General features: G+C 70.3%; 115 protein-coding genes (2 of these 115 only partly in view). 52 read left to right on the top strand and 63 right to left on the bottom strand.

Features of this window, described 5'->3' with window-relative positions; genetic code table 11:
* Both ftsH and rlmE read right to left on the bottom strand, forming a co-directional pair.
* Positions 1–411: the start of an ATP-dependent zinc metalloprotease FtsH gene (ftsH, locus tag ACT53Q_RS17950; RefSeq protein WP_476188025.1), read on the bottom strand. The gene continues 1485 nt to the left of window position 1, outside the view; the window shows 411 of its 1896 coding nt (coding positions 1–411); it begins with the start codon at positions 409–411; its stop codon lies beyond the left edge, outside the window.
* A 49-nt stretch (positions 412–460) separates the two neighbouring features.
* Positions 461–1093: a 23S rRNA (uridine(2552)-2'-O)-methyltransferase RlmE gene (gene rlmE, locus ACT53Q_RS17945; protein WP_476188024.1), complete on the bottom strand. Its 633-nt coding sequence runs from the start codon at positions 1091–1093 to the stop codon at positions 461–463.
* A 99-nt stretch (positions 1094–1192) separates the two neighbouring features.
* Between rlmE and yhbY the strand changes: the two genes are divergently transcribed.
* Genes yhbY through ACT53Q_RS17925 form a run of 4 tightly spaced genes read left to right on the top strand, consistent with a single transcriptional unit; the run spans position 1193 to position 2896 of the window.
* Complete coding sequence (yhbY, locus tag ACT53Q_RS17940; RefSeq protein ID WP_476188023.1) at positions 1193–1498, top strand: ribosome assembly RNA-binding protein YhbY; 306 nt, start codon at positions 1193–1195, stop codon at positions 1496–1498.
* A gap of 50 nt (positions 1499–1548) precedes the next feature.
* Positions 1549–1845, top strand: a complete 297-nt coding sequence (locus ACT53Q_RS17935) for a hypothetical protein (protein ID WP_476188022.1) — start codon at positions 1549–1551, stop codon at positions 1843–1845.
* Positions 1846–1861: 16 nt separating this feature from the next.
* Positions 1862–2236 (top strand): Mth938-like domain-containing protein, encoded by a 375-nt coding sequence (locus ACT53Q_RS17930; RefSeq protein ID WP_476188021.1) that lies wholly within the window; start codon positions 1862–1864, stop codon positions 2234–2236.
* A gap of 3 nt (positions 2237–2239) precedes the next feature.
* Complete coding sequence (locus tag ACT53Q_RS17925) at positions 2240–2896, top strand: D-Ala-D-Ala carboxypeptidase family metallohydrolase (protein ID WP_476188020.1); 657 nt, start codon at positions 2240–2242, stop codon at positions 2894–2896.
* A gap of 210 nt (positions 2897–3106) precedes the next feature.
* Here the strand turns inward: ACT53Q_RS17925 and ACT53Q_RS17920 are convergent, their stop codons facing one another.
* From ACT53Q_RS17920 to surE, 7 genes are all read right to left on the bottom strand, one after another.
* Entirely contained in the window at positions 3107–5431 is a 2325-nt protein-coding gene (locus ACT53Q_RS17920) for a TonB-dependent receptor (protein WP_476188019.1), read from the bottom strand.
* Positions 5432–5566: 135 nt separating this feature from the next.
* Positions 5567–6004, bottom strand: coding sequence for a DUF2946 family protein (locus tag ACT53Q_RS17915; protein ID WP_476188018.1), 438 nt, complete (start codon positions 6002–6004; stop codon positions 5567–5569).
* Positions 6005–6071: 67 nt separating this feature from the next.
* Positions 6072–6926, bottom strand: a complete 855-nt coding sequence (locus ACT53Q_RS17910; protein ID WP_476188017.1) for an alpha/beta hydrolase — start codon at positions 6924–6926, stop codon at positions 6072–6074.
* A gap of 163 nt (positions 6927–7089) precedes the next feature.
* Positions 7090–7938, bottom strand: coding sequence for a peptidoglycan DD-metalloendopeptidase family protein (locus ACT53Q_RS17905; RefSeq protein ID WP_476188016.1), 849 nt, complete (start codon positions 7936–7938; stop codon positions 7090–7092).
* Positions 7935–8546: a YqaA family protein gene (locus ACT53Q_RS17900; protein WP_476188015.1), complete on the bottom strand. Its 612-nt coding sequence runs from the start codon at positions 8544–8546 to the stop codon at positions 7935–7937. The genes ACT53Q_RS17905 and ACT53Q_RS17900 overlap by 4 nt, the downstream gene beginning before the upstream one ends.
* Positions 8543–9280 (bottom strand): protein-L-isoaspartate(D-aspartate) O-methyltransferase, encoded by a 738-nt coding sequence (locus ACT53Q_RS17895; RefSeq protein WP_476188014.1) that lies wholly within the window; start codon positions 9278–9280, stop codon positions 8543–8545. Before ACT53Q_RS17895 ends, ACT53Q_RS17900 begins: the two co-directional genes overlap by 4 nt.
* Complete coding sequence (gene surE, locus ACT53Q_RS17890) at positions 9277–10074, bottom strand: 5'/3'-nucleotidase SurE (RefSeq protein WP_476188013.1); 798 nt, start codon at positions 10072–10074, stop codon at positions 9277–9279. Before surE ends, ACT53Q_RS17895 begins: the two co-directional genes overlap by 4 nt.
* 106 nt (positions 10075–10180) lie before the next feature.
* Between surE and ACT53Q_RS17885 the strand changes: the two genes are divergently transcribed.
* The 3 genes from ACT53Q_RS17885 (at position 10181) to ACT53Q_RS17875 (ending at position 14972) form a co-directional block, all read left to right on the top strand.
* Positions 10181–10744 (top strand): Smr/MutS family protein, encoded by a 564-nt coding sequence (locus ACT53Q_RS17885; protein WP_476188012.1) that lies wholly within the window; start codon positions 10181–10183, stop codon positions 10742–10744.
* 62 nt (positions 10745–10806) lie between these two features.
* Complete coding sequence (locus ACT53Q_RS17880) at positions 10807–12678, top strand: ATP-binding protein (protein ID WP_476188011.1); 1872 nt, start codon at positions 10807–10809, stop codon at positions 12676–12678.
* Entirely contained in the window at positions 12675–14972 is a 2298-nt protein-coding gene (locus tag ACT53Q_RS17875; protein ID WP_476188010.1) for a tetratricopeptide repeat protein, read from the top strand. Before ACT53Q_RS17880 ends, ACT53Q_RS17875 begins: the two co-directional genes overlap by 4 nt.
* Before the next feature lie 51 nt (positions 14973–15023).
* Here ACT53Q_RS17875 and ACT53Q_RS17870 read toward each other — a convergent pair whose 3' ends face one another.
* From ACT53Q_RS17870 to ACT53Q_RS17815, 12 genes are all read right to left on the bottom strand, one after another.
* Positions 15024–15269, bottom strand: a complete 246-nt coding sequence (locus ACT53Q_RS17870; protein WP_476188009.1) for a hypothetical protein — start codon at positions 15267–15269, stop codon at positions 15024–15026.
* Between the two features lie 134 nt (positions 15270–15403).
* Entirely contained in the window at positions 15404–16465 is a 1062-nt protein-coding gene (gene truD / locus ACT53Q_RS17865; protein WP_476188008.1) for a tRNA pseudouridine(13) synthase TruD, read from the bottom strand.
* Complete coding sequence (gene ispF, locus ACT53Q_RS17860; RefSeq protein ID WP_476188007.1) at positions 16462–16938, bottom strand: 2-C-methyl-D-erythritol 2,4-cyclodiphosphate synthase; 477 nt, start codon at positions 16936–16938, stop codon at positions 16462–16464. Before ispF ends, truD begins: the two co-directional genes overlap by 4 nt.
* Before the next feature lie 4 nt (positions 16939–16942).
* The gene (locus ACT53Q_RS17855) at positions 16943–17446 is read right to left on the bottom strand and encodes a hypothetical protein (RefSeq protein WP_476188006.1); all 504 of its coding nucleotides are present in this window, start codon (positions 17444–17446) and stop codon (positions 16943–16945) included.
* Positions 17446–18174, bottom strand: a complete 729-nt coding sequence (gene ispD, locus ACT53Q_RS17850; RefSeq protein ID WP_476188005.1) for a 2-C-methyl-D-erythritol 4-phosphate cytidylyltransferase — start codon at positions 18172–18174, stop codon at positions 17446–17448. Before ispD ends, ACT53Q_RS17855 begins: the two co-directional genes overlap by 1 nt.
* Positions 18171–18512 carry a cell division protein FtsB gene (ftsB, locus tag ACT53Q_RS17845; RefSeq protein WP_476188004.1) on the bottom strand — a complete coding sequence of 114 codons (342 nt, stop codon included), beginning with the start codon at positions 18510–18512 and terminating at the stop codon, positions 18171–18173. The genes ispD and ftsB overlap by 4 nt, the downstream gene beginning before the upstream one ends.
* Before the next feature lie 10 nt (positions 18513–18522).
* A complete protein-coding gene (gene eno, locus ACT53Q_RS17840) occupies positions 18523–19812 on the bottom strand; it encodes a phosphopyruvate hydratase (RefSeq protein WP_476188003.1) in 1290 nt (429 codons plus the stop codon).
* A complete protein-coding gene (locus ACT53Q_RS17835; RefSeq protein ID WP_476188002.1) occupies positions 19809–20504 on the bottom strand; it encodes a hypothetical protein in 696 nt (231 codons plus the stop codon). The genes eno and ACT53Q_RS17835 overlap by 4 nt, the downstream gene beginning before the upstream one ends.
* Positions 20497–21330 (bottom strand): 3-deoxy-8-phosphooctulonate synthase, encoded by an 834-nt coding sequence (gene kdsA, locus ACT53Q_RS17830; RefSeq protein WP_476188001.1) that lies wholly within the window; start codon positions 21328–21330, stop codon positions 20497–20499. Before kdsA ends, ACT53Q_RS17835 begins: the two co-directional genes overlap by 8 nt.
* A complete protein-coding gene (locus ACT53Q_RS17825) occupies positions 21327–21659 on the bottom strand; it encodes a hypothetical protein (protein ID WP_476188000.1) in 333 nt (110 codons plus the stop codon). Before ACT53Q_RS17825 ends, kdsA begins: the two co-directional genes overlap by 4 nt.
* Positions 21660–21687: 28 nt before the next feature.
* A complete protein-coding gene (locus tag ACT53Q_RS17820) occupies positions 21688–23391 on the bottom strand; it encodes a CTP synthase (protein WP_476187999.1) in 1704 nt (567 codons plus the stop codon).
* Positions 23392–23547: 156 nt separating this feature from the next.
* Positions 23548–23823 (bottom strand): hypothetical protein, encoded by a 276-nt coding sequence (locus ACT53Q_RS17815; RefSeq protein ID WP_476187998.1) that lies wholly within the window; start codon positions 23821–23823, stop codon positions 23548–23550.
* 185 nt (positions 23824–24008) lie between these two features.
* On the opposite strand from ACT53Q_RS17815, the gene parE reads away from it, so the two are divergent.
* Both parE and ACT53Q_RS17805 read left to right on the top strand, forming a co-directional pair.
* Complete coding sequence (gene parE, locus ACT53Q_RS17810; RefSeq protein WP_476187997.1) at positions 24009–25916, top strand: DNA topoisomerase IV subunit B; 1908 nt, start codon at positions 24009–24011, stop codon at positions 25914–25916.
* A 98-nt stretch (positions 25917–26014) separates the two neighbouring features.
* Entirely contained in the window at positions 26015–26548 is a 534-nt protein-coding gene (locus ACT53Q_RS17805) for a DUF1697 domain-containing protein (RefSeq protein WP_476187996.1), read from the top strand.
* Between the two features lie 15 nt (positions 26549–26563).
* Here ACT53Q_RS17805 and ACT53Q_RS17800 read toward each other — a convergent pair whose 3' ends face one another.
* The 6 genes from ACT53Q_RS17800 to ACT53Q_RS17775 all read right to left on the bottom strand — a co-directional run bounded on the left by ACT53Q_RS17800 (position 26564) and on the right by ACT53Q_RS17775 (position 31656).
* Positions 26564–27601 carry a hypothetical protein gene (locus ACT53Q_RS17800; protein WP_476187995.1) on the bottom strand — a complete coding sequence of 346 codons (1038 nt, stop codon included), beginning with the start codon at positions 27599–27601 and terminating at the stop codon, positions 26564–26566.
* A 107-nt stretch (positions 27602–27708) separates the two neighbouring features.
* Entirely contained in the window at positions 27709–28629 is a 921-nt protein-coding gene (locus ACT53Q_RS17795) for a DMT family transporter (protein ID WP_476187994.1), read from the bottom strand.
* Positions 28626–29402, bottom strand: a complete 777-nt coding sequence (gene hutG / locus ACT53Q_RS17790) for an N-formylglutamate deformylase (protein WP_476187993.1) — start codon at positions 29400–29402, stop codon at positions 28626–28628. Before hutG ends, ACT53Q_RS17795 begins: the two co-directional genes overlap by 4 nt.
* Before the next feature lie 40 nt (positions 29403–29442).
* The gene (locus tag ACT53Q_RS17785) at positions 29443–29640 is read right to left on the bottom strand and encodes a YgaP family membrane protein (protein ID WP_476187992.1); all 198 of its coding nucleotides are present in this window, start codon (positions 29638–29640) and stop codon (positions 29443–29445) included.
* Positions 29641–29695: 55 nt separating this feature from the next.
* Positions 29696–30409, bottom strand: a complete 714-nt coding sequence (locus ACT53Q_RS17780; protein WP_476187991.1) for a Crp/Fnr family transcriptional regulator — start codon at positions 30407–30409, stop codon at positions 29696–29698.
* Positions 30406–31656, bottom strand: a complete 1251-nt coding sequence (locus ACT53Q_RS17775) for an NAD(P)/FAD-dependent oxidoreductase (protein ID WP_476187990.1) — start codon at positions 31654–31656, stop codon at positions 30406–30408. Before ACT53Q_RS17775 ends, ACT53Q_RS17780 begins: the two co-directional genes overlap by 4 nt.
* A gap of 414 nt (positions 31657–32070) precedes the next feature.
* On the opposite strand from ACT53Q_RS17775, the gene ACT53Q_RS17770 reads away from it, so the two are divergent.
* Positions 32071–33672 (top strand): M4 family metallopeptidase, encoded by a 1602-nt coding sequence (locus tag ACT53Q_RS17770; RefSeq protein WP_476188047.1) that lies wholly within the window; start codon positions 32071–32073, stop codon positions 33670–33672.
* A 111-nt stretch (positions 33673–33783) separates the two neighbouring features.
* On the opposite strand, the gene ACT53Q_RS17765 is transcribed toward ACT53Q_RS17770, so the two are convergent.
* On the bottom strand, positions 33784–34263 hold the full coding sequence (locus ACT53Q_RS17765; protein WP_476187989.1) for an FKBP-type peptidyl-prolyl cis-trans isomerase: 480 nt from the start codon (positions 34261–34263) through the stop codon (positions 33784–33786).
* A gap of 81 nt (positions 34264–34344) precedes the next feature.
* Between ACT53Q_RS17765 and ACT53Q_RS17760 the strand changes: the two genes are divergently transcribed.
* The 5 genes from ACT53Q_RS17760 (at position 34345) to ACT53Q_RS17740 (ending at position 38399) form a co-directional block, all read left to right on the top strand.
* Positions 34345–34920 (top strand): C40 family peptidase, encoded by a 576-nt coding sequence (locus ACT53Q_RS17760; RefSeq protein WP_476187988.1) that lies wholly within the window; start codon positions 34345–34347, stop codon positions 34918–34920.
* A gap of 253 nt (positions 34921–35173) precedes the next feature.
* On the top strand, positions 35174–35848 hold the full coding sequence (locus tag ACT53Q_RS17755) for a C40 family peptidase (RefSeq protein ID WP_476187987.1): 675 nt from the start codon (positions 35174–35176) through the stop codon (positions 35846–35848).
* Positions 35849–36185: 337 nt separating this feature from the next.
* Positions 36186–36602, top strand: a complete 417-nt coding sequence (locus ACT53Q_RS17750) for a hypothetical protein (protein WP_476187986.1) — start codon at positions 36186–36188, stop codon at positions 36600–36602.
* Positions 36603–36632: 30 nt separating this feature from the next.
* Positions 36633–37937 (top strand): pentapeptide repeat-containing protein, encoded by a 1305-nt coding sequence (locus ACT53Q_RS17745; RefSeq protein ID WP_476187985.1) that lies wholly within the window; start codon positions 36633–36635, stop codon positions 37935–37937.
* A gap of 60 nt (positions 37938–37997) precedes the next feature.
* Positions 37998–38399, top strand: coding sequence for a hypothetical protein (locus ACT53Q_RS17740; protein ID WP_476187984.1), 402 nt, complete (start codon positions 37998–38000; stop codon positions 38397–38399).
* 80 nt (positions 38400–38479) lie between these two features.
* Here ACT53Q_RS17740 and ACT53Q_RS17735 read toward each other — a convergent pair whose 3' ends face one another.
* Together ACT53Q_RS17735 and ACT53Q_RS17730 are read right to left on the bottom strand one after the other, a co-directional pair.
* On the bottom strand, positions 38480–38998 hold the full coding sequence (locus tag ACT53Q_RS17735) for a hypothetical protein (protein WP_476187983.1): 519 nt from the start codon (positions 38996–38998) through the stop codon (positions 38480–38482).
* Between the two features lie 160 nt (positions 38999–39158).
* Entirely contained in the window at positions 39159–40475 is a 1317-nt protein-coding gene (locus ACT53Q_RS17730; protein WP_476187982.1) for a dicarboxylate/amino acid:cation symporter, read from the bottom strand.
* Positions 40476–40616: 141 nt separating this feature from the next.
* Here ACT53Q_RS17730 and ACT53Q_RS17725 point away from each other — a divergent pair, with 141 nt between their 5' ends.
* A complete protein-coding gene (locus tag ACT53Q_RS17725) occupies positions 40617–42332 on the top strand; it encodes an alkaline phosphatase (protein ID WP_476187981.1) in 1716 nt (571 codons plus the stop codon).
* 114 nt (positions 42333–42446) lie between these two features.
* Here the strand turns inward: ACT53Q_RS17725 and ACT53Q_RS17720 are convergent, their stop codons facing one another.
* Positions 42447–42869 (bottom strand): CopD family protein, encoded by a 423-nt coding sequence (locus tag ACT53Q_RS17720; RefSeq protein WP_476187980.1) that lies wholly within the window; start codon positions 42867–42869, stop codon positions 42447–42449.
* A gap of 380 nt (positions 42870–43249) precedes the next feature.
* Between ACT53Q_RS17720 and ACT53Q_RS17715 the strand changes: the two genes are divergently transcribed.
* The 8 genes from ACT53Q_RS17715 to ACT53Q_RS17680 all read left to right on the top strand — a co-directional run bounded on the left by ACT53Q_RS17715 (position 43250) and on the right by ACT53Q_RS17680 (position 49040).
* Positions 43250–43642, top strand: coding sequence for a roadblock/LC7 domain-containing protein (locus tag ACT53Q_RS17715; protein ID WP_476187979.1), 393 nt, complete (start codon positions 43250–43252; stop codon positions 43640–43642).
* 135 nt (positions 43643–43777) lie between these two features.
* On the top strand, positions 43778–44134 hold the full coding sequence (locus ACT53Q_RS17710) for a roadblock/LC7 domain-containing protein (protein ID WP_476187978.1): 357 nt from the start codon (positions 43778–43780) through the stop codon (positions 44132–44134).
* Between the two features lie 82 nt (positions 44135–44216).
* Entirely contained in the window at positions 44217–45155 is a 939-nt protein-coding gene (locus ACT53Q_RS17705; protein ID WP_476187977.1) for a hypothetical protein, read from the top strand.
* 81 nt (positions 45156–45236) lie between these two features.
* Positions 45237–45764 carry a GTP-binding protein gene (locus ACT53Q_RS17700; protein ID WP_476187976.1) on the top strand — a complete coding sequence of 176 codons (528 nt, stop codon included), beginning with the start codon at positions 45237–45239 and terminating at the stop codon, positions 45762–45764.
* On the top strand, positions 45761–46723 hold the full coding sequence (locus tag ACT53Q_RS17695; protein WP_476187975.1) for a hypothetical protein: 963 nt from the start codon (positions 45761–45763) through the stop codon (positions 46721–46723). The genes ACT53Q_RS17700 and ACT53Q_RS17695 overlap by 4 nt, the downstream gene beginning before the upstream one ends.
* Positions 46724–46725: 2 nt before the next feature.
* The gene (locus tag ACT53Q_RS17690; RefSeq protein WP_476187974.1) at positions 46726–47586 is read left to right on the top strand and encodes an arginase family protein; all 861 of its coding nucleotides are present in this window, start codon (positions 46726–46728) and stop codon (positions 47584–47586) included.
* A 48-nt stretch (positions 47587–47634) separates the two neighbouring features.
* A complete protein-coding gene (gene ygiD, locus ACT53Q_RS17685) occupies positions 47635–48429 on the top strand; it encodes a 4,5-DOPA-extradiol-dioxygenase (RefSeq protein ID WP_476187973.1) in 795 nt (264 codons plus the stop codon).
* Positions 48426–49040 carry a class I SAM-dependent methyltransferase gene (locus ACT53Q_RS17680; protein WP_476187972.1) on the top strand — a complete coding sequence of 205 codons (615 nt, stop codon included), beginning with the start codon at positions 48426–48428 and terminating at the stop codon, positions 49038–49040. The genes ygiD and ACT53Q_RS17680 overlap by 4 nt, the downstream gene beginning before the upstream one ends.
* 87 nt (positions 49041–49127) lie before the next feature.
* Here ACT53Q_RS17680 and ACT53Q_RS17675 read toward each other — a convergent pair whose 3' ends face one another.
* Entirely contained in the window at positions 49128–49529 is a 402-nt protein-coding gene (locus ACT53Q_RS17675) for a TfoX/Sxy family protein (RefSeq protein WP_476187971.1), read from the bottom strand.
* Positions 49530–49646: 117 nt separating this feature from the next.
* Between ACT53Q_RS17675 and ACT53Q_RS17670 the strand changes: the two genes are divergently transcribed.
* On the top strand, positions 49647–50987 hold the full coding sequence (locus ACT53Q_RS17670; protein WP_476187970.1) for a polyhydroxyalkanoate depolymerase: 1341 nt from the start codon (positions 49647–49649) through the stop codon (positions 50985–50987).
* A gap of 78 nt (positions 50988–51065) precedes the next feature.
* Here the strand turns inward: ACT53Q_RS17670 and ACT53Q_RS17665 are convergent, their stop codons facing one another.
* Positions 51066–51992 (bottom strand): sensor domain-containing protein, encoded by a 927-nt coding sequence (locus tag ACT53Q_RS17665; protein WP_476187969.1) that lies wholly within the window; start codon positions 51990–51992, stop codon positions 51066–51068.
* The gene (locus ACT53Q_RS17660; protein WP_476187968.1) at positions 51989–52375 is read right to left on the bottom strand and encodes a PadR family transcriptional regulator; all 387 of its coding nucleotides are present in this window, start codon (positions 52373–52375) and stop codon (positions 51989–51991) included. Before ACT53Q_RS17660 ends, ACT53Q_RS17665 begins: the two co-directional genes overlap by 4 nt.
* A gap of 229 nt (positions 52376–52604) precedes the next feature.
* Here ACT53Q_RS17660 and ACT53Q_RS17655 point away from each other — a divergent pair, with 229 nt between their 5' ends.
* Positions 52605–53543 carry a peptidylprolyl isomerase gene (locus ACT53Q_RS17655; RefSeq protein ID WP_476188046.1) on the top strand — a complete coding sequence of 313 codons (939 nt, stop codon included), beginning with the start codon at positions 52605–52607 and terminating at the stop codon, positions 53541–53543.
* Positions 53544–53588: 45 nt separating this feature from the next.
* Here ACT53Q_RS17655 and ACT53Q_RS17650 read toward each other — a convergent pair whose 3' ends face one another.
* Positions 53589–54545, bottom strand: a complete 957-nt coding sequence (locus tag ACT53Q_RS17650) for a hypothetical protein (protein WP_476187967.1) — start codon at positions 54543–54545, stop codon at positions 53589–53591.
* Positions 54546–54659: 114 nt separating this feature from the next.
* Here ACT53Q_RS17650 and ACT53Q_RS17645 point away from each other — a divergent pair, with 114 nt between their 5' ends.
* Positions 54660–55415, top strand: a complete 756-nt coding sequence (locus ACT53Q_RS17645) for a metallophosphoesterase family protein (RefSeq protein ID WP_476187966.1) — start codon at positions 54660–54662, stop codon at positions 55413–55415.
* 1 nt (position 55416) lies between these two features.
* Positions 55417–56829, top strand: a complete 1413-nt coding sequence (locus ACT53Q_RS17640) for a serine/threonine protein kinase (protein WP_476187965.1) — start codon at positions 55417–55419, stop codon at positions 56827–56829.
* A 61-nt stretch (positions 56830–56890) separates the two neighbouring features.
* Here the strand turns inward: ACT53Q_RS17640 and ACT53Q_RS17635 are convergent, their stop codons facing one another.
* The 4 genes from ACT53Q_RS17635 to ACT53Q_RS17620 form a co-directional block, all read right to left on the bottom strand.
* A complete protein-coding gene (locus ACT53Q_RS17635; protein WP_476187964.1) occupies positions 56891–58327 on the bottom strand; it encodes a hypothetical protein in 1437 nt (478 codons plus the stop codon).
* 234 nt (positions 58328–58561) lie between these two features.
* Entirely contained in the window at positions 58562–59890 is a 1329-nt protein-coding gene (locus ACT53Q_RS17630; protein ID WP_476187963.1) for a B12-binding domain-containing radical SAM protein, read from the bottom strand.
* 314 nt (positions 59891–60204) lie between these two features.
* The gene (locus ACT53Q_RS17625; protein WP_476187962.1) at positions 60205–62652 is read right to left on the bottom strand and encodes a TonB-dependent receptor; all 2448 of its coding nucleotides are present in this window, start codon (positions 62650–62652) and stop codon (positions 60205–60207) included.
* Positions 62653–62764: 112 nt separating this feature from the next.
* Positions 62765–64822 carry a tetratricopeptide repeat-containing sulfotransferase family protein gene (locus ACT53Q_RS17620; RefSeq protein ID WP_476187961.1) on the bottom strand — a complete coding sequence of 686 codons (2058 nt, stop codon included), beginning with the start codon at positions 64820–64822 and terminating at the stop codon, positions 62765–62767.
* A 195-nt stretch (positions 64823–65017) separates the two neighbouring features.
* Between ACT53Q_RS17620 and ACT53Q_RS17615 the strand changes: the two genes are divergently transcribed.
* The 3 genes from ACT53Q_RS17615 to fdhD are packed head-to-tail and all read left to right on the top strand — an operon-like array spanning position 65018 to position 68384.
* Complete coding sequence (locus tag ACT53Q_RS17615) at positions 65018–67315, top strand: FdhF/YdeP family oxidoreductase (protein WP_476187960.1); 2298 nt, start codon at positions 65018–65020, stop codon at positions 67313–67315.
* Positions 67315–67593, top strand: coding sequence for a hypothetical protein (locus ACT53Q_RS17610; RefSeq protein WP_476187959.1), 279 nt, complete (start codon positions 67315–67317; stop codon positions 67591–67593). The genes ACT53Q_RS17615 and ACT53Q_RS17610 overlap by 1 nt, the downstream gene beginning before the upstream one ends.
* The gene (fdhD, locus tag ACT53Q_RS17605; RefSeq protein ID WP_476187958.1) at positions 67590–68384 is read left to right on the top strand and encodes a formate dehydrogenase accessory sulfurtransferase FdhD; all 795 of its coding nucleotides are present in this window, start codon (positions 67590–67592) and stop codon (positions 68382–68384) included. Before ACT53Q_RS17610 ends, fdhD begins: the two co-directional genes overlap by 4 nt.
* 24 nt (positions 68385–68408) lie before the next feature.
* Here fdhD and ACT53Q_RS17600 read toward each other — a convergent pair whose 3' ends face one another.
* Positions 68409–68759 (bottom strand): GFA family protein, encoded by a 351-nt coding sequence (locus ACT53Q_RS17600; RefSeq protein WP_476187957.1) that lies wholly within the window; start codon positions 68757–68759, stop codon positions 68409–68411.
* Positions 68760–68871: 112 nt separating this feature from the next.
* Between ACT53Q_RS17600 and ACT53Q_RS17595 the strand changes: the two genes are divergently transcribed.
* Both ACT53Q_RS17595 and ACT53Q_RS17590 read left to right on the top strand, forming a co-directional pair.
* Complete coding sequence (locus ACT53Q_RS17595) at positions 68872–70689, top strand: DUF885 domain-containing protein (RefSeq protein WP_476187956.1); 1818 nt, start codon at positions 68872–68874, stop codon at positions 70687–70689.
* 172 nt (positions 70690–70861) lie between these two features.
* Entirely contained in the window at positions 70862–71545 is a 684-nt protein-coding gene (locus tag ACT53Q_RS17590) for a response regulator (protein WP_476187955.1), read from the top strand.
* On the opposite strand, the gene ACT53Q_RS17585 is transcribed toward ACT53Q_RS17590, so the two are convergent.
* The 3 genes from ACT53Q_RS17585 to ACT53Q_RS17575 all read right to left on the bottom strand — a co-directional run bounded on the left by ACT53Q_RS17585 (position 71539) and on the right by ACT53Q_RS17575 (position 73259).
* Positions 71539–71829 carry a cyclase gene (locus ACT53Q_RS17585; RefSeq protein WP_476187954.1) on the bottom strand — a complete coding sequence of 97 codons (291 nt, stop codon included), beginning with the start codon at positions 71827–71829 and terminating at the stop codon, positions 71539–71541. The genes ACT53Q_RS17590 and ACT53Q_RS17585 overlap by 7 nt on opposite strands.
* Positions 71826–72719: a DMT family transporter gene (locus ACT53Q_RS17580; protein WP_476187953.1), complete on the bottom strand. Its 894-nt coding sequence runs from the start codon at positions 72717–72719 to the stop codon at positions 71826–71828. Before ACT53Q_RS17580 ends, ACT53Q_RS17585 begins: the two co-directional genes overlap by 4 nt.
* Before the next feature lie 69 nt (positions 72720–72788).
* Positions 72789–73259 carry a cupin domain-containing protein gene (locus tag ACT53Q_RS17575; protein ID WP_476187952.1) on the bottom strand — a complete coding sequence of 157 codons (471 nt, stop codon included), beginning with the start codon at positions 73257–73259 and terminating at the stop codon, positions 72789–72791.
* A gap of 145 nt (positions 73260–73404) precedes the next feature.
* On the opposite strand from ACT53Q_RS17575, the gene ACT53Q_RS17570 reads away from it, so the two are divergent.
* The 5 genes from ACT53Q_RS17570 (at position 73405) to ACT53Q_RS17550 (ending at position 78407) form a co-directional block, all read left to right on the top strand.
* Entirely contained in the window at positions 73405–74322 is a 918-nt protein-coding gene (locus ACT53Q_RS17570) for a LysR substrate-binding domain-containing protein (RefSeq protein WP_476187951.1), read from the top strand.
* Between the two features lie 72 nt (positions 74323–74394).
* Positions 74395–75345 carry a DMT family transporter gene (locus tag ACT53Q_RS17565; RefSeq protein ID WP_476187950.1) on the top strand — a complete coding sequence of 317 codons (951 nt, stop codon included), beginning with the start codon at positions 74395–74397 and terminating at the stop codon, positions 75343–75345.
* Positions 75346–75356: 11 nt separating this feature from the next.
* Complete coding sequence (locus ACT53Q_RS17560; protein WP_476187949.1) at positions 75357–76022, top strand: DUF6988 family protein; 666 nt, start codon at positions 75357–75359, stop codon at positions 76020–76022.
* Between the two features lie 17 nt (positions 76023–76039).
* Positions 76040–77668: an ExeA family protein gene (locus ACT53Q_RS17555; protein ID WP_476187948.1), complete on the top strand. Its 1629-nt coding sequence runs from the start codon at positions 76040–76042 to the stop codon at positions 77666–77668.
* Between the two features lies 1 nt (position 77669).
* A complete protein-coding gene (locus tag ACT53Q_RS17550) occupies positions 77670–78407 on the top strand; it encodes a general secretion pathway protein GspB (RefSeq protein ID WP_476187947.1) in 738 nt (245 codons plus the stop codon).
* A 33-nt stretch (positions 78408–78440) separates the two neighbouring features.
* Here ACT53Q_RS17550 and ACT53Q_RS17545 read toward each other — a convergent pair whose 3' ends face one another.
* From ACT53Q_RS17545 to ACT53Q_RS17535, 3 genes are all read right to left on the bottom strand, one after another.
* A complete protein-coding gene (locus ACT53Q_RS17545) occupies positions 78441–79130 on the bottom strand; it encodes a helix-turn-helix transcriptional regulator (protein ID WP_476187946.1) in 690 nt (229 codons plus the stop codon).
* Positions 79131–79169: 39 nt separating this feature from the next.
* Entirely contained in the window at positions 79170–79559 is a 390-nt protein-coding gene (locus tag ACT53Q_RS17540; RefSeq protein ID WP_476187945.1) for a VOC family protein, read from the bottom strand.
* 96 nt (positions 79560–79655) lie between these two features.
* Positions 79656–80030, bottom strand: a complete 375-nt coding sequence (locus ACT53Q_RS17535) for a VOC family protein (protein WP_476187944.1) — start codon at positions 80028–80030, stop codon at positions 79656–79658.
* A gap of 117 nt (positions 80031–80147) precedes the next feature.
* Here ACT53Q_RS17535 and ACT53Q_RS17530 point away from each other — a divergent pair, with 117 nt between their 5' ends.
* Complete coding sequence (locus ACT53Q_RS17530) at positions 80148–80366, top strand: RNA-binding S4 domain-containing protein (RefSeq protein WP_476187943.1); 219 nt, start codon at positions 80148–80150, stop codon at positions 80364–80366.
* Positions 80367–80373: 7 nt separating this feature from the next.
* Here the strand turns inward: ACT53Q_RS17530 and ACT53Q_RS17525 are convergent, their stop codons facing one another.
* The 9 genes from ACT53Q_RS17525 to ACT53Q_RS17485 form a co-directional block, all read right to left on the bottom strand.
* Positions 80374–81060, bottom strand: coding sequence for an aquaporin (locus ACT53Q_RS17525; protein WP_476187942.1), 687 nt, complete (start codon positions 81058–81060; stop codon positions 80374–80376).
* Positions 81057–81557 carry an arsenate reductase ArsC gene (locus tag ACT53Q_RS17520; RefSeq protein ID WP_476187941.1) on the bottom strand — a complete coding sequence of 167 codons (501 nt, stop codon included), beginning with the start codon at positions 81555–81557 and terminating at the stop codon, positions 81057–81059. Before ACT53Q_RS17520 ends, ACT53Q_RS17525 begins: the two co-directional genes overlap by 4 nt.
* Positions 81558–81567: 10 nt before the next feature.
* Positions 81568–82155 (bottom strand): ArsI/CadI family heavy metal resistance metalloenzyme, encoded by a 588-nt coding sequence (locus ACT53Q_RS17515; RefSeq protein ID WP_476187940.1) that lies wholly within the window; start codon positions 82153–82155, stop codon positions 81568–81570.
* 25 nt (positions 82156–82180) lie between these two features.
* Positions 82181–82504 (bottom strand): ArsR/SmtB family transcription factor, encoded by a 324-nt coding sequence (locus ACT53Q_RS17510; RefSeq protein WP_476187939.1) that lies wholly within the window; start codon positions 82502–82504, stop codon positions 82181–82183.
* A gap of 82 nt (positions 82505–82586) precedes the next feature.
* Positions 82587–83576, bottom strand: a complete 990-nt coding sequence (locus ACT53Q_RS17505) for a hypothetical protein (protein ID WP_476187938.1) — start codon at positions 83574–83576, stop codon at positions 82587–82589.
* A 25-nt stretch (positions 83577–83601) separates the two neighbouring features.
* Entirely contained in the window at positions 83602–85512 is a 1911-nt protein-coding gene (locus ACT53Q_RS17500) for an alpha/beta hydrolase family protein (protein WP_476187937.1), read from the bottom strand.
* 93 nt (positions 85513–85605) lie between these two features.
* On the bottom strand, positions 85606–87597 hold the full coding sequence (locus tag ACT53Q_RS17495) for a DEAD/DEAH box helicase (protein WP_476187936.1): 1992 nt from the start codon (positions 87595–87597) through the stop codon (positions 85606–85608).
* A gap of 157 nt (positions 87598–87754) precedes the next feature.
* Entirely contained in the window at positions 87755–88402 is a 648-nt protein-coding gene (locus ACT53Q_RS17490; RefSeq protein ID WP_476187935.1) for an NAD(P)H-binding protein, read from the bottom strand.
* Complete coding sequence (locus ACT53Q_RS17485) at positions 88399–90231, bottom strand: response regulator (RefSeq protein ID WP_476187934.1); 1833 nt, start codon at positions 90229–90231, stop codon at positions 88399–88401. Before ACT53Q_RS17485 ends, ACT53Q_RS17490 begins: the two co-directional genes overlap by 4 nt.
* A gap of 466 nt (positions 90232–90697) precedes the next feature.
* Here ACT53Q_RS17485 and ACT53Q_RS17480 point away from each other — a divergent pair, with 466 nt between their 5' ends.
* From ACT53Q_RS17480 to ACT53Q_RS17465, 4 genes are all read left to right on the top strand, one after another.
* Positions 90698–91318, top strand: a complete 621-nt coding sequence (locus ACT53Q_RS17480) for a DUF2589 domain-containing protein (RefSeq protein WP_476187933.1) — start codon at positions 90698–90700, stop codon at positions 91316–91318.
* A 107-nt stretch (positions 91319–91425) separates the two neighbouring features.
* Entirely contained in the window at positions 91426–92133 is a 708-nt protein-coding gene (locus tag ACT53Q_RS17475) for a hypothetical protein (RefSeq protein WP_476187932.1), read from the top strand.
* Between the two features lie 3 nt (positions 92134–92136).
* Positions 92137–92709, top strand: coding sequence for a hypothetical protein (locus ACT53Q_RS17470; protein WP_476187931.1), 573 nt, complete (start codon positions 92137–92139; stop codon positions 92707–92709).
* A 68-nt stretch (positions 92710–92777) separates the two neighbouring features.
* A complete protein-coding gene (locus tag ACT53Q_RS17465; RefSeq protein WP_476187930.1) occupies positions 92778–93509 on the top strand; it encodes a hypothetical protein in 732 nt (243 codons plus the stop codon).
* On the opposite strand, the gene ACT53Q_RS17460 is transcribed toward ACT53Q_RS17465, so the two are convergent.
* Positions 93499–94485, bottom strand: coding sequence for a LysR family transcriptional regulator (locus ACT53Q_RS17460; protein ID WP_476187929.1), 987 nt, complete (start codon positions 94483–94485; stop codon positions 93499–93501). The genes ACT53Q_RS17465 and ACT53Q_RS17460 overlap by 11 nt on opposite strands.
* A gap of 210 nt (positions 94486–94695) precedes the next feature.
* On the opposite strand from ACT53Q_RS17460, the gene cysG reads away from it, so the two are divergent.
* Together cysG and cysK are read left to right on the top strand one after the other, a co-directional pair.
* On the top strand, positions 94696–96237 hold the full coding sequence (gene cysG / locus ACT53Q_RS17455; RefSeq protein WP_476187928.1) for a siroheme synthase CysG: 1542 nt from the start codon (positions 94696–94698) through the stop codon (positions 96235–96237).
* 116 nt (positions 96238–96353) lie between these two features.
* Complete coding sequence (gene cysK, locus ACT53Q_RS17450; protein WP_476187927.1) at positions 96354–97313, top strand: cysteine synthase A; 960 nt, start codon at positions 96354–96356, stop codon at positions 97311–97313.
* Positions 97314–97344: 31 nt separating this feature from the next.
* Here the strand turns inward: cysK and ACT53Q_RS17445 are convergent, their stop codons facing one another.
* The 4 genes from ACT53Q_RS17445 to ACT53Q_RS17430 all read right to left on the bottom strand — a co-directional run bounded on the left by ACT53Q_RS17445 (position 97345) and on the right by ACT53Q_RS17430 (position 100831).
* Positions 97345–97788: a hypothetical protein gene (locus ACT53Q_RS17445; RefSeq protein ID WP_476187926.1), complete on the bottom strand. Its 444-nt coding sequence runs from the start codon at positions 97786–97788 to the stop codon at positions 97345–97347.
* Between the two features lie 8 nt (positions 97789–97796).
* Positions 97797–98462 (bottom strand): energy transducer TonB, encoded by a 666-nt coding sequence (locus tag ACT53Q_RS17440; RefSeq protein WP_476187925.1) that lies wholly within the window; start codon positions 98460–98462, stop codon positions 97797–97799.
* Positions 98463–98550: 88 nt separating this feature from the next.
* The gene (locus ACT53Q_RS17435) at positions 98551–99276 is read right to left on the bottom strand and encodes a hypothetical protein (protein WP_476187924.1); all 726 of its coding nucleotides are present in this window, start codon (positions 99274–99276) and stop codon (positions 98551–98553) included.
* A 109-nt stretch (positions 99277–99385) separates the two neighbouring features.
* The gene (locus tag ACT53Q_RS17430) at positions 99386–100831 is read right to left on the bottom strand and encodes a mannose-1-phosphate guanylyltransferase/mannose-6-phosphate isomerase (protein ID WP_476187923.1); all 1446 of its coding nucleotides are present in this window, start codon (positions 100829–100831) and stop codon (positions 99386–99388) included.
* A gap of 76 nt (positions 100832–100907) precedes the next feature.
* On the opposite strand from ACT53Q_RS17430, the gene ACT53Q_RS17425 reads away from it, so the two are divergent.
* Complete coding sequence (locus ACT53Q_RS17425; RefSeq protein ID WP_476187922.1) at positions 100908–101933, top strand: aminoglycoside phosphotransferase family protein; 1026 nt, start codon at positions 100908–100910, stop codon at positions 101931–101933.
* A gap of 115 nt (positions 101934–102048) precedes the next feature.
* Entirely contained in the window at positions 102049–102798 is a 750-nt protein-coding gene (gene murU / locus ACT53Q_RS17420; RefSeq protein WP_476187921.1) for an N-acetylmuramate alpha-1-phosphate uridylyltransferase MurU, read from the top strand.
* 33 nt (positions 102799–102831) lie between these two features.
* On the opposite strand, the gene hda is transcribed toward murU, so the two are convergent.
* From hda to ACT53Q_RS17405, 3 genes are read right to left on the bottom strand one after another with little or no spacing between them, the layout of a single operon-like run.
* Complete coding sequence (gene hda, locus ACT53Q_RS17415; RefSeq protein WP_476187920.1) at positions 102832–103554, bottom strand: DnaA regulatory inactivator Hda; 723 nt, start codon at positions 103552–103554, stop codon at positions 102832–102834.
* Positions 103551–104780 carry an AI-2E family transporter gene (locus tag ACT53Q_RS17410; protein ID WP_476187919.1) on the bottom strand — a complete coding sequence of 410 codons (1230 nt, stop codon included), beginning with the start codon at positions 104778–104780 and terminating at the stop codon, positions 103551–103553. Before ACT53Q_RS17410 ends, hda begins: the two co-directional genes overlap by 4 nt.
* Positions 104781–104787: 7 nt before the next feature.
* Positions 104788–105885, bottom strand: coding sequence for a DUF2066 domain-containing protein (locus tag ACT53Q_RS17405; protein ID WP_476188045.1), 1098 nt, complete (start codon positions 105883–105885; stop codon positions 104788–104790).
* Positions 105886–106070: 185 nt separating this feature from the next.
* On the opposite strand from ACT53Q_RS17405, the gene purM reads away from it, so the two are divergent.
* The 5 genes in view from purM to ACT53Q_RS17380 are tightly spaced (at most 58 nt apart) and all read left to right on the top strand, a layout consistent with a single transcriptional unit that may run on beyond the window.
* Positions 106071–107126, top strand: coding sequence for a phosphoribosylformylglycinamidine cyclo-ligase (gene purM, locus ACT53Q_RS17400; protein ID WP_476187918.1), 1056 nt, complete (start codon positions 106071–106073; stop codon positions 107124–107126).
* A 23-nt stretch (positions 107127–107149) separates the two neighbouring features.
* A complete protein-coding gene (locus ACT53Q_RS17395; RefSeq protein ID WP_476187917.1) occupies positions 107150–107788 on the top strand; it encodes a DUF2238 domain-containing protein in 639 nt (212 codons plus the stop codon).
* A complete protein-coding gene (gene purN, locus ACT53Q_RS17390) occupies positions 107781–108443 on the top strand; it encodes a phosphoribosylglycinamide formyltransferase (protein ID WP_476187916.1) in 663 nt (220 codons plus the stop codon). The genes ACT53Q_RS17395 and purN overlap by 8 nt, the downstream gene beginning before the upstream one ends.
* Before the next feature lie 11 nt (positions 108444–108454).
* Positions 108455–109216, top strand: a complete 762-nt coding sequence (locus ACT53Q_RS17385; protein WP_476187915.1) for a DUF3108 domain-containing protein — start codon at positions 108455–108457, stop codon at positions 109214–109216.
* Between the two features lie 58 nt (positions 109217–109274).
* Positions 109275–109497: the 5' portion of a DUF3108 domain-containing protein gene (locus ACT53Q_RS17380; RefSeq protein WP_476187914.1), read on the top strand. 479 nt of this gene lie beyond the right edge of the window; only the first 223 of its 702 coding nucleotides appear in the window; its start codon is at positions 109275–109277; the stop codon falls past the right edge of the window.

Genomic DNA, 109497 nt, shown 5'->3' with positions numbered 1-109497 from the left:
CTTGGTGCCGCCCTGCTGCATCTGGCGCAGGAAGTAGAAGAACAGGCCCACCAGCAACGCGATCGGCAGCAGGTTCAGCAGCAGGCCGAGGAAGATGTTGCGACCCGACGACGGCGGGTTCTGCACGATCTGGACCTTGTGCTTGATCAGATCGTTGACCATGTCCCGGTCACCCGGGCTGTAGGTGTAGAACTTGGAGCCGTCCTTGCGTTCGCCGCGGATAGTCATCCCGTCTTCCTGGATTTCCACCTTGGTGACGCGGTCGCTGCGGACCTGATCGACGAACTGGTCGTAGGTCAGGGGCTTGTCGGCCACGCCGAGCCCGGCGCCGTTGCCGAACAGGTTGAACACCGCCATCAGCACGATGGCGACGATCACCCACAACATCAGATTCCTGCCCAAGTTGTTCATCCCGTCGCTCGTCCCGCAGGACTTTTCAGAAGAATCGTTTCGAAGGGCCTCAGCGGGGCGCCCCGGGGCGTCGGCCCTGTGCCAGGGCGTACACCTCGGTCGAGCGCCGGCGCGAAGCCGCCGGTTTGCGGATCACGACACGGTCGTAGCGGGCACGCAAGTCCCGGACGTACGCATCGAACCCCACCCCCTGGAACAGCTTGATCAGGAAGGTGCCGCCGGGCCGGAGGTGGCGGTCGGCGAAGTCCATCGCCAGTTCCGCCAGATGCATGGCCCGCGGCAGGTCCACCGCATCCACCCCGCTCATATTGGGCGCCATGTCGGAGAGCACAAGGTCCACGGGCTGCCCGTTCAGCAAGTCTTCCAGGCTGGCCAGGACCGCGTCCTCGCGGAAGTCGCCATGGATGAATTCGACCCCCGCCAGCGAGGGCATCTCCAGGATGTCCAGCGCCACCACCCGGCCGCTGTCGCCCAGGGCCTGGCGGACCCACTGCGACCAGCCGCCCGGGGCCGCGCCGAGGTCGACCACCACCATGCCCGGCTTGAGCAGGCGGTCGCGTTCGACCAGCTCCTCCAGCTTGTAGGCCGCCCGCGAGCGCATGCCCTCCGCCTGCGCCTTCTTGACGTAGGGATCGGAGAAATGCTCCCTGAGCCAGCGGTGGCTGCTCTTGCTGCGGGTCATGCGGGGCGCTCGGAAGGGGGACGGACGGGGCGCCGGTCCGGCGGGGCCGGCCTGCGGGCCATGATACCCTGCCCGCCGTTCCCATCTTCCCCTTCGCGCATGCCCAGTCCGTTGACCAACGCCCAGATCCGCTTCCTCCGTGGCCAGGCCCACGGCCTGAAGGCCATCCTCCAGCTGGGGGCCAAGGGACTGACGGACGCGGTGGTGGCCGAGGTCGAGCTGGCGCTGGAGCACCACGAGCTGATCAAGGTGAAGGTCGCCGCCGAGGACCGCGACGCCCGGGACGCGATGATCGCCGAGCTGGCCGGACGCGCCGCCGCGACTCTGGTCCAGCGCATCGGCAACGTCGCCGTGCTGTACCGCCAGAGCAAGGACCACCGGCAGATCGTGCTGCCCCGGGCGTGAGTGCCCGGCGGCCCGCATTCGCGACGGGCTGCCTCTGTCTCGCACTCTGCGTGCTGGCCACGGCGTGCGACGCACCGCAGACGCCCGCGCAACGGGCGCTGGAATCGCTGAAGGTCGGCGATGACTACCCCGAATCGCGGTCCCGCCTCCTCGCCGCCGGCTGGCAACCGGTGCCGGCCCGATGCTCGGAGCAGTTCATCTGCTTCGCGGAATGGCCGGAAATGGTGACCCGGCTGGCGGACAGGGAGACTTGCGGCGTCTGGATCGCCGGTGGCGACAAGGTCATGCTGTGCCTGCGCCCGGTCCCCGATGGCGCCATGCTCGAGTCCATCGAACCCTTCGAATGACCCGCCGGATCGCCCCATGCTCCTCCACCTCGAACAACCCGACCACGCCTACGTCCTGCGCGGTGCCGACGGCACCTCGGCGCTGGTCAACGACCGCCGCCTGACCGCGAGCTTCGTGCTCTCGCCCGACACGCTGGTCGAAGGCTGGCCGGTGCGCGATGCCGCGGCGCTGACGCCCGCCGACCTCGAACCGCTGCTCGCACTGGCGCCGGAAGTCGTGCTGCTGGGCAGCGGCGGCCGCCAGGCGTTCCCGCCGCCGGCGACGCTGGCCGCCTGCCTGTCGCGCGGCATCGGCCTGGAAACGATGACGAATGCCGCCGCCGCGCGCACCTTCAACGTGCTGGCGGGCGAAGGCCGGCGCGTGGTCGCCGGATTCGTGCTGGCGGGCTGAGCGATGCGCCGCCCGCGCGCCGCGGTGGCCCCGAAGCAGATCGCGACGGCGTCGACCGCTGCCGCCTCGATCGCCACCACGCTGGTGCTCGCAGCCCTGCTGGTCGCCCTCGCCGGCTGCGCGCTGCTGCCGCTGTCGCCGACCAAGCGCTACGCGCGCTGGCTCGACGCCGGCCATCGCACCGAAGCGGCGCAGTACGCCGCGCGGCTGCAGGCCGAAGGCGTCGATGGCGTGGTGCCCGCGCTGGCGCTCGCGCGCACGGCGCGCAAGTGGCGGGCCTGCAACCGCGATGAATTCGGCGTGCCGCCCGACACCTTGCAGGCGAACATGCCGCCGACGCTGCGGCTGGTCGCGCAACTGCGCGATCTCGGCATCCTCGACACCTCGCTCGCGCGTTCGGCATACCGCGATCCCGAGCTCAACGCCTGTGCCGGCGGCAGCGCCGGCAGCAAGCATTTGCAGAACCAGGCGATCGACTTCGACCTGCCGAAGCGGCCGGACAACGTCGAGAAACTCTGTGCGTTCTGGCGCGAACACGGCGAGGCCGCGAACATGGGACTCGGCTTCTACACACCCACCGCGATCCACATCGACACCGCCGGTTACCGCACCTGGGGCCAGGACTTCCATCGCGGCACGTCGCTGTGCCTCGCACGCTGACCGCACGAGCAGGGGACGCAGCCGGAGGGCCCACGTCCCCCGCTCGCACGGGGCGTACCGGAACGGAATTCCACGTCGACCGCCTCGGGGATCGAACACCCCGCGACGGACGCTTTTCATGCTTCTCACGCTGACCGCACGAGCGGAGGACGCAGCCGGAGGGTCCGCGTCCCCCGCCCGCACGGGGCGTACCGGAGCCGGAGTCCTGAATCAGAACTTCACGTTGATCGCCGCGTGGAACGAACGTCCCGCGCCGGGCACGGCCGTGCCCCACTGCGGATAGTTCGGCACCGGCGGATTCATCGACATCGTCGTGCCCTGGCCAAGATACGCACCGCCCGTCGGCAGCGCGTAGAAGCGGTCGAATACGTTGTCCACGCCCACGTCCAGCCGCACGCGCTCCCACGCATGGCCCACGCGCAGGTTGACCAGACCGTAGCCGGCGGTTTCGATCTCGTTGCGCACGCGCGAGACATCGTCCTTGCGGTCGACGCCCACCACTTCCAGCGCGTTGTCCCAGCCACCGATGCGCTGGGTGAGCGCGAGCTTCGCGTTCAGCGGCATGCGGTGGTAGAGGCCGTCGCCGGTGCGGGTGTTCTCACCGTCGGACCACGCCAGTGTGCCTTCCAGGCCGAACGTGCCGAAGCCGGTCTCGGCCAGCCGCACCTTGCCGGAGACGTCCACGCCGTACAGCCGCGCATTCTGGTTCGCGTACTTCAGCACGGTGAAGGCGTTGCGCACCGGCACCGCACGCGGCGCGTTGGTGGCGGCATCCCACTGCACGGCGTCGATGTAATCGGCGATCTGCGTGCGATACGGCGTGATTTGCAGTTCCCAGCGGCGATCCGGCGCATGCAGGTCGAAGGTCGTCGACACCGTCACCGCGCGTTCCGGGCGCAGCGCGAGGTTGCCGATGTAGCCGTTGCCGTCGCCGACGAAGTTGTTCATCACCGCCGCCATCGACCACGTCGACCACGGATAGACCTCGTACAGGCCCGGCGCACGGACCTTACGCGCGATGCCGAAGGCGATGTCGGCGCGCTCGCTCGCGGCGAAGCGGAAGATCGCGCTGGCATCCCAGTGGCCGTCGCGGCGCGAGCGGTCGGCGGCGTTGAACAGGCCGGCGTCGCGCATCTGGTACGAGCCCATCATGTTGCTGGTCGGGGCGTAGCCTTCGGCCAGGCCGGCGTCCATCCGCACCTGCTCGTAGCGGGCGCCGAGTTCGGCGGTCCAGCGCGCGTCGAAGTGATGCTCCCACTCGACGTAGGCCGCGGTGCGATCGCGCTCGCCGTCGCGGATGTTCCAGAACGTGCCCGGCGCCATCATGCCGCCGGACGGCGGCCACCAATCGTCGAGCCGGTACGCGCGATGCTCGAGGCCCGCGCGCAGGCGATCGTCGCCATGCAGCGCGATGTCGGCATCGAGCGACAGCGCGGTGGTGTCGCTCTCGGTGTCCATCGGCATGCCGATGGCGCAGGTCGCGCCGATCGGCGCGCAAGGCACGCCGGCACCGTCGGGCGGGTTGCTGCCGCCGGACGCGGACCCGTACCAGTAGCGCTTGTCCGCGCCGAAATCCATCTCGTGGTCGAGCGTCTCGCGGTAGACGCGTGCTTCCAGCCGGCCCCAGTCGAACTGGCCGAGGTAGCGCAGGTTGGCGCTGCGCTGCTGGTTGTCGGTGAGGTCCATGCGCTGGTTGGGGAAGCCCTGCATCGGGATCTGCTGCCAGCCGAACTTCGCCTCGATCAGGTGATCGCCCCAGGCGTAGGCGAGGTCGAGCGCCTGGTTGTGCGACACGAACGCGCTGGAACCGACCACGTCGCGGCCCAGCGTGTGCCCGGCGCGACCGGTGAAGGTGTAGGTCTTGAAGTCGTCGCCGGCGCGGTAATCGTCGGCACGCGCGGTCGACCCGGTGTAGCGCGCGCTGAAGTGCTCGGTCGCGAGCGCCGCGGCCACGTGGGCACCGTGCGCGTCGCCGTTGCTGCGGTAGTAGGCGCCGAATTCGCCGGAGAACACCGTGCCCTCGCCCGCCGCGGCGAACGTCGGCGGCCTGCGCTCGACGACGATGCTGCCGCCGATCGAATCGCCGCCCTGCGACACCGGGGTGATGCCCGGATAGACGACGATGCTGGCGACATCGCCCGGCGGCACGTACGACAGCGCCGGATTCATGTGGTTGGGGCAGGACGCGGTGATGTCGGCGCCGTCGACGCGGATGCGCAGGCGGTCGTCGGCGAGGCCGCGGATCGACGGCAGGCCGGACACGCCGCCGGCGGCGTTGACGGTGACGCCCGGCTGGCCGTCGAGCAGCGCGGCGGCATCGCTGGCGGCGGCTGCGCGTGCGCGCAGCGCCTGCGCGTCGACGCGGCGGGCCGGCGCGATGTCGGCGCGATCGCTCTCGACGATCACCTTCGGCAGGGTGACGACGCCGTCGCCGGCATCGGGGAGCACCGGCTCGGCGGAGAAGGCGCAGAACGGCAGCGCGGCGAGGATCGCGGCCGCGAGCGGCGCGACCGGAATGGACACGAAGGAACGCATGGAGAACTCCGGAAAGGGGGACGGCGGCCGTGCGCGCGGAGCGTCACGGCGCATGCGCGCCCGCCGCACGGACGCGCGGAGGCGGCAGGACACGAAAGGAAGGCGAAACGCGGGATCGCCGCGACGCGGGATCGATCAGGCGGCGAAGCGCGCCGGCGGGCCGCGCGGGCCCTGGCCGATCGGGTGGCGATCACCCGTGCGCCGCGAATCCCGCGGCGGAAAGACCACTGCCATCGGCGGCAACGGCGCCAGCACCGGCGACACGAGGGCCGGAAGCCCGGTCGTCGCCAGCAGCGGACAGTAGGCGCAGTCGTCGCCGGCCGCGGGTGCCGGCGAACGCTCGCCCGGAGGATGGGCCGGATCGATGACGAACTGATCGACGGCCACCTGATCGAAGATCGGCGGACGCAGCACCAGCCCCTGCGTGGTGCAGAAGGCCTGCATCGCGGGCGCAGAGGCTTCGGCATCGAGCGCACGATGCAGCCGTCCGGCCGCCGGCAGCAGCGCAAGCAGCAGGCTCGCCGTGAAGGCGAGCGACCACAGCAGCGGGCGCGGGCGACGGAGCGGACTCATCACGGGCGATGATCCGGAATTCCCGGTGACCGCAACCCGATCCGGATCAATTTTCCGCCTTGCCCGCTCATGGCGACGTCGGCGGCGGAAGCGGTTCGGACAGCGCGCGGAACAGGCGCAGCACGGCGGGATGGAACACCGTGCCGTGGGTTTCGTCCGGCAGCGGCAGGTAGCGCCATGCCAGGCCCTTCGGCGCGTCGTCCTGCAGGATCGACGGCAGCCAGACGGTCAGCGAGGCGATCGTCGGCTCGCCGCTGGCGGCGACCAGCAGCCGCCCGCGCAGGTCGGGATGCGCCTTCAGGAACGTGCGCAGGCCCTTCATCGGCGCCTTGTCGTTCCACCACACCGCCGGGTCGATCGCGATCCAGTCGTCGAACAGCGCCGGCTCGGCGACCAGCGTGTCGAGCACGAACAGCCCGGCCAGCGATTCACCGACGAGCGCGCTCTCGCCGGCGACGCGGTAGCGACGCGCGATCTCCGGCTTCAGTTCGTCGCGCAGGAAGGCGCGGAACGGCACCGCACCGCCGACGGCGGGCGCGATCGCGCGGTCCTCGGCGACGTCGGTCGCCGGCGTCATGTCGCGCCGGCGCTGCGTGTTCTCGATGCCGACGAGCAGGAAGGGCCGCATCGTGCCGTTGGCGATCGACACCTGCATCAATCCGGCGACGTGGAGGAAATCCTCGCCGATGCCGCCGTCGAGCAGGTACAGCACCGGCAGCGGCGCGTCGGGCTTCGCGGCGTTGGCCGGCGGGCGCCAGACGTTGATGCGCCGGGTCTCGCCCAGCGCCTTCGATGCGAGCGTGAAGGTGTCGCCGATCGCCAGCGGCTGCGCGACGGACGCGCGTTCCGCCGCGCGCGCGGGCGACCACGCGAGCGCGAGCAGCGCGAAGCCGGCGATGGCGAGCAGGCGGGTGATCGTCATGCGCGTCCCTTCAACGTTTCGGCAGTGCCTGCAGCGGATCCTGCGGCTTGCCGTTGTAGCGGGCGAGCCGGCCCCGCTTGCGAGGCATCGCCTCGCGGGACGGCGAGCGCCTCCGCGCGCCGCGCGGAGGCCGGGGATCCGCCCTTCCGGAATGTTCGAGACTTCATCGCTTCGGCAGCGCCTGCAGCGGGTCCTGCGGCTTGCCGTTGTAGCGGATCTCGAAATGGAGCATGTCGCGCGAGGCGCCGCTGTGGCCCATCTCGGCGATCTGTTCGCCGGCCTTCACGCGCTGGCCTTCGTTGACCAGCCGTGCACGGTTGTGGCCGTAGGCCGACAGCCACTGGTCGTCGTGCTTGATGATGATCAGCTCGCCGTAGCCGACGAGGCCGGCGCCGGAATACACCACCACGCCGTCGGCCGCAGCGCGCACCGGCGCGCCCACACGACCGCCGATGTCGATGCCCTGCCGGGTGGGATCGCCGGCGGCGAAGGTGCCGACCAGCGCACCGTCGGCCGGCCAGCGCCAGGCGAACGTCGACATCGCCACCGGCGGCGGCGCGGGCGGCTTCGGGGTCGACGGCGTCGGGGCGGGCGGTTTGGGCGACGTCGAAGTCGACGGCGGCGGCGATGGCGGACGACCGTTGGCCGGCGACGTCGGCGTGGCGGGCGGCGGTCGCGTCGATGCCACCGGCGGCGGCGCGCGATCGGGCGGCGGCGTCAGCCGCAGGCGCTGCCCGGGATGGATGGTGTACGGCGGCGGGATGCGGTTCCACATCGCCAGGTCCAGCGGGCTGATGCCATGGCGGGTGGCGATGCGGTAGACGGTTTCGCCGGCGCGGACGACGGTCGTCGAACCCGGCCTGGGTGCCGCGGGCCGCACGACGCGCGGCTCGTGCCGCGACGGCGTGCGCACCACCGTGCTGTGGCCGCAGGCCGCCAGCACCGCGAAGGCGAGCAGCGCGGCGAGGCAACGGGACGACGATCGCAACGGCAGGGACGGGCGCGGGTTCATGCGGCCCATCCACGGTAAGCGAAATACCCGACCACGCCCAACAGCAGGACCGAGATCGCCCAGCCCACCGGTTCGATCCAGCGATGCAGCGCGCGTTCGGCGCGTTCGCCGCCGATGCGGATCGCCAGCGCCACCGGATACACGCGATGGCCGCGGCCCACCACCATGCTGGTGAGGAACGGCAGCCACGGGATGCCGACGATGCCCGACGCCCAGGTCACGATCTTCAGCGGCAGCGCGAAGCCGACCAGCGCCAGCAGCCAGAACGCCTTCCACGGCGATTCGGCGGCTATCCCGCGCAGCTTCAGCACGCCCTGGTCGATGGTCTCGGCCCAGCCGATGGCATCGAACAGCGGCCGCACGATCTCGTAAGCGTAATGGCCCAGCAGGTAGCCGAGCACCGCGCCCACCAGCGAGCCGATCAGGCTCAGCGTGGCGAACCGCATCGCGTGCTGCGGCTGCGCCAGCGACATCGGCGCCAGCATCACTTCCGGCGGCACCGGGAAGATGATCGCCTCGACGAAGCTCAGGCCGACGAGGAACGACGGCGCGCGCGGATGGCGGGACCAGCCGATGGCGCGTCGGTAGAGCGGACCGAAGAGCTTCACGCGTCCACCGTCCCCGAGAGCAGCGGCACGAAGACCACCGACGCCAGGTCGGTGCGCGAGACGCTGCCGTCGGCGTTGCGGCGCAGCTTCACCAGCGACTGCGCGCCCGCGCCGCCGACCGGCGCGACCAGCACGCCGCCGGGCGCGAGTTGTTCGATGAGCGCGTCGACCAGCGCCGGCGCGGCGGCGGTGACGAGGATCGCGTCGTAGGGCGCGTGCTCCGGCCAGCCGATGCGGCCGTCGTCGTGCTTGCTGCGCAGTTCCAGCCCAAGGCTGCGGAAGCGCTTGCGCGCGGTGCGCAGCAGGTCGCCGATGCGTTCGACCGTGAACACCTCCAGCCCCAATGCGCCCAGCACCGCGGCCTGGTAGCCGGAGCCGGTGCCGACTTCCAGCACCCGCTTCGGCGGGAACGCGGCGCGCGGCGCGGCGGCGTCTGCAACGGCATCGGCGTCGGCCGACGGATCGGCCTCGAACAGCGCCTCGGTCATGCGCGCGACCACCCACGGCTGCGAGATCGTCTGGCCGTGGCCGATCGGCAGCGCGTTGTCCTCGTAGGCGCGCCCGGCCAGGGCTTCGTCCACGAACAGGTGGCGCGGCACGGTGCGGATCGCGTTGAGCACGCGTTCGTCGCGGATGTTCTGCTCACGCAGGCGCTCGATCAGGCGATCGCGCACCCGCTGCGAGGTCATGCCCACACCCACCGCCTCCGGCTGCAACCGGATCCGCGCCATCATGCGGCGCCCTCCCCGGTGCCCGCGTCGCGCAGGCCTGCGGCGAGGCCGCCGACCCAGCTCGCGACCTGCTCCAGCGCCTGGTAGCGCGTGAGGTCGACGTGGATCGGGGTGATCGAGATGTGGCCGCTGCGCACCGCGTGGAAATCGGTGCCGGGGCCGGCGTCCTGCTCGGGACCGGCGGCGCCGATCCACCACCAGGTGCGGCCGCGTGGGTCTTCCTGCGCGGTGCAGGGCTCGGCGCGATGGCGGTTGCCCAGGCGCGTGACCTCGAAGCCGCGGATCTCCGCCCAGGGCAGGTCGGGCACGTTGACGTTCAGGATGGTGTCCGCCGGCAGCGGGTCGGCGCGCAGGCGGGCGACGATCTCCACCGCGGCGCGCGCGGCGGTCGCGTAGTGCGCGCCCTTGTGGTCGGCGGTGACCAGCGACAGCGCGACGGCGGGGAGGCCGAGGAAACGCCCTTCCATCGCCGCGGCGACGGTGCCCGAATAGATGACGTCGTCGCCGAGGTTCGCGGTGTTGTTGATGCCGGAGACGACGATGTCCGGCTCGCGCTCCAGCATGCCGGTGATCGCCACGTGCACGCAGTCGGTGGGCGTGCCGTGCACCCGCCAGGTGGTCTCGTCCTGGCGGATCACGCGGATCGGCATGTCGAGGGTGAGCGAATTGCTGGCGCCGGAGCGGTCGCGGTCGGGCGCGACCACCAGCACCTCGTGCCCCGCGGCGCGCAGGCCCTCGGCGAGGGCGCGGATGCCGGGGGCGTCGACGCCGTCGTCGTTGCTGACCAGGATGCGCATGGGGAGTGTCGTCGCCTTCGGGAATCGAGCCTCGACATGATACCGGATGCGTCGCGCGGGCTCCGGCATGCGTCGCCGACGCCATCGCCTGCTACCCTCCCCGCCGATGACCCCGCGCAAGCCCCCGCCCGCCCCGCCGCCGGACGACGACGAAGACGACGCCGCGCTGTTCCGCGCCGCGATCGGGCCCGTGCGCGAGCTGCCCGCGCCGCCGGCCGTGCCGGAAAAGCCCAAGCCGCGGCCTGCGGCGCGGATGCGCGAACGCGACGAGGACGCGGCCCGCGACGAGTTCCGGCTGGCGCTGGACGAAATGCCGCTGCTGGCCGGCGATCCGCTCCGCTACCGCCGCGACGAGGTGCCGCCGCGGGTGCTGCAGCGGCTGTCGCGCGGCCAGTACTCGGCGCAGGACGAGATCGACTTGCATCTGGCCGATCTCGCCACCGCCGAGATGCTGCTGCGCCGCTTCCTGCGCGAGGCCGTCGACGCCGGGCTGGGCTGCGTGCGCGTGATCCACGGCAAGGGCCTGAATTCGCCCGACGGCGTGCCGCTGCTGAAGAACCTCGTCGACCGCCTGCTGCGCCAGCGCGCCGACGTGCTGGCGTTCCACTCCGCGCCGCCGGCGCAGGGCGGCACCGGCGCGGTGCTGGTGCTGCTGGCCTCGCGGCGCTGACGCCGCGCGGGTCGCCTGTCCCGATCGCCTAGAATGCGCCGGACTTCCCTCACGCCTCACCGATGAACAACGAAGAGACGGGACCGGCCGCACCGGTGGCCGGGGTCCGCCGCGCCGGCGTCGACCTCGGCGGGCTGATGTCGGTCCTCAGCCGGCACCTCTACTCCACGCCGATGGTCGCGCTGCGCGAACTGGTGCAGAACGCGCACGATTCGATCGTGCGGCGGCGCATCGAGCAGCCGGACTGGACCGGGCCGTCGCGCATCGACATCGTCGGCGACCGCGCCACCAACACGCTGCGCATCATCGACACCGGCGCCGGCCTGACCGAATCCGAGATCCACGCCTACCTCGCCACCGTCGGCGTCGGCTACACCCGCCGGCTGCGCGAATCGGGACAGGACGACGGCGGCCTGATCGGCATGTTCGGCCTCGGCTTCCTGTCGGCGTTCGTGCTGGCGAAGCAGGTGTCGGTGCGCACGACGTCGTACCAGACACCCGACCTCGGCCACGTCTACAGCTCGATCAACGCCGAGCAGTATTCGGTCGAGGCGATGCCGCCGCGCGAGGTCGGCACCGAGGTCGTGCTGAAGCTGCACGACGAGCATGCGGCGCTGGCGACGGCGCAGCGGCTGCGCGAGATCCTCGAACACTACTGCGCACTGCTGGCCGAACCGATCCACATCGCCGGCGGCGACGCGATCAATCCCGAGCCGCCACCGTGGCGGCAGGCCGACACTGCCGCGCTGCACCCGATCCAGGCGCGCCGCCGCGACCTCGCCTTCGCCGCACGCTTCGAGCACAGCTTCGAGCCAATCTGCACGCTGCCGCTGCGCGCGAGCGACGACAGCGACGCCGTCGGCCTGCTCTGGGTGCAGGACGGCAGCACCTACGGCAGCAGCGACAACCGCAACCTGTCGGTGTTCCTGCGCGGCATGCTGCTGGACGACGACGCCCGCGACCTGCTGCCGTCGTGGGCGGGCTTCGTCGGCGGCGTGATCGAATCGCGGCGGATGACGCCGACCGCCAGCCGCGAGGACCTGCAGCGCGACGCGCACTACCGCACGACGAAGCACGCGATCACCGAGTCGCTGATCGAAGGCCTGGCGACGGTCGCGCGCGAGCAACCGGAGGCGTGGCGGCGCATCCTTGCCCGCCACAACGAGGCGCTGCTCGGGGCCGCGCTGTGCGACGACCGCCTGTTCACGATGCTGATGGACGCGGTGCGCATCCCGACCACGCAGGGCGACCTGCCGGTGCGCGACCTGACATCGAAGGGCGCCGTGCACGTGATCCTGGAAGACCGGCAGGGCTTCGAGGCGATGCTGTTCCGCGCGATGGGCGTGCCGGTCGCGCGCGGCAACCGCTACGCCGTGGTGCCGTTCCTGCGCCGCTGGGCCAGCGCCCGCGGCCTGCGGCTGGTGGAACTGGGCACCGAGCAGGGCAACCGCCAGTTGTTCCGCCTCGCCGACCTGCCCGCGGACGAGATCGCGTGGCTGGAGCGCCACCTCGGCAACGGCGAGAAGCTGGTGCCGGCGCATTTCCAGCCGGCCGAGCTGCCGCTGATCGTGGTCGCCGACCGCGACACCGAACTGAAGAAGCGGCTGGAAGAAGACGCCGAGGACCGCAAGGTCTCGCTCTCCGCGCTGCGCCTCGCGCGCAAGTTCACCGCCGGCATCGACGGCAGCCACGACCACAAGCTCTACGTGAACCTCGACAACCCCGCGGTCGCGCGGCTGCTGCGCGCCGTGCGCGCGGGCGACGCGAATGCCGCGGTCGCCGCGCGCCTGCTGAAAGCGTTCAAGAACCTGCTCGACGGTCAGGGCGCGCATGCGCCGACCGCGCTGCAGGGCGCGCTCGGCGATCTCGCGGCGTCGGTCGAGCGACTGATCGATCCCACCCTTCCCCATTCGGACAAGACCCCCACCCCATGAACATCTGGCAATGGATGGAACGCCTGCAACAGGAACTGGCCGACGCCGGGCAGGCGCACAGCGCCGACCTGATCGAACGCCTCAGCAGCGAGATCTGCGATCTGGAAGCCGAACGCGCGGAAGCGCTGCTGCCGGAACTCAAGGCGCTGTGCAAGACGCTGGACAACCCGTGGCTGGAGGTCTTCATCCGCCACTGGGAGATGCGCAACCGACTGGGCAACAACGGCGAAGGCGAGACCGCGCTGCCCGAGGCCGTGGCACTGTTCGAGTTCGCGCATCGCGACGACACCATCGCCTGTCCGCAGTCGATCTGCGTGACCCAGGATCTCTCCGCCTGCTACGCCAACATCGACGGCCCGGGCTGGGTCGAGGAACGCATCGCGGTCTGCGACGAGACGCTGGCGCGCATCGATCCGAGCTGGGCCTGCTTCCAGTGCCTGTCGAACGAGAAGGCCGAGGCGCTGCTCGACGCCGGCCGCAACGAGGAGGCGCTGGCCTACCTGCAGGCGCAGCAGGAGACGCTGCTCGCGCACGGCCAGGTGGTGAACGACGGCATCCGCGAGATCCACCACCGCGTGCTGCTGGCGATGGGCCGGCATGCCGAAGCGCTGGAACGCATCGAAGCGCTGGAAGCCGAGGTCGACGGGCCCGAGTGGCGCAACATCAGCCTGCCGCGCGCACTGCAGAAGGCCGAAGCGCTGGCCGCGCTCGGTCGCGACGACGAGGCCTGGGACGCCCTGCCCGGCTTCCACGACACCAACGCCGGCAACCGCTGGCGCTGGCTGCGCGCGATCCTGCCGCTGCTGCATCGCCAGCCGGAACGCAATACCTGGGCGCTGGGTCGCGAACTGGAGAAGGCGCTGCGGCATTTCGCGTCGACCGGCGCGCATCGCACCGTCGTCGACATGGCGATCGCCTGCGCCGACCTCGCGCTGGCACGCGACGCGCGCTGGTCGGCCGAACGCCACCTGCGGCTGGCGCAGCAGCATCGCGATGCGTTGCGCCACCCGGCGTCGGCCGACGCCGTACTGGCCGCGCTGCAGGCGCGGATCGACGCGCATCCCCGTCTCGACCCGATGCCCGTGCCCGCCGAAGACCTGTCGGCGTGGCTGCAGCAGCGACCGGACGACGACCGCAACCCGGAGAAGGAAATCGAGTGGTTGCTCGCGGCCGTCGCCGAACGCCCGGACGATGCCGGCCTGTGCACGCATGCCGCGTCCGCGCTGCAGGCCTGCGGCGCCGACCGCGACGCCATCGACCTGCTGTGGCGACACGTCGAACGCCGCGCGGGCGCCGAGGACGCCGGCAACGTCGCGTCGACGCTGCTGTCCGCGCTGCTGGCCGCCGGCGACCACGCGGGCGTCGATCGGCTGACACGCCTCTGCGAAACGCATGATCCGCGCATGGCCTGCTGGTGCCGCGCGCGGCTCGCCCAGCAGTTGCAGGACTGGCCGGCGGTCGAACGCCACTGCCTCGACCTGCTCACGCTGTCGCCCGACGCGCAGGGCGCGCGTCGCCTGCTGGCGCACGCATTGATGACGCAGCAACGCTTCGCCGACGCCGCGATCCGGCATCGCGAACTGTGCGAGGCCGATCCCGACGACCGCTCCGCGCGCTGGGACTACCTCGCCGCCGCCACCGCCGCGGAGGACTGGGCGAGCGTGCGCGCCGTCGCCACCGACCTCGGCATGACGCTCGAAGCCGGCGAGGGCGTGATCGATGAAGACTGGGGCTGGGTGATCGTCCGCCACGAGGAAGACGGCAAGACCCTCGACTACTACGCCCGGCGCAGCGGCCCGGTGCACGCCGTCGTGCTGGAGAACGCGCCGCCGGCGAACCGCCAACGCGTGGGCGACCGCGTCGTGTTCGACGCCGCCGCGCTGTATCCGGCGCCGGAGGACGAAGAGGAACGCCACCATTTCGTGCCGACGTTCCGCGCGATCCACACGCTGTCCGAAGGCGGCTACGGCCGCAGTTGGGTGGTCGACGGCCCGGCGCCGGACGATGACGCGTTCGCGGCCTTCCGCGAAGCGCTGCACGCGCGCGACTGGCGCGTGTGGATCCACAGCGGCGACGCCTACCGGCTGGAAGACGCCGCGCAGGACGGCGCGCCGCTGCCCGGCGTGGTGTTCACGGTGTCGGCGCCGGCGACCGTCGCGGCCGCAGAGATCGACCGCGTGCTGACCGAGGCGACGGCCAGCTGGCCGCATCGCCTCGCCTGGCTGGCATTGGCGGAGGCGAGCGACGCCGACCCGCAGCCGCACCGGGACGCGATCGAACGCTACGGGCTGTGAACGATCACCGCGAACGCGCCGCCGGCGAAGGCGGCGCGGTCGCGTCGGACGTCACTGGTCGACGTGCCGCTTCACCGGCTTGTTGACCCAGCGCACGGTGATGCCGCGGATGCGCGCCATGTTCTCGACGTACGCCACGTAGGCGGTGTCTTCCTCGATGCGCGGCTGGTAGGTGGTGCCGGGCGCGACCGCTTTCGGCGGCGGTGGCTGGTAGGCGCTGTGCTCCATCGTCTTGCAGCCGGCGAGGGCAAGGCCGGCGAGCGCGACGAGCAGCAGGGACGACGTTCTGGCGTTCATGCGGAAACCTCCGGGAGGCATCGCGGGCGGCGCCCTGCGACGACCGCAGGGGGCTCCCGGCCGTTATACGCCTCCCGCGCCGCGGCGGCTTTGCCGGGTTTGCCGTCTGTCGGTGAGCCGGCGAAGCCCCGCGTTCAGAAACCCGGCACCGTCCCGTCGAGCTCGCCCAGTTCCGCCAGCACCGTGGTGGCATAGGCGCCTGGCGGCAGGCCGAAGGCCAGTCGCAGCACGCCCGCTTCGGGCCAGTCCCACGCCAGCGCATCCGGACGCAGCCGCAGTGCGCGGCGTTCCTGTTCGAGGCCGGCGCGTTCCAGTCCGTCACGCAGCGCGAGGGCGTCGTCGTCGGCCAGCGCGGCCTCTTCCAGCGCCCGCGCCTCGCCCTGCGTGCGCAGCGTGCCGCGGCCCCACAGCGGGCCGGAGGGATGGATGTCGAAGCGCGCCAACCGCTCGGCCAGCGCCTCGCTCCACGGCTCGGGCCCGAACACGCTGCGGCTGCCGTCCAGCGCCCAGACCTCGCCGTCGAGGCCGCGATCCCAGTTGCCGTCGGCGACGCGGCGCGCCAGCACGCGGTTGAACAGCTCCGAGCGCGCCGCCGACAGCAGGTGCGTGCGCTCCTCGCGCGCCACGCGCCGGCCGCCGAACATCGCCCGCGCCTTCGCCACGTTGTCGCCGCCGCGGCCGAAGCGCTGCTCGCCGAACGCATTCGGCACGCCGCGTTCGGCCATCGCGCGCAACCGCGCGTCGATCGCCTCGACGTCGCCGACCACGTCGCGCAGCGTCAGCTCGAAACGATTGCCGGCCAGCGCGCCGCGCGGCAGCTTGCGGCTGTGCCAGCACGCGTCGAGCACGATCAGGCGCTCGCCGCGCTCGGCGGAATCCGGATCGACGCCCAGCGTCGCAATGTCCGGCGCGACCTTCTTCGGCAGCCACACGCTGAAACGCTGGCGGGTGAGCGCGTGCCGATCCTTCAGGCCGGCATAGCCGATCGCGGACTCGGCCACGCCCGCCCACTGCGCGATGCGCTTCGCCGCGAACGCGGTGTTCATGCCGCGCTTCTCGATCGTCAGCAGCAGGTGCTCGCCCGCGCCGGACGCCTCGAAGGCATGCAGTTCCTCGACGACGAAATCCTCCGGCGTCGCACGCAGGCGGGCACGCAGCGCGGGCGCGCCGTGCGCGCGTACCGGCGTCGCGCTCACGTGCGCACGAGCAGGCAGACCGCCTGCGCCGCGATGCCTTCGCCGCGGCCGGTGAAGCCGAGGCGTTCGCTGGTCGTCGCCTTCACGCTGACGTCGGCGATGTCGATGCCGAGGTCCAGCGCGATCGTGCGCCGCATCGCCTCGGCGTGCGGGCCGACCTTCGGCCGCTCGCAGATCACGGTGACGTCGGCGTTGCCGACCTTCCAGCCGAGGTCGCGGATCAGATGGTCGCAATGGCGCAGGAACACGCGGCTGTCGGCGTCCTTCCAGCGCGCGTCGCTCGGCGGGAAATGCCGGCCGATATCGCCCAGCGCCAGCGCGCCAAGCATCGCGTCGCACAGCGCGTGCAGCAGCACGTCACCGTCGCTGTGGGCGACGATGCCGCGCTCGTGCGGCACGCGCACGCCGCCCAGCGTCACGTGGTCGCCGTCGCCGAAGGCGTGGACGTCGAAGCCCTGGCCGATGCGGATCATCGGCTCACTTGTCCTTGAGCGCGCGCTCGATGCGCGCGGGGTCGGCGTACTTGGCGATGTCGCCGCTGGCGGCGCGCACGCTCGGATCCTCCAGCATCGAGGACATCGCGGTCTCGCCCAGCTTCTCGAAGCTCTCGCCGATCGCCTCGGTACCGGCCTTGCGCGAGACCTCGCGGAACTGGTCGATGCAGCGTTCCAGCAACAGCGATTCGACCAGCGCGGTGGCCCGGCGGGTGATGCGCTCGTACTGCGCGTCGTCGATGCGGGTGAGCGGCTTCACGTCGGGATGCCGCGACAGCACGCCGAAGATCCACTCGACCAGCACGCGCCGGTCGTCGGCGTCGACGGACGTCACGAGACAGTCGCTCAGCGCCTGCTTGGCGCGGATCGCATCGGCGGCGACGTCCTCCGGGCTGCGGCCCTTCGATTTGGAAGGCTCGGCGGCGGCGACACCGGCCGCGAGGGACAGGCAGGCGCCGAGCGCGAGTGCACACACACGTGTCTTCATCAGGATTCCTCCATGCGGCGCCGACGCGCCAGTTCGAATTCGAACCGCGCCAGGTCGGCCGGCGTGGTGATCTTGAAATTGTCTTCGCGGCCCTCGACCAGCAGCGGGCGCAGGCCCTGCCGTTCCATCGCCATCGCCTCGTCGGTGATCGCGACGCCGGCCTCGGCCGCAGCGCGCAGCGCGCGCGACAGCTGCATGCGCCGGAACAACTGCGGCGTGAACGCACGCCACAGCCGCTCGCGCGGTTCGGTACCGTCGATGCCGCCGTCGTCGCCCGCGCGCTTGAGCGTGTCGCGCACCGGCGCGGCAAGGATCGCGCCGACCGGATCGGCGCGGCCGACGTCGAGCAACCGGTCGAGGTCGGCATGCGCGAGGTTCGGCCGCGCGGCATCGTGCACCAGCACGAACTCGTCGGCGCGCACCGTGTCGGGCAAGGCGTCAAGGCCGGCGAGCACTGAATCGGCACGTTCGGCGCCGCCGATGCAGGTCAGCACCGGCTTGTCGGCATGCGCCATCGCGCCCTCGGTCCAGTAGCCGTCGTCCGCGGCGAGCACCACCATCGCGCCGGCCACCGACGGATGCGCCAGCAGCACGCCGAGCGTGTGCGCGATCACCGCGTGGCCGGCGACCTCGCAGTACTGCTTCGGGCGCTCGGCGCCGAAGCGCGTGCCGCGACCAGCGGCCGGCACCACGACCCACACGCCGCCGCGGACCGCATCCGCCGTCACGGCGTCTGGTCCACGGCCGGCGGCGGCGCCTCGGCGGGCGGTGGCGGCGACTCGATCACGCGGTAGAACGTCTCGCCGGGCTTGATCATGCCCAGTTCGCTGCGCGCGCGTTCCTCGACCGCCGCCTCGCCCGACTTGAGGTTGTCGACCTCCGCGGACAGCTGGCCGTTGCGCTGGCCGAGGCCGCGGTTCTCCTCGGCCTGGCGATCGACCTTGGCCTGCAGTTCGGTGGTGGCGATGGCGCCGCCCTCGCCGAACCACAGCCGGTACTGCAGCCACGCCAGCAGCGCGAGCAGCAGGAGGGCCAGCAGCCGCAGGGGGCGATCGACATCGGTCATCGGGCGCGCATCAGCCCCGCTTCAGCGACACGAACGCGTCGCGGCCGGCGTACTTCGCGGCGGCGCCGAGCTGCTGTTCGATGCGCAGCAGCTGGTTGTACTTGGCGACGCGATCGCTGCGGCACAGCGAGCCGGTCTTGATCTGGGTCGCGGTGGTGGCGACGGCGATGTCGGCGATGGTCGTGTCCTCGGTCTCGCCCGAGCGGTGCGAGACGATCGCCGCATACTTCGCCGCGTCGGCCATCGCGATGGCTTCCAGCGTCTCGGTCAGCGTGCCGATCTGGTTGACCTTGATCAGGATCGCGTTCGCCACGCGCTGGTCGATGCCGTCGCGGAAGATCTTCGGGTTGGTGACGAACAGGTCGTCGCCGACCAGCTGCACCTTGTCCGACAGGCGCTCGGTCAGCAGCTTCCAGCCGGCCCAGTCGTCCTCGGCCATGCCGTCCTCGATGGTGACGATCGGGTACTCGCGGCACCAGTCGGCGAGGAAGTCGGTGAACTGCTCGCTCGTCAGGCGCTTGCCTTCGCCGGTGAGGTTGTACTTGCCGTTCTCGAAGAACTCGCTGGACGCGACGTCGAGACCGAGCAGCACGTCCTCGCCCGCCTTGTAGCCGGCCTTGCCGATGGCTTCGAGGATGGTGTCCAGCGCTTCGGCGTTGCTGCGCAGGTCGGGCGCGAAACCGCCCTCGTCGCCCACCGCCGTGCTCAGGCCCTTGGCCTTCAGCACCGACTTCAGCGCATGGAAGATCTCGGTGCCGCTGCGCAATGCCTCGGAGAACGAGGAGAAACCAACCGGCAGCACCATGAATTCCTGCAGGTCGACGTTGTTGTCGGCGTGCGCGCCGCCGTTGATGATGTTCATCATCGGCACCGGCAGCACGGCCTCGCGACCGTTGGCGAGGTACTGCCACAGCGCCTGCTTGCGCGACGCGGCGACCGCGTGCGCGGCGGCGAGCGAGACGCCCAGCAGCGCGTTCGCGCCGAGGCGACCCTTGTTCTCGGTGCCGTCGAGATCGATCAGGCGGCGGTCGAGGCCGGCCTGGTCGGCGGCGTCGAAGCCGGCCAGCGCCTGCGCGATCGGGCCGTTGACGTGGCCGACGGCCTTCTGCACACCCTTGCCGAGGTAACGGGTCTTGTCGCCGTCGCGCAGTTCGACGGCTTCCTTGGTGCCGGTGGACGCGCCCGAGGGCACCGCGGCGCGACCGACGCTGCCGTCGGCGAGCGCCACTTCGGCTTCGAGCGTCGGATTGCCGCGGCTGTCGAGGATTTCGCGAGCGTGGATCTTCGTGATCGTGGTCATGGCGCTTTCTTGAGGATGGAAACGAAACGGTGGGAGGGCGTGCACTCGCCATCCGTCGCGAGGGACAGATAGTCGAGCGTCCTGGAGGTCTGGACCGCCACGGCGCGTTTGGCCTGGTAGGCGGAGTTCGAGGTCAGGACCATCAACGCGGCGCGCGCGCGGCCCAGGTCGGTCGGCTTGCCGGGCAGCGTGGCGAGGAGTCTGTCATAGGCCTCGCGATCGATGGTCGTCGCGTCGGCGATCAATTGCTCCAGTCGCCCGGCCTGGACGACCCGGGGCACCGCGCGTTCCGGCAGCGAGACCTTGTGCTTGTCGTGGTAGGCCGCGAGGCACTTGACCAGAGGCTTCGCCTCGTACGCCAGTTCGGCGTTGCGGATGACGAAATTGACCGTCGCCATGCCGCCGGCATCGCGGACTTCCTGCGAATCGGGGCCGAGGTCGAGGGCGGTGTAGGCCTGCTGCAACTCCTCGGCGAAGGCCAGCCCTTCCTCGCTCCGCATCGCGTCGATCACCTTCGCCCGGTAGGCGCGCTCCTCGGGCGCGGGGCCCGATGACGCGGCGGGCGCGGCGGGCGCGACCTCGCTGCGGCCACAGGCCGCGAGCAGCCACGCACACGCGACGAAGCCCGCGAGGACGCGCAGCGACGCGGCCGTCCGACGCAAACCGGGCATGGCGTGGCGCGGATCAGGCATCGGTTTCGAGGAACCCGTTGCGCTTGGTCACTTCGTCCAGCGCCTTCAGCGTTTCCAGCAGCGCCTGCATCTTGCCAAGCGGCCACGCGTTCGGGCCGTCGCTGAGCGCCTTGCTCGGATCGGGATGGGTTTCCATGAACACGCCGGCCACGCCCACGGCGACGGCGGCGCGCGCCAGCACCGGCACGAATTCGCGCTGGCCGCCGCTGCTGCTGCCCTGCCCGCCCGGCAACTGCACCGAATGCGTGGCGTCGAACACCACCGGGCAGCCGGTGTCGCGCATCACCGCGAGGCTGCGCATGTCGCTGACGAGATTGTTGTAGCCGAAGCTGGCGCCGCGCTCGCAGACCATGATGTCGGTGTTGCCGGTCGACTTCGCCTTCTCGACCACGGGCTTCATGTCCCACGGCGAGAGGAACTGGCCTTTCTTGATGTTCACCGGCTTGCCGGCGCTGCACACCTTCCTGATGAAGTCGGTCTGGCGGACGAGGAACGCAGGCGTCTGCAGCACATCGACCACGCTCGCCACTTCGTCCATCGGCGTGTATTCGTGCACGTCGGTCAGCACCGGCACGCCGATCTGGCGCTTCACTTCGGCGAGCACGCGCAGCCCTTCCTCCATGCCCGGGCCGCGGAAGCTGGTGCCGGACGTGCGGTTGGCCTTGTCGAAGCTCGACTTGAAGATGAAGGGGATGCCGAGCGCCGTCGTGATCTCCTTCAGCCGACCGGCGGTGTCGAGCTGCAACTGCTCGGATTCGATCACGCAGGGACCGGCGATGAGGAAGAACGGCCGGTCGAGACCGACCTCGAAACCGCAGAGTTTCATGATGCGACGACTCCCCGCTGGAGCATGATGAGAGACAGCACGGCGGCGCCGGCGAGGCTGGCGATGCCGATCCAGAAATAGCGGCGGACCCAACGCGCCGGGCTGTCCTTGACGAACAGGTAGCCCCAACCGATCGGCGGCAGCAGGAACGCCGCGATCGCCAGCACGACCGCGCGCCACTCCGGCCCGCGCTCGCGCGCGGCGCCGATCGCGGCGATGGTGCCGATGGCGTAGGCGAAAAACAGCAGCGCGACCGCCACCGACAACAGGCCGACGAAGCCCAGCGCCAGCAGCGACGACAGGGCGTCCGGATGCGTGTCCGGCGTCATGCGCACGTTCCCGGTGCGGCGGCGCGGATCACCCGTTCGCTTCCTTCAGCAGCTTGCCACCGGCCTGGCCGGCGTTCGCCTTGCGCTCGCGCGCGGCGCGGATGAAGCCGATGAACAGCGGATGGCCGTGACGCGGCGTCGACAGGAATTCCGGGTGCGCCTGGCAGGCCAGGAACCACGGATGCATCGCCTGCGGCAACTCGATCATCTCCACCAGCAGGTCGTCCATCGACTTCGCGGCGATCACCAGGCCCGCGTCTTCGAGCTGCGTGCGGTAGCGGTTGTTGAACTCGTAGCGATGGCGGTGGCGCTCGCCGACCACGTCCTTGCCGTACAGCCGGTGCGCCAGCGTGCCCGGCTTGACGCGCTGCTCCTGCAAGCCAAGCCGCATCGTGCCGCCGAGGTCGCTCTTCTCGCTGCGACGCTCGATCTCGCCGGAGGACGTCCGCCACTCGGTGATCAGGCCGATCACCGGATGCGGGCTCTGGCGATCGTTCTCGGTGCTGTTCGCACCTTCGAGGCCCAGCACATGGCGGGCGTAGTCGACGACCGCCGCCTGCATGCCGTAGCAGATGCCGAAATACGGCACGCGCTGCTCGCGCGCGAACTGCGCGGTCAGCACCTTGCCTTCGAAACCTCGATCGCCGAAGCCGCCGGGCACGAGGATGCCGTCGAGGCCGGCCAGCACCGCCTCGGCGCCGTCGCGCTCGATGTCCTCGGATTCCAGCCACTTCAGCGTCACCCGCGTGCGCTGGCGCAGGCCGCCGTGCTTCAGCGCCTCGGCCACCGACTTGTAGGCGTCGTGGTGGTCGACGTACTTGCCGACGACCGCGATGGTCACCTCGTCGATCGGATGCTCGGCGGCGTCGACCACCGCCATCCACTCGGACAGGTCGGCGGTCTTCGCGGCCTTGTCCTGCAGGTGCAGGCGCTCGACCACGATCTGGTCCAGCTCCTGCTGGTGCAGCCACATCGGGATCTTGTAGATGTTGTCGAGATCGACCGCTGAGATCACCGCCTTCTCGGGCACGTTGGTGAACAGCGCGATCTTGCGGCGCTCGCCGTCGGGCAACGGCTGCTCGCTGCGGCACAGCAGCACGTCGGGCTGGATGCCGATCGAACGCAGCTCTTTCACGGAATGCTGGGTCGGCTTCGTCTTCAGCTCGCCCGCCGCGGCGATGTACGGCACCAGCGTGAGATGCATGAACAGCGCCATCTCGGCACCGCGCTCGGTGCGGATCTGGCGGATGGCTTCGAGGAACGGCAGCGACTCGATGTCGCCCACCGTGCCGCCGATCTCGACCAGCGCCACGTCGAAGCCGGCGGTGGCCTCGTCGATGCTGCGCTTGATCGCGTCGGTGATGTGCGGGATCACTTGCACCGTGGCGCCGAGATAATCGCCGCGACGCTCCTTGCGGATCACCGACTCGTAGATCTTGCCGGTGGTGATCGAGTTCTTCCCGGTCAGGCGGGTGTTGACGAAGCGTTCGTAGTGACCGAGGTCGAGGTCGGTCTCCGCGCCGTCGTCGGTGACATACACCTCGCCGTGCTGGAACGGGCTCATGGTGCCCGGATCGACGTTGATGTACGGATCGAGCTTCATCATCGTCACCCGGAGTCCGCGGGCTTCGAGGATGGCGGCAAGAGAGGCTGCGGCGATTCCTTTGCCGAGCGAGGACACCACGCCGCCGGTGACGAAGACGAGGGGAGTCGCGGAGCTGGGGGAGTTCATGGCATCAGCGGGTCGCTGGAAAGCCACAGTCTACAGGCACGCGGCGATCCGGGCGACCCTGGAAATCGCAAATCGTTGATTCTGCATGCAAAAGAAAACGCCCCGGAGGTCCGGGGCGTCGTCGTTGCGGCGCGTGGCGCGCTCGGGGCGCTTCTTTCAAGGCGTCTCTTCTTCCTCGATTTCGCGTTCGGGCTGCTTGCGCTCGGCCTTCGGGTCGCGCTTCGGCTTGCGGGCCGCGGCCTTGCGTTCGGCCTCGGCCTTCGCGGCGGCGGCGTCGCGGGCGGCCTTGTCGGCGTCAGCGGAGGTGTCGTCGCGGTTGGCCTGCGGGTCCGGAGGCGTCGACTGGGCGGTGGCAGCGCCGGCCAACGCCAGCAGCGCGACCGACAGCGCCACCAGGGGCACGGCGATGGCGATACGGCGGGAATGGGTCATGGCGTCTGTTGTCCGGCTCCGCGCCGGGGATCGGCGGGTTCGTGGCGGACGGGCGCACCTTATCCGGAACGCGCACACTGCGGGATGAATCCGGCCGTGAACCTGAACGGCTTGACCACGCTCCGCGGTGCCGCCAAGCTCGCCGGCCTCGGGCGTGTCCCGTCCTTTCCGCCCCCGCATCGCCCATGAGCAGTCGCTACAACGCCGCAGACATCGAAGTCCTCTCCGGCCTGGATCCGGTCAAGCGCCGGCCGGGCATGTACACCGATACCTCGCGCCCGAACCACCTGGCGCAGGAAGTCATCGACAACGCGGTCGACGAGGCCCTCGCCGGCCACGCCCGCCAGATCGACGTGGTCATCCATCCCGACGGCAGCTGCGAGGTGGCCGACGACGGCCGCGGCATGCCGGTCGACATCCACCCGGAGGAGAAGATCCCCGGCGTCGAGCTGATCCTCACCCGCCTGCATGCGGGCGGCAAGTTCAGCAACAAGAACTACACCTTCAGCGGCGGCCTGCACGGCGTCGGCGTGAGCGTGGTGAACGCGCTGTCGAAGAAGGTCGAGGTGTTCATCAAGCGCGAAGGCAGCGAATTCCGCATGGAATTCCGCGACGGCGACCGCAGCTCGGCACTGGAGACCATCGGCACCGTCGGCAAGAAGAACACCGGCACGCGGCTGCGCTTCTGGCCGGACCCGAAGTATTTCGATTCGCCGAAGTTCGCCGTGCGCCACCTGCGCCACCTGCTGCGCGCCAAGGCGGTGCTGTGCCCGGGCCTCACGGTCACGCTGTTCGACGTCGCCACCGGCGAGAAGGACAGCTGGCATTACGAGGACGGCCTGCGCGATTACCTGAAGGGCGCGCTCGGTGCGACCGAGGTGCTGCCGCCGGAGCTGTTCGTCGGCCAGCTGAAGAAGGATTCGGAAGTCGTCGACTGGGCCGCGGCCTGGGTGCCCGATGGCGAACTGGTGCAGGAAAGCTACGTCAACCTGATCCCGACCGCGCAGCACGGCACGCACGTCAACGGCCTGCGCACCGGCTTCACCGACGCACTGCGCGAGTTCTGCGATTTCCGCAACTTGCTGCCGCGCGGCGTGAAGCTGGCGCCGGAGGACGTGTGGGACCGCGTCGCGTTCGTGCTGAGCGTGAAGATGACCGACCCGCAGTTCAGCGGGCAGACGAAGGAGCGCCTGTCCTCGCGCCAGGCCGCGGCTTTCGTCGAAAGCGCGGCCCACGATGCGTTCTCGCTGTGGCTGAACCAGCACGTCGACCTCGGCGAGAAGATCGCGCAGCTCGCGATCGAGCGCGCCGCCGCACGCCTGAAGACCGAAAAGCAGGTCGTGCGCAAGAAGGTCACGCAGGGCCCCGCCCTGCCCGGCAAGCTGGCGGACTGCATCAGCCAGGACCTGTCGCGCACCGAATTGTTCCTCGTCGAAGGCGACTCCGCGGGCGGCAGCGCGCGGCAGGCGCGCGACAAGGATTTCCAGGCGATCCTGCCGCTGCGCGGCAAGATCCTCAACACGTGGGAAGTCGCCTCCGGCAGCGTGCTCGCGTCGCAGGAAGTGCACGACCTCGCGGTCGCGATCGGTTGCGATCCGGGCAAGGACGACATCTCCGGCCTGCGCTACGGCAAGGTCATCATCCTCGCCGACGCCGACTCCGACGGCCTGCACATCGCCACGCTGCTGTCGGCGCTGTTCCTGAAGCATTTCCCGTCGCTGGTGACCGCCGGCCACGTGTTCGTCGCGATGCCGCCGCTGTTCCGCGTCGACGTGGGCAAGCAGGTGTTCTACGCGCTGGACGAGGAAGAGAAGCGGCTGCTGCTGGAGAAGATTGAGCGCGAGAAGGCCGCGCATGCGAAGGGCTTCGCCGGACAGGTCAACGTCACCCGCTTCAAGGGTCTCGGCGAAATGAACCCGTCGCAGTTGCGCGAATCGGCGATCCATCCCGACACGCGCCGCCTCGTGCAGCTCACCGTCGACGGCGGCACCGAAACGCATGCGCTGATGGACATGCTGCTGGCGAAGAAGCGGGCGAGCGATCGCAAGACGTGGCTGGAAGCCAAGGGCGATCTCGCGACACTGGAAGTCTGACCCATGGTGTCATTGCTGCCAGCCGTTGCGACGGCATCGTTGCAGGCACAATCGAACGGCCTGCCGGGCGCGGGCGATCTCGCGACGCTGGAAGTCTGATGCCGCGCCACGTCGCGCTCTTCCGCGGCATCAACGTCGGCAAGGCCAAGCGCATCGCGATGGCCGAGCTGAAGGCGCTGTTCGAGGACCTCGGCTACACGGACGTGCGCACGCTGCTCAACAGCGGCAACGTGGTGTTCGATGCCGGGCGCGGCGCCCCCGCCTTCCACGCGAAGCGGATCGCCGCGGCGGTCGAAGCACGCACCGACGTGTCGACCAACACGCTGGTGCTGCCGGCGGCCGCGCTGGACGCGATCGTCGCGGGCCATCCGTTCGGCGCGGAGGCCGACGATCCGTCACGGCTGCTGGTGGGCTTCTATCTCGACGCCGACCGCGCGCCGTTCGAGGCGCTGGCGCAGGCGCATCCGGGCGAGGCCTTCGTCGTCGGCGCCGACGCCTGTCACCTGTGGTGCCCGGACGGCATCCTCGAAAGCCGCGTCGCGGAATTGCTGGGCGGCGCGAAGTTCCGCGACCGCGTGACCATGCGCAACCGCGCGACGGTGCTGAAACTGCAGGCACTGGCCGGCGGCTGAGCGCTGGCCGCGGGCTCAGTCGTTCGCGACCACGATCTGCGCGTACAGCGGGTGGTCGACCTCGCCGACGAGGCGCAGCCGCTGCGAGGCCGGCAATTGCGCCGTGATCCGCTCGAAGGTGTCGATCGGCGGCAACTGCTCGGCAAGCACCGTATCGATGACCGGCTGCGCGGCGCGGCGATCGGCCGCGGCACGCGCGATTTCCGCGGCCTCTTCGCGCCCGAGCAGGTCGTGCACCACCACGACGCGGTCGCGCAGGCGCGCCCATTCCGCGGCGGCGATCTCGCCGGAACTCGCGAAGCGCTCGAGGATGGCTTCCTGCAGCGCCGCGAGCCGACTGACGCGATGCAGCTCGACCGCGAGGTCCATCTGCGCGTCGTCCAGTTCCGGTGCGGGCAGGCCCTGGGCCTCGGCCATGCGCCGTCCGGTCTCGCGCATCTTCGCGGCGTCGGGCTGGTTCTTGGTGAGGATGTGCTCGATCGCGCGTGCGTACAGCTCGGTGAAGATCGTCGTGAAGTTGGCCGCGTCCACGCGCATCACGCCCTCGCGCAGCGGCTGGTCGCACAGCACCACGCGCGCACTGGCCGGCGACAGCGTGCGATCGGCGATGCAACTGCAGTCCGGCGGCACGTTGGCGGGATCGTGGATGGGGTTGGTGGTGACCGTGCAGGTGGCGTAGTCGTCGTACACGCGCACCAGGTCGAAGAACGGCGGCACGGTGCCGTGGTCGTAGATGGCGGCGGTCGAACCGTCTTCCGGATGCGCCGCGGCCCACAGCCGCATCGTCTGGATCTCCGGCACGTCGTAGCGGCCGACCTCGACGTAGCCGGCCGCGGTCAACGCGTCGATCAGGGCCTCGGTGCCGGGCTGCCGCCAGGGCTGGGCGGTCGGCACCAGCGTGATGCGGGCGGCCATGCCGCGACGGGCCTGCTGTTCGTCGGCTATCTTCCGCGAAAGCCAGCGCCGGATCACGATGCGCAGCACCCACAGCGCAGCGGCGCCCAGCACCAGCAGGACGAGGAAGACAACGAGCAGGATGGTCAACAGCGACATGGCCCCTCCCCGCATCCGCAGCGGACACCGGACGCAGTGTACGGAGGGGGACCGTGGCCGTCGACACCGGTGGCCGGAGGATGCGGGAAGGTCACGGGAACCCCGCCTCAGCCGGCCTTCGCGCGCGAGACCGCCAGCACGCCGGCGACCACCAGCCCGGTGCCGGCGATCTGCCACGGGCCCATCGGCTCGTGCAGGATCAGCTGGCTCAGCACGATGGTCGACACCGGGCCGATCATGCCGATCTGCGACGCCACGCCGGAACCGAGGCGGCGCACGCCGAGCATCGTCATCAGCACCGGCGCGACCGTGCACAGCGTGCCGTTGAGCAGCGACAGGGCGTAGACCGCGTGCGGCAGCCGCGGCAGGCCCCACGGCTCGATCACGAGGTACTGGCCGATGCACAGCACCGCCGCGATCGTGCTGGCGTAGGCGGTCAGGCGCACCGCGCCGACGCGGGCGACGATCTCGCCGCTGCCGTACAGGTACACCGCGTAGGACAGCGCGCTGCACAGCACCAGCACGCTGCCGACGAGCACGCCCTCGCCGCCGACGCGCAGGTCGTGGCCGAAGGCGAGCACGACACCGGCGTAGCTGATCGCCAGCGCGACGAGTTGCACGCGCGTCGGTCGTCGCCGCGCCAGCACCGCGCCCATCAGCAGCACGAAGGTCGGCGTGAGATAGAGGATGACGCGTTCGAGGGTGGCCGAGATGTACGCCAGGCCGAGGAAGTCGAACAGGCTGGCGAGGTAGTAGCCGCTCACGCCCAGCGCGAACACGCGCCAGCGATCGCCGCTCGACAGCGGCGCCGCGCGCCGCGCCGCCCAGATGCCCATCAGCAGGAACAGCGGCAGCGCCACCAGCATGCGCAGCGCGAGCAGGGTCACGGCATCCGCGCCGAGGTGCAGGCCGAGCTTGACGATGATGGCCTTGCCGGAGAACGCGATCGCGCCCAGCGCCACCAGCGCGACGCCGACGAGGTCCGCGCGCGACGCGGGCCGCGCACCGGCCTCCGTGCCCGCGCTCACGCGAGGAACGCGTCGAGCAGCGTGCGCAGCACGGCCTGCGTGCGCGCCGCGCGGGCGTCGTCCCAGGCGAAACTGTCCTCGTCCATGTAGATGCGCTGGCTCATCTCCAGCTGCACCGCGTCGATGCCGTTCGCCGGGTCGCCGTAGTGGCGGGTGATGTAGCCGCCCTTGAAACGCCCGTTCGCGACCCAGTCGAACGCGTCCTGCGCGGCCAGCGCCGCTTCCAGCCGCGCCTGCGCGGCGGGTGCGCAGCTGGCGCCGCCGGCGGTGCCGAGGTTGAGATCGGGGAGGCGCCCCTCGAACAGGAACGGGCACGTGCCGCGGATCGAATGGCCTTCCCACAGCAGCGCGCGGCCGTGCGTCGCACGCAGGCGATCAAGTTCCTCGCGCAGCGCGGCGTGGTACGGGCGCCAGTACGTGTCGATGCGCTGCGCGATTTCGTCCGGCGACGGCGCTTGCCCGGGCAGGTACACGGGATCGCCCGAGAAGCGCACGACCGGACACAGGCCGGTGGTGTTCTGTCCCGGATACAGCGAGACATCATCCGGCGGACGGTTGAGGTCGATGACGTAGCGCGAGTATTCCGGCGCGAGGATCGACGCACCGAGGTCGCGGGCGAAGGCGTACAGCCGCGAGACGTGCCAGTCGGTGTCGGGCGCGCGGCGCGCTTCGGGCGTCATGCGCGCGGCGAGCGCGTCGGGAATGGCGCTGCCGTCGTGCGGCAGGCTGATCAGCAGCGGCGCGGTGCCGCGATGCAGGGTGAAGACATCCATGCCGGCGAGTGTACCGGCATGGATGCGCGAACCGGAGCGGTCAGGCCTTGACCTTGCAGGTGTTGAGGCCGATCAGCGTGTACAGCGGGCACCAGCCCATCAGCGACGTCGCCAGCGGCACGAGGCCTATCAGGCCGAGGTACTTCATCGGCGCCTCCAGCACGAACAGCAGGCTGAGCAGGCCGAGGCCGACGACGATGCGGAGGATCTTGTCCACGGATCCGACGTTCTTCTGCATGACGGTGTCTCCTTGCATTGGGTTGGACACAGCCTAGGGCCGTCCCGGCGCCCGCTCAGCGACTTTTGTCACCGGCCGGCTTGTCGCCGGCCGCCTCGCCCTGGGCGAGCGCACGCAGGCCGTCGAGATCGGCCAGCCGCACGCCGGCGCGGGAGAGTTCGACCAGCCCCTGCTCCGCCAGCTGGCCGAGGGTGCGGGTGACCATCTCGCGCACGCTGCCGATCTCGTCGGCGATCGCCTGGTGGGTCATCGCCACGCTGCGGAACCCGGCGTCCGCGCGTTCGACCAGGAATTCGGCGATGCGTCGGTCGAGACGGTGGAACGCCAGCCGTTCGACCCGCTCCATCAGGTCGGACAGCCGGCTCGACAGCGTGGAGAACAGGAACGCACGCGCCGGCGGCGACTCGGCGATCATCCGCTGGAACAGGGCCGGCGGCAGCAGTGCCAGACGCAGCGCGCCCTCGGCCACGCCCTCGGCGCCGTAGGCTTCGTCGCCAAGCAGGCAGCTCGACGTCAGGATGCAGGTCTGGCCGCGGGCGACGCGGTACAGCACGATCTCGCGGCCGCTGTCCGAACGCCGGAACACCTTCACCGCGCCCTGCGTGACCAGCGGCAGGCCGCCGCAGCGCTGGCCCTCGCCGAAGATCGGCGTGCCGTCGCGGAAGTCGTGCCAGGCCGCCTGCGACGCCACCGCCTCGCGCAGCGACGCCGGCAGGTCGGCCAGCAGCGGATAGGCCTGCGTCAGCGCCTGGAAGCCATCCTCGGTCACGTGAAGCGCTCCGGTCGGTAGGGCGCGGGATCGATCGCCGGCGTGCGCCCGGCCATCAGGTCGGCCAGCAACTGCGCGCTGCCGGTGCTCATGCCCACGCCCATCATGCCGTGACCGGCGTTCATCCAGACCCGGCGCAGGCCGGGCGCGCGGCCGATCAGCGGCATGTCGTCGCGGCTCATCGGCCGCCAGCCGTACCAGCGCTCGCGCACCTCGGGACCGACCGGTTCGTGCAGGTATTCGCGGGCGCCGCGTTCCAGCGCGCCCAGCCGGCGTTCGTTGAGCGTGCGATCGAAACCGGAGAACTCCATCGTGCTGCCCAGGCGGAAACCGTCCTGCCACGAGGTCACGCACACCGAGCGCTCGCGCAGCACCAGCGGCCGCTTCGGCACCAGGCCCGGCGCGCGGTAGGTGATCGAGTAGCCCTTGCCGGGCTGGATCACGCGCTTCAGCCACGGCACGCCGAAGGTGTCGGCCGACAGCGCCGACCACGCGCCCAGCGCCAGCACCACGTTGCGCGCCCGCACTTCGCCGTGGTCGGTCCAGGCCGCGATGCCTTCGCGATCCTCGCGCAGGCCGTGCAGCGCGCAGCCTTCGACGATCTCGCCGCCGCGCTCGCGCACGGCGCGGGCCAGTTCGGCCAGGTACTTGTCCGGACGCAGCGCGGCATCGCCGGAGAAGCGTAGGGCGCCGGCGACGCCGGGCAGCAGCGCCGGTTCCTGCGCCTCGTAGGCCGGGCCGTCGATGACCTCGACCGCCACGCCCAGTTCACGCAGCAGCGGCAGTTCGCGCTGCTCGCGGGCGAAGGCGCGGGCGGTGCGGAAGACGTAGTCCTCGCCGGATTCGACGAACTCGCAGGCCAGCGCGTAGCGCGCGACCCAGTCGGCGAGGCGGTGGCGGGCGTCGTCGAGCAGCGCGTACTTGCCGCGCGCGCTGGCCTCCCAGTCGCGATGGTTGCAGCGCGCGGCGAAGCCCAGCAGCCAGCGCGCGAGCAGCGGGTCCATGCGCGGCCGGATGTACAGCGGGGCGTCGGGCGTCAGCGCCCAGCGCAGCGCCTTGAGCACCGTGCCCGGCGCCGCGAGCGGCGGCGCGTGGCTGGGGGTGATCGTGCCGCAGTTGCCGTGCGAGGCGCCGGCGCCGATGCGCCCGGTCTCGACCACGCGCACGCCGCGGCCCGATTCCAGCAGCGCCAGCGCCGTGGCCAGCCCGCTGACGCCACCGCCCGCGATCAGAACATCGATGGTCACTGCGGCCTTGCCTCCCCTGAAAATGTGGAATCTGTCACCGAAAAATCCCTCTGTTGCACTGCAACATGACCGAAAGATGAATCCGCGCCTATGCTCGGATGTCTTGCAGGTAGGGAAACGCCCTTGGCGTTCGTACCCCCGCGCCTTCGAGGCATGCAGCGGCATTGTCCCGGGAGAGCGGGACGCCCCTGCATCAGTATGACCGGCACCTCCGGCCCGATCACATTCTTCCTACAGGGGCATCACCTCGCTATGCGTACCAGGACCTCCTTGCTGAGCGCCGCCATCCTCACCTCGCTCGCCGTGCTGCATGTCGAATCCACCGCGTCGTCCGGAAAGCTCCCGGGCCTGAGCGCCCAATCCGAGGCCGCCGCGCCCGTCGCCGCCGGCACGGTCGCCGCCGCCACCCCGGCCATGCCCGCCTTCGCGACCGCCGGCACCTCGGCGGCCCAGGCGATGGTCGCCTACACCCGGTCCGGCGCCGACGCCGACCGCACGCCGCAGGCCGACCGCGCCCGCGCCCTGCTCGCCGGCCCCGCCGCGCTCGAAGCCCGCCGCGCCGCGGCCGACACCTTCGCCGCCAACGATGTCATCGTCGACCGCGACGGCACCGAGCACGTGCGCATGAACCGCACCTACGCCGGCCTGCCGGTCGTCGGCGGCGACCTCGTCGTCCACTCGCGCAACGGCCAGGTCCTCGGCGTCAGCCAGACCCTGACCAGCAGCGCCCGCCCGGCCCTCAGCGCCGCCCTCACCGGCGACGCCGCGACCACGATCGCCGGCGCCGACTTCGGCACCGCGTTCGACGGCGTGAGCAGCGCCTCGAAGGTGATCTACGCCCGCGACACCGCGCCGACGCTGGCCTACCAGGTCGTGTTCAACGGCGTGAAGGCCGACCAGACGCCGACCGAGATGCACTACATCGTCGACGCCGGCAACGGCCGCGTGCTCGACAAGTGGGACACGGTGAACACGGCCGCCGCCAACGGCACCGGCAAGACCATCTACTCGGGCAACGTCGGCATCGTGACCAACAGCCTGGCCTCGGGCTACGAGATGCGCGACCCGAGCCGCGGCAACACCTACACCACCGACTTCAAGAACGGTGCGACCAACAAGACCGGCACCGGCACCATCTTCACCGACGCCGACAACGTCTGGGGCAACAACGCCAACAGCGACCGCGCCTCGGCCGGTGCCGACGCCCACTTCGGCGTGGCCACCACCTGGGACTTCTACCAGACGCTCGGCCGCAACGGCATCGCCAACAACGGCGCCGGCTCGTACAGCCGCGTCCACGTCGGCCGCAACTACGTCAACGCCTTCTGGTCCGACAGCTGCTTCTGCATGAGCTACGGCGACGGCGACGGCGCCACCTACAGCCCGCTGGTCGACCTCGACGTGGCCGGCCACGAAATGTCGCACGGCGTGACCTCGCGCTCGGCCAACCTCACCTACTCGGGCGAGTCCGGCGGCCTGAACGAAGCCACCTCCGACATCATGGGCTCGATGGTGGAGTTCTACGCCAACAATGCGCTGGACACCCCGGACTACCTGATCGGCGAGGAGATCTACATCGCCAACGTGCCGGGCAGCGCCACCCAGAAGGCCCTCCGCTACATGTTCCGTCCGAACAAGGACGGCGCGTCGTCGGACTGCTGGTACTCGGGCGTGGGTTCGCTGGACGTGCACTACAGCTCGGGTCCGGCCAACCACTTCTTCTACCTGCTGGCCGAAGGCACCGGCGCGAAGACCTTCAGCGGCGTGAACCACACGCCGACGACCTGCGCCGCGGGCAACACCAAGGCCGGCACCGGCACCGCCTCGCTGACCGGGATCGGCCGCAGCGCCGCCACGGCGATCTGGTACCGCGCGCTGACGGTCTACATGACCTCCAGCACCAACTACGCCGGCGCCCGCACCGCCACGCTCAACGCGGCCCGCGACCTCTACGGCACCGGCTCGGCGAACTACAACGCCGTCGCCGCGGCGTGGAGCGCGATCAACGTCAACTGATCGCCTCCGCACCCGGATGCACCAACGGAAACGGCCCGCTCGCGCGGGCCGTTTCCTGTTGCGGAAGCCTGCAGCGACCGGAGCCGGCCGCCGCGGGCGATCGCGGGGCGATCAGTGGTGGTGGCCGCCGTCGCCGTGGACGTGGCCGTGCTCGACTTCCTCGGCCGAGGCTTCGCGCACGTCGACGATCTCGATGTCGAAATGCAGGTCCTTACCGGCCATCGGGTGGTTCAGGTCGACGTCGACCGCGGTCAGGCCGACCTTCTCGATGGTCACGGCGCGCGGGCCGAAGTTGGTCTGCAGCACGACCTGCATGCCGGGTTCGAGCTTCTGGTTGCCGAAGTGCTTCTTCGGGATGCGCTGGGTCAGGCCGTCCTTGCGGTCGCCGTAGGCCTCGGCGGCGGGGACGTCGACCGAGAAGGTCTCGCCGGCCTCGCGGCCTTCCATCGCCTTCTCCAGGCCCGGGATGATGTTGCCGTGGCCGATCAGGATGGCCAGCGGCTCGCCGCCGTTGGAGCTTTCGGTGGCCGGCTGGCCGACTTCGCCGACGGTGTAGTGGAAACGGACAGCGCGGTCTTTCTCGATTTTCATGCGTGAACTCTGGGGGCCGACGGGGTCGGCGCCGTGGAAGCGGCAGGGCCGGCTTGATCGCCGGGCGAAGGAGCGGCCAAGATGGCCGCGATGAAGGCCGCGCATTATCCGTGCTCCCCCGCCCCGGCGCCAACCGCGCCGCTTGTCGCATGGGCGGTGGCCCTGGCGCTGGCCTTGGGCCTCGCCGGCTGCGGCGAGCCCGAACGCGTCCGCCAGACGCCGCCCCCGCAGCGCACGTGGTCGACCGCCGCCCCGCAGGACGCCACTCCGCAGGACCCGGCCGAGGCCAACGCCGTGCTGATGCGCGCGCTCGGCCTGGTCGGCACGCCCTACCGCTACGGCGGCAACACGCCGGAGTCGGGGTTCGACTGCAGCGGGCTGGTGAACTACGTCTTCCGCGACATGCTCGACGTGCGCCTACCGCGCACCTCGCGCGAACTGGCCGTCATTCAGGGCCCGCGGATCGCCCCCGACCGCCTGGCGCCGGCCGATCTGGTGTTCTTCGGCAGCGGCGGCGAGGTCAGCCACGTCGGCATCTATGTCGGCGAGGGCCGGTTCGTGCATGCGCCCAGTACCGGAGGCACGGTCCGGCTGGACCGGCTGGACGGCGCCTGGTGGCGGGACCATTACACCGGTGCGAAACGCGTGTTGCACTGAGCGGACACCGGGCCGCCGCAGCGCACGATTCCTCTCCCGCGTGGAACATTGTTCTGCAACTCATTGATCCGGGAAGATTTTGCAGAACGAGAACGGTTCCTGCTCCACGGAGGCCGACCACCCTCCGCTGACGTACGGATGTTCCGTTCCGGAACCGTGGTCACCTTTTTCGGGCCGGGCCTAACGTTTTCTGAACCCCCCGCCGGCCGGCCTCGGGCACACTGCGGACTCCTTCTCGCAAAGTGCATGACGCGTGACGACCCCAGCCCAAGGCTCCGGCCGCCCCTCCGCCATCCACCTCCGCCTCGCGCTCGCCGTCCTGCTGGCTGCCGCCAGTGTCCCGGCCATCGCCGCAGAGGCTCCGCAAGACACCCTCGAGCTCTCGCCGCCGGTGCTGGCACCACTGGCCGATGCCGGCCTGCGCAATCCGCTCTCCCTGCCCGGCCGCACGGTGCTGTTCGCCCGCGACGTCCGCGCGATCTTCAACGACACCCCGGTCGCCGGCGATGCCGGGACCGCGACGACCGCCGCCGCGCCCGCCGAAGGCCGCATCCGCGGCATGCTGCGCCGCGCGCTGTCGCTGCTGGGCACGCCCTATCGCTGGGGCGGCACGACGCCGGAGAATGGCTTCGACTGCAGCGGCCTGGTCGGCTACGTGTTCCGCAACAACCTCGGCATCGAACTGCCGCGCATCTCGCGCGACATGGCCAAGGTCGGCGAACTGATCCGCGACCGCGACGCGCTGGTCGAAGGCGACCTCGTGTTCTTCAGCCGCGCCGGCAAGCACGTCGACCACGTCGGCATCTACATCGGCAACGGCCAGTTCCTGCACGCCCCGCGCACCGGCAAGGACGTGGAGATCGCGACCCTCGCCTCCGGCTACTGGGCGCAGAAGTTCCTGCAGGCGCGCCGCGTCGCCACCCAGTAAGGGTCGACGCCGTCCGCTTCTCCCGAAGGGCCGCGCAAGCGGCCCTTCGCGTTTTCCGCGCGGTGAGCGCGGTTTTCCTCCCTCCCCTTCAAGAGGAGGGCTGGGGAGGGGATGGGTTCACGACCTTCGAACATGGGAACCGCGGCCGGAAGCCAGATACCCCATCCCCACCCCGACCCTCCCCTTGAAGGGGAGGGAGAAGAGCGAACCCCGAACAGCATTCGGCGACGCGCTCTGCCGAATGCGGCGGGCGCCGACTCGACCGCTCCCGAGCCGCTTGCGGCCGGATCGGCGCCGGCCCATGCTGCGATCACCGCTTCGGCAAAGGGGAACGTCGATGGGTCGTACGCTGTTGGGCATCGTGCTGGGCATCTTCGCGATGTGGCTGACCACCTCCGCGGTGGAGTTCGCCAGCCACATGCTGTATCCGCCGCCACCGGGCCTCGACCCGCAGGATCCGCAGTCGCTGGCGGTGATGCTCGCCGCCGCGCCGACCGCCGCGCTGGTCCTGCTGGTGACGGCCTGGGCGCTGGGCGCCTTCGTCGGCGGCGGGGTCGCCGGACGCATCGCCCGCCACCCGCGCATCGCCGCGACCTGCGTCGCCCTGCTCACCGTCGCCGGCGTCGTCGGCATGATCGTGATCGTCCCCGAACACCCGACCTGGGTCTCCGCCCTCGGCCTGCTTCTGCCGATCCCCGCCGCGCTGCTCGGCGCGACGCTGGCGCAGCGGCGGGAGAGGACGTTGCCGAAGTGAATGGGAAATCCATCAGGAATGGAATGATTCATGGAAACCGCCACCCAAGAGAAGCTCATAGCTGAAACAGAAGAAATATTCAAAAAAAGGCCATATGAATACGGAAGCCTGCAATCGCCGACTCGAAACGGCTTCTTGGCCATCGCAAGGATGGGAAAGGAACACTGGAATGCATGGGCACATTCGCAGAAGATATTGACTGAAAAAGAACAACAAAACAGCGAATTCGAAATTGACTTCAGTGGCCATGGCGATTACAACCTAAGCGACATTGACTTTTCCGGATTTTTATTTCACGCCAACACGAAATTTTCGAGCTCTTATTTTCGCGACTCGAGCAAGTTCGTTGGATGTACTTTTGAAGGAAATGTATTTTTTTCGAGAAGCCGTTTCCACGGAAAAGTCAATTTCGAAGATTCTTGCTTCAAAAGAGACGCAATTTTCGAAGATTGTTATTTCTGGGAAGAAATTGAATTCAGCAACAACAGATCAAACAAAGCTGGAGGCGCGAGTTTCGGCGGATGCATCTTTCACGGAGAAGCCAAATTCATCAAGGCGAATTTCAACGGAAACCTGGATTTTTTACCATCCGAAAAAAAGAAAAATGGCGTGAACTTTTTGGGCGAATTCACCCTCAATCAATCCGTGATCCGCGGAAAATTCCAAATGGAAGGATCTCGCCACAAAGGAATAACGATAGTAAACGAATGTTTTTTCGAAAATAAATTCAACATCAAGAAAAGCGAGTTCACCGGAAGCACCTTTATAACAAACTGCAGCTTCAAAGAAGACGCCAACCTCAGCGCAGGATTCCTGTCTTTATACTTTTCTCACAACTCATGCGGCGGAATATTTCTTTTCGAAAACTGTATTTTTTACGAAGCACCAAGATTCCAGAACAGAATTTCCAATTCTGACGACAATGAAAAAATGCCGTTCAACGGCATCAATTTCCTTGGATGCTGGTTCCTTGATGGCGTGAGCTTCAGAAATCAAGTTTTTTCCGGATCGACAATATTCTCGTACGGGCCGGAAGCGGGAGCGATCACGCCGGAAGCGGCCCATGCCTTCTCGAAAGGGGCAAGGAAAAACGGAAACGTCAAGGACAGCCAAGTCAGGCACATCGACGACAGACTGGAAAACCACAAAAGGTCACTCCAGCCAAAGAACAGATCCGTGTTCCTCGGGATACCGGACTTCCACGGATGCAAGTTCCATCAGGACACGACCTTCACCGGCGCATACTTCAACACTACGCCCGGAATCGATGCCGCGCGCGCTTATCGGACGCTCAAACTCGCGATGGAACAGCTGAAAGCCACGCGAGAAGAATAAAAGTTCTTCCGTTTGGAGATGAAGGCAGAGCATCCGGGGCTGCCTCTCGGAAAGCGATGGATGTCGACGCTCTACAGGAATTTTTCTGATTACGGTTTCAGCTTGTGGCGCCCCGCGGCTTGGCTGCTGGCACTATCGCTGACATTCGGCGCTGGCTACGGCGCATTGGCGAATGCGTGCGCAGACAATGCCGAGTGCATTGACATCAAGGCCGCAACCGACGCCGACGCCGTTTCCGGTCCGGACCGCACCTCTGCCGTCATCAAATACACCCTCGGCAGCGTTTCTCCGGTCCCCGGGCTCGACAAGATGCAGACCGAACTGCGCGCACCGCTGTTCGGGCATCAGGGCTGGATTTCCATCACTGCGCTCGCGCTCGAAATCCTGCACAAGATCACGACGCTGGTGATGACGTTCCTGTTCGCGCTGGCGTTGCGCAACCTGTTCAAGATGAAGTCGTAGGGTCGCGGCTCACGCCGCTCCTGCACATGCCGCTCGACTTGACGCGGGAGCGACCTGACCGGCCGCTCCCGCATCGCGGATCAATCGCCCTTCCGATCCGCCGCCATCACCGCGTCGAGCAGTTCTTCCTGCTCCTTCGCCAACTGGTCGAAGTTGTAGCGCTTGCGCAGTTCGAGCAGTCCCTCGCTGTAGACCTGCGCGGCTTCCGGCGACAGTTCGTGTCCTGCCAGCGGACCGTTGCCGTCCGGGCTGGCCACCGCCATGCCGTTGAAGCCCGGGTGGCAGGCGCAGAAGCCGGTGCCCGGATTCGGGTTGGGCGAATACCCCAGGTTGATGTAGATCTGCGCATTGGCCATGCAACTGGGGGCATCGAAGCCCGACGCCATGTGGAACTCCCACTGCTTCAGCAGGTTGTTCCAGCGGCGCAGGTTCGCGGTGCACAGGTCGACCCCGCCCCACGGGCCCGTGGAGGGCGTCGGGTTTGCGGATCTGTCGATGCTGAAGCCGCCGAGGAAACGGGCGGACGCGGTCTGCGGCGCAGCGGTGAAGGCGGCCGCGACCAGCGCGGCGGACAGGACGGCGAGACGGATCTGGAACATCGCGATTCACTCCATTGATCGGGGATGGGACAGGCGCCATCGCACGATGGCCGTCCGATGGCCTGCATCGTCCGCATCGACGGCATCGCGGTCGATGCCGAGGCGGACTCCTGCTGGTTAACACCCGTCGATGGCAGCGTCCAGTGCCGCCATCGTGACGTCAGGCCGCTTCCTCGATCCCGACGTTCGTCGGCGCGCGTTCGTAGGTCTCGCGGTCGAGGAGACCGGTTTCCTTCGCGACCAGCACCGGGACCAGCATCTGCCCGGTCACGTTGGTCATCGTGCGCATCATGTCGAGGATGCGGTCGATGGCGTAGAGATAGCCGATGACTTCCAGCGGCAGGCCGGCGGCGCTGAGCACCACCGTCGCCATCACCACCGCGGTGCCGGGCACGCCGGCGGTGCCGAAGCTGCCGAGCACCGAGGCGATCACGACGATGAGGTACTGCTCGGGCGACATCGGCGTGCCCATGTATTGCGCGATGAAGACCGCGCACAGCGCCGGGTAGATCGCGCCGCAGCCGTCCATCTTGATGCTGGCGCCCAGCGGCACCGCGAACGCGGCGTAGTCCTTGTCCACGCCGAGGTTGTGGGTGGCGCAGCGCAGCGACGACGGCAGCGAGGCGAAGCTCGACGAACTCACGAACGCCACCTGCATGCCCGCCGCGGCGCCGCGGAAGAATTTCAGCGGGTTCAGGCCGTGTGCCAGCAGCAGGCCGCTGTAGGTGACGAGGATGTGCAGCGCGCAGGCGATGTACAGCGCCAGCACGAAGCTGCCCAGCGGCAGCAGCTGCTTGAAGCCGTAGTTGCCGACCAGCGCGGCGATCAGGCCGAAGGTGCCGATCGGCGTCATCTCCAGCACGAAGCGGGTGACCTGGATGGCAATTTCGCTGGCCTCGCCCGCGAGCTTGCGCGCCAGCGCGACCTTCTCGCCCAGCTTCACCATCGCGAAACCGATCAGCGCGGCGACGAAGATCACCGGCAGGATCGAGCCCTTGCCGGCTTTCAGCACGGTCTCGCCGGCGGCGTTCTTCGCCTCGCCGATGCCGGTCAGCGCGTGGAAGACGTTGGTCGGCACCACGCCCAGCAGCACGTCGACCACGCTGGGGATGTCCTTCGGCACGTATTCGGGATCCACCGACAGCGGCAACTGCAGCACGCCCGGCTGCAGCACGGTGCCGACCGCCAGCCCCATCGCCACCGCCAGCACGGCGGTGATCGCGAACCACAGGAAGGTCCGTCCGCCGAGCGCGGCGATCGACTTCTGCCCGTGCAGCGAGGCGACCGCGTTGATCACCGCGAAGAACACCAGCGGGACGGCGATCATCTTGATCAGCTTGACGTAGAGGTCGCCCAGCGGCCCGAACCAGGTCTCGGCGTTCGGCCCGAAGGCCCAGCCCGCCAGCGCGCCGAGCGCGAATGCGCCGACCACGCGCTGCCAGAACGGGATGCGGAACCAGAAGGCGACGACGGACATGCAGGGCTCCGCGGAGGACGAGGCGAGCCGGCACGATAGCCGAGCCGGCCGGACGCGGCGAGCGGGCGGGCGTCATCACCGCGTCCCACGCCGGCAACGGCGGGCGGGCATAATCGACGTTTCCGTCCGCAGTCCCCGCCCATGATCGTCCGCCCCGCCCTGCTCGCCCTCGCCTGCACCCTCGCCGCCGCGGCCACGCTGCCCGTCGCCCAGGCGCGCCGCGTCGCCACGCCGGCCACGCCGGCCACGCCGGCCGCCCCGGCCGTCGACGTGCCGGCGATCCGGCATCCCGACGGCGAGACCCCGGCGTGGTGGTTCCGCGCCGGCGCCGCGCAGGCCGCCACCCGCGGCGCGATGTCGGGCCACGCGAAGAACGTCATCCTGTTCGTCGGCGACGGCATGAGCATCACCACCGTGGCCGCCGCCCGCATCCTCGACGGCCAGCGCAAGGGCGGCCCGGGCGAGGAGAACGCGCTGAGCTGGGAAGGCTTCCCGTACACCGGCCTGAGCAAGACCTACAACACCGACACCCAGACGCCGGACTCCGCCGGCACGATGTCGGCGATGGCCACCGGCGTGAAGACCCGCAGCGGCGTGCTGAGCGTCGGCCAGGCGCCGATGCGCGACGACTGCGCCGGGGCGCTGAAGTCGCCGATGCTGACGCTGTGGGAACTCGCCGCGTCCAGCGGCCTGTCCACCGGCGTGGTCACCACCACCCGGATCACCCATGCCACGCCGGGCGCGACCTTCACCCACTCGGCCGACCGCAACTGGGAGAACGACGCCGAACTGTCGGCCGCCGCCATGGACGCCGGCTGCACGGACATCGCCCGGCAGTTGATCGAAACCCCGTACGGCCACGGCCCCGACGTGCTGATGGGCGGCGGCCGCGGCAATTTCATGTCGCCGACCCAGACCGATCCCGAATACGCCGACCAGGTCGGCCTGCGCCTGGACGGCCGCGACCTGATCGCCGTCTGGCAGCGCCGCCATCCCGGCGGTCATTACGTCTGGAACGCGAAGCAGCTGGCCGCGGCCCCGCAGACCGGGCCGCTGCTGGGCCTGTTCGAGCCCAGCCACATGCAGTTCGAGCACGACCGCGCGCAGGACCGCGGCGGCGAGCCGTCGCTGGCGGAGATGACGACCGCGGCGATCGAGCGCCTCGGCCGCAACCGGCGGGGCTACGTGCTGCTGGTGGAAGGCGGCCGCATCGACCACGCCCACCACAGCGGCAACGCCTACCGCGCGCTGACCGACGCGATCGCGCTGAGCGAAGCCGTCGCCGCCGCGGCCAAGGCGACCTCGGCCGACGACACGCTGATCCTGGTCACCGCCGACCACGCCCACACCCTGACCTTCTCCGGCTACCCGGTGCGCGGCAACCCGATCCTCGGCAAGGTCCGCGGCAGCAGCGGCGAGGGCAGCAACCCGGCCGGTTTCGCCACCGACGCCACCGGCCTGCCCTACACCACCTTGAATTACGCCAACGGCCCGGGCTACGCCGGCGCCACCGACCAGCAGCCGGAAGGCCCGAAGTCGGCCGCCCGCGAGGTCAGCGGCTTCCGCCAGGCGACGCAGGGCCGGCCGAGGCTGGGCGACGTGGACACCGAGGCCCCGGATTACCTGCAGGAAGCGATGATCCCGTTGTCGAACGAGACCCACGGCGGCGAAGACGTCGGCATCTGGGCCCGCGGCCCCGGCGCGTCGGCCGTGCGCGGCACGATCGAGCAGAACACGATCTTCCACATCCTGCTGCAAGCCACTCCGGCCCTGCGCGCGGCGCTGTGCGCGAAGAAGCTGTGCGACGCCCAGGGCGTCCCGGTCACCCTGCCGGACCCGGCGGCGTTCCGGCGCTGATCGCCGGCGCGGACTCTGCCCACGCTCCTGGTAGAGCGGCCTTTAGGCCGCTGCTCCGGGTTTTCTCTAAGCGCAAAGGCAGCGGCCTAAAGGCCGCTCTACCGGGCTTGGGCTTCAGAACGGCTTGGCCAGCACCAGGTAGACGATCGCCACCAGCAGCAGTACCGGCAGTTCGTTGATCAGGCGGAGCGCCTTCGCCGACGGCAGGGCGCGGCCCTTGTCCACGCCCTTCAGCCAGCGGCCGCTGACGATGAAGTACGCCAGCAGCAGGGCCACGAGGGTCAGCTTGGCGTGCAGCCAGCCACCGACCATGTGGAAATGCAGCCACAGGACCAGCCCGGGGATCACCGCCAGCCCGAACATGGTGTGGCCGAAGCGGTACAGCCGGCGGCCCATCAGCACCAGCCGCTCGCGCACCGCCGGGACGTCGCCGGCCTCGGCGATGTTGACCAGGATGCGCGGCAGGTAGAACACCGTCGCCATCCAGGCGATGACGAAGACGAGATGGAAGGTCTTGGTCCAGAAGTAGGCCTGCATGACGCATGCACCGGGAAGCGGGAACGGGCGCAGACAGTAGCAGAAGCGCCCCCGCCCCCGGCAGCCGGCGACGCGTGATGGCGTTTGACCGCGTAGGTCACACGTTCCGACGCGATGTCCGGAATCTGACCCGTCACGTCACCCAGTGCAATCTGCACGCCCCCCCCGGACAAAGTGAGACGGTCGTCATTCCATCCTGTACAAAAGCGTCGGGCGGCATGGCATGCGATCACCCATCGCCGTCGGGGTTCGTCGAACAGGACGTCAAGAATTTGGCACGACCTTTGCTTTGAGAACGGTTACAACCCCCGCCGGAGGCCAACGTGTCGGCCGCATTGAAAGTGATCGAACCCTCGAAATCGCAGGACGCGACCGCACTGATGCAGACACGGAATGAATGCCAGCAGACGCTGGAGGCCCTGATCGCCCGCACCCCCGCGATCGTGTTCGCCTCCCTGGGCACGGTCGACGGCCGCAGTTTCGCCCACGCCGATGCCCCCGGCCGCGAGACCAATGCCCCCCGCGCCGCCGCGATCATGAGCTCGCTCATGGGCCTGATCGAATCCTTCAGCCGCGAATCGCTCGACAGCCGCGCGCTCTACAACAGCATCGCCACCGCGCACGGCTCGATCGTGCTGGTCCGGGTGCCGTCGAAGGCGAAGCTGCACACGCTCTGCGTGTGCGCCGACGGCAGCGAGATCCTCGCGATGACCATCCGCGCCGCGCTCGACACCGCCGAGCAACTCGCCGCGCGGATCGACGCCGCCGCGTAACCCCCTCCGATTCCGCCCCGCTCCGGGCACCCGTCGCGGCCGACGCCGACGATGCGGCCCACCGCGAGCAGCGCACCCCCATCCGTTCCCCCAAGCCACGTCCCTTCAATCCGCAACCTCCAGAGGAAACACGCAATGGCCAAGATCTCGCTCGAACCCCTCCGCAGCCTCGACGGCTACATCGCCTCCGCGCTCGTCGACACCGAGAGCGGCATGCTGCTCGCCGGCGACGGCGCCGGCATCGACCTCGAACTCGCCGCCGCCGGCAATGCCGAAGTCGTCCGCGCCAAGCGCAAGGTCGCCAACGCGCTGAAGCTCAACGACACGATCGAGGACGTCCTCATCAGCCTCACCAAGCAGTACCACGTGATCCGCCCGCTCGAGTCCAACCAGAAGCTGTTCCTGTACGTCGTGCTGGACCGCTCCAAGTCGAACCTCGCGATGGCGCGCCACGAACTGCGCACGTTCGAGAAGGGCGTCGACTTCTCCTGATCCGACACGCGGATCCCCGCCGCGGGCGCATCACGTGCCCGCGGCGACCGCGCCACCCCTTCCTTCCCTTCGCCCGTCGCCCATGACCCGCGCCGACATCGCCACCGCCGCACTCGACGAACAGGCCGAACAGCGCATCCGCCTCGCCGCCACGCTGCTCGCGGCCTGGCGCATCACGGCGCGCGTGCGGGCCTGGGACGGCACGCGCTGCACGCTGCTGGTGGCGGACCTCGGCGATGCCTACGGGCGCCAGGCGTTCGTCCGTGCGCGATCACGCGGCACGCCGGTGCTGGCGTTCGGCGCCACCGCAGCCGATCTCGGCCCGGGCGTCGTCGATGCGAACGAGGCCAGCCCCGCGCCCGCGCTGGCGCAGGCACTGCGCGACCTGCTCGCCGTCGAAGCGACGGCCGGCACCGAAACCCACGAACCGGCCACGGTCACCGCGCTCCCCGCGCTGTGCCGCCTCGCCGATCCCGAATTCAGCGGCCGCGCGCTCGATGCCCAGTTCAACGGGCGGCGCATCCGCATCCGCCCGGACACCGGGCGCGTGCATGCCGCGACACTCAGCGACCTGCTGTCCGCGCGCGATTCGTTCGCCAGCGCGGAGTGGACGCTGGCCGCCAGCGACGAAACGCCCGACGAGGACGGCGTGCACCGCAGCCTCGAAGCCTTCCTGCTGCAGGCCGCGTTCCAGGGCCGCGCGCAGTTGCCGGCGTTCCCCGCGGGCCGCTACCGCCTGAAGGACTGGCCCGACGTGGGCTCGGCGCCCGAACTCGTCGGCGCGCTCAAGATCGCGAAGGCGCTGATGCGCGCACCCGCCGGCGCCGACGACCTGCCGCGGCTGTGCGGCATCGATGCGCGCGACGTCAACGCGAGCCTGTGGGCCTACCACGCCGCGCACCTGCTCGAACGTCAGGACGCGACGGGCGTCGCGGTCGCACCGCCGCCGGCGCAGCCGGTCGGCGCGTTCTCCGGCATGCTGGCGCGGATCGCTTCGCGCTTCGGCCTGTCCCGGGCCTGACCATGACCCACCGCAGTCCCCAGGAGCGGCACGGCCTCGCGCATGGCGCGGCCTGACGCCTTTTCACGGAGCGAGACGATCTTGTCTTTCGAAAGCGCAAAACTCGTGTTCGCCGGCCCCGTCGGCGCCGGCAAGACCACGGCGATCCGGTCGCTGTCCGACGTCGTGCCGGTGTCCACCGAGATGCCGTTGACCGACGGCGCGATGGGCGAGAAGACCACGACCACGGTCGCGATGGATTTCTCGCCGGTGCTGCTGGACGACGGCACGCCGCTGCACATCTACGGCCTGCCCGGGCAGGAACATTTCGCGCACATGCGGCCGATCGTGATGGCCGGCGCGGTCGGCGTGATCGTGGTGCTGCCGGGCGACAGCCTGCGCATCGCGCACGAATGCGAACACTGGATCCGCGCGATCCGCGACATCGACGCCGACGCCGGGCTGGTGATCGGCATCACCCGCACCGACCTCGCACCCGCCTTCCGCATGGACGCCGTGCGCCAGGCCGTGCGCCGCTGCGGCCGGCCGATCCCGGTCTTCACCTTCGACGCCCGCGACCGCGAACAGACGGCGCACCTGGTCCGGGCCCTGCTGCTGTCGCTCGATTGAACAACGTCACGAACGCCCCCGCGAGCGCCGCCGCGCACGAGCTGGTCGAGGCCTTCGCGCAGGCGGGACTGCCGCTGCACCCGACGCTGCGCGAGATGCTCGGCGAGCATCCGAGCCACCGCACCGAACGCCGCGGCTGTGGCTACACGCAGGCCACGCGGTTCCTGTCGACGTTCGTGAACCAGCCGCGCGATCCGGTCACCGCGACCGACCTCGGCGTGTTCGACGACTGGCCGAAAACGCGCACCGAGACGCTGGCCCGCACGTTGGTCGCCGCGGGCTGGACGCAGGGCTGGCGGCGCCTCGACTGCGCCGACGCGGCGATGCTCGCAACGCTGCCGGACTCGCCGCTGCTGCAGGCGCTGGTCGCCCTGCCGGCGCGGCTCGCCGCCATCGCCGCGACGCTGCGGCTGGAGGAAAGCGCGCTGCTGCTGCCGATCCTGCGCGATCTGCTGGTGCCCGCCGAAGCCACTGCGCCGGCGCTGCCGCCGATGCGCGAGAAACCCGAGATCGGCAGCTGTTCGCAGGCCGAGGAATTCTTCCTGGAGATCGCGCACGGCCGCGTGCGTCGCGGCGGCAAGGTCAACCTGTTCGTCGACAACGACGGCCGCCCGCTGCTGGTCGAGAAGATGGCGCTGGGCGAATCGCATTCGGCGATGGCGGTGGCGCCGGTGTCGGTGTGCGGCGTGACCCTGCCGCCGGGCGCGCTGTTCGCGCTGCGCTACGACGATGAGGCGCCGGTGCTGCGTGCCGCGTCGTGCGGCGCGGTGCGCGCGCTCGACACCATCGCCGAAGCGCGCTTCCTGCGCCTGACCACGCTGGCGGTGCCGCCGGCGGTGCGCCGGCGCGCCTTCAGCGCGCAGTTCGAGGCGCAGATCCGCGGCAACATGCTGTCGCCGCAGACCACGACGATCGCGCACCTGCACGCCTTCGCCACCGAACGGCTCGCCGGACGCTGACGATGCGCATCTCCGCCTGGTTCCGCGAGGACTACGCCCCCGGCGACGTGCCGCTGCTGGCGCGGCTGGCGACGACGGCAGGCAAGCTCGATCGTCTGAGGCTGGTGACGCTGCGGGAGGCACCGCCGGCGACGCCGGAGACGCTGGCCGGCCTGCACGACGCGCGCTATCTCCACGCATTCCTGCACGGCGAGGAGCCGCTGGCCTCGCGCCAGGGCATCCGCTGGTCGCCGGCGGTGCGCGACGCCACGCTCGCGATGCTCGGCGGACAGCTGGCGGCGGTCGACGCCGCGCTGCGCGACGGCATCGCGATGAACATCGCGCGCGGCTTCCACCACGCCGTGCCGGAATCGGGCAGCGGCTACTGCCCGCTCAACGGCCTCGCGCTGGTGGCGCATGCGCATCCCGATCGCCGGGTGATGGTGATCGACTGCGACGAGCACGGCGGCAACGGCACCGAGGAATTCGCCGCGCGCCTGCCGAACCTCTTCAACGTGTCGATCTTCGGCACGCGCTTCGGTTGCCGCGGCGGCGAGCGCTCGTGGGCGCACCAGGTGCGCGTGCGCGAGGACGGTTTCGATCGCTACCTCGAGGCATTGCGCGCGGCCGAGGCGCTGGTCGATGCGCACCGCCCGGACCTGCTGCTGTACCAGGCCGGCGCCGACTGCCACGAGGACGATCCCAAGAGCCTCGTCGGCCTCACCACGCGGCAGTTGTTCGAGCGCGACCTGACGGTGTTCCGGATCGCGCGGTCGCGCGGCATCCCGCTGGTGTTCGTGGTCGCCGGCGGCTACCAGGACGCGGAACGGGTGGCGCGTCTCAACGCCAACACGGTGCGTGCCGCGCGGCGGGTCTGGTCCTGAGCGCGGCCGGGCGGGGATACTGGCCGCCCGCCTTCCCGAGCGTGTCCGATGTCTGCCCCGCTTCCCTCGACGCCGATGCCCGTCCTGTTCCTCGGCCACGGTTCGCCGATGAACGCGATCGAGGACAACGCCTGGTCGCGGTCCTGGCGCGCACTCGGACGCGAACTGCCGCGTCCGCGCGCGATCTTGTGCGTGTCCGCGCACTGGGAAACGCCCGGCCCGTGGCTGACCGGCAACGCCACGCCACCGACGATCCACGACTTTGGCGGCTTTCCGCAGGCGCTGTTCGACGTGCAATGGCCGGCGCCGGGCGATCCCGCGCTGGCGCAGCGCGTGGTCGAGCTGCTGGGCGACGAGTTCGACGCGCGCATCGATCCGCGCCGCGGGCTCGACCACGGCGCGTGGGCGGTGCTGCGGCCGATGTATCCCGACGCCGACGTGCCGGTGGTGCAGCTCGGCATCGACAGCCGGCGCCCCGGCGCGTGGCACGTCGCGCTGGCGCGGCGACTCGCGCCGCTGCGCGACGACGGCGTGCTGGTGGTCGCCAGCGGCGACATCGTGCACAACCTGCGCCTGTTCGACTGGCATGACCCGCGCCCGCTGCCGTGGGCGCTGCGCTTCCGCGACCGCGTCAACGCGCTGGTCCGCGACGGCGACCTCGCCGCACTCGCGGACTGGCCCGCGCTGGGCGAGGACGCACGGCTGTCGATCCCGACGCCCGAACATTACCTGCCGCTGCTGTACGCCCTCGCGCTGACCCGCGACGGCGACGCGCTGCGGTTCTTCAACGACGACGTCACCGGCTCGCTGTCGATGACCTCGCTGCTGATCGGCCACGCATGAGCACGCCCGACAAACGCTACGACAAACGCTATTTCGACCACTGGTATCGCCGTGCCGGCATCGGCGGCGCGCAGCGCCTCAAACGCAAGGTCGCGCTGGCGGTGGCGACCGCCGAATACCATCTGGAACGCCCGATCCGCACCGTGCTGGACATCGGCTGCGGCGAAGGCGCGTGGCGCGCGCCGCTGCTCGCGCTGCGACCGAAGGCGCAGTACCTCGGCTTCGACAGCAGCGAATACGCGATCCGGCGTTACGGCGCGCGTCGCGACCTGCACTTCGCGCGCTTCGGCGACTTCGCACACCTGCGGCCCTGCCCGCCGGTCGATCTGCTGATTTGCAGCGACGTGATGCACTACCTGCCGACCCGCGAACTGACGCAGGGCCTGCCCGGGCTGGCCGAACTGTGCGGCGGCGTCGCGTTCCTCGAAACCTTCGCGAAGGAAGACGAGACCGAAGGCGACGACGTCGGCTTCCAGCCGCGGCCGGCGCGGTTCTACCGCACGCGCTTCGCGGCGCTGGGCTTCCGCTTCCTCGGTTCGCACTGCTGGCTGTCGCCGGCACTGGCCGAGCAGCCGGCAGCGCTGGAGGCCGCGGCGCGCCAGGTTCGGTAGAGCGGCCTTCAGGCCGCTGCTTTGATCTACAGCAACGCCAGCAGCAGCGGCCTGGTGGTCAACAGCCGAATGGCTGGTCAGGCCGCTCTACCGAGCACGCGGCTTGGCGGACGCTTTCTTTGCCGAGTTCTTCGCGACTTTCTTCCGGGGTGCCGTCCCGGCCTCGGCACGCAATGCCGCCTCGCGCGCCAGCCGCGCCCACGGGGCCATGGCCTCGGCGGAATCCAGCGCGTCGTCGGGCGGCGTCCAGTAGCGGGTCTCGACCGTGCGCTTCCCGTTGTCGTAGACGAACGGCCGCCCGCCGGCGTCGATGAAACGGGGCCGGCTCCGGGCGTCGGTCTTGAGGTACAGCACGCCCTCGATCTCCAGCGCCACGATCCGCCCGTCGGCGTAGAACCCGGTGCCGCCGAACATCCGGCGGGCGTCGACCCGGCCCAGCGCGGCCAGCAGTTCGCGGTGCCAGGCGATGTCGTCATCACGGCTGGTCATGCCGCCAGACTAACGGAACCCCGAAACTGAATGGGCCCCGACGCCACCGCGATCGGGTATGCTGCGGCGCAACATGCCGGGTGTCCGGCACGCGCCCTCCCGACCGGAGCTTCGCCGATGCTGCTGTACCAGATGCACGAACTGGGCCGCGCCTGGATGGCGCCGATGACCTACTGGGCGGAAGCCAACGCCCGCATGTTCTCGGCACCGGGCAGTTGGCTGTCCTCGCTGCCCTACGCCCCGCGCGTCGCCGCCGGCTACGAACTGCTGTACCGCATCGGCAAGGACTACGAGAAGCCGAAGTTCGGCATCCACGCCGTCGAGAAGAGCGGCCGTACCTGCCCGGTGGTCGAACGCGAGGCCATGCGCACGCCGTTCTGCCGGCTGCTGCGCTTCAAGCGTTTCTCCGACGAGACCGACGGCGTGGTCGACCTGAAGGACGACCCGACCGTGCTGGTGGTGGCGCCGCTGTCCGGCCACCACTCGACGCTGCTGCGCGACACCGTGCAGACGCTACTGCGCGACCACAAGGTGTTCATCACCGACTGGATCGACGCGCGCATGGTGCCGAAGGACGCCGGCGCGTTCACGCTGGACGACTACGTCGCCACGATCGAGAACTTCATCCGCCACATCGGCGCCGACAAGCTGCATGTCATCAGCGTGTGCCAGCCGACCGTGCCGGTGCTGGCGGCGGTGTCGCTGATGGCCGCGCGCGGCGAGCCCACGCCGCGTTCGCTGGTGATGATGGGCGGGCCGATCGACAGCCGCGAATCGCCGACGGCGGTGAACAACCTCGCCACGCAGAAACCGCTGTGGTGGTTCGAGCAGAACGTGATCCACACCGTGCCGGCGAACTATCCGGGCGGCGGTCGCCAGGTGTATCCGGGCTTCCTGCAGCACTTGGGCTTCATCGCGATGAATCCCGAGCGCCACGTGATGTCGCACTGGGACTTCTACCAGGATCTGGTGAAGGGCGACCTTGACGACGCCGACGCGCACCGCCGTTTCTACGACGAGTACAACGCGGTGCTGGACATGCCCGCGGAGTACTACCTCGACACCATCCGCGTGGTGTTCCAGGAACACCTGCTGCCGCGCGGCCTGTGGGACGTCGCCGGCGAGCGCGTCGTGCCGGGCGCGATCCAGGACACCGCACTGATGACGATCGAGGGCGAACTGGACGACATCGCCGGCGTGGGTCAGACCCGCGCCGCGCACCGGTTGTGCACCGGCATCCCCGAAGCGAACCGCGTCCACCTCACCGCGCAGGGCGCCGGCCACTACGGCATCTTCAGCGGTCGCCGCTGGCGCGAGCAGGTCTATCCGCAGGTCCGCGACTTCATCGCCCGCCACGATGCGCCGGCCACCGCGGCCGCGGACGCACCGGCCGCGGAAACGCCCGCCGCCGGGAAGCGCGCGCGGCTGAGGGTCGTGGGGCAACCACCCGCGGCCTGAGCGACGCACGGCGGCTGCGGAACGCGAAAAAGCCGGCGCATGCGCCGGCTTTTTCGTATGCATCGCGGTGCGGCTTGATCAGCCCGCCGCCGACTTCACCAGCAGGTGCTTGGCAAACTGGCCATGCAGATGGCCGATGCCGCGGGCGATGTGCAGGGTCGCGAACAGCAGCAGCACGCCGGCCACGAAACACACCGGCCACATCAGCGGCGTCTCCGGCACGATCGTCACGCCTTCGAGCCGAAGCACGCCCGATGCCCCCAGCGCCAGCGCGACCGGAGCGGCGATCAGGCTGATCGACAGCGACAGCAGCGTCACCGCGATCGTGAAGTACACGATGCCCAGCGGCATCAGCAGCAGGAAATACAGCTGCGTGGTCCAGGTGCGCGGGTCGGTGAACATCTCGCCGATGCGCTTGGGCCACGGCTTGCCGCGCTCGGCGTACAGCGGCCGTCGCGGCATGCGTTCGCCCAGCATCGTCTCCACGATCCGGCCCTCGACCAGCGACAGCATGCGCACCGAGCCGAAATACAGGATCGCGAACGGCACGCCGATGATCAGGATCGCCAGGCCCGCCGAGAGCGAGAGCCCAGTCGTCACCCAGGTGAAGTAGAAGATGCCGGTCGCCATCGACAGCAGCATGTAGAACAGCGCCGCGTACGTGCGCGGCTCGGCGATCACGCCGAAGAAGCGCCCGGGCAGCGAACGCCGCGGCTTCGTGACCGGCGGCCGCAGCGCGGTCTGCACCTTCACCTCGGTGTCGCGGTAGATGTCGGCCACTTCCTCCGGCGCACCGTAGCTGGAAGCGACCTGCGCGATCACCTCCGCCTCGCTCAGCGCCGGATGCTCGGCCATCTCCGAGCGCAGGTATTCCTCGGCGTCGTACAGCGCGTCCTGGATCAGCGCCGGGTCGGCCCCGGCCAGCGAACGCCGCAGGTGTTCGAGGTATTCGGGAATGTTCTCCGGCAGCTTCGGCTGCACGGCGGGCTGCGCGGACGTGTTCATGACAGGCTCCCCTTCAGGACGGAATCGACGGAATCTCGAGTGGCGCTCCACGCCTCGGACCAGGCGCGCAGGACGTCGCGGCCGAACGGCGTGATGCAGTAGTAGCGGCGCGGCGGCCCGCTGATCGAGGGCTCGACCTCGCTGGACAGCAGCCCGGCGGCCTCCAGGTTGCGCAGCACCGGGTAGAGCGCGCTCTGCTTGCCGCTCAGCACGCCCTCGCCGAAGCGTTCCAGCGTCTTGGCGATCTGGTAGCCGTACATCGGCTCGGCGGCCGCGGCGAGCACGCCCAGCAGCGCCAGCGACACGGTGCCGGCGGACAACTCCTTCTGGAATTTCCGGAACAGCGCCTCGGCTGGGTCTTCGATGGGTTCGACGGCGGTCATGGGGACACCTGTTTGGGTCGAAACGATGGATAGGTTGGACGAAATACTATTCACGACTTCGTAATAGAGAATGTGCCGGAGGTCATCCGGGCCATCGGTCATGGTCCGCCCCGGCACCCGGCGGCTGGCCCGCGCGGGGGTTCTCGGCCAAAATCCCGCGACGCCTTCGAGGAATCCCGCTGCCGTGAGCCCGTCCCGCCGTCTGCCGACCCTGCTGCCCTCCGTGGTGATGTCCTCCGCGCTGCTGCTCGCCTGCACCCTGTCCGCGGGCGCGCAGGCGCCCGCGCCACCCGCCGCCCCGTCGCGCACGATGTCCGCGATCCTCGATGCCTCGAAGCCGTCCGACTGGCGCACGCTGGACCCCACGCGCACGCTCTACCTCGATCTCGACGCCGGCCGCGTGGTGATCGAACTGGCGCCGGAGTTCGCGCCCGCCCACGTCGCCAACATCCGCGCGCTGGCGAAGGGCGGCTACTGGAACGGCCTGAGCATCAATCGCGTGCAGGACAACTTCGTCGTGCAGTGGGGCGATCCGTCCGAGGACGACGCCACCCGCCGCCCGCTGCCGAAGGGCGCGAAGGCGAAGCTGCCGGCCGAATTCACCCGCAGCGAACGCAACATCCTCTTCACCCGGCTGCCCGACGTGGACGGCTGGGCACGGCAGGTCGGCTTCAGCGACGGCTTCCCGGTCGGCGTGGACACCACCGACGGCACCGCCTGGCTGGCGCACTGCTACGGCGTGGTCGGCGCCGGGCGCTCGAACGACGCCGATTCCAGCAACGCGACCGAGCTGTACGTGGTCATCGGCCAGTCGCCGCGCCAGCTCGACCGCAACATGAGCATGGTCGGCCGCGTCGTGCAGGGCATGGAACTGCTCAGCGCCCTGCCCCGTGGGGTCGGCCCGCTCGGCTTCTACGCCGATCCCGCCCAGCGCGTGACCATCCGCGCCGCGCGCATGGCCTCCGACCTCAAGCCGGCCGAACGCCTGAAACTGCAGGTCCTGCGCACCGACACCCCGCTGTTCGCCGAACTGATCGAAGCCCGCCGCAACCGCCGCGACGACTTCTACAAGCGCCCCGCCGGCCACATCGACCTGTGCAACGTGCCGCTGCCCTCGCGCATCGCCCCGGAACCCGCGCCCGCGGCTTCGGGGAAGCCGAAGCGCTGAGGCCAGGCGACTCGCATCACTTCCTCGGCACTGACGACTCGGCCATCACTGTCCGACGGCCTTCGTTGCGCGCGCCGTCAGGTTATCGAGGACGTCTGGCACGAAACGCTCTGCCCACCCCGACACGAACGACCAGATCGCCAGCTTCGCGATATCCCAATGCGGCCCGCTGGAAAAGGCCACAACCTTTCTCGTTTTCTGCAACTCATCAAGTTCCGAGACATGTCCGTTTGGCCTGAAATTGAGTCCATCCCACCAGGCCGCATCAAAATTCGGGAAAAAGTCAGCAGTGACGACCCCAGACCGCAAGATGAGCATGAAGATCAAAGCAAAGGACGCACCCAGGACTGGCGCGACCCAGATAGAAAAACCGCTTTTTTCGAGATTCAACCAGTTGATCAATGGGTCCGTACGGATATCCACCGAATACAACCGGATGATCGTGCTCACGGCCGCCCCCCAAGCCCCCATGGTCACAGAAACCCGAATGCCTTCCGGAATGGAAATCGCCCATCCGAAGTATCGCGAGGCCCACCATGCGACAAGGAAAAGCACGAACATAACAAGAGGAAAGTACAGGACGCGCAGTGCGTGAAGCGACCTGACCTCCTCGACTGAAGTCACTAGAGAGTAACGACGGTAGAGACGGCCGCAAAGTGCGCGCAGTTCGTCCTGCAAAGCGCTTCGCTGAACTTGCGCAAGATCCTGGACGAACATGTGCTGGACCTCTGCATAAGCCGATTCCGTATAGAACTCACGCAGCATCTCGCGATAAAAGGCAATCCGTATACGTAGTTCGGTCTCGTTGAGATTGTTGATAAGCTGCATCTCTTTCCGATACGCGTCGGAGGCATCGTGTGTCGGCTCCGCGACCTGACCGTTGGCACGCACGGCATCCGAAGCCGCGTCATCTGCTCGCCCCGGGGTGTACATATCGATTTCCTGATCGATCTGACGGCAGAGCGCATTCATGATTTCGTGACTGGAGCCGAACAGGCGCATGGGATCTCCTAGCGACAAACGGGGCACACCCGGTACTGCAGGATTCGACCATCCGCCAATCCAGACCGGCAAGCGACTGGCCTAAGATGAGACCGGACCGATCCCGGACATCGCATGCGCATCGCCCTGCTCGCCGACCTGCATGCCAACCGCGAGGCAGGCGAGGCCTGTCTGGCGAAACTGCGGCGGATCGGGTTCGACCGGGTGGTGGTGCTGGGCGACATCGTCGGCTACGGCGGCGATCCCGGCTGGGCCGTGGACACCGTGCAGGCGCTGGTCGAGGCCGGCGGCGCGGCGGTGCTGGGCAACCACGACGAAGCCGTCGTGCGCAGCGCGCAGGCGGACGCGACCGCGCAGCGACACGCGCATGCGCAGGCGGCGATCGCGTGGACCCGCGACCGCCTGAGCGACGCGCAGCGCGCCTTTCTGGCAGGTCTGCCCGCGTCGATCGAGGACGGCGACCGCCTCTACGTGCACGCCAACGCTTGGGCGCCGCTGCAATGGGGCTATGTCGCCAACACGATGGCGGCCGCGCAGAGCCTCGCCGCCACGCGCCAGCGCGTCACCTTCTGCGGACACGTGCACGAGCCGGCGCTGTACCACTCGCAGCCCGGTGGCGGCGCGCGCCATTTCGCGCCCACGCCGGGCGTCGCCATGCCGCTGATCGCCAGCCGCCGCTGGCTGGCGGTGCCGGGCTCGTGCGGGCAGCCGCGCGACGGCAATCCGGCCGCCTGCTGCGCGCTCTACGACGACGTCCGCGGCACGCTGACGACGCTGCGCGTGGCCTACGACCACCACGCCGCGGCCGGCAGGATCACCGCCGCCGGACTCCCCGAATCGCTCGCACGTCGTTTGCTGGAGGGTCGCTGACATGCCGGTTCCGCTGACACCCGGACTCGTGATCGACGGTTTCGAGCTGGTCACGCCGCTTCACGAAGGCGGCATGGCCACGCTCTGGCGCGTGACCCATCCCGACCATGCCTTCCCGCTGCTGATGAAGCTCGCGCGCGTCGGCTACGGCGAGGCGGCGACGCAGATCGTCGGCTTCGAGGTGGAGCGGATGATCCTGCCGACGCTGCGCGGCGCGCACGTGCCGCGCTTCGTCGCCGCCGGCGATTACCACGACCAGCCGTGGCTGGTGATGGAGCATCTGTCCGGCGAGACGCTGCGGCCGCTGCTCGACCAGGCGCCGCTGCCGCCGGCGCAGGTGGCCGAACTCGGCGCGCTGGCCGCGACCGCGATCCACGCGCTGCACCAGCAGGACACCATCCATCTCGACATCAAGCCGAGCAACCTGCTGCGCCGGCCGGAAGGCAGCGTCGCGCTGATCGACTTCGGCCTGTCGCACCACGCGCACCTGCCGGACCTGCTGGCCGAACAGTTCCGCGTGCCGATCGGCACCGCGCCGTACATCGCGCCGGAACAGGTGCTGGGCGTGCGCGACGATCCGCGCAGCGACCTGTTCGCGCTGGGCGTGACGCTGTACCACCTTGCCACCGGCGAACGTCCGTTCGGCAATCCCGGCAGCGAAGCGGGCCTGCGTCGCCGGTTGTATCGCGATCCGGTGCCGCCGCGCGCGATCCGTCCCGACATCCCGCGCTGGCTGCAGGAAACGATCCTGCGCTGCCTCGAACCCGACCCCGACGCGCGCCACGCGACCGCCGCGCAGCTCGCGCACGATCTGCAGCATCCCGAGCAGGTCGTGCTGACCGCGCGCGCCGATCGCAGCCATCGCGACGGCCGGCTGACGGTGATGAAGCGCTGGTGGCGCAACCTCGGCCGCGACCGCGACCCGCGCCACGCGGTGTCGACGCACCTGGAGGAAGCGCCGCTGCTGATGGTGGCGGTCGACCTCAAGCACGAGGACGCCGCCCTGTGCGCCGCGTTGCGCGGCAACGTGCAACGCATCGTGTCCACGTTCCCGCATTCGCGGCTGGCCTGCGTGACGGTGATGAAGACCGCGCGCATCGGCCTCGACAGCAACCTCGATGCCGAAGGCCGCAACCGCCACGTGAAGCGCCTGATCGCGCTGCGCGACTGGATCCGCCCGCTCGGCCTCGACGAACACCGCGTCACTGTGCACGTGCTCGAACACAGCGATCCCGCGCACGCGCTGCTGGACTACGCCCGCGACAACGGCGTCGACCACCTGATCATGGGCGCGCGCGGCGTGACCGGCATGCGCCGCATCCTCGGCAGCGTCTCCGCGCACGTGGTCGCGGAGGCGCCGTGCACGGTCACGGTGGTGCGTGCGCCGGCGCGCGAGGACGCGGCCGAGGCCTGACGTGTGAAACTTGGGCGCGCCGCGTGCGTCGCGACGCCCCGGTGCCGCGGATCGTGTCGCGTCAGGCCTTCAGCCTCGCCAGCGCGTACTGCCGGTAGCTCGCGACGGACTCGAAGCCGACCGACTCCATGAACCCGACGCCGTTGGCGTACTGCCCCGAAAAATCCGTGTAGTCGGCGGGAATCTCCGCGCAGATCGACCCGTTCGGCCCGTTGAAGGTGCCGTCCTCGAACCACGGCGTGGCCATGCCCGACAGCGGATGGCCCAGCAGCGGGTTCTGCACGTCCGAATAGCCGCGCACGATCGGGATGTCGACCATGTCGCCGGCACTGCCGATGCGCGCCGGGAACGCTTTCGGGAAGCCGAGCTGGAGATGGCCCTGGATGAAGATCGCCTCCCAGCCGCCGTCCATCGGCGTCAGGAAATACCCGTAGGACAGCGCCGGGCTGTCGTTCATCGCGCCCTGCACGAAGCCGGCGCCGGTGAACGCCTGACCGTTGGCGAGATTGTGGAACTGCCAGACCCAGCCGTTGTACGGCAGCGGATCCTCGGTGAAGGGCACCGGATGCACGGCGCCGCCGGGATTCTCCAGGCTGGCCATCATCACTTCGTGGTCGATCCAGCCGGTGCCCGTGCCGGGCACGAGGGTATAGGCGAGGCCATCCACCGTGATCGTGCCTTCAACGCACGGCTGCGGCCAGCTGTAGTACACGCCAGGCGTCGGCACCGGCGTGAGCCCGGTGCCACCGGCGGCGACGCCGCTCGTCTTCGGCACGCCCTGCAGGAAGAACGCGGTGGCGGCCTGCGTCGTCGCGTTCGGCGACAGCGTGATGTCGACCTGCATGTGGTCGCCGTCGTCGACCTTCACCGACAGTGGCAGCACGTCGAGCGGGCCGCTGAGCACGTCGTTGCCGCAGACGTAGCGGAACGCGCTGTCGCCGGGCTGGCTGAAGTCGGCGGTGCCGCCCTTCGCCGGCCACTGGACGTTGGGGCGACGGCGATGGATCGCGCGCTGGCCCGGGCCCTTGTCGACGACCACCGTCACCAGGTTCGTCACCACCGTGGCGTCGAGCGCCGACCAGCCCGCCGCCTTCTGCGCATCGACGCCGATCGCGCGCAGCTTCTCCATCGACAGCAGCAGCGCCATCCGACCGGTCTCGCCGTTGGCGTCGACGACGTTCATGTGGCAGCCCACCCAGTACCACTCCAGCCCCATGTCCGCATGCACGTGGTGGTCGTCCGGGAACGACAGCGCGTAGGACGCCGTCGGCGCGACGCTGCCGACGCTGCCGGCGCGCCCGAGCAGCGTGTTGATCGTCCACAGCAGCGCGCCGGGATCGGCGGCCTCGTCCAGCCGCCCGGCGGCCTCGTGGAGCGCGGCGAAATCCGGGATCTGCAACCGCTGCCCGGTGCCGGGATCGGTGATGGCGTTGACCGCTGCCAGCACGTCCTGCAGATGGGCCTGCACCACCGGTGCGACCGTATGACTGTGACTCATGGATTCGTTCCTTGAAAGAGAAGGTTCCGGCCGACGTCGCGGCCCCCTGTGACGATCGCGACGCGACCGCCGGCACAGCCTAGCGCAGGATGCGATGCGGACGCATGACGCGCACGCACATCAACACAAGATGAGTCAGAACCGGATCGAGCCTGACTGTTGGCGGCACGGATGCGACCTGCAATGCACACTTGCAAGGCGTTGGCCATCGAAGCGCGCCAAACGCCGACCGCCTCATCTGAAAGAAAATCGGTCGCGATGGGCGTCTTCCTCGATGTCCCGCCGGAAATCGGAATAGGTGTAAGAGCGAGGGAGATACGAGAAGGACTTCAGCGCAAAATACTGGTCTGCGGTCATGAATGACCGGCTGATCTGTTGGGATATCTCCAATGCACCTGCAAAATCGATCTCCGGGCTCAAGTGCATCTGCCCGATGCCGTGGATAGGCTGCTCGTCAGTCATGACTGCGCCGTATTCACCCAACGTGAGCACGTAGTCGCGCACGTCTTCGGGCCAGCCGAAGCACATCATGGGGCCGACCGACACACCCGCGATGCAGGGCCGGTGTTGCTCCAGCCACTCCAGCGTCCTCGCCACGGAGTCTTTCGTCTCGCCAGCGAACAGCAGCACGTTGACCTTCGCCAGTATTCCGGACTCACCTGCCGCCTTGAGCAGGGCCGAAGCGCGAGCGAGATACTTGGCAGGATCCTTGGTCTTGCTCATGCGCACCAGTTGCACAGGATCAGCGCTTTCGAGCCCGAGGTCGATCACCTTGAGCCCGGCGCCGGCAAGTACCTTCAGCACATCGGGCATCACGGAATCGACTCTCGCCTCGGCACGCCACTGGACGGCATTGGCTCCGACTGCATTCGCGAGCGCGCATGCCCAATGCCTGTTCGGAGCAAAGAGGGACGCCTCGAAATACGGCGTCATCGGTCGCAGGCCATCCTCCTGCACGGTGTCATGCAGCTCGGACACGAGATCGGCGGCGGCCTTCAGCGGCAAGAGCGTTTCCGATCGTTCCTGGCAGAAACTGCAACCCATCCCGCATCCTCGCGAGACCTCTATGCTCGGCTGGTATTGAGCCCGGTTCCTGAGAAGCGCGTAATCCAAAGGGGGCGGCAACGCTCGTGCACCAAAGTGCATTTCAGGCCCTCGACGGAACGGAACCCCGAAATGACGTTCCACCAGCTCCGGAAGGACCCATTCACCCAGACCACGCACCACATGATCCACACCACCGATCGATTCCGACAACCTTTCCGGACGGTCAGCCACCACCCACCGCCCTCCGACGATGAAGATCTGGTCAGGCTTGATCTTGCGTGTCTCCGCGATGAACTCGCGTGCCCACGGGACTGCGTAGAAGCTTGGAATCGACAGCAGTAACGGGAAGCGGCTTTGAAGCAATCCTTCGTCGATGCAGGCAGCGAGCGTGTCGCCGGGCGCATCGAAATTTCCTTGAATCTGGATAACATCCAGTCCCATGCGACGCAACTGGGTCGCGATAGAAAGCAAGCCATAGTTGAGGTAGAGATGACGCCGGCTGAGCCGGTTCTGCACTTTTCTCGCCCGGCTTTGTCCCGCAGCCACGCATATCACTCTCGTCATTCAGCCCCCTGTCCAACCGGCGAAGCCAATACCCGAAAGGGTCGTTCGGCCCCGTGTCCTTGTGCTAATTGCACGCTGCCACCGCAGCGCGACCGGTGTCAATGATGCCCCCCTGTCAAAACCGACAGGTCAAACACAGCCATTTTGCGACGATCAGGCCCGGAATCCGGAGGTACGGCATGCTCCGAGTGATGCGCCCACCGTCAAAAAAAACGGGCCGCCCGGAGGCGGCCCGTCGTGTCGCATCGGAACGGTATCGCGTCCGGTCAGAAGTCCTGGCTGAACTTGATGCCGAAGGTCCGCGGCTGCGCGCCGACGACGTACGGCTCGGCGCCGCAGACCGCAATCGCGCACTCGGTGCGGACGTTGTACTGCACGCTGTCGTTCAGCAGGTTCTTGACGTAGAAGTCCACCGACCAGTTGTTCTTGCGAACGCCCAGGCCGATGTCGGTCATGCTGTACGACGGCAGGTCGCCGAGGATGTCGCGCTCGGCGGTGCGCAGGTCCGACGTGCGACGGCCTTCGGCCACCACGGCCGCCTGCCAGTACGCTTCGTACGACCCGATGTCGAAGGTGTAGCGCGCGGTGAAGTTGCCCTTGTAGTCCGGGGTGATCGGCAGGCGGGTGCCCTTCGGCGCCTGCAGGTCGGCCGGATCGCACGAGGTGACCGGATTGCCGTTGGTGTCGACCTGGCCGCAGTAGTTCTCGGTCAGTTCGGCGTCGTAGATGCCGAGGCCGGCCGACAGCCGCAGGTTGTAGGTCGCGGCCCAGTTCACGTCCATTTCCAGGCCCTGGATGCGCGCCTGGTTGGCGTTGCGGATCTCGGTCAGGCCGTTCTGGCCGATCACCGGGAACTGGAAGTCGTCCCAGATCTGGCGGAACGCCGCGCCGTTGAACGTCAGCCGGTTGTCCAGCCACGAGGTCTTCCAGCCGATCTCGTAGTTGGTCAGGAACTCGGTGATGTACGGCGGCAGCGTGCCGCGGCGGTTGATGCCGCCCGGACGATAGCCTTCCGACCAGGTGAGGTAGGCCATCTTGCCCGGCGCGAACTTCCACGACAGGTTGGCCTTGCCGAGGGTGTCGTTCTCGGTGACCTTCTTGTCGAACACGGTGCACGGCGCGCCGTGGAACGACGGCCACTGCGCCGGGTCGGCGCCGTAGCGCACGATGCACGCGGCTTCGCCGTAGCGGTTCTCCGGCGCCTGGCTGCCCTGCGAGGAATAGCCGTTGGCGAAGCCGAAGAAGCCCTTCAGCGAGTTGTTCGCGCGGAAATGGCGGAAGCCGACGGTGCCGGTGAGCTTGTCGGTGAAGTCGAATGCGAGTTCGCCGAAGACGGCTTCGTCGCGGTCGTTGCGCTTCTGCTTGGTCAGCCAGATCGTGTCTTCCCAGCCGCGCACGGACAGCACGCTGGCGAGGCCGTCGATCTTGTAGCGCTGCTGGATGTCGTGCGACTGGTCCATGAAGTACAGGCCGGCGACGAAGCGCAGGCGCTGGTCCTGCGGCGAGGCGAGGCGCAGCTCGTGGCTGGTCTTGCCGTAGCGGTCCTTGGCCTGGATGTACTGCGACGGGTTGATCAGGTCGCCGCTGTCGTCGTAGAAGTACGCGCCGTAGCCGGCCAGCGTGTCGTACCAGTAGCCGTAATCGCTGTAGTCGGACTCGCTGTCGACGTCGCGCTTGAGGTGGGCGAAGGCGTAGGTCAGGTCGAAGTTGCCGATCTTGCCCTGCACGGTCAGCGCGGCCTGCGCCCAGCGGTCTTCCGACGACTCGGGATAGGCGTGGCTGATCTTGTTCTCGCCGAAGGTGCGGTCGTAGGCGAAGCTGCCGCCGGTGGTCTGGCGCTGGCCCATGACCATCGGGCTGATCGTCCAGTTCTCGTTGAGATCGAACTTCAGGCCGAAGCGCGCGCCGGCAGTGTCGGTGTCGTTGTAGTTGTTCTCGACCCGGTTCGCGTTGTTCTGGGTGATGCCGGAGGTCGGGAAGGTGCGCTCGCTGTAGACGTTGTCGATCCAGCCCGCGTCGTGCTTCTGCCAGCCCACCGCGCGGATCGCGGTGCGGTCGGACAGCGGCACGTTGACGAAGCCTTCGACCACGTGGCCCCAGCCACCGCCGTCGATCGCGTTCGCCTCGACGCCGTAGCCGGCGGCGAAACCGCTGGTGTCGGGCTTGCGGGTGATCAGGCGCAGCGTGCCGGATTCGGAGCTGGCGCCGTACAGCGTGCCCTGCGGGCCGGACAGCGCTTCGACGCGCTCGATGTCGTAGACGTGCAGGTCGAGCGCGCCCTGGATGGTCGTGATCGGCTGTTCGTCGAGATAGATGCCGACGCTGGGCAGCGGGCCGGAATGGTTGCCGTCGCCACCGCTGACCGCACCGCGCATGTAGACCTGGCCGAAGCCCGGGCCGTTGGGCGTGATCGACACGCTCGGCAGCAGCTTCGCGTAGTCCTCGAAGTCGGCGACGTGCATCTCGTCGAGCTGCTGCGCGCCGATGACGTTCAGGCTGATCGGCACGTCCTGCGCGTTCTCGGTGCGCTTCTGCGCGGTGACGGTGATGGTCTCCAGCGACGGATTGCCGTCCTTGCCGGCGTCCTGCTGCTGGGCCAGCGCGGTGCCGGCGAAACCGACGCCGGCGAACGCGGCGTAGATGGCGAGGGTCAGCGGAAGCCGGGCGGGTGCGCGGCGTTCGCTGGAACCTCGTGGGTGGTGCTGGTGGTGCATCGGACTCTCCCCGTGTGGTGGAACGATCGGATGGAAGCGGCTCTGGTCTGCGGAACTGTTCTGGAAGCGGAAACGACAGGCACTGGAACGAAAACGGTGATCGCGCGGCGGATCATCCTCCGCCGCGCGCGGCGGGATCGCCGGGTGCGGGCGCGAACGACGGCACGTCGGGATAGGCGTCGAGCACCGGGCCCAGCGCGTTCTCCAGCGGCCCGAGCCACGGCGCGTAGTGGCGCCACTGCTCCAGGCCGTCGCGATTGATCGGGCGACGCACCTGTTCGGAACTGGCGGTGCGCACCGGGCGATCGTTCTCGAAGAAGCGCAGGCAGGCGTCGTCGAACGGCAGCCCGCAGTAGTCGAGCAGGCGACGGACCTCGCCTTCGGTGTCGTCGACGAGCCGTTCGTGGATCACGCGATGCACGCGGCCCGGCCGCCCGAGCGCGGCGAACACCGCGTCGAAATGCGCCATCAGTTCGACGTAGTCGCGGTAGTAGCGGCCGATGTCGTCGAGCGCGTAGCTGAAGTTCTGGCCGCGCGCGAAATGCTGCTTGAAGCCGGAGAAGCAGCAGGCCATCGGATGCCGGCGCGCGTCGATGATCTTCGCGTTCGGCAGCATCAGGTGGATCAGGCCGAGGTGCAGGAAGTTGTTCGGCATCTTGTCGATGAACAGCGGCGCGCCGGTCTTGCGCTGCACGCGGGTCCGTTCGAGGTATTGCCGGCCCAGCTCGGCGAACGCGGCGGGATCGAGCCCGGCGACGACATCGTGGTAGCTGCCGCCGTCCTCGGCGCTGCGGCGCAGCGCGCGGGTCAGCGCGATCACTTCCGGCAGCTCCATCGTGCCTTCGACCGCCGGGTGGCTGGAGAGGATCTGCTCCAGCAGTGTCGAACCCGAGCGCGGCAGGCCGACGATGAAGATCGGATCGGGCGACGGATCGCCCGCGTCCGCGCGTGCGGCGAAGAAGTCCGGCGTGTAGATCGCCTTCGCGCGTTCGACGCGGTGCGTGGTGTCGGCGGCGCGGTACGGCAGCATCGACAACCGGCGCGCGTTGCCGTCGGCGTAGTGCGCGAACGAATCGGCGTAGGCCTTGCGGTCCTCGAGCGCCTTGCCCAGCGCGAAATCGAAATGCAGGCGATGCTCGTCGGCGAGGTCGGTGCGCGCCAGTTGCGCACGCATCGCGTCGAGGTCGGCGTCGTCGAAGCGCACGGTCTTGAGGTTGGCGAGGCTCCAGTACGCTTCGCCGAAGCCCGGATCGAGCGCGAGGCTGCGGCGGTACGCGGCGACGGCCTCGTCCTGCCGGCCCGCGGTCTTCAGTGCGTGGCCCTGGCTCATCCACACCCGCGCGTTGTCGGGGAACTGGTCGAGCAGCCCGGCGTACAGCGCGATGCCTTCGGCGTAGTCACCCAGCCGGCAGAGGATCGCGGCCTTCAGCGTGCGGCTGCCCGGATGCGTCGGATCGTCGGCCAGCAGCAGGTCGAGCTGTTCGAGCGCGCGCTCGGACTGCTGGTCGCGGTGCAGCACCAGCGCATAGTGCTGGCGCGCCTCGCGGAAGCCGGGCGCGAGGTCGAGGCAGCGTTCGAGCAGTTGCAGCGCCTCCTCGGTGCGGCCGATGCGCACGGCCAGTTCGGCGAGCATGCGCAGCGCGCCGATGTCGGTGGGCCGCTGCTTCAGCCAGGCGCGGAGGCGGGTCTCGGCTTCGGGCAGGCGCCCGGCCGCGAGGGCGTCGCCGGCCTGCAGCAGGCGCGGGTCGCGGGTCGACTGGCGCAGGTAGGCGAGGTAGGCGTCGTTGGCGCCGGCGCGGTCGCCGGCGGCGTGGCGCAGGTCGGCCAGCGCGAGACGCGCCTGGGCGAGGTCCGGGCGCAGCGCCAGCGCCCGGCGCAGCGCGGCCTCGGCGTCGTCGCCGCGCCCGAGGGCGGCCAGCGCCATGCCGAGTTCGTACTGGGCGAGCGCGGTGCGCGGCGCCTCGCGCAGCAGCGGTTCGAGCAGGGCCAGCGCGGCGTCGGCACGGCCGCAGAGCCGGTGCGCGGTGGCCCGCATCAGCCGCGCGGACGGGTGCCCCGGCACCGCGCGCAGGATCTCGTCCGCCTGCAGGCCGGCCGCCTCGGGATCGCTGCCGAGCAGGCGCGCGGTGCGGTCGAGGGCGACGTCGAGGCTGGCGACGGGTGCGGACAACGGGATTCCCGGGAGCAAGAAGGCAGGAGCAGGGGCGGCAGGGGCAGGACCTCGCATGCGTCCGGCATTCCCCGCCGGACGCATGCGGACACACGTCGTCGCAATGTACGCCGCGCCCGCGCGCCACGTCCAGCCGCGCCGGGCGCGGACTGCGCAACGCACACGAATCGCGCTGACAGGCCCTAACATGCGGCCATGTCAGACACCCGCGACGACGACGCCCCGATCCGCCCCTACGACAAGCCCGCCGGCGGCTGGGACGCGCTGCGCGCCTCGTGGCAGGCGCTGCGCCGGCAGGACGCCGTGCTGCGCGGGCCCGGCACCCTGCTCCGCACCAACCAGCCCGCGGGCTTCGACTGCCCCGGCTGCGCCTGGCCAGACCGCAACCCGCATTCGACCTTCGAGTTCTGCGAGAACGGAGTCAAGGCCGTCGCCAACGAAGCCACGTCCCGACGCATCGGCGCCGATTTCTTCGCCGAGCATCCGGTGTCGTGGCTGGCCGAACAGGACGACGCCTTCCTCGAAGCGCAGGGCCGGCTGACCGAGCCGCTGGCCTACGACCCCGCGACCGACCGCTACGTGCCGATCGCGTGGGACGCGGCGTTCGCGAAGATCGCGGCCGCGCTCAACGCCCTCGCCTCGCCCGACGAGGCGCTGTTCTACACCTCGGGCCGCACCTCGAACGAGGCCGCGTTCCTGTACCAGCTGTTCGTGCGCGCCTACGGCACCAACAACCTGCCCGACTGCTCGAACATGTGCCACGAACCGTCCGGCGTCGCGCTGATCGAACAGCTCGGCAGCGGCAAGGGCTCGGTGACGCTGGACGATTTCGAGCGCGCCGACGCGATCTTCGTGTTCGGCCAGAACCCCGGCACCAACCATCCGCGCATGCTCGGCGAACTGCGTCGCGCGGCGAAGCGCGGCTGCCGCATCGTCGCGTTCAATCCGCTGCGCGAACGCGGGCTGGAGCGATTCACCGATCCGCAGTCGCCGGCCGAGATGCTCGGCGGCGGTTCGACGCCGCTGGCCACGCTGTACCTGCAACCGCGGATCGGCGGCGATCTCGCCGCGGCGCTGGGCATGGCGAAGGTGCTGATCGAACGCGCGGATTCCGGCGACGATCCGCATGCGGTCGACCACGCCTTCATCGACGCCAACACGCTCGACTACGACACTTTCGCCGACCTCGTCCGCGACACGGCGTGGCCGGCGATCGAACGCGCCTCGGGCCTGCCGCGCGCGAAGATCGAGGAAGCCGCCGAGGTGCTGCGCGCCAGCCGCGCCACCATCCTGTGCTGGGGCATGGGCATCACCCAGCACCGGCGCGGCGTCGCCACCATCCAGACGCTGGTGAACCTGCTGCTGCTCCGCGGCGACATCGGCAAGCCCGGCGCCGGCCCCTGCCCGGTGCGCGGGCATTCCAACGTGCAGGGCGACCGCACGATGGGCATCTACGAGAAGCCGGCGCCGGCGTTCCTCGATCGCCTCGCCGCCGAGTTCGGCTTCGAACCGCCGCGCGCCGACGGCCACGACACGGTCGCCGCGATCGAGGCGATGCGCGACGGCCGCGCGCAGGTGTTCTTCGCGATGGGCGGCAATTTCGCCGCGGCCACGCCGGATACCGCGCTCGTGCACGCCGCGCTGCGCCGCTGCGCGCTGACCGTGCAGGTCAGCACCAAACTCAACCGCTCGCACGTCGTGCACGGGCGCGAGGCGCTGATCCTGCCCTGCCTCGGCCGCACCGAGATCGACGTGCAGGCCACCGGGCTGCAGGCGGTCACGGTCGAGGATTCGATGAGCATGGTGCACCTGTCGTCGGGCATGAACGCGCCGGCGTCGCCGCAACTGCTGTCGGAACCGCGCATCGTCGCCCGGCTCGCGGAAGCGACGCTGCCGGACAGCGGCATCCCGTGGCGCGAACTCGCCGACGACTACGACCGTATCCGCGACCGCATCGCGCGGGTCGTGCCCGGCTTCGAGGACTTCAACGCCCGCGTCCGCGTGCCGGGCGGCTTCCACCTGCATCATCCGAACCGCGACCGCGCGTTCCCGACACCGTCGGGCAAGGCGCGGTTCTTCGCGCATCCGATCGAAGACACGACGCACGACGCAGCCACCGGCGCGCCGCTGCTGCAGCTGATGACCGTGCGCTCGCACGACCAGTACAACACCACGGTGTACGGCCTCGACGACCGCTATCGCGGCGTGCACGGCCTGCGCCGCGTGTGTTTCATCTCGCGTGCCGATCTCGACGCGCAGGGCTTCGCCGACGGCGACCACGTCGACCTGGTGTCGGTGTGGCACGACGGCGAACGCGTGGCGCCGGATTTCCGGCTGGTGCCGTACGACCTGCCGGCCGGCTGCCTCGCCGCGTACTTCCCAGAGACCAACGCGCTGGTGCCGCTGGACCACCACGCCGAGCGCGCCCGCACGCCGGCGTCGAAGTCGATTCCGGTGCGGCTGCGTCGCGCGACGACCTCCGTCGAGGCATGATGAGCGAGGACGCGGCGCTCGCGCTGCTGCACCTGCTCGCACATGAAGGCGAAGTGTCGCAGCCGCGCGCGGCGCGGCGCCTCGGTCTCGGCGCCAGCGAGTTGCAACGGTTGCTGGTCGCGCTCGGCGACGATCCGCGCTTCGACGGCCTCGATCTGGTCGCCACGCGCACGGAACCGCATCGCAACGGCGAACGCACGCTGCTGCGCCTCACGCCCCGCGGGCAGGCGCTGTGCGCAGAGGCGCATGGCGTCGCTCCGCACGGGGACGCGCCGTGACCGCGGGCCTGCGCACGCACGCCGCGCTGCACGTCGCCGACGGCACGGCGACGGCGCGCGACGAGGCGGTGATCGAGGAAACCCCGGTCGCGCTGCTCTACAACGGCCTGCCGTTCGCGGTGATGATGGCGACGCCGACCGATCTGGAGGATTTCGCGCTGGGTTTCGCATTGAGCGAAGGCATCGTCGATGACGCCGGCGAATTCACGCTCGTCGACATCGTCCGCAGCGAGCGCGGCGTCGCGCTGCATGCCGCGATCCCGCAGCGCCGTTTCGACGCGCTGGAAGGCCGCGGTCGCAATCTCGAAGGCCGCAGCGGCTGCGGCCTGTGCGGCGTCGAATCGCTGGAGGCGGCGGTGCGTCCGTTGCCGCGCGTCGGCGCCGGGCCGCGGCTCGATGCGACGCGCATCCACGCCGGACTCGCCGCGCTCGCACGGCGGCAGCCGCTGAACGCGCAGTGCGGCGGCGCGCACGCGGCCGGCTTCCTTCTCGGCGACGACGTGCTCGTTCGCGAGGACGTCGGCCGCCACAACGCGGTCGACAAGGTGATCGGCGCACTGCATCGCGTGTCGCCGCGCCTCGATGCCGGCAGCGGTTTCCTCGCGGTCACGTCGCGGGCGTCGTACGAGATCGTCGCCAAGGCCGCGCGCGTGGGCATCGCGGTGGTCGCGGCGCTGTCGGCACCGACCGACCTCGCGATCCGCCAGGCCGAGGCCGCGCACCTCACGCTGATCGCGTTCGCCCGCGACGGGCGCATGAACGTCTACGCCGGCCGCGAACGGATCGTCTGAGACGGCCGCGTGACCCGCGTCGCGCTACAGGCTGGCGCCGTCGAAATGGCGGACCGGCAGCGCGTCGAGGTCGAGGTCGTCGAGGCAGCGCAGGTTGACCGCGGCGATCTTCGCGCCGCTGCGCGGATCGGTGCCGTCGCTGAAGGGCGCGACGCCGCAGGTCGGGCAGAAATGATGGTCGATGTGGTGCTTGTTGAAGCGGTAGGTCGTCCAGGCGCCGTCAGTCGTCGTCAGGCGCAGCGCGTCGCGCGGCACGAAGGCCAGCAGCCAGCCGCGACGCCGGCAGAGGGAACAGTTGCAGGCCGTGCCTTCGGCGATGTCGGCCTCCAGTTCGAACGCGATCCGACCGCAATGACAGCTGCCGCGATGCAACATGGCCCGCTCCTTCCGACACGCCAGGGGACGTCCACTGTAGCGGCCCTTCGGCACATGCGCGACCGGCGGCGGCGGCCTATCCTCGGCGCTTTCGTCCCTCCGGATCGTTTCCATGCGCCTCGCTCCGCTCGCCACCGCCCTGCTCGCCGCCGCGCTCACCGTCGCGGCCGGCGCATCCGCCCACGAACCCGCCGCCAGGACCGCGCCGATGACCGCCTCGACCACGCCGGATGCCGCCGCCGACGCCCGCTTCGCCGACTTCAGCAAGCGCTGGCTCGATGGTTCGCTGGCGCTGAGCCCGGTCAACGCCACCCAGCAGGGCGACCATCGCTTCGACACCGAACTCGACGACCTCAGCGCCGAAGGCCTGACGAAGGCGACCGCGTTCGACCGGAAGATGCTGGCCGAGCTGAAAGGCATCAAGGTCGCTTCGCTGTCGCGCGAGAACCAGATCGACGCGGCGATCGTGCGCAATGCCATCGAGTACGACCTGTGGTCGATCGAGACCGCGCAGAGCTGGGCCTGGGATCCGCAGGTGTACGGCGGCCTCGCCGGCGGCGCGATCTACAGCCTGATGGCGCGCGACTTCGCGCCGATGCCGGAACGGCTGAAGGCCGCGACCGCGCGCATGGAGAAGCTGCCGGCGCTGTTCGCGCAGATGCGGAAGAACCTTGATCCCGCGCGGGTGCCGAAGATCCACGCCGAGACCGTGGCCAAGCAGAACGGTGGCGTGATGTCGCTGGTCGAGGAATTCATCCTGCCGAACGCCGGCCAGTTGCAGGGCGCGGACCGCGCGCGCCTCGACGCCGCGGTCGCGAACCTGCGCAAGGCCGTCGCCGAGCAGCAGACGTGGCTGGACCAGACGCTGGTGCCGAACGCGAAGGGCGACTTCCGCGTCGGCGCGAAACTCTATGACCAGAAGCTGCGTTTCGCGCTGATGTCGTCGCTGTCGCGCGCCGAGATCAAGCGCCGTGCCGAGGCCGAGATCGTCCGCGTCCGCGCGACGATGTACGACATCGCCCGCCAGGTGCTGAAGGACAAGCCGGACGCGCCGGAGCTGCCGGCCAAGCCGACCGAGGCGCAGCAGCAGAAGGCGATCGAGGCCGCGCTGGAACTGGCCTACGCCGACCGCCCGGCCCGCGACAAGGTCGTGGATTCGGCAAAGGCCGCGCTGGCGCAGGCCACCGACTTCACCCGCACGCACCAGCTGGTGACGGTGCCGGACGATCCGGTGGACGTGATCCTGATGCCGGAATTCCAGCGCGGCGTCGCCGTCGCCTACTGCGATTCGCCCGGCCCGCTCGACAAGGGCCTGAAGACCTACTACGCGATCTCGCCGATCCCCGACGACTGGACCGACGCGCAGACCGACTCGTTCCTGCGCGAATACAACAGCCGCATGATCCACCTGCTGTCGATCCACGAGGCGATGCCCGGCCACTACCTGGAAGGCGCGCATTCGGCGCGGCATCCGTCGGTGGTGCGCGGCGTGCTGCGCTCGGGCATGTTCGCCGAGGGCTGGGCGGTCTACACCGAGTCGCTGATGATGGACCAGGGCTACCTCGACAACGACCCGCTGTTCCACCTGGTGCGCTACAAGTTCTACCTGCGCGCGGTGGCCAACGCGATCCTCGACCAGGGCGTGCACGTCGACGGCTGGAGCCGCGAGCAGGCGATGGACCTGATGACCCGCCGCACGTTCCAGCAGGAGCGCGAGGCCGCGGGCAAGTGGGTCCGCGCCCAGCTCACCAGTGCCCAGCTGCCGACCTACTTCGTCGGCGTGCAGGAGCACTTCGACCTGCGCCGCGCGATGGAGAAGAAGCTCGGCGACCGGTTCCAGCTCAAGGCCTACCACGACCAGGTGCTGTCCTACGGCGCCCCGCCGGTGCGCTTCGTCCGCGAGATGATGCTGGACGAACCGATCCGCTGAGGCCGCGGCCGGGGCGCCTCCCGGCCGTCCGCGCCATGACGCCGTCCAGCCGCCCGCGGGCTTGGCCCCCGCGGGCCGGGCGGCTATGCTTCCGCCGTCCGGCCATGGGCCGGAATGTCGTTCATGGAAGGGAGGTCGCGGGCCGGCAGTCATTCTGAGGAGAGCATCGGGCGTGAGCATTTTCGATTCGGTCAAACGCTGGCGCGATGCCATGCGCGTGCGCGAGGGTGCCAGCACCCCGGGCGCCGAACCCCTGCCGCCCCCCCCGTCCTCGCTGCGCCCCGCCCCGCCCCGTCCGCCGACCCCGGAAGAACTGGACACCCTCGCCGAGACCGTCACGCCGGCGCAGATCGCCGAGGCGGCGGTCGCGCCGCCGGCGATCGACGACGGCTACGGCGGCCCCGAGCGCCGCGAGCGTCCGCGCAGCGTGCCCCGTCCGGGCACCACGGTCCTGATCGTCGACGATTCGACGACGATCGTGGCGGTGCTGCGCAAGATGCTGCAGCAGAACGGCTACGAGACCTACGAGGCCTACACCGCCGAGGACGCGCTGGAATTCGCGCGGACGATGATCCCCGACCTGATCTTCCTCGACATCGTGCTGCCGGGCATGGACGGCTTCGCCGCCCTGCGCACGCTGCGCCGCGAGCCGGCGACCAAGCAGGTGCCGGTGATCATGATCAGCGGCAACCAGCAGGCCACCGAGCAGTTCTACGTGCAGCGCATCGGCGCCGACGACTTCATGAAGAAGCCGTTCTCGCGCGCCGAGGTCTTCGCCCGCATCGAGCGCCTGCTCGACGAGGAAGGCATCCCGCGCCGCGCGACCGCCAGCACCCCGCCGGTCGCGGCCTACTGAGTCGCGGCCCGCGGATCGTCGTCGCGATCCGCCTGTGACCGCTTGTGCGGTTCGTCGATCAGCGCCTTCCGCAGGATCCGCACCTCGCCCACCATCAGCAGCCGCAGGTCGCGCACGATCGCCGCGGCCAGCGCGTCGTCGTCCACGTCCTCGGCGCTGCGCGCGTCGCCATGCCAGTCCAGCCGGAAATCCTGGCCCTGCAGGCCGCCGCCGTTGCGGAAGTCGATCTCGAAATCGAACACGACGCGGCGCTGCAGCGTCGCGCCATCGACGTCCGCATTCATCGCGGCGACCGCTGGCTGAGGATCACGCTGCCGAGGATCAGCGTGCCGGCGACGGCCATCGCCGGCGTCAGCGGTTCGTCCAGCAGCAGCCACGCCCAGCCGACGCCGAACAGCGGCACGAGGTAGGTCGTGGTCGCCGCGCGCGGCGCGCCGACCCGCGCGATCAGCCGGTAATACGTGACGAACGCGATGCCGGTGCAGACGACGCCCAGCGCGGCCACCGCCGCCCACGCCTTCGCCGACACCGCATGCATCGGCCACTGCGCGATCGCGAACGGGGCGGCCATCAACGCCGCGCAGCTCAGCGTCGCCGCGGCGACCGCGGTCGCCGGCAGGCCGGCGAGATGGCGCTTCACCAGATTGCCGCCGACGCCGTACAGGAACGCCGCCGTCGTGCCGGCCGCGACCGGGCCGCCGATCGACGCGCCGCCGACCTTGCCGCTGGCCAGCACGACCACGCCGACGAAGCCCGCGACCAGCGCGGCGATGCGCCGGCCGCCGATGCGTTCGCCGTAGAACAGGAAGGCCACCAGCGCGGCGAACAGTACCGCCATCGAATTGGTGATCGCGCCGACGCCGGCCGGCGCGCGCTGCGCGGCCCACGCGAACAGCGCGAACGGCACCGCGGAGTTGATCGCACCGATCAGCGCCAGCCGCGGCCACCGCGGCGCCGGGAACATGCGGCGGGCGCGCCACAGGAACGGCAGCAGGATCAGCGCGCCCAGCCCCAGCCGGATCGCCACCAGCGGCGCCGCGCCGAACTCCGGCGCGGCCACGCGCATGAACAGGAACGACGCGCCCCACACCGCGCCGAGCGCGACGATCTCCAGCGGCGTCAGCCAGGCGGGCGCAGTCTGCGGGGATGAGGCGTCGGCAGGGATGGCGTTCAAGCGGGCTCCGGGGAACGGATGCAGATCGGGATGCGGATGACGGAAGGCGACAAGCGCGGCGAGTCGCGCTCAGCCCTGCGGGACGTGCAGTTCGCCGACGAGTGCGGCCGGGTCGCCGCCCGCACCGAGGAAGGCTTCGGCGGTCAGGTGGAAACCCAGCAGCCGGGCACCGGTGTCGCTGTGCGGACGCTGCCGGCCGCCGGGCCGGACCAGCACCCAGGTGCCGGCGCCGTGGCGGTGGTCACCGTCGATGACCTCGCCGTCCAGCACGCAATAGGCGGCCCCGGTGTCGCGCCGGGGATCGCTCGGCCACACGCCACCGGGAGCGAGTTCGACCAGCCAGGCCCGCGCACCGATCGGGGCCGGCAACGGACGCTGCAGGCAACCGGGCCCCGCGATCTCTGCCGGCACTTCGTCCAGCGCCAATGCGAGGGGGACGATGTCCGCGGCCAGCGGAACGACATCGGCCGGCCGCGATCGGCGCGGGGCGATCGGCGCAACGCGGGCGATGGCGGCGGGGAGGGAGACGGACAAGGCCATGGCAGCGCGCTCCGGGGGCGACGACCCGTGCGTCGGGAATGCCGACGATCATCGAACGCGGGTCTGCGGACGATTATCGGCCGCCACCAAACGCCGACAAGCGCATACTTTTCCACCCAGACACAAGCCAGATTCGAGGCTCGCCATGCCCCTGCGCCCGGATTGGCTGCCCGCGCTCGCCGCGTTCGAGGCCGCCGCCCGCCACCAGAATTTCGCCCACGCCGCGGAGGAGCTGCACCTCACCGCCAGCGCCGTCAGCCACCACGTGCGCAAGCTGGAGGCGCGGCTGGGCGTGTCGCTGTTCCAGCGTCATGCCCGCGGCGTGGCGCTGACCGCCGAGGGTCGCCGGCTGGCCGACGCCGCCGGTACCGCGCTGACCGATCTCGAAGCCACGCTGGGCGACCTGCGCGGCGGCCGCGACGACCGCGACCGGGTGCGGATCACCACCCTGCACTCGCTGCTCAACACCTGGTTGCTGCCGCGGCTGCCCGACTTCGCCGCCCGCCATCCCGACCTCCGCCTGTCGATCGACACCGAGATCGCGCTGACCCGCTTTGACGACGACGGCCCGGACCTCGGCATCCGCCACGGCCCCGGCCACTGGCCCGGCCTGACCGCGCACTACCTGATGGACGACGCGCTGTTCCCGCTGGCGCCGCCGGCGCTGGCGGCGAGCGTGGCCGGCGTCGCCGACATCGCGGCGCTGCCGCTGGTGGCCGACCTCGCCCGGCAGGGCTGGCCGGACTGGTTCCGCGCCGCCGGCGTGCCCGGCGCGCGGCTGGACATCCGCCACACATTCAGCGACAGCACCGACGCGCTGGAGGCCGCGGCGCAGGGATTCGGCGCGGTGCTGGCGCGCGCACGGATCGCCGAGCCGTGGCTCGGCACCGATCGCCTGCAACGGCTGCCCGGCCCCGCCCTGCCGACGCGCTGGCGCTACTTCGTCGTGCATCCCGCGCACCGCCGGCTGCGGCCCGCGGCGCAGCGCTTCCTCGACTGGCTGCTGGCGATCACCGCCGGCGAACGCGCCACGGAAGCCGCGCGTGTCGACCCGACACGGTAAGCTGCGCCACCGCCTCCGAACCTCCGCGCGCCGTTCGCCGCGCGCCCTGCCGATGACCGCCGTTTCTTGCCGATGACCGCCGCCTCCACCCGCACCGCCTGGGTGCAGATCCACCTCTGCGTGCTGCTGTGGGGCTTCACCGCCATCCTCGGCAAACTCATCACCCTGCCCGCGCTGCCGCTGGTGTGGTGGCGCATGCTGCTGGTCGCCGGGCTGCTGTTGCTGCTGCCGCGCGTGTGGCGCGGCCTGCGCGCGATGCCCGCGCGCCTGCGCTGGAGCTACGCCGGCGTCGGCGCGCTGGTCGCGCTGCACTGGCTCACGTTCTACGCGTCGATCAAGCTGTCGAATGCCTCGGTCGGCGCCACCTGCATGGCGCTGGGCACGGTGTTCACCGCGCTGGTCGAGCCGCGCATGACCGGCCGCCGCCTGTCCAAGCGCGAAGTCGGGCTGGGCGTCGCGGTGCTGCCGGGCGTGGCGCTCGTCGCCGGCGGCGTGCCGGCGGGCATGCTCGCGGGGATCGCGGCCGGCGCGCTGTCGGCGCTGTTCGTCGCACTGTTCGGCTCGCTCAACAAGCGGCTGGTCGAATACGGCGACGCGCTGTCCGTCACCGCGCTCGAAATGGCCGCCGGCGTCGCGACGATGACGCTGCTCGCGCCGGTGTCCGGCCTGCTGTCGCCGCACGCGTTCGGCGGCGACCCGTTCGTGCTGCCCGGCCTGCGCGACGCGCTGTGGCTGCTGGCGCTGGCGGTGGCCTGCACGCTGATCCCGTTCGCGCTGTCGCTGGTGGCGCTGCGCCGCATCACCGCCTTCGGCGCACAGCTCGCGGTGAACCTCGAACCGGTCTACGCCATCTTCCTCGCCATCGTGCTGCTCGGCGAACAGCGCGAACTCACGCCGACGTTCTACCTCGGCGTCGCCATCATCCTCGGCACCGTGCTGATCTACCCGCTGGTGCTGCGCCCGCGCCGCATCGATCACCCGGAAACGCTGGCGACGGCGGAATCCAAGGTCATTTCCGAATAGGAGGCGCCGCCATGGAAGGCACGTTCATCCGCGTCCTGCAGCGAACACACCTGTTGCAACAGATGCTCCAGGACACCACCGACCATCCGCCGGCGGACGACACTCCGCGGGCGCGTCTCAGCGCGATCGGCGCCAACCTCGCCATGGACCACTGGCTAGCGGTGACGACGCTGATGGAATCCTGCAGCTTCGCCTCCGCCATGGCGCTGATGCGGCTGCAGTACGAATCCCTGCTGCGATCGGTCTGGTGCCAGCACTGCGCCACCGATGCGCAGATCGACCTGCTCTCGGAATCGCTGTCGGAGGAATCGCAGCAGGCGGCGAAGCGGTTGCCGACCGCGACCGGCATGCTGGAAGCGCTCGCGAAGGTGCCGCAGGTCGGGAACCTCTGCGTGCGCCTCGACGAATTCAGGCAGTACTCGTGGGCGCCGCTGAACTCCTTCATCCACGCCGGCCTGCATCCGCTGGTGCGGCAGGCGGCAGGCTATCCCGTGGGCCTGCTGCTGCAGTCCGTCCGGCTCAGCAACGGCCTGGGCGTGCTGATCGCGATCCAGCAGGCATTCCTGACCGGGCAGCGCGACCTGCAGAAAACGATCCTCGCACGCTGCACCGCGTTCGCGGACTGCCTGCCGCCGGAACGGGAACCCGAGACCCGGCCGCCGGCACAAAGCGTTTAGAATCGCCCGAATCCCCGGTGGCCGCCCGCATGTACCTGGAGTTCTACGGCCTCGAACAGGCGCCGTTCTCGATCACGCCGGACCCGCACTACGTGTTCCTCAGCGAACACCACCGGGACGCGTTGGCGCACCTGCTGTACGGCATCCGCCAGGGCGGCGGCGGCGGTTTCGTGCAGCTCACCGGCGAGGTCGGCACCGGCAAGACCACGCTCAGCCGACTGCTGCTGAACCAGTTGCCCGAGAACACGCAGGCCGCGCTGGTGCTCAATCCGCGGCTGGATCCGGTCGAACTGCTGCAGACGATCTGCGAGGAACTGCGGCTGCCGGTCACCGCCGCGCCGGCGCCGGTCGCGGCGTCGCCCGCACCCGTCGCAGGCAAGCGCGATCGCGCGAAGGCCGGGAAGCCCGCGCCGACGCAGCGGCCCGGCGGCAAGGCGCTGTTCGATGCGCTCAGCGCGCATCTGCTGCAGGCCTACGCCAAGGGCGATCGCGTGGTGCTGATCATCGACGAGGCGCAGAACCTCTCGCCCGACGCGCTGGAGCAGGTGCGGCTGCTGACCAACCTCGAAACCGAAACGCAGAAGCTGCTGCAGATCATCCTGATCGGCCAGCCCGAGCTGCGCGACCTGCTGGCGAAGCCGGAACTGCGCCAACTCGCGCAGCGCATCACCGCGCGCTACCACCTGCGGCCGCTCGACGAGGCCGGCACCGAAGCCTACCTGCGCCATCGCCTCAACACCGCGGGCGCACGCCGGTTCCCGTTCGCGCCGGCGGCTGTGCGCCGCATCCATCGCCGCAGCGGCGGCGTGCCGCGCCTGATCAACATCATCGCCGAGCGCGCGCTGCTCGGCGGCTACGCGCACGACCTGCTGACGATCGACGCGAAGACCATCGACCGCGCCGCCGACGAAGCGCTGGTGCCCGGCAGCGGCGGCGGTGCGCGACGCGAACTGGCGAAACTCGCGCTGATCGGCGGCCTCGCGGTGGCGGCGACGGTGCTCGCGCTGCTGGCGGTGCGGCGTCCCGGCAGCGATGCAGCCTCGACCGCAACCGCCACAGTCGCGATGCCGTCTTCCACCGCGGCGACGCTCGACGGCGACGCGCTGCTGCAACGCCTCCAGCGCGCGCCGGCGACCTCGACGCGCGAGTGGCGTCGCCTGCTCGCCGACACGCAGGCGCCCGCCGCGCTGCGCGACGCCGCGCCCGAGGCCTGCCCCGTCGCGCCCGGCTGGCACTGCCTGCACGAACGCATCGCGCTCGATCCGCTGCTGCGCATCGATCGCCCGGTGCTGCTGCATCTGCGTGCCGAACCGCATGTCGCATGGGCGCGGCTGCTCGGCGCGGACGGCGATCGCGTGCATCTGTCGCTCGACGGCGTCCCGATCGACACGACCCGACTCGCGCTGTCGAGCGTGTGGAACGGCGAAATCCTCGCGCTGTGGCCCGCGCCCGATGCACTCGAACGCCGCCATGCCGCCGGCGACGCGGAAGCCCGCGCCTGGGTGCGCAAGCGCCTGCGCGCGGCGGGCCTCGCGATGCCGGACGACGTCGCGGCGCTGCGCGCTTTCCAGACCCGCCACGGGCTGACCGGCGACGGTCGCCTGGACGGCTTCACCGCCTTCGCGCTCAGCGCGCAGGAGCCCTGAGATGTCGTTCATCCTCGACGCCCTGCGCAAGTCCGAAGCCGCGCGCCGGCGCAGTGAAACGCCCGACCTGTTCGCGACCCTGCCGCAGGCGCCCGCGCCCGCGCGCAGCGGCGTCGCGTGGACGCTGTGGGCGATGGCCGGCTTCGGCGCGGTGTCGTCGGCCATCGCGCTGTGGCTGCTGCTGCATCGACCGGACGTGCCGAACACGCCACCCGCCGCGGCCGCCAGCGCGCAGACCGCGGTCGACGCGGGCGACACCGACCCCATGGCGGGCGCCGATGTCGATGCGGACACCGACGCGCGCACCGCCGCCGACGAAACGCCGGTCGCCACCGCCGTGCCGCCACCGGCCGCGATGCCGCCGGCGACAACACCGACGCCATCGCCCGCCCCAGCTACCACGGCGGCGACGCTGCCCGCACCGACGCCAGCCATCGCAACGCCGACTCGGACCGCGCCGCCGGTCGCGGCACCGGCACCGCCTCCCGCGCCGCCGGCGGCGAGCGGCGATCGCGCGACCGCGCTCGCCGATCTCGATCCCGAGGTGCGTCGCCAATTGCCGGCGCTGAAGCTGAGCATGCAGGTGTGGAACGAGGATCCGCAGCGCCGCTTCGTGATCCTCGACGGCCAGCGGCTGCGCGAGGGCGACACCGCCGGCGACGTGGTGGTCGAACGCATCACCCGCACCGACGTGCTGCTGTCGTGGCGCGGCGCGCGCCTGCGCCTGCCGGCGGAGTGAGCCGCGCGCGACGGCATTCCGGAGCGCCGCGCGTCAGGGGAAATCGTCGCAGCCGTACTGGCGCAGGTAATCGGCGAGCGTGCAACCGGATTCGTCGCGGAAGCGTTCGTCCAGCGGTTCCAGCACGCGGATGCGGTCGACGCGGAAATTGCGGAAAGCGTCGCGCGACTCGCACCACGCCGCGAGCGTCCACACGTTGCCCCAGAAGAAGCAGCCCAGTGGCCGCAGCGTGCGCACGCTGACCTCGTCCTTCAGGTCGAGATAGTCGATGCGCACCTTGCGCCGCGTCTCGATGGCATCGCGCAGGTGCTGCAGGCGATCGCGGGTGGCGGCGTCGGGACCGACCGGCGGCGCGAACACGCTCAGGCTTTCGGCCGCGGCGCGTTCGGCACCGGGCAGCACGCCGAGGATCTTGGACAGCGCCAGTTCGGCGCGCGCGGCCAGCACGGTGTCGATGCGCGGCTGCGCCAGGCGCACGCAGGCGACCAGCGCCTGCGCCTCGCGGGTGTCGAACATCAGTGGCGGCAGGTCGAAGCCGCGGCGCATGCGGTAGCCGACGCCGGCCTCGCCCTCGATCGGCACGCCCTGCGCCTGCAGCGCGGCGACATCGCGATACACCGAACGCTGCGAGACCTCCAGGCGCTCGGCGAGGAACGCGGCCGTCGTCAGGCGACGGCCGCGGATGAGTTGCACGATCTGGAAGAGGCGGTCGGCGCGGCGCATGGGAGTCGGGGGCGGGCTCGCTGACCGCATGCTGCCACGTCAGGCCGGCGCGTGCAGGCCGACGCGGTTGCCTTCGCTGTCGACGAACTGCGCGAACGCGCCCATGCCTTCGGGCAGTTCGGTGCGCGGCACGACGATGCGGCCGCCGACGGCGTCGACCCGCGCCAGCACCGCATCGAGCGACGGCGAGGCATCGAGATAGACGACGGTGCCATCGTCCGACGGCGTCGGCGCATGCGTGCCGGCGAACAGGCAGCCGCCGACGCCGGCGCCCTGGGCGTACGGAAACACCGCGAGCGTGGTCTCGGGCCCCATGGCCTCTCGCTTGAGCGCGACATCGAGCAGCGCTTCGTAGAACCGCTGCGCGCGGTCGAGGTCGGCGACCGGGATCTCGAACCAGTTCAGGGCATTGCGGTGGGCGTGTTGCATGCGGCCTCCTCGGGCGGTGTGTCGGGAGGCGCCATCCTGCGCGGGGGCTGCTGACAGCGTGGCGTCAGCAGCCTTGGCCACGGGCGCGCGGCGCGCTCACTCGCCCATGCAGCAGACGTTGAGCTTGTTGCCGTCGAGGTCGCGGAAATACGCGGCGTAGAACCCGGAATAGCGCTCGCCCGGCGCGCCTTCGTCGGTGCCGCCGAGTTCGATCGCCTTCGCGTACAGGCGATCCACTTCCTCGCGGCTGGCGGCTTCCAGCGCGACCATCGTGCCGTTGCCGACGGTCGCGGGTTCCTTGTTGAATGGCCAGGTGATGCCGAGGCCGGCACCGCCGTCGCCCTTCTCCCAGGCGATGAAGTAGTCGGGCTGCTCCATCGAACGCTTCGCGCCGATCTCGGCGAGGACGGCATCGTAGAAGGCAGCGGCGCGAACGAGGTCGCGGGTCCCGAGGGTGGCGTAGGCGAGCATGTCGGTCTCCGTGGAAAGGGAGGGCGCAGTCTCGCGGAAGACTGCTGACATCGGCTGTCAGCAGCGGCCGGACAGACGGGCCGCTATGCTGTGCCTCCGCACCGCAGACCCGCCACCATGCCCCGACACCGTTTCGTCCTCGACCGCGACCACGTCGCGCTCAACCAGCTGCTCAAGCTCGTCGGCGTCTGCGACAGCGGCGGCGCCGGCAAGCATCTGGTCGACACGGGCGCGGTGCGCGTGGACGGCGCGGTGGAACTGCGCCGCACCTGCAAGCTCCACGCGGGCCAGACCGTCGAGGTCGACGGCCACGTGATCGAGATCGCCGCCGACTGAGCCGGGCTCAGCCTTCCGCGCGCGCCGGCGCGTCCGCCAGCAGCCGCGCCGCGCCCAGCGCCAGCGCCGCGCCCGCGAGCTGCGCCAGCACGAAGCCGGCGACGTCCTCGGGGCGGATGCCCGCGAACGTGCGCGTGAACGCACGCGCGAACGTCACCGCCGGGTTCGCGAACGAGGTGCTCGCGGTGAACCAGTAGGCGGCGAAGATGTACGCCGCGACCAGCGCCGGGATCGCCTGCGGGCGATGGCGCACGCCCAGCACGATCGTCAGCAGCAGGCCGAACGTCGCCACGCCTTCGCTCAACCACTGCGCCGCGCCGGTGCGGACGTGGTCGCCCGGCTGCCACAGCGCCTCGCCGAACATCGCGTGCGCCAGCAGCACGCCGGCGACCGCGGCGACGCACTGCACGGCGACGTAGGCGAACGCCGGCGCCGGCAACGCCTCGCCGCGCAGGCGCATCGCCAGCGTCACCGCGGGATTGAAGTGCGCGCCGGACAGCGGGCCGAGCAGCACGATCAGCACGTACAGCCCGCCCGCGGTGGCGGCGGCGTTCGCCAGCAGCGCGACCGCGACGTTCCCGCCGGCCAGGCGCTCGCCCATGATCCCGCTGCCGACCACGATCGCCAGCAGCAGCGCGGTGCCGAGTGCTTCGGCGAACAGGGCCCGCAGCGCGGGCGAGGCCGTCGCCGTCATCCGTCGATCGTCCCGATGCCGCGGATCTCGCGCTCGGCCACCAGCCGGTCGAGTTTCTCCACCGGCAGCGCGGCGAGCAGTTCCACGCGACGGCGCAGTGCCGTGAATGCCTTGAGGTAGGCGCGGCGACGGGTCTCCTCGTCGCCCTCCACCGCGGCGGGATCTTCCACGCCCCAGTGCGCCACGACCGGCGTGCCGTACCACACCGGGCAGGTTTCGCCGGCGGCGTTGTCGCAGACGGTGACGACCAGGTCGAGTTCCGGCGCGCCGGGCGCGGCGAATTCGTCCCACGACTTGCTGCGCAGGCGCGAGGTGTCGTAGCCGATCGACGCCGCCAGGTCGGCGGCCATCGGCTGCACGCGCCCGCTGGGCTTGCTGCCGGCGCTGTAGGCCTCGAAACGGCCGTTGCCGAGCACGTTGAACAGGGCTTCGGCCATCACGCTGCGCGCGGAATTGCCGGTGCACAGCACGAGGATGCGATAGGGATGTGCGCTCATCGTCGTCTCCTCAGTGCTGCGCATCGTCGCGACGCGCATCGCCGCAGCCGGCCTGCTTCACCGCCGCGACCACCGGACCGCAGCAGGGCGCATCGGCGGGGCGATCGGCCTTCGGTGCGCAGCAGACGCCCTGCGGCGTGGTCGCGTCGCAGCAGTCCGCGGAGGTCGCCGCAATCCCCGCGGCATGCGCGATGGACAGCGTCGAGGCGATCGCCGGATCGTCGCCGTAGTACGACGTGACGTCGCCCAGCGTGTGGAAGGTTTCCCAGCGCGTGCCCTGCGGATCCACCGTCCAGAACTTGTCGGAGCGCGCGTGGCAGCAGGCGGTGCCGTGTTCGGCAAGCACACCCTGCCCCGCCCGGTCCAGTCGCGCGCCGAGCTCGGCCAGTTCGTCCGCGTCCTCGGCCTGGATGCCGAGATGGTCGATGCCCGCGGCGCCGGCACGGGTCGAGATCGCGAAGTTCACCCGCGGATCGTCGAGCATCCACTTGGCGTAGTCGTCCTTGCGGACCGTGGGTTCGGTGCCGAACAGCGCGGCGTAGAACCGGGTGCTTTCGTCCAGGTCGCGGACGGACACGTGCACGTGGAAACGCTTCATCAGGGGGTCCTCGGGATGAACGGGTTCAGCAGCAGTCGGGAGACGCCGGGGCGCAGTTCGAAGGCGATCCGGCGCAGCAGTTTTCGGTCAGGTAGGCCAGCAGGGCATTCATTCGCGCGTAGTCGGCGCGGACGCGGATCACGCGCCCCTCGCGGCGATCGATCACCAGCCCCGCGGCCCGCAGCACGTTGAGGTGCGCGCTCAGCGTGGCCGGCGGCAGGTCGACCAGCGCGCGCAGCTCGCCCACCGCGAGGCCGGCATCGCCGGCGGCGACCAGCGCGCGGAAGGCGCGCAAGCGGTGCTCCTGGGACAGCGCCTTGAGCGCGGCGAGGGTGGTGTCGAGATCCATGATTCCATATTTCCGGAATCATGGAATTGATGCAACCGCGAAAGCTCGCCGGCCGACGAACGGCAGGCCCGGGCTCGGGACCTCAGGCCAGCGGCAGGTCGCGATCGGCCGCGCAGACGGTGTCGTGGTACTCGCGCAGCGGCACGAAGTCGGCGGCCTCGACGCCCCCGCCGAGGGTGTCGAGATGCCGGCAGGCGGCGTAGCCGGACGCGCGCCGCGTGTAGGCATCGATCCACGCCTGCCGCGCCGGCAGCGTGGCGTGCATCGGCTGCCAGGCGCCGGACGACGGCGGGCGCAGGCGCGGCAGCCCGATGCGCCACGGCTTGGGCGTGAGCCGCGCGCGGAAGCAGCGCTGGTTGAAGCACATCCGCGCGAACACCGGGTCCACGCCCAGCGCGTCGAACGCCGCCTGCACTTCGGGTTCGCGCGGATCGAACGGCCGATGCACCGCCATCAGCCGCAGACCGGCGGGCGTGCGATACAGCCGCACGCGCCAGTCGGGCCGCGAGGCGAGGAAATGCCGGATGCGCTTCCGTGCGAGCCGTTCGGCACCGCCGCGCACGGCGACGCCCGCGCGATGCAGCAATCCCGGCAGCGGGACGCCGATCACCAGCGAGGCGAAGAACGCCACCACCAGCGATACCGGCAACTCGCGGCCCAGTCCCTCATGCAGACCGGCGGCGACGAGCACGCCCGTGACGATCATCGACAGCAGCACCACGCGCCCCGACGACGACCGCGGCGCGAAGTCGATGTCCGCGAACAGCAGGTCCGGCGTGTTGAGGCAGAGCGCGCCGTAGCCGTTGCGGGTGACGACGGACTCGCCCTGGCGATCGACGATCTCCTCGCGGATCGGCATGCCGTCGGCGCCGTTGTAGGCGACGCGACGCTCGTTGCGCGGCAGCACTTCGCCAGCGAGCACGCGATCGAGCGCCTCGCGCGCGCGCGCGTCGGCGTGCGCCTGCGCCTGCGCCTCGCCTTCGTCGGACCAGCCGAAGCGACGCACGGTGACGGTGCGGCGGCCTTCGCGATGCTGCAGGCGGGCCTCGGCCCAGTGGCGCGGAACGAGCATGCGGGTCTCCCGGTGTCGTGGCGGCTCAGTCGCCGCGCAGGTGCGTGCGCAGGAACGCGAGCACGTGGCCGTAATACTCGCGACGGTTCTCGTCGCCGTAGATGCCGTGGGTCTCGTCGCCGAAGAAGTACGTCTCCATCGGCTTGCCGGCCTGTTCCATCGCGGCGACCATCGCCCTGGCGTGCTCGAACGACACCCGCTGGTCGTGGCGCCCGTGCACCAGCATCACCGGCGTGCGGATGCGATCGACGTGCGCGATCGGCGACTGGTCGTACAGCGCCTTCTCGTCGTCGCCCACGGCCTCGTCGAGATAGTGGCGGCCATAGGCGCTGCGATGCGTGTCGCCCCACTTGCGGGTGATGAGCAGGTTGGTCGCGCCCGCGGTGGAAATCGCGCAGCGGTAGAGGTCCGGCTCGCGCACCACGCCCATCAGCGACGCATAGCCGCCGAAACTGCTGCCCCACAGGCAGACGCGCTTCGGATCGATGCGACCGCTCGCCATCGCCCAGCGCGTGCCGTCGACGATGTCGTCCATGATCTTCAGGCCCCACTGCCGGTAGCCGCTGCGCACGAACGCGCGGCCGGCGCCGGCGGAGCCGCGGTAGTTCACCCGCAGCACCGCGTAGCCGTTGGCGGCGAGCAACTGCGATTCCTCGTCGTAGAACCACGCGTCCTGCACGTCGAACGGACCGCCGTGCGGCATCACCACCAGCGGCGGCGGTGCCGTGCTCGTGCTCGCGTTCGCGGCCGCCAGCGGCAGGGTGAGATAGCCGTGCAGCGTCAGCCCGTCACGGGTGCGGAACGTGATCGGTTCGTTGCGGGCGAGCGCATCGGGTTCGAGCCACGGCTTCACGCGGGCGATCAGGTCCAGGTGCTTCGTCGACCGGTCCATCAGGTAGAAACTGCCGGGGTCGCGATCGCTGTTCACCTCGACGATGATCTGCGCGCCGTCGCGCGAACCGCTGGAGAACGAGACCGCGTCGTCGGGGAACGCCGCTTGCACGCCGCGCAGCAGCTTCGCGTCGGGATCGGCCGGATCCCAGAAACGTGGCTGCGGCAGGCCCGGGCCGTAGGCGGCGCCGATCGGCTGGCGGCCGTCCGCCGACCACAGCATGTACGCCGGGTCGAGCGCCTCGTCACGCAGCACGACGGTGCGCGCGCCGCTGGCGAGGTCGAGGCGTTCGATCGTGTCCGGCCCCTGCGGCTGCTCCACGCGCAGGAACACCTGCGTGTCGTCGCGCGAGGTGCCGACCAGGCGGATCTCGATCCCGCTCTTCGCCTCGTCGTTGAAGATTTCCCACTGGCCGTCGCGCAGGCGCCACACGCGCTGGACGTCGTTGTCGTCCCAGACGGTGGCGAACAGCACGCGGCCGCCGTTGTCGACGAAGAAGTTGCTGCCCGGCTCCGGCGACTCGGCGATGCGCGGCCCGGAACGGCCGGCCTTGGTGTCGACCTTCTGCACGTAGGACATGCAGCCGCGCTTGGTGTCGCGGGCGCAGCGCTCGACCAGGATGTGGTCGTCGTCGTCGACCAGCGTGTCCAGGAAGCCGTCGTACAGCATGCGCTTGCCGGTGCCGTCGACGTTCACCGCCACGACGCGCGGGTCGGTGTAGTACTGCTGGAACGTGTCGCCGCCCCAGCGCGTCTGCACGAACAGCCGCTCCTCGCCGACCCACCACAACCGGCTGATCTCGGCCTTCTCCTCGGGATCGAGCACGCGCACCGGCTTGTTCGTGGTGCGGTCGATGATCACCAGCAGGACGCGGTTCTCGCGGTTCTCCGGCTTGCGCACGGTCGCGGCGATGTAGCGCCCGCCGGGCGAGATCTGCACGAGATCGTGCTGGCTGGGCCGCAGGAAGTCGTCGAGCGTCGGCGGCGTGGCCGCCCCAGCCGTCGTCGCGGCCAGCAGCAGCGCCAGCCCCGTCGCGATCCGCATCCGCCGCATCCCCGATCCCCCGTGCCTTCGATCCCGGCACAGTCCAGCAAACCGGTCCGGCCTTGGCAAGACGCCGCGCTGCGCGCGCGGCGATCAGCCTTCGCGGCGCGGCGGTTTGCCGCCCGGCTTGCCGGAAAATTTGCCCGCAGGCTTGCCGCCCGGCTTGCCCGCGAACTTCGCGCCGGGCTTGCCCGGATGCGCGGCGCGCGGACGGAAGTTGCCCGGCTTGCCCTCGCCCTCGACACGCGGTTTGAACGTTCGCGGCGGGCGCGCGCCCGGCGCCGGCGCGAACTCGTCCAGCTTCTGGAGGCGCAGCATCTGCCCGGCCACGCGCACCTTCTTCAGGTGCATCAGCAGCGGCTTGGGCATGCCTTCGGGCAGGTCGAGGATGGAATGGTCGTCGTGGATGTCGATGCGGCCGATGTACTTGCTCTCGAGGTCGGCCTCGTTGGCGATCGCGCCGACGATGTTGCCCGGCTTCACGCCGTGCATGTGCCCGACCTCGATGCGGTAGGTCTCCATGCCCGGTTCCGGCGGCTGGCGCGGACCGATGTCGGCCTTCGCCCGCGGCGGGCGCGCATCGTCGCGCGGTGCGCGCGCGGGCCGCTCGTCGTGCGTACGCGCCTGCGGCTCGCGCGGCTGCCAGTCGCGCTCTTCCTGCGTGCGTTCACGCGGCGCGCGCTCGCGGCGCTCGTGGGCCTGCGGGCGATCTCCCTGCGGACGCTCGACTTGCGGACGCGCGCGCTCGGGCGGCAGCAGCAGCGGCGTGCGGCCCTGCAGCAGCTTCGCCAGCGCCGCGGCGATCTCGATCGCCGGCACGTCGTGCTCGCGCTCGTAGCGTTCCAGCAGGTCGCGGTAGAACGCCAGCGCCGCGTCGCCGCCGTCGTCCTGCGCGCGCGCGTCGCTGATGCGGCCGAGGAACTTCGCGATGCGCGCGTCGTTCACGGTCTCGACCGTGGGCAACTGCATTTCCTGGATCGGCTGGCGCGTCGCGCGCTCGATCGCGCGCAGCATGCTCTTCTCGCGCGGGCTGACGAACAGGATCGCCTCGCCGCTGCGCCCGGCGCGGCCGGTGCGGCCGATGCGGTGGACGTAGCTCTCGGTGTCGTAGGGGATGTCGTAGTTCAGCACGTGGCTGATGCGCTCGACGTCGAGGCCGCGGGCGGCGACGTCGGTGGCGACGAGGAGGTCGAGCTTGCCGTCCTTCAACTGCTGGATGGTCTTCTCGCGCTGCGCCTGCTGCACGTCGCCGTTGATCGCGGCGGCGGCGAGGCCGCGCGCCTGCAGCTTCTCGGCCAGTTCGTCGGTGGCCGACTTGGTGCGCGCGAAGATGATCATCGCGTCGTAGGGTTCGGCCTCGAGGATGCGGGTCAGCGCGTCGAGCTTGTGCAGCCCGCTGACGAACCAGTAACGCTGGCGGATGTTGGTCGCGGTGGTGGTCTTCGCGGCGATGGTGACTTCGACCGGGTCGCGCAGGTAGGTCTGGGCGATGCGACGGATCTGCGACGGCATGGTCGCCGAGAACAGTGCGACCTGGCGCTGCTCGGGCACCTTCTTCAGCACCGTCTCGACGTCGTCGATGAAGCCCATGCGCAGCATCTCGTCGGCTTCGTCGAGCACCAGCGCTTTGAGATCGGACAGGTCCAGCGTGCCGCGTTCGAGGTGGTCGATCACCCGCCCCGGGGTGCCGACGACGACGTGCACGCCGCGCTTGAGCGCCTGCAGCTGCGGGTAGTAGCTCTGGCCGCCGTAGACCGGCAGCACGTGGAAGCCGGGCAACTGGTGGGCGTAGCGCTGGAAGGCCTCGGCGACCTGGATCGCGAGTTCGCGGGTCGGCGCCAGCACCAGCACCTGCGGGGTCTGCTTCGACAGGTCCAGCCGCGACAGCAGCGGCAGCGCAAAGGCGGCGGTCTTGCCGGTGCCGGTCTGGGCCTGGCCGAGCACGTCGCGGCCGGCCATCAGCGCGGGGATGGTGGCGGCCTGGATCGGCGACGGGGTCTCGTACCCGACTTCCCGGACCGCGGCCATCACCGGCTCGGTCAGGCCGAGATCGGCGAAACGCAGGGAGGATTCTTCGGTGGACATGACGCACCCGCACGGCTGGAAACCGGCCATTGTGCGCCCCGGCGCTCGGGTTGTCGCTCTAATCGGCGATTTTTCGGGGCAGAAGGCGGATCGGCGGCCCCGTTCAGGCAGAACGCGCGGACATCCGGCCGCCCGGCGGGCCGGCGGCGGGCGGGGCTCAGATCGCGTCGGACTCCACGAACCGTACGCCCGGGGGCGCTGCGAGCACGGCCTCCAGCAGGCAGGCGGCGATGCGCTCGGCCGGCACCACACGGTAGCGGGCCGGGACCAGTCCGCCCAGGGCGTCCAGGAGCCGCGCCGTGCGCCGCTCCGACGGCCGCGGCGCGTCGCGCTCGCCGCCGATCAGCGACGGCCGCACGATCGTCACCGAGGCGTAGCCCAGCGCCTGCACCGCCTCCTCGGCCTCGCCCTTGCAGCGCAGGTAGAAGATCCGCGACGCGGCGTTCGCGCCGGCCGAGGAATTGAGCGCGTAGCGCTGTGCACCGGCGGCGCGGGCGCGCTTCGCGGTGTCGATCACGTAATCGACGTCGACCCGGCGGAAGGCGGCCTTCGAGCCGGCCTGGCGGATGGTGGTGCCCAGCGCGCAGATCACCCCGTCGACGGCCCACCACGCCGCATCGCCCGGCAGCGCATCGAAATCGACGACCGGGTTCTCCAACTTTGCGTTCTCCAGCTTCGGATGCGCCGGCAGCGGGCGCCGCGTGGGCGCGATCACCCGCGCCACGCGCGGGTCGTCGAGGGCCTGATGCAGCGCATGGCGGCCGACGAGCCCGGTCGCGCCGAGCAGCAACACATGTTGGGTCATGGGACTGAAGCTTCCGTTGACGGCAGCGGATCGGCCGCGCGCAGGCCGTGTCGCACCAGCGCCAGGCACAGCGCCTCGCGCTTGAGCGGCTTGGTGAGGTAATCGTCCATGCCGGCTTCGATGCAGCGGCGGCGATCGTCGGCCATCGCGTGCGCGGTCAGCGCGACGATCGGCAGCCGCGGGCGACGCTCGGCCTGCTCGAACAGCCGCCACTGGCGCGTCGCGGAATAGCCGTCGAGGCCGGGCATCTGGCAGTCCATCAGCACCACGTCCCAGTCATCCGTGCGCATCCACTCCAGCGCTTCCAGGCCGCTGCCGGTGCAGACCACGGCGCAGCCTTCGCGTTCCAGCATCAGCTTGACCAGCGACGCGTTGAGCGCGTTGTCCTCGGCGACCAGCACGCGCATGCCGGCGAGATCGAAGTCGGTCGCGTCGGCATCGCCCGGCGGCGGCACCGCATGGCGGCGATCGATCGCCGATTCCGGCGCCTCGGGCACCAGCACCGTGAACCGGCTGCCCGCGCCCGGCACGCTGGACAGTTCGATGCGCCCGCCCATCAGCCCGACGAGGTCGCTGGAGATCGGCAGCCCCAGGCCCGTGCCCGGATGCGCGCGCGTCGGCGAATCGTCGCCCTGCTGGAAGGCCTGGAAGATGCGCTGGTGTTCGCTCTCGCGGATGCCGGGGCCGGTATCGACCACCGCGACGCGCAGCACGCAGCGACCCTCGGTGTCGCGCGCGGCGTCGGCCTCGATGCGCACGCTGCCGCGGGTGGTGAACTTCACCGCATTGCCGACGAGGTTCACCAGCACCTGGCGCAGGCGCGCCTGGTCGCCGGCGAAGTGCGCGGGCAGATCCGGAGCGATTTCCGTCTCCAGCCGCAAGCCCTTGGACTGCGCCTGCGGCCCGAACATGTCGGCCACGTCCTCCAGCAGGCGATGCGGCGGGAACGCGGCGATGCACAGCGAGATCTTGCCGGCCTCGATGTGCGACATGTCCAGCACGTCGCTGATCAGCGCCAGCAGCGACTGGCCGGCGCGGCGGATCGAGCGCGGCAGGTCGCGGTGCGCGGGCGCGTCCGGCGCTTCGGCCAGCAACTGGCTCATGCCGATGATCGCGTTGAGCGGCGTGCGCAGCTCGTGGCTCATGTTGGCGAGGAAGGTCGACTTCGCGCGGTTGGCCGCATCGGCGCGATCCAGCGCCTCGCCCAGCGTCTTCGTCATGTCCATCAGCGCGATGCGCTGCGCGATGTTGTGGCGGATGGTGCGGCTGATGACGATGCCCTGCCGCAGCAGGAAGACCATGAAGAAGCAGGCGGCCACGCCGGCGACCATGAAATCGGTGCGGCCGGACAGCAGGAAATACAGCGCGAACGGGCCGACGTTGCACAGCACGTAGGCCGCGTGCGCCGGCCACCATGCGCCGAAGCTGCTGATCGCCGCGGCGGGCATGCTGATCAGCAGGAAGGCGACGACGAAATACAGTTCCTCGTGGCCCAGCGGAAACAGCAGTGTCGACGCCGCGCCCCAGACACCGCCGCAGAACGCGCCCAGCAGGATGCAGACCAGCGGCTTGCCGGCGCGACTGTCGCCGTCGGCATCGGCCTGCCACATCGACGGCGAGGCCAGCCAGAGGCGCAGCAGCGACGCCACGCCGACGACGATGGCCCAGCCGGCGAGCAGCGCACGGGGATGCACGTCGCGGAGCGTCGCAATCAACAGCACGGCGATCAGCAGCGTCGCGATCGCGCCCGCGCGCCCCTGGCTCAGCACCAGTTGCCGGCACTCCCGCGCGATGCGTTCGCGGGTGTCGACGGACAGCGCGGCGGTCATCGCCTCTTCCCCCCTGCTCCTGCGGACGCCGCGACGGGCGGCATGGCGCTACCTTACCGCAGCCGGCCGTGCCGTCGCGAGGGGGCGACGCGGCACGGCGCGAGCCGGCCGCCATTGTCCGCGCCTATGCCGTCGCGCCTGTCGCCGCGGCAACGCGTCACGGAACGCGATCCGCGCCACCCCTTGAAAACAAGCGGTTTCCGGGATCGCACTCCCTGCGACCACCGCCCGGAGAATGACCCACACGAGGCGAATGCCTCGCGTCATCACCGCCCCGCACGTCGCGGAGCGGACCCCACGTCGATCGTCGGAGGCACGGCACGCGGCCGCGCTTCGCAGGGACGCTTGCGCCGCGGCGGCCGGGCCCAGGGATCGGGCGGGCCGCCGCGACGCAACGGCGATGCGCACGACGGCGGATGCCGAAAAGCCGCAACAGAGTAGGCGAACCACCACAAGGAGCACTCCCATGCCCAATCTCGTGCAGGAACTCAACGGTCTCGATTTCAGCGTCTACATCGGCGGCCCGCTGCAGGCGGCGGTCAGCGCCCAGCATGCGGCGTCGATGTCGCAGGTCGATTTCATCAAGGAAGTCGGCTTCATCCAGGAAGGCTCGGGCAGCACGGCGGTCAACAAGCTGCGCTACGTCGACTTCACCTACAAGAAGGTCGCGCCGAACCCCGCGTTCGATCCGACGAAGGCCGTCTCGGCGACCAACAGTCCCACGCAGGAAGTGAACGTCGCGATCTCGGTGCCGTTCCTGTCGATGCTGACCATCCCGGCGCTGCGCATCGACGAGGTCACCATCGACTTCAACGCGAAGCTCACCTCGGCGGAAACCTCGAACGCCAGCAGCGAATTCGCCGGCAGCGCCGAGATCAGCGCGCGCATCTGGCGGGTGAACTTCAAGGCCTCGGCCTCGTACAAGCGCACCACCAGCAGCACGTCGACCACCGAGCGGACGTACAACCTCAACGTCCACGTCCGCGCCGTCAACGACGAGATGCCGGCCGGCCTCGAGCGGATCTTCAACATCCTCGAGGACAGCATGCGCCACACGGAAGTGCCGGCGCCTGCCTCCGGCGGCTGATCACCGCACCTCCGCGCGCGGCAAGGACCGCATGCGGGGGCGATCCACAGGCCACCACGGGGCCGGCGCACGCCGGCCCCTCTCCCACGCATCCAGAGGACATCCCCATGCCCACGCTCAACGATTACCTCGGCGGCCTCGTCGCCAGCGTCACCGAAGCCCGCGTCATGGCCGACGCGCACGCCGTGCAGGTCGCCGAACAGTACGCGCAACACGAGCTGCTGCGCCATTTCCCGGTGCCGCGCATGCGCATCGGCGACATCGTGCTGACCATCCCCGTCGCGATCGAAGGCCTGTCCGAACGCAAGGAGTACCAGCTCGCGCCCAACGGCAATGCCGAATTCCGGAAGGTCATCGCCCGCGAGCTTCCGCAGTACATCGACTATCGCGAGTTGCCGGCCGTCGCCGCGCAGAAATTCCAGTCGGCGCTGGCCGATCGCATCCCGGCACTCGTGAACGGGATCCGGGAAGCGGGCGAACGCGAGGAGCCGATGTGGGCCTTCGCGAAAGACATCGTTGCCGACCTGTTCGCGATCGGCATCGAGACGAAACTGCGCGACGGCAAGTTCCCGGATGGCTATTCCCAGGACGAGATCACCAAGCGAACGTTCGAACTCGGCCTGCACCTGGTGTCCGGCGTCGTCGACAAGCCGGTGCTGGACCAGCTCACCGTGATCGCCGACGCCGCACGCCTGCGCGAGCAGCGTCCGGAGGACATCGTGCGCATCCAGCTGAAGATCGTCGAAGACGGCATGGAATGGCAGACCACGACCCGCGACGACGGCAGCGTCGACCGCCGCCTGATCCCGGAGTGAGCCATGTTCCAGTCGACGATCAACCTCGTGAACGACATCACCGCGCTGCTGCTGGAAGTGCCGGCGCTGGTCCGCGGCTTCGAACGGCGCGCGCCGGGCGCGCTGCCGTCGCTGGTGGACTGGATCGATCGCACCGAGCGCGCGCTCTCCGGCCATCGCATGGTCGCCGCCGCCGACATGGCGGGATTCAAGGCGCGCATCCTCGCGCCGGCGTTGGCCGCCGACGCGCGCACCAACCTGCGCCGGCGGCAGATCGCGGCCGCCGCGTCGCTGCTGTACGACCTGCAGCGTGCGGTGCAGGACGCGATGCAGCCGCACGCGGCGAAGCTGCAGCAGGCACGCGACCTCGCGCGCCAGTTGCTGCAGATCGTCGCCCAGAGCGGCGCGGTGCGCTACGACCCAGCGGGCGATCTCGCGCTGATGATCGACCGCATCTGGTCGCTGTGCACCGGCCACGAGCAGCTCAAGCCGATCGCGGCGCAGCTGCGCGCGCTGCTGTCGTCGGACGACATCCGCCTGCTGTTCGTCGAGGAAATCGACCCGCGCGATTTCCCGCTCGAAATGGGCGTGCACTGACCTCCGCCGCACCCATGCGCGCCGGAACCACCGGCGCGCCGCCTTCCACCACCCTCCGGAGACGAGACATGCCGACCCGCGACGACCTCCTGTGGTTCAAGCGTCGCTTTGCCGATCGCATCGTGCCGGCGCTCGCCGGCACGCCGCTCACACTCGACCTGATCGTCGCGATCGCCTGCCAGGAAACCGGCATCGTGTGGTCCGCGCTGCGACGCGCGGGGCTGGACGAGGACGCGCTGCTCGCGCTGTGCGTAGGCGACACGCTCGATGCGCGCGCCGACGGTGGCGGCCGCAAGGCGTTTCCCAGGCAGCGTGCCGACCTGCTGGCGCATCCGCGCGGCGCGGAGATGTTCGCGATCGCACGCGCGTCGCTGGTCGCGATGGCGGCACATGTCCGTGGCTACGAACCCGCAGTCGCCAACCCCGACAAGTTCTGCCGCGGCTTCGGCCTGTTCCAGCGCGACCTGCAGCACTTTCCTTCGGATCGGGAGTATTTCCTGTCACGCGACTGGGCACGCTTCGACCACACGCTGGCGCACTGCGTCGACACGCTCCGGCGCGGGCTGCACACGCTGGGATTGCACGACGCCACGCACCTGGACGATGAACGCCTCGCGCACGTTGCGATCGTCTACAACACCGGTCGCTTCAGGCCGTCACGCGGCTTGCGACAAGGGCATTTCGATGGCCGTCGCTACTACGGCGAGGCCGTGCTGGCGTGGATTCGGTTGTCGAAGAGCATCGCGCACGACGATGCCGCGGCATCGTCCCTGCCGCCTCCGCCGTCACTCAGCTGGTGATCGCCTGGCTGAGCGCCGTCCACGTCGGCGGCGCGGGCCAGGCCGGGGCCTGGTGGCCGGCGAGGATGCGGCGCAGGTCGTGACGGTCGAGCTGCGGCGCCAGCGCCACCAGCAGTTCGACGGTGTAGTCGCGCAGCACGCGCTCGCGCGGGAGCACCGCCCACGACACGCATTCGGGGATCGACTCGGGCGCGGGCAATGCCACCAGGTCGGCGTCGTGGATCGCGCTGACCGCCATCTCGGCGAGCAGGCCGACCCCGATGCCGGCGCGCACGTAGGTCTTGATCAGGTCGGCGTCGCGCGCGGTCATCGCCAGCTGCGGTTCCAGCCCGCGCGCGGCGAACGCGCGGCGCAGCGAGGAATCGTGGCGGATCGAGGATTCGTAGCTCACCAGCGGATACGCGGCGAGGTCGGCCAGCGTCGGCCGTGCGCCCGGCTGCGCCAGCGGATGCGTGCGTGGCACCAGCACCACGCGCTGCCAGCGGAACAGCGGGATGGCGATGCCGTCCGCAGGCGGATCACCGGCGGTGCTGATCAGCGCAAGGTCGGCCTCGCCGCGCGCCAGCTGCGCCAGCACGTCGCCGTCGGCGCTGGGCTGCAGGTGGATGCTCAGCTGCGGGTACGCCTGGTGCACCAGCGACAGCGCCGGCGGCAGCACGAAGCGGGCCTGGGTGTGGGTGGTCGCGATCAGCAGCTGGCCGTGGGCGTCGCGGCGCTGGTTGGCGGCGAAGGCGCGGATGTTCGCGGCCTCGGCCAGCATGCGGCGGGCGTGCGACAGCACCTGCGTGCCGGCCGGGGTCAGCGCTTCCAGGCTGCGGCCCTTGCGCACGAACAGCAGGAAGCCGAGTTCGTCCTCCAGCTGCTTCAGCTGCTTCGACAGCCCCGGCTGGGTGGCGTGCACGTGCTCGGCGGCGGCCGTGATGTTGAATCCGGCGTCGGCGATGGCGACGAAGTAGCGCAGCTGGACCAGGGTCATGGCGGGTGTCGGGAAGCGGGCGGGACCGCGATGCCGCCATTGTCGGGGCATCCTCGATCCTTTCATTCGGATCAAGCGATAGGAATAGCAGATCGCCGATGGCCGGGCGCGGGTTGGCTTATTCCCAAAAAGCATAAGCCAAGACGGCCCGATCATTTCCGGGGGGCATGAGGCGGGACTAAGTTGGGCCTCCCTTCCGGTGGAATGGCCATGTCCCTCCTTCCGTCCGCGGCTGCAGATGCCGACTCCCGCCCGGGCCCCGCGCCCGGCGGTGCCGGCGCGCCGGTGGCGGACGAGGCGACACCGCTGTTCCCGGTCTTCCTCGACCTGCGTGGCCGCGACGTGCTGGTGGTCGGCGGCGGCGCCGTGGCGCGGCGCAAGATCGAAGCCCTGCTGCCCACCGGGGCGCGGGTACGCGTCGGCGCACCGGCGCTGGACCCTGCCCTCGCGGCGTGGGTCGCCGAAGGCCGGCTCGTGCACCTGCCCGGCGCGTTCGAGCCGGCGTGGCTGGACGGCGCCCGCCTGGCGATCGCCGCAACCGACGACGCCGACGTCAACCGCGCCGTCGCCGAGGCCGCCGAGGCCCGCGGCGTCTGGGTGAACGTGGTCGACGACGCCCCGCTCTGCGCCTTCCAGATGCCCGCCCGCGTCGAGCGCGGCCCGCTGCAGATCGCGATCTCCAGCGGCGGCGGTGCGCCGATGCTGGCGCGGTACCTGCGCGAGAAGCTCGAAACCGACCTCGATCCCGCGCTGGCCGCACTTGGCACCCTGCTGGTGCGCCATCGCCGTCGCATCCGCGCGCGGCTGCCCGACCTCGACGCCCGCCGCCGCTTCTTCGACGCCGTGCTGCAGGGCGACGTGCCGGCGCTGCTGCGTCGCGGCGACGCCGCCGAAGCCGAACGCGCGCTGCTCGCCCGCCTCGACGGCAGCCCGACGCGCGTCGCCGGGCGCGTGGCGCTGGTCGGTGCCGGCCCGGGCGATGCCGGCCTGCTCACCCTGCGCGGCCTGCGCCTGCTCAACGAAGCGGACGTGATCCTGCACGACCGCCTGGTCTCGCCCGACGTGCTCGACCTCGCCCGCCGCGATGCCGAACGCATCGAAGTGGGCAAGGAAGCCGGCCATCACCACGTCTCGCAGGACGGCATCCACGCGCTGATGCTGGAGCACGCCCGCGCCGGGCGCCGCGTCGTGCGGCTGAAGGGCGGCGACGGCTTCGTGTTCGGGCGTGGCGGCGAGGAACTCGAATGCCTGCGCGCGCACGGCATCGACTATGAAGTCGTGCCCGGCATCACCGCCGCGCTCGCCTGCGCCGCGCACGCGGGCATCCCGCTGACCCATCGCGACCACGCGCAGTCGGTGCGTTTCGTCACCGCGCACGGCAAGAGCGCCGACGACGGCCTCGACTGGGCCGGCTTCGCACGCGAGCGGCAGACGCTGGCGTTCTACATGGGCGTGTCCGGGCTGGAGCGCGTGCGCGACCGCCTGATCGCGCACGGCCGCGCCGCGTCCACGCCCTGCGCGCTGGTCGAGAACGGCGGCCGTCCCGAACAGCGCGTCGTGCTCGGCACGCTGGACACCCTGCCCGAGCGCGCGCGCCTGCATGCCGTGCGCTCGCCGGCGCTGCTGTTCGTCGGCGAGGTCGCGGCGCTCGCGTCCTCGCTGCACTGGTACGGCGCACCGCCGCTGGGCGACTGCGACGTCGTCGCCGAGCCCGCGGCGTCGACGGCCGATCCGCTCGCGGAGGCCGCATGACCGCGCATCCGCGCGAAACCCGACGACGCAAGGCCGGACATCGCACCCTGCCGCGTCGCTGACCCCACGCATCCCGCATTCCCCGCATTCCACGCACTTTCCCGAGGCAGATTCCCATGGCGCTCTACGACAACATCCTCGACACCATCGGCAGCACCCCGATCGTGCGCCTCCAGCGCATCGCGCCGAAGCACGTGACGCTCTACGCGAAGGTCGAGTCGTTCAACCCCGGCGGCTCGGTGAAGGATCGCCTCGCGATCGCGATCGTGCTGGACGCCGAGAAGAAGGGCCTGCTCAAGCCCGGCGACACGATCGTCGAGGCCACCTCCGGCAACACCGGCGTGGCGCTGGCGATGGTCGCAGCCGCGCGCGGCTACAAGTTCGTCGCGGTGATGACCGAAACCTTCTCGGTCGAACGTCGCAAGCTGATGCGCGCGTACGGCGCCAAGGTCATCCTGACCCCCGCCGCCGAACGCGGCAGCGGCATGGTGCGCAAGGCGAAGGAACTGGCCGAGAAGCACGGCTGGTTCCTGGCGCGCCAGTTCGAGAACGAGGCCAACCCGGCCTACCACCGCAGCACGACCGGCCCGGAAATCCTGCGCGATTTCGCTGGCAAGCGCCTGGACTACTTCGTCAGCGGCTGGGGCACCGGCGGCACGATCACCGGCGCCGGCGAAGTGCTGAAGCTCGCGCGCCCGGACATCAAGATCATCGCCAGCGAACCCGCCGGCGCGGCGCTGCTGTCGGGCAAGGAATGGCAGCCGCACAAGATCCAGGGCTGGACCCCGGACTTCCTGCCGGCAGTGCTGAGCCGCACGATCGCCGACGAGATCCTGCCGATCGAGGACATCGTCGCCCGCGACACCGCGCGTCGCCTCGCCGCGGAAGAAGGCGTGTTCGTCGGTCTCTCCTGCGGCGCGACCGTCGCCGCGGCGCTGCAGGCCGCGGAAACCGCGCCGGAAGGCTCGGTGCTGCTGGCGATGCTGCCCGACACCGGCGAGCGCTATCTGTCGACGATCCTGTTCGAAGGCGTCAGCGAAGGCTCCGACGACGAGTGGCTGGCGTCGCTGGGCTGATCGCCCGGCGCACTTCGGCGCACTTCGGCGCTCATCGCTGCGCAGCGGTGAGCGCCATGCAATGGCCCTGCACTTCCTGAGCGAAGCCGTTGCAGCGGTTGTGGTTGTTCAACCCGTGCGCGGCGCAGAACGCGCTGGTCCAGCGCACCGTGTCGACGAACTGATCGACCCGCGGCACGTCCGCGCAGGTGCCGTCCTTCGGCTGGCTCGCGCCCAGGCAGCCCTTGAGCCACAGCCGCGACTTCAGTCCCCCCAGCGAATCATCATTGCGCAACCGGGCGAAACCGGCCTCGATGCAGCCAGCATCGTCCATCGCGGCGCCCTCGCGTGCCCCATCCTGCAGCGCCGTCTGCCCGGCTTCCAGCCATCCGGCCTTGTGGCCGTCGACGTAGCGCCACAGCAGGATCGCCGCGCTGCCGATGAACAGCACGCCGGCCAGCAGGATGGTGAGCAGGATCTTCGCGGTGCGGCGCATGGGCGCGCTCACCGCACCTTGAACGAGAACGGCAGGCGGCCGGCGCCCGCGGCGGTGGTCTTCAGGCGCACATGCGTCGCCCAGTTGCGGATCGCCGCATCGATCGCGAGGCTGCCGCTGGAATCGATGATCTGCACCTCGGTCACGCGCCCGTCCGCAGCGTAGGCGAGCATGAGCTGGGCGGTGGCATCCGCGATCCCGGCGCTCGCGACCGCGTCGTGGACCGTCGAAAGCGGCGGCCGGAACGCGATCTGCGCGGACTGGATTTCCGGAAGCGTCCTCGCATCCACGTCAATCGGCGTTGCGGGCACGGCCTCGTCGTTGACCAGATCGAACGGCAGGCTGCCCTTGCCGGCCTTGCCCGGCGAAACGCGGGCCGCACGTCCCCAGGCCAGGATCGCCTGGTCCAGCGCGTCGTTGCCGGAGGTCGTCTTGAGGCGAACGTCCGTCGGCACACCCTGCGCGTCGTAGGTCATGACCAGCACCGGCCGTGCCTTCGCCAGCCCGGAGGCATTGAACGCCTGCGCGACCGGCGCGAGCGACGGCCGCACGACGAGCGCGGGCCGCGCTTCGGCCTGCTCGGAAGGCGGCGGCGCAGGGGGTGGCGGCGGGACCGTTTGCGCACAGAGGACGCCAGAGACGAGCAGCAGCGACGACGCGACGGACGACTTCATGCAGGGCATCCCGAGGGCAGATGGCGCGCAGGATGCCACAGGCACGGACGGGGCACCGATCGGTCCACCCCGTCGTCGCGCCGCCGGCTCAGCGCTGTTCGAGGTGGAACGGCAGCCGCAGCGTGCCGGCCTCGCCGGGCTTGAACTGCAGCCCCATCGCCCACGTCACGATGGCCTTGTTGAGCCCCGTGTCCAGCGTGGGGTCCGCCAGCCGGGCATCGACGACACCGCCGGCCGCGTTGTAGTCGATCGCCAGCTCCGTCGAGACCCGCGTGAGATTGCTGCGACGGAAGGCGCGCGTCACGGGCCGCAACGAAGGCATCTTCAGCACCTTGCCCTGGAAATCGAACTGCGCGGTCTCCTGCGAATAGGGCGACGGCGGCGCCGCCGTCTCCCTGCCGAAATCGAACGGGACGAAGCCGTGGCCTGCCTTTCCGGCCGGCAGGCGCAACTGCCGTCCCCAGGCGAGGATCGCCGCATCGAGCGCGGTATCGCCGGACGCACGCTTCAGCGTCACCGCCGTCGGCACGCCGGACGCGTCGTAATCCACCCGCAGCACCGGCTTGGCGCTTTGCAGCTTCGATGCGAAGAAGAGCTGCTGGAGGTTCGGATCGCGGGGCGCGGCTTCGAGCGCGGCGTCCGGGGTCGCCGCCCGAGGCGGTTCGGCGTCCACGGCGCGATCCTGTGCGCCGGCCATCGAGGCACAGGCCAGGCAGCCGGACAGCAACACGGCGAGCGTCCGGGAGGCTCTGCCGGCGACGCCACCGAAACGGGAAATGCCGGTCCGCACCGGCGGCATGTCGATCCTGTTCATGTCACGGTCCTGCAGGTGAAGACGGCGGGAGGATACCGCAGCCGCGGACGGGCATCGGGATGTCGATCGCCAGCGGCCGCGGCAGACACGCCGGACACGAACCGCGGGCTCACCCCCGCCCGTACACATCCTCGTAGCGCACGATGTCGTCCTCGCCGAGATAATCGCCGGACTGCACTTCGATCAGTTCCAGCATCTCGGTGCCGGGGTTTTCGAGGCGGTGCTTGGCGCCGATCGGGATGTACGTCGACTGGTTGGCGTGCAGTTCGAACAGGTCGAGATTGCGGGTGACCAGCGCGGTGCCGCGGACGACGATCCAGTGTTCGGCGCGGCGGTTATGCGACTGCAGCGACAGCGACGCACCCGGCTTCACCTTGATGCGCTTGACCTGGAAGCCGTTGCCGACGTCGATGGAGTCGTAGCTGCCCCACGGGCGCTGCACTTCGCGATGCAGCACCGCCTGCGAGCGATGCTCCGCCTTCAGCCGTGCGACCACCTGCTTCACGTCCTGCACGCGGTCCTTGGCGGCGACCAGCACCGCGTCGTCGGTCTCGACCACGACCAGGTTGTCGACGCCGACCAGCGCGACGAGCCGCCGCGCGTAGGCGTAGCTGTTTCGGCTGTCGACGGTGATCACGTCGCCGTGGCGCGCGTTGCCGTCGGCGTCCTGTTCGCTCACGTCCCACAGCGCCGACCACGACCCGACGTCGTTCCAGCCGATGTCGACCGGCAGCACCATCGCCGCGTCGGTCTTCTCCATCACCGCGTAGTCGATCGACTCCGACGGCGACGCGGCGAACGCCTCGCGATCGAGCCGCAGGAATTCACCGTCCGGATCGACATGCCCGCAGGCCGCGCGGACGGCGGCGAGGATGTCGGGACGATGGCGGCCGAGTTCTTCGAGGAAGCGCGAGGCGCGGAACAGGAACATGCCGCTGTTCCAGTAATAACCGCCGGCATCGAGATAGCGCTGCGCGGTCGCGGCGTCGGGTTTCTCGACGAAGCGCAGCACCTTGCGCACGCCCTCGCCCGCTTCGGCATGGCCCGCTTCTGCGTGGATGTAACCGAAGCCGGTCTCCGGCGCCTGCGGCACGATGCCGAACGTCACCAGCGCGCCGGCTTCGGCCGCGGGCGACGCGGCGCGCACGGCGGCGCGGAAGGCGTCTGCGTCGCGCACCACGTGATCGGACGGCAGCACCAGCAGCAACGGGTCGCCGCCGTCGGCGGAGGCGATCAGCGCGGCAGCGGCGATCGCCGGCGCGGTGTTGCGGCCGACCGGTTCCAGCACGATGCGCGCGCGCGGCGCGCCGATCACGCGCAACTGTTCGGCGACGAGGAAGCGGTGGTCCTCGTTCGCGACCACCAGCGGCGCGGCCGACGACAGCGGCGCGACGCGGCGCCAGGTCGCCTGCAGCAGCGTGTCGTCGCCGACCAGCGGCAGGAACTGCTTGGGATGCGCTTCGCGCGACAGCGGCCACAGGCGCGTGCCGGAACCGCCGGACAACAGGACGGGCTGCAGCGCGGTCGGATCGTTCTGGGCGGAAAGCTCGGCCATGACGGCTCCCTCTGGTTCGGCGGACAGTTTACCCTTTGCGGATTCCATGCCATCCGCACGCCACTCCGGGCCCCGCATGCCGCAGACCTCGACGCCATCCGCACTTCCGACCGATCCGCACGCCGACGCCCGCGCCGAAGCCCGCACGACCTGGGCCCGCGCCGCCACCGGCGATGCCGCGCTCGTGCTCGAACGCGCGTCGATGGATGCGGGCTTCCGCAGCTACTGGCGCGGCGAGACCGCCGGCGGCACGCGGATCGTGATGGATTCGCCGCCGGACAAGGAAGACGTGAAGCCGTGGCTGCGCATCCGCGCGCTGCTGCAGGCCGGCGGCGTGCGCGTGCCGCAGGTGCTGGCGGAAGACGCCGACGCCGGCTTCCTGCTGCTGGAAGACCTGGGCCGCGACACCTACCTGCACGTGATCGACGAAACCAATGCCGACGCGCTGTTCGACGCCGCCGTCGACCAGTTGCTCAGGCTGCAGGCGGTGTCGCCGCCGGCCGACCTGCCGGCCTACGACGACGCGCTGCTGGCGCGCGAACTGCGGCTGTTCGACGAATGGTTCCTCGGCCGCCATCTCGGCGTGACGCTGGACTGCGGCGACCTCGAAGCGCTCGATCTGGTGTATCGCCGGCTGATCGACGCCGCGCTGGCGCAGCCGCAGGTGCTGGTGCACCGCGACTTCATGCCGCGCAACCTCATGCCCGCCGCCGACGGCCCCGCGGTGCTGGATTTCCAGGACGCGGTGCGCGGCCCGATCGCCTACGACGCGCTGAGCCTGTTCAAGGACGCGTTCCTGAGCTGGCCCGAAGCGCGCGTGGACGGCTGGCTGGACCGCTACCACGCCCGCGCCGCGGCCGCCGGACTGCCGGTGCCGCCGCTGGCACGTTTCCGCCGCGATGCGGACTGGATCGGCGTGCAGCGTCACCTCAAGGTCATGGGCATCTTCGCGCGCTTGAACCATCGCGACGGCAAGCCGAAGTACCTCGCCGACGCGCCGCGCTTCCTGGCCTATCTCGACGGCGTGCTGCCGAAATACCCGGAACTGGCGCCGCTGGCGGCGCTGCTGGACCGCCACGTGCGCCCGGCGCTCGCCGGCTGAGTCCGTCCCGATCGGCGGTAAGCGATCGCACGCGATGACGTGCCGAACGGCACAGTCCTTGCTTCGATCTCCGTGGCAAAGTGGCCGCGCAGTCGCAGTAGGGGGAACCGGCACCATGAAAGCGTTGATCTTCGCCGCGGGTCTGGGCGAACGGATGCGTCCGCTCACCGACACCGTGCCGAAGCCCCTGCTGCCGGCCGGCGGCAAGCCGCTGATCGTCTGGCACATCGAGCGGCTGGCGGCGGCCGGCATCCGCGACCTCGTGATCAACACCAGTTGGCTGGCGCGCAGCTTCCCCGACGCGCTCGGCGACGGCGAGGCCTTCGGCGTCCGCATCCAGTACACCTACGAAGGTCCCACGCCGCTGGAAACCGGCGGCGGCATGTGGCACGCGCTGCCGCTGCTGGGCACCGAACGCATCAGCGAGGAACCGTTCCTCGCCATCAACGGCGACATCTGGACCGACTACGACTTCGCGCGCCTGCCGCCCGCGCCCGCCGGCGACGCGCACCTGGTGCTGGTCGACAATCCCGCGCACAACCCGCGCGGCGATTTCACCCTGCGCGACGACGGCCGCGTGAACAGCGGACCCGCCACCGCCGAGGAACCCGGGACCCGGCTGACCTTTTCCGGCATCGGCCTCTACAGCCCGAGCCTGTTCGACGACTGGCGCCGCGTGATCGGCGACGCGCCGGGCGCGCGCGAGAAGCCGCCGCGCTTCAAGCTGGCGCCGCTGCTGCGCGCGGCGATGGGCCGCGAATCGGTGACCGGCGAACACCACCGCGGCCGCTGGACCGACGTCGGCACGCCGGAGCGGCTGGCGGAACTGGATCGCGATCTGGCGGCGCGCAACGCGGTCGCCTGACCCGCGCAGACGGCACCTCGACGACGGCGGCCGTCAGCCGCCGAGCACGCTGCGCAGGAACGGCACCGTCAGGCGGCGCTGCGCGGCCAGCGATTCGCGGTCGAGGCGATCGAACAGCACCGTGAGGCTGGCGAGGTCGCGATCGACGCGGCGCAGCAGCCAGTCGATCGCGGCATCGTCCAGATGCAGCCCGCGACGCTGCGCGCGCAGGCGCAGCACGTCGGCGCGGCCGGCGTCGTCCAGCGGTTCCAGCACGACGCGGGCGCACTGCGACAGGCGCGAACGCAGGTCCGGCAGCGTCAGCGGCAGCGCATCGGGCGCCACGCGCGCGGCGTAGAGCAACGGGCGGCCGGCATCGCGGGCGCGGTTGTGGGCGTGGAACAGCGCGACTTCGTCCTCGCGGTTCCCGGCGATGGCGTCGAGGCCGTCCAGCGCGAGCAGATCGGCGTGCTCGAACGCCTCCAGCGCATCGCCCAGCCGTCCCGCGGCCGCGGCCAGCGGCAAATAGGCGGTGCGGCGGCCGGCGGTTTCGGCCTCGGCGCAGGCGGCGAGCAGCAGGTGGGTCTTGCCGGTGCCGGCCGGGCCGACGATGTACAGACTGTCCACCGCGACGCCGCCGGCCTCCCCGCGCGCGAGCGCATGCAACTGCGCCAACGCGCCCTCGGGCGCGCCGACGAAGGTTTCGAAACGTTGGTCCGGCGGACAACGCAGCGCCAGCGGCAACTGCGCGGCGCCGGGAGGCGACTGCGCGTTCACGCCGGGTCCGTCGGCTCCGTGGGCGGGGCCGCGGGCGGATCGGAGGGACGATCACGGACGTGGTGCGGAGCGGCCACGATCTCGATTCCCGGGGCAACGGGCGCATCGCCGAGGTAGAAGCGGCTGGCGGTGTACTGCCCGTGCAGATGGCGGATCAGCACGTTCGCCACCGACGCCACCGGCAGCGCCAGCAGCATGCCGAGGAAGCCGAAGAGCGTGCCGCCGGCCATCACCGCGAACACCACCGTCACCGGCCCGAGGCCGACGCGGTCGCCGACCAGTTTCGGCGTGAGCACGTAGCTTTCGAGCATCTGGCCGACGCCCCACACCGCCAGCACGCCGGCCAGGTGCGGCCAGTCGCCGAACTGCACCAGCGCGGCGATGCTGCCGCCCAGCAGCACGGTCAGCGGGCCGATGTACGGAATGAAGGTGAGCAGGCCGGCGAGCAGGCCGATGATCACGCCCACGTCGAGCCCGACGATCCACAGCCCGATGGCGTAGAACAGGCCCATCGACAGCATCACCAGGAACTGGCCGCGCAGGAAGCTGCCGAGCACGGCGTCGGACTCGCGCGCCAGCATCGCGACCGTGCCGATGCGGTTGCGCGGCACCAGCCCGGCGGCGCGCTGCACCAGCGCCGACCAGTCGCGCAGGAAGAAGAAGCTGAGGAACGGGATCAGCACGAGGTTCGCGACCCAGCCCAGCACGGTGAAGCCCGAATGCGTGACCACGCCCAGCACCTGCGCGGCGATGCCGCTGGCGCCCTGCCAGTTGCGCTTCAGCATCTCGACCAGGTAGTCGGGATCGAGCCAGGTCGTCACGTTCAGTCCGGTCTTCGCCTGCACCCACGGCAGGCCGGTGTGCACGAACCAGTCGAGGTAGGTCGGCACGTTGTCGGCCAGCACCTGGATCTGGTCCTGGATCACCGGCACCAGCACCACGATCAGCACCGCCAGCAGCAGGACCATCGCGCTGAAGACCACCGCGACGGCGGTGTTGCGCGACAGCCCGCGCGCCTGCAGCCGCAGCACCACGGGATCGCCCATCCACGCCAGCAGCAGCGCGGCCGCGAACGGCGTGAGCACCGGCGCCAGCGCCCACAGCAGCGCCCCGGCACCCAGCAGCAGCAGGCCCCACTGCAGCCGGCGGAAGAACGTGGCGATGTCCTCCACCGCCCGGTTCGGATCGGGCGGCGGCGGGGTGTCGGCGGAGGGGTCGGCGGCCATGGCCCGGTCAGCGCAGGTCGAAGGTCGGGATCACCGGCTCGCCACCTTCGGGCGGCGGTGTGTCCTGATCGTCCGTGGCCGGCGCCACCAGAACGCCGCGATCGGCGATCACCCGGCGGAAGCCCGACAGGCCGCTGATCAGGTCCAGGTCCAGCAGCAGGCCGTCCGCGGTGGCGCGCACCGGGCGCGCCTTGCGCACGACCGACAGGTCCTGCAGGTGGGCCATCAGGCGGACGTAGTCGTCGGCGCTGTCGATGCCGGTGATCAGCACCCGGTAGGTGCCGGGCGGGCCGGCCGCGGCGCCGCGGCGGGCATAGCGCTTGATGAGCGCGTCGGCGGCACCATCGGCGCCGCCGGCCATCGCCGCGCGGGCGTCGGTGTTCTCGGTCGACCAGTTCGCCAGCGCCTTGCCGCTGTCGACGAAGATCCAGTCGGCCTTCCAGCCGGTGCCCTTGCGGTAGAGCTTGCCGATCAGCTGCATCGGCGGGCTGTAGCGGGCGGACACCCGGGCGATGGCGCCGGTGTCGCCGCGCCAGATCGCGCCGACGGCGGCCTGCTCGGCGGCGTTGCCGGCCGGCAGGCCGAGGCGGTAGCCGCGTTCGATCGCGCGATCCAGCACCGACCGGGCGGCGTTGCTCTGGGCCAGCGCGACCAGCCGCGGGCCCTTGCCGTCGTCGATCGCCAGCCACAGCACCGGCTTGGGCCGCGGCTGCGGCCAGATCGGCAGCCCGAGCAGGCCGATGAGGCCGTCGACCTTGCCCTGGTCGAAGCGGACCACGAGCATCGTCTTGAAGCTGGGCGCGCCGTTGGCGCCGACGCCCTGGTCCTGGCGGTAATCGAAGCCGGCGACGTATTCCTTCGCGCGGCGCAATTCCTGGCCGACGCCGGGGCGGCCGGTGGCGGCGCGGTCGCCGCTCAGCTTGGCCAGCACCTGCGCCAGCGCCCGGGCGAAGCCGCGGTCGCGCTCGCCGTCGGTCTGGGTGTTGACCGGCACTTCGGCCTCGTAGACGCCGCTGGCGGCGGCGCGGTCGCCCTCCACCCGCTGGGCGTGGACGACGGGGGCGATCAGCGCCAGCCCGAGGCAGAGCCCCGCGACCCAACGCATCTTCCACCAGCTCGATTGCCGCATCTTCGAAGTCCCGGACAGGTTGGCCAAGGTCCGGCATGGTGCCACAAGCCCCTCTTTCCCGGTAAGCGAACGGCCCCCGACAGGCTCCGATCGGCCCGCATCGGCCGGCATCGCGCCGGGGCGGGCTACAATTCCGCCTTTCCGCGACCGCAGTCGACGCCGTGACCCAGACGCCCCCCGCCTCCTCCGGACTCACCTACCGCGACGCCGGCGTCGACATCGACGCAGGCAACGAGGTGGTCGAACGCATCAAGCCGCTGGTGAAGCGCAGCTTCCGCCCCGAGGTGATGGGCGGCCTGGGCGGGTTCGGCGCCCTGTTTGACCTCTCCGGCAAGTACCGCGAGCCGGTGCTGGTCTCCGGCACCGACGGCGTCGGCACGAAACTCAAGCTGGCCCAGCAGCTCGGCCGCCACGACACCATCGGCATCGACCTGGTCGCGATGTGCGTGAACGACGTGCTGGTGCAGGGCGCCGAACCGCTGTTCTTCCTCGACTACTTCGCCACCGGCAAGCTCGACGTCGACACCACGGTGGCCGTGGTCGGCGGCATCGCGAAGGGCTGCGAGCTCTCCGGCTGCGCGCTGATCGGCGGCGAGACCGCCGAGATGCCCGACATGTACCCGCCGGGCGAATACGACCTCGCCGGCTTCTGCGTGGCCGGCGTGGAAAAGTCGAAGATCCTCGACGGCGCCAAGGTGCGCGAAGGCGACGTGCTGATCGGCATCGCCTCCAGCGGCCCGCATTCCAACGGCTATTCGCTGATCCGCCGCATCTACGACCGCGCCGGCCGCCCGGCCGACCTCGACCTCGGCGGCGTGCGCCTGGTCGACGCGCTGATGGCGCCGACCCGGCTGTACGTGAAGCCGGTGCTGGAACTGCTGGGCGGCGCGCATGGCGAATCCATCCACGCGATGGCGCACATCACCGGCGGCGGCCTGACCGAGAACATCATCCGCGTGATCCCCGACGGCCTCGGGCTGTCGATCGACGCATCGAGCTGGCCGCTGCCGCCGGTGTTCGCATGGCTGCAGCGCGAGGGCCAGGTCGCCGACGAAGAGATGTGGCGCACCTTCAACTGCGGCATCGGCTTCGTGCTGGTCGCGCCGCAGGACGCCGCGGCCGCGCTGGAAGGCGAACTCGATCGCCTCGACCTGCCGCACTGGCGCATCGGCGCAGTGACGCTGGCCGGCGACGGCGAGCGGGTGCGGATCGGCTGAGGCTAGGACGCAGAGGCGCCGCGTTGAACGCCGCGAAGCAGACCGCCTTCGTCGCCACGACGGCGATCTTCGCGCTCACATGGATCTCGCCGATCTGGCCGAGGGATCAGGCCTTGCACAGCACGCTCACGGTCGTGGGCCTGGCATGGTTGGCGGCGCACGACCGCCGCTGGCCGATGCGCCTCGGCGATTTCGTTGCCGTGTGCGCGTTCATCGCGCTGCACTGCATCGCCGCCCGCTGGCTGTATTCCAACGTTCCCTACGATGCCTTCGCACGCACCGTATTTGGCTGGTCGCCGCAGAACGCGTTCGGCTGGCACCGCAATCATTTCGACCGCCTCATCCATGCCGCGTACGGCCTAAGCTTCACGGCTGCACTGGCCTCTCACGCCCGCCAACGATGGCCGCTGACCTCCGGCCAAGCGTTCGCGCTCGCCGTACTCGCGATCATGGCGACGAGCCTGATCTACGAATGGCTGGAATGGGCGATCGCATTGACGCTGTCACCGGCTTCCGCCGAGGCTTACAACGGCCAGCAGGGCGATCCATGGGACGCGCACATGGACATGCTGCTGGCCACGCTTGGCGCGTTGGCGAGCTGGTTCTGGCGCCCTCGCGGCGCGCCTCTTCGATCCGCACAGACCGTTCCGGCGCATGACTGAGCCCTACCGTCTCGCCGTCCTCGCCTCCGGCGCCGGCACCAACCTGCAGGCCCTGATCGACGCCATCGCCGCGGGTGAACTGCCCGCGACGATCGTCGGCGTGTTCTCCGACAAGGCGAAGGCGGTCGCGCTCGATCGCGCCCGCGCCGCGGGCGTGCCCGCGACCGCGCTGTCGCCGAAGGCGTTCGCCTCGCGCGAGGACTTCGACACAGCGCTCTTCACCGAAGTCGATGCCGCGGGCGCGGACCTGATCGTCTGCGCCGGCTACATGCGGATCATCTCCGCCGCGGAGATCCGCCGCCGGCCGGGCCGCATGATCAACCTGCACCCGTCGCTGCTGCCGGCGTTCAAGGGCCTGCACACCCATCGCCAGGCGCTGGAGGCCGGCGTCGCCGAGCACGGTGCCAGCGTGCACGTGGTCACCGCCGACCTCGACGACGGCCCGGTGATCGCCCGCGCGCCGGTGCCGGTGCTGCCGGGCGACGACGAGGCCGCCCTCGCCGCCCGGGTGCGCGAGGTGGAGCATCCGCTGCTGGTCGAGACGGTGCGCCTGTTCGCCGAAGGCCGGCTGCGACTGGACGGCGGGGCGATCCTGATGAACGGCGTGCCGCTGGCCGCCCCCCTTCAGCTGCGAGCCAACCGCCGGCTCGCATGATGCCGGCCGTCATGCGCCCGCTCGCCGCCCGCCTCGTCTCCACCCTCGCCCTCCTTGCGCTGCTGCCGACCGCCGCGGCGTCGGCGCAGGCCATGGCGACGGCGCCGGTCGAGGCCGCGACGCCCGTCCGCACGCTCATTCCCTTCACCGCCCGCTACGAAGCCGCCTACCACGGCAAGGCCGCCGGCGACGCCACGCTGGCGCTGGTCCGCGGCAACGCGTCGCAGTGGCGGGTGGACCTCGGCATCACGGGCCGCCGCGGCATGCTCGGCGTGCTCGGCCTCAACGTGCAGCAGAGCACCGCGTTCGACGTGATCGGCGACGCCTATCGCCCGCTGGGCCAGAGCACGGTGCGCAAGGGCCTGTTCCTCGGCAAGACCGTCACCGGCCGCTACGACTGGGCCCGCGGCACGGCGCAGTGGACGGGCAACCTCAAGGCCCGCCACCGCCAGCCGGTGCCGCTGCAACCCGGCGACATGAGCGGCCTGCTGATCAATCTCGCGATCGTGCGCGACGCCCGGCCCGGCGCGGTGCTGCACTATCGCTTCGTCGAAGCCGGCCGCGTCCGCGACCATGTCTACCAGGTCGCTGCCACGCCGGAGACGATCGCCGTCGGGGAGCTGACCTTCTCCGCACTGCGGGTCGCGCGCACCAACGCCGACGGCGACGAGACCGTGGTCTGGGTCGCCGAAGGCGTGCCGACGCCGGTGCGGATCCTCCAGCGCGAGGACGGCGCCGACGCCATCGATCTGCGTTTGATGGAATATCGCTGAGCCCGCCCCCACACCGCTCCCACACCGAGTCCGGACTCGACCTCCCCCAAGGATGCCCATGACCTCGCACCGTGTTCCCGTCGCCCTCCGTGGCCTCGCCCTCGCCGCCGCCGTGTTCGGCACCGCCGCAGCGCGCCCCGCGCACGCGCTCGAAGCCTTCGCCGCCGACTACGAAGCCAGCTACATGGGCCTGTCGGCGAAGGGCCGCATGACCATCGAGCCGCAGGCCGGCAACCAGTGGAAGTACACGCTGAAGGTCAGCAACCAGGTCGCGCAGCTGA

It is taken from the genome of Lysobacter sp. DMC97, assembly GCF_056313745.1.
Note: the sequence above shows the minus strand (reverse complement) of the source record. Positions and strands in the feature narration are given on the sequence as shown.

Excerpts from the sequence above, each read along its gene's own strand:
- murU (WP_476187921.1), top strand. The coding sequence starts at position 102,049 with ATGAAAGCGTTGATCTTCGCCGCGGGTCTGGGCGAACGGATGCGTCCG.
- ACT53Q_RS17675 (WP_476187971.1), bottom strand. The coding sequence starts at position 49,529 with ATGACCAGCCGTGATGACGACATCGCCTGGCACCGCGAACTGCTGGCC.
- ACT53Q_RS17910 (WP_476188017.1), bottom strand. The coding sequence starts at position 6,926 with ATGACGATCACCCGCCTGCTCGCCATCGCCGGCTTCGCGCTGCTCGCG.
- ACT53Q_RS17720 (WP_476187980.1), bottom strand. The coding sequence starts at position 42,869 with ATGCAGGCCTACTTCTGGACCAAGACCTTCCATCTCGTCTTCGTCATC.
- ACT53Q_RS17500 (WP_476187937.1), bottom strand. The coding sequence starts at position 85,512 with ATGCGGATCGCGACGGGGCTGGCGCTGCTGCTGGCCGCGACGACGGCT.
- ftsB (WP_476188004.1), bottom strand. The coding sequence starts at position 18,512 with ATGACCGATGTCGATCGCCCCCTGCGGCTGCTGGCCCTCCTGCTGCTC.
- ACT53Q_RS17765 (WP_476187989.1), bottom strand. The coding sequence starts at position 34,263 with ATGAAAATCGAGAAAGACCGCGCTGTCCGTTTCCACTACACCGTCGGC.
- ACT53Q_RS17740 (WP_476187984.1), top strand. The coding sequence starts at position 37,998 with ATGTCGACGCTCTACAGGAATTTTTCTGATTACGGTTTCAGCTTGTGG.
- ACT53Q_RS17560 (WP_476187949.1), top strand. The coding sequence starts at position 75,357 with ATGGAAGGCACGTTCATCCGCGTCCTGCAGCGAACACACCTGTTGCAA.
- ACT53Q_RS17465 (WP_476187930.1), top strand. The coding sequence starts at position 92,778 with ATGCCGACCCGCGACGACCTCCTGTGGTTCAAGCGTCGCTTTGCCGAT.
- ACT53Q_RS17665 (WP_476187969.1), bottom strand. The coding sequence starts at position 51,992 with ATGAACACGTCCGCGCAGCCCGCCGTGCAGCCGAAGCTGCCGGAGAAC.
- ACT53Q_RS17460 (WP_476187929.1), bottom strand. The coding sequence starts at position 94,485 with ATGACCCTGGTCCAGCTGCGCTACTTCGTCGCCATCGCCGACGCCGGA.
- ACT53Q_RS17530 (WP_476187943.1), top strand. The coding sequence starts at position 80,148 with ATGCCCCGACACCGTTTCGTCCTCGACCGCGACCACGTCGCGCTCAAC.
- ACT53Q_RS17550 (WP_476187947.1), top strand. The coding sequence starts at position 77,670 with ATGTCGTTCATCCTCGACGCCCTGCGCAAGTCCGAAGCCGCGCGCCGG.
- ACT53Q_RS17735 (WP_476187983.1), bottom strand. The coding sequence starts at position 38,998 with ATGTTCCAGATCCGTCTCGCCGTCCTGTCCGCCGCGCTGGTCGCGGCC.
- parE (WP_476187997.1), top strand. The coding sequence starts at position 24,009 with ATGAGCAGTCGCTACAACGCCGCAGACATCGAAGTCCTCTCCGGCCTG.
- eno (WP_476188003.1), bottom strand. The coding sequence starts at position 19,812 with ATGACCACGATCACGAAGATCCACGCTCGCGAAATCCTCGACAGCCGC.
- ACT53Q_RS17640 (WP_476187965.1), top strand. The coding sequence starts at position 55,417 with ATGCCGGTTCCGCTGACACCCGGACTCGTGATCGACGGTTTCGAGCTG.
- ACT53Q_RS17750 (WP_476187986.1), top strand. The coding sequence starts at position 36,186 with ATGGGTCGTACGCTGTTGGGCATCGTGCTGGGCATCTTCGCGATGTGG.
- ACT53Q_RS17770 (WP_476188047.1), top strand. The coding sequence starts at position 32,071 with ATGCCCGCCTTCGCGACCGCCGGCACCTCGGCGGCCCAGGCGATGGTC.
- ACT53Q_RS17895 (WP_476188014.1), bottom strand. The coding sequence starts at position 9,280 with ATGATGGCGCGGATCCGGTTGCAGCCGGAGGCGGTGGGTGTGGGCATG.
- ACT53Q_RS17565 (WP_476187950.1), top strand. The coding sequence starts at position 74,395 with ATGACCGCCGCCTCCACCCGCACCGCCTGGGTGCAGATCCACCTCTGC.
- ACT53Q_RS17880 (WP_476188011.1), top strand. The coding sequence starts at position 10,807 with ATGAACAACGAAGAGACGGGACCGGCCGCACCGGTGGCCGGGGTCCGC.
- ACT53Q_RS17405 (WP_476188045.1), bottom strand. The coding sequence starts at position 105,885 with ATGCGTTGGGTCGCGGGGCTCTGCCTCGGGCTGGCGCTGATCGCCCCC.
- ACT53Q_RS17705 (WP_476187977.1), top strand. The coding sequence starts at position 44,217 with ATGACCCGCGCCGACATCGCCACCGCCGCACTCGACGAACAGGCCGAA.
- ACT53Q_RS17835 (WP_476188002.1), bottom strand. The coding sequence starts at position 20,504 with ATGCCTGATCCGCGCCACGCCATGCCCGGTTTGCGTCGGACGGCCGCG.
- cysK (WP_476187927.1), top strand. The coding sequence starts at position 96,354 with ATGGCGCTCTACGACAACATCCTCGACACCATCGGCAGCACCCCGATC.
- purN (WP_476187916.1), top strand. The coding sequence starts at position 107,781 with ATGACTGAGCCCTACCGTCTCGCCGTCCTCGCCTCCGGCGCCGGCACC.
- ACT53Q_RS17510 (WP_476187939.1), bottom strand. The coding sequence starts at position 82,504 with ATGGATCTCGACACCACCCTCGCCGCGCTCAAGGCGCTGTCCCAGGAG.
- ACT53Q_RS17725 (WP_476187981.1), top strand. The coding sequence starts at position 40,617 with ATGATCGTCCGCCCCGCCCTGCTCGCCCTCGCCTGCACCCTCGCCGCC.
- ACT53Q_RS17485 (WP_476187934.1), bottom strand. The coding sequence starts at position 90,231 with ATGACCGCCGCGCTGTCCGTCGACACCCGCGAACGCATCGCGCGGGAG.
- ACT53Q_RS17710 (WP_476187978.1), top strand. The coding sequence starts at position 43,778 with ATGGCCAAGATCTCGCTCGAACCCCTCCGCAGCCTCGACGGCTACATC.
- ACT53Q_RS17495 (WP_476187936.1), bottom strand. The coding sequence starts at position 87,597 with ATGTCCACCGAAGAATCCTCCCTGCGTTTCGCCGATCTCGGCCTGACC.
- ACT53Q_RS17540 (WP_476187945.1), bottom strand. The coding sequence starts at position 79,559 with ATGCAACACGCCCACCGCAATGCCCTGAACTGGTTCGAGATCCCGGTC.
- ACT53Q_RS17660 (WP_476187968.1), bottom strand. The coding sequence starts at position 52,375 with ATGACCGCCGTCGAACCCATCGAAGACCCAGCCGAGGCGCTGTTCCGG.
- ACT53Q_RS17435 (WP_476187924.1), bottom strand. The coding sequence starts at position 99,276 with ATGAACAGGATCGACATGCCGCCGGTGCGGACCGGCATTTCCCGTTTC.
- ACT53Q_RS17785 (WP_476187992.1), bottom strand. The coding sequence starts at position 29,640 with ATGCAGAAGAACGTCGGATCCGTGGACAAGATCCTCCGCATCGTCGTC.
- kdsA (WP_476188001.1), bottom strand. The coding sequence starts at position 21,330 with ATGAAACTCTGCGGTTTCGAGGTCGGTCTCGACCGGCCGTTCTTCCTC.
- ACT53Q_RS17525 (WP_476187942.1), bottom strand. The coding sequence starts at position 81,060 with ATGACGGCGACGGCCTCGCCCGCGCTGCGGGCCCTGTTCGCCGAAGCA.
- rlmE (WP_476188024.1), bottom strand. The coding sequence starts at position 1,093 with ATGACCCGCAGCAAGAGCAGCCACCGCTGGCTCAGGGAGCATTTCTCC.
- ygiD (WP_476187973.1), top strand. The coding sequence starts at position 47,635 with ATGTCTGCCCCGCTTCCCTCGACGCCGATGCCCGTCCTGTTCCTCGGC.
- ACT53Q_RS17820 (WP_476187999.1), bottom strand. The coding sequence starts at position 23,391 with ATGAACTCCCCCAGCTCCGCGACTCCCCTCGTCTTCGTCACCGGCGGC.
- ACT53Q_RS17570 (WP_476187951.1), top strand. The coding sequence starts at position 73,405 with ATGCCCCTGCGCCCGGATTGGCTGCCCGCGCTCGCCGCGTTCGAGGCC.
- ACT53Q_RS17650 (WP_476187967.1), bottom strand. The coding sequence starts at position 54,545 with ATGCGCCTGTTCGGCTCCAGTCACGAAATCATGAATGCGCTCTGCCGT.
- ACT53Q_RS17825 (WP_476188000.1), bottom strand. The coding sequence starts at position 21,659 with ATGACGCCGGACACGCATCCGGACGCCCTGTCGTCGCTGCTGGCGCTG.
- ACT53Q_RS17655 (WP_476188046.1), top strand. The coding sequence starts at position 52,605 with ATGTCCTCCGCGCTGCTGCTCGCCTGCACCCTGTCCGCGGGCGCGCAG.
- ACT53Q_RS17385 (WP_476187915.1), top strand. The coding sequence starts at position 108,455 with ATGCGCCCGCTCGCCGCCCGCCTCGTCTCCACCCTCGCCCTCCTTGCG.
- ACT53Q_RS17425 (WP_476187922.1), top strand. The coding sequence starts at position 100,908 with ATGCCGCAGACCTCGACGCCATCCGCACTTCCGACCGATCCGCACGCC.
- surE (WP_476188013.1), bottom strand. The coding sequence starts at position 10,074 with ATGCGCATCCTGGTCAGCAACGACGACGGCGTCGACGCCCCCGGCATC.
- ACT53Q_RS17730 (WP_476187982.1), bottom strand. The coding sequence starts at position 40,475 with ATGTCCGTCGTCGCCTTCTGGTTCCGCATCCCGTTCTGGCAGCGCGTG.
- ACT53Q_RS17915 (WP_476188018.1), bottom strand. The coding sequence starts at position 6,004 with ATGAGTCCGCTCCGTCGCCCGCGCCCGCTGCTGTGGTCGCTCGCCTTC.
- ACT53Q_RS17905 (WP_476188016.1), bottom strand. The coding sequence starts at position 7,938 with ATGAACCCGCGCCCGTCCCTGCCGTTGCGATCGTCGTCCCGTTGCCTC.
- ACT53Q_RS17585 (WP_476187954.1), bottom strand. The coding sequence starts at position 71,829 with ATGAATGCGGACGTCGATGGCGCGACGCTGCAGCGCCGCGTCGTGTTC.
- ACT53Q_RS17745 (WP_476187985.1), top strand. The coding sequence starts at position 36,633 with ATGGAAACCGCCACCCAAGAGAAGCTCATAGCTGAAACAGAAGAAATA.
- ACT53Q_RS17925 (WP_476188020.1), top strand. The coding sequence starts at position 2,240 with ATGCGCCGCCCGCGCGCCGCGGTGGCCCCGAAGCAGATCGCGACGGCG.
- ACT53Q_RS17600 (WP_476187957.1), bottom strand. The coding sequence starts at position 68,759 with ATGTTGCATCGCGGCAGCTGTCATTGCGGTCGGATCGCGTTCGAACTG.
- ACT53Q_RS17625 (WP_476187962.1), bottom strand. The coding sequence starts at position 62,652 with ATGCACCACCAGCACCACCCACGAGGTTCCAGCGAACGCCGCGCACCC.
- ACT53Q_RS17490 (WP_476187935.1), bottom strand. The coding sequence starts at position 88,402 with ATGACCCAACATGTGTTGCTGCTCGGCGCGACCGGGCTCGTCGGCCGC.
- ACT53Q_RS17715 (WP_476187979.1), top strand. The coding sequence starts at position 43,250 with ATGCAGACACGGAATGAATGCCAGCAGACGCTGGAGGCCCTGATCGCC.
- yhbY (WP_476188023.1), top strand. The coding sequence starts at position 1,193 with ATGCCCAGTCCGTTGACCAACGCCCAGATCCGCTTCCTCCGTGGCCAG.
- ACT53Q_RS17800 (WP_476187995.1), bottom strand. The coding sequence starts at position 27,601 with ATGTCGCTGTTGACCATCCTGCTCGTTGTCTTCCTCGTCCTGCTGGTG.
- ACT53Q_RS17595 (WP_476187956.1), top strand. The coding sequence starts at position 68,872 with ATGCGCCTCGCTCCGCTCGCCACCGCCCTGCTCGCCGCCGCGCTCACC.
- ACT53Q_RS17690 (WP_476187974.1), top strand. The coding sequence starts at position 46,726 with ATGCGCATCTCCGCCTGGTTCCGCGAGGACTACGCCCCCGGCGACGTG.
- ACT53Q_RS17885 (WP_476188012.1), top strand. The coding sequence starts at position 10,181 with ATGACCCCGCGCAAGCCCCCGCCCGCCCCGCCGCCGGACGACGACGAA.
- ACT53Q_RS17515 (WP_476187940.1), bottom strand. The coding sequence starts at position 82,155 with ATGAAGCGTTTCCACGTGCACGTGTCCGTCCGCGACCTGGACGAAAGC.
- ACT53Q_RS17815 (WP_476187998.1), bottom strand. The coding sequence starts at position 23,823 with ATGACCCATTCCCGCCGTATCGCCATCGCCGTGCCCCTGGTGGCGCTG.
- ACT53Q_RS17475 (WP_476187932.1), top strand. The coding sequence starts at position 91,426 with ATGCCCACGCTCAACGATTACCTCGGCGGCCTCGTCGCCAGCGTCACC.
- ACT53Q_RS17430 (WP_476187923.1), bottom strand. The coding sequence starts at position 100,831 with ATGGCCGAGCTTTCCGCCCAGAACGATCCGACCGCGCTGCAGCCCGTC.
- ACT53Q_RS17930 (WP_476188021.1), top strand. The coding sequence starts at position 1,862 with ATGCTCCTCCACCTCGAACAACCCGACCACGCCTACGTCCTGCGCGGT.
- ACT53Q_RS17445 (WP_476187926.1), bottom strand. The coding sequence starts at position 97,788 with ATGCGCCGCACCGCGAAGATCCTGCTCACCATCCTGCTGGCCGGCGTG.
- cysG (WP_476187928.1), top strand. The coding sequence starts at position 94,696 with ATGTCCCTCCTTCCGTCCGCGGCTGCAGATGCCGACTCCCGCCCGGGC.
- ACT53Q_RS17875 (WP_476188010.1), top strand. The coding sequence starts at position 12,675 with ATGAACATCTGGCAATGGATGGAACGCCTGCAACAGGAACTGGCCGAC.
- ACT53Q_RS17610 (WP_476187959.1), top strand. The coding sequence starts at position 67,315 with ATGAGCGAGGACGCGGCGCTCGCGCTGCTGCACCTGCTCGCACATGAA.
- ACT53Q_RS17505 (WP_476187938.1), bottom strand. The coding sequence starts at position 83,576 with ATGCTCGTTCCGCGCCACTGGGCCGAGGCCCGCCTGCAGCATCGCGAA.
- ACT53Q_RS17615 (WP_476187960.1), top strand. The coding sequence starts at position 65,018 with ATGTCAGACACCCGCGACGACGACGCCCCGATCCGCCCCTACGACAAG.
- ACT53Q_RS17680 (WP_476187972.1), top strand. The coding sequence starts at position 48,426 with ATGAGCACGCCCGACAAACGCTACGACAAACGCTATTTCGACCACTGG.
- ACT53Q_RS17870 (WP_476188009.1), bottom strand. The coding sequence starts at position 15,269 with ATGAACGCCAGAACGTCGTCCCTGCTGCTCGTCGCGCTCGCCGGCCTT.
- ACT53Q_RS17645 (WP_476187966.1), top strand. The coding sequence starts at position 54,660 with ATGCGCATCGCCCTGCTCGCCGACCTGCATGCCAACCGCGAGGCAGGC.
- ACT53Q_RS17635 (WP_476187964.1), bottom strand. The coding sequence starts at position 58,327 with ATGAGTCACAGTCATACGGTCGCACCGGTGGTGCAGGCCCATCTGCAG.
- hutG (WP_476187993.1), bottom strand. The coding sequence starts at position 29,402 with ATGGATGTCTTCACCCTGCATCGCGGCACCGCGCCGCTGCTGATCAGC.
- ACT53Q_RS17545 (WP_476187946.1), bottom strand. The coding sequence starts at position 79,130 with ATGCGCCGCGCCGACCGCCTCTTCCAGATCGTGCAACTCATCCGCGGC.
- ACT53Q_RS17805 (WP_476187996.1), top strand. The coding sequence starts at position 26,015 with ATGCCGCGCCACGTCGCGCTCTTCCGCGGCATCAACGTCGGCAAGGCC.
- ACT53Q_RS17410 (WP_476187919.1), bottom strand. The coding sequence starts at position 104,780 with ATGGCCGCCGACCCCTCCGCCGACACCCCGCCGCCGCCCGATCCGAAC.
- ACT53Q_RS17575 (WP_476187952.1), bottom strand. The coding sequence starts at position 73,259 with ATGGCCTTGTCCGTCTCCCTCCCCGCCGCCATCGCCCGCGTTGCGCCG.
- ACT53Q_RS17470 (WP_476187931.1), top strand. The coding sequence starts at position 92,137 with ATGTTCCAGTCGACGATCAACCTCGTGAACGACATCACCGCGCTGCTG.
- ispF (WP_476188007.1), bottom strand. The coding sequence starts at position 16,938 with ATGATCCGCATCGGCCAGGGCTTCGACGTCCACGCCTTCGGCGACGGC.
- ACT53Q_RS17670 (WP_476187970.1), top strand. The coding sequence starts at position 49,647 with ATGCTGCTGTACCAGATGCACGAACTGGGCCGCGCCTGGATGGCGCCG.
- ACT53Q_RS17760 (WP_476187988.1), top strand. The coding sequence starts at position 34,345 with ATGGCCGCGATGAAGGCCGCGCATTATCCGTGCTCCCCCGCCCCGGCG.
- ACT53Q_RS17520 (WP_476187941.1), bottom strand. The coding sequence starts at position 81,557 with ATGAGCGCACATCCCTATCGCATCCTCGTGCTGTGCACCGGCAATTCC.
- ACT53Q_RS17535 (WP_476187944.1), bottom strand. The coding sequence starts at position 80,030 with ATGCTCGCCTACGCCACCCTCGGGACCCGCGACCTCGTTCGCGCCGCT.
- ACT53Q_RS17480 (WP_476187933.1), top strand. The coding sequence starts at position 90,698 with ATGCCCAATCTCGTGCAGGAACTCAACGGTCTCGATTTCAGCGTCTAC.
- ACT53Q_RS17920 (WP_476188019.1), bottom strand. The coding sequence starts at position 5,431 with ATGCGTTCCTTCGTGTCCATTCCGGTCGCGCCGCTCGCGGCCGCGATC.
- ACT53Q_RS17440 (WP_476187925.1), bottom strand. The coding sequence starts at position 98,462 with ATGAAGTCGTCCGTCGCGTCGTCGCTGCTGCTCGTCTCTGGCGTCCTC.
- ACT53Q_RS17855 (WP_476188006.1), bottom strand. The coding sequence starts at position 17,446 with ATGAAGACACGTGTGTGTGCACTCGCGCTCGGCGCCTGCCTGTCCCTC.